At 70.0% G+C, this 114178-nt stretch carries 108 protein-coding genes and 4 pseudogenes (1 of these 112 running past the window's edge); 50 read left to right on the forward strand and 62 right to left on the reverse strand.

The features are described 5' to 3' along the window. On the reverse strand, window positions 1-308 hold the beginning of the coding sequence (locus ID554_RS30550) for a thiolase family protein (protein ID WP_117226841.1). 826 nt of this gene lie to the left of the window's left edge; 308 of the gene's 1134 nt are visible here — the first part of the coding sequence; its start codon is at window positions 306-308; the stop codon falls past the left edge of the window. A gap of 147 nt (window positions 309-455) precedes the next feature. On the opposite strand from ID554_RS30550, the gene ID554_RS30555 reads away from it, so the two are divergent. Further along, window positions 456-1904: an aldehyde dehydrogenase family protein gene (locus tag ID554_RS30555; protein WP_117226840.1), complete on the forward strand. Its 1449-nt coding sequence runs from the start codon at window positions 456-458 to the stop codon at window positions 1902-1904. A 38-nt stretch (window positions 1905-1942) separates the two neighbouring features. Here ID554_RS30555 and ID554_RS30560 read toward each other — a convergent pair whose 3' ends face one another. Next, on the reverse strand, window positions 1943-2674 hold the full coding sequence (locus ID554_RS30560) for a hypothetical protein (RefSeq protein ID WP_191088668.1): 732 nt from the start codon (window positions 2672-2674) through the stop codon (window positions 1943-1945). Window positions 2675-2810: 136 nt separating this feature from the next. Continuing rightward, complete coding sequence (locus ID554_RS30565) at window positions 2811-3518, reverse strand: DUF5937 family protein (protein ID WP_117226838.1); 708 nt, start codon at window positions 3516-3518, stop codon at window positions 2811-2813. A gap of 189 nt (window positions 3519-3707) precedes the next feature. On the opposite strand from ID554_RS30565, the gene ID554_RS30570 reads away from it, so the two are divergent. Beyond that, on the forward strand, window positions 3708-3851 hold the full coding sequence (locus tag ID554_RS30570; RefSeq protein WP_199489134.1) for a YciI family protein: 144 nt from the start codon (window positions 3708-3710) through the stop codon (window positions 3849-3851). Window positions 3852-4260: 409 nt separating this feature from the next. Here ID554_RS30570 and ID554_RS30575 read toward each other — a convergent pair. Beyond that, window positions 4261-4650: pseudogene (locus tag ID554_RS30575) on the reverse strand (hypothetical protein); the annotation flags it as partial. A 239-nt stretch (window positions 4651-4889) separates the two neighbouring features. Between ID554_RS30575 and ID554_RS30580 the strand changes: the two are divergent. Next, a complete protein-coding gene (locus ID554_RS30580) occupies window positions 4890-5504 on the forward strand; it encodes a lytic polysaccharide monooxygenase auxiliary activity family 9 protein (RefSeq protein WP_223884351.1) in 615 nt (204 codons plus the stop codon). Between the two features lie 71 nt (window positions 5505-5575). On the opposite strand, the gene ID554_RS30585 is transcribed toward ID554_RS30580, so the two are convergent. Both ID554_RS30585 and ID554_RS32245 read right to left on the reverse strand, forming a co-directional pair. Then, window positions 5576-5716 carry a hypothetical protein gene (locus tag ID554_RS30585; protein ID WP_158573674.1) on the reverse strand — a complete coding sequence of 47 codons (141 nt, stop codon included), beginning with the start codon at window positions 5714-5716 and terminating at the stop codon, window positions 5576-5578. Between the two features lie 289 nt (window positions 5717-6005). Continuing rightward, window positions 6006-6134, reverse strand: coding sequence for a DUF21 domain-containing protein (locus ID554_RS32245; protein WP_223884352.1), 129 nt, complete (start codon window positions 6132-6134; stop codon window positions 6006-6008). A gap of 343 nt (window positions 6135-6477) precedes the next feature. On the opposite strand from ID554_RS32245, the gene ID554_RS30595 reads away from it, so the two are divergent. From ID554_RS30595 to ID554_RS30610, 4 genes are all read left to right on the forward strand, one after another. Then, window positions 6478-6828, forward strand: coding sequence for a histone-like nucleoid-structuring protein Lsr2 (locus tag ID554_RS30595; RefSeq protein WP_117226836.1), 351 nt, complete (start codon window positions 6478-6480; stop codon window positions 6826-6828). 112 nt (window positions 6829-6940) lie between these two features. Beyond that, window positions 6941-7099: a hypothetical protein gene (locus tag ID554_RS30600; RefSeq protein ID WP_158573673.1), complete on the forward strand. Its 159-nt coding sequence runs from the start codon at window positions 6941-6943 to the stop codon at window positions 7097-7099. 134 nt (window positions 7100-7233) lie between these two features. Beyond that, on the forward strand, window positions 7234-7791 hold the full coding sequence (locus ID554_RS30605) for a TetR/AcrR family transcriptional regulator (protein ID WP_147333396.1): 558 nt from the start codon (window positions 7234-7236) through the stop codon (window positions 7789-7791). Next, complete coding sequence (locus tag ID554_RS30610; protein ID WP_396888439.1) at window positions 7788-9347, forward strand: MFS transporter; 1560 nt, start codon at window positions 7788-7790, stop codon at window positions 9345-9347. The genes ID554_RS30605 and ID554_RS30610 overlap by 4 nt, the downstream gene beginning before the upstream one ends. Window positions 9348-9429: 82 nt before the next feature. On the opposite strand, the gene ID554_RS30615 is transcribed toward ID554_RS30610, so the two are convergent. Beyond that, window positions 9430-10263: an NAD(P)H-binding protein gene (locus tag ID554_RS30615; protein ID WP_117226834.1), complete on the reverse strand. Its 834-nt coding sequence runs from the start codon at window positions 10261-10263 to the stop codon at window positions 9430-9432. A gap of 89 nt (window positions 10264-10352) precedes the next feature. Here ID554_RS30615 and ID554_RS30620 point away from each other — a divergent pair, with 89 nt between their 5' ends. The 7 genes and pseudogenes from ID554_RS30620 to ID554_RS30650 all read left to right on the forward strand — a co-directional run bounded on the left by ID554_RS30620 (window position 10353) and on the right by ID554_RS30650 (window position 15255). Continuing rightward, window positions 10353-11333, forward strand: coding sequence for an AraC family transcriptional regulator (locus tag ID554_RS30620; RefSeq protein WP_117226833.1), 981 nt, complete (start codon window positions 10353-10355; stop codon window positions 11331-11333). Between the two features lie 118 nt (window positions 11334-11451). After that, window positions 11452-11550 (forward strand): annotated as a pseudogene (locus ID554_RS32250) (mycothiol transferase); the annotation flags it as partial. A 196-nt stretch (window positions 11551-11746) separates the two neighbouring features. Then, window positions 11747-12031, forward strand: a complete 285-nt coding sequence (locus ID554_RS30630; protein WP_117226832.1) for a DUF427 domain-containing protein — start codon at window positions 11747-11749, stop codon at window positions 12029-12031. A gap of 204 nt (window positions 12032-12235) precedes the next feature. After that, on the forward strand, window positions 12236-12871 hold the full coding sequence (locus ID554_RS30635; protein WP_199489133.1) for a SipW-dependent-type signal peptide-containing protein: 636 nt from the start codon (window positions 12236-12238) through the stop codon (window positions 12869-12871). A gap of 9 nt (window positions 12872-12880) precedes the next feature. After that, window positions 12881-13513: a hypothetical protein gene (locus ID554_RS30640; protein WP_147333395.1), complete on the forward strand. Its 633-nt coding sequence runs from the start codon at window positions 12881-12883 to the stop codon at window positions 13511-13513. Window positions 13514-13525: 12 nt separating this feature from the next. Further along, window positions 13526-14782, forward strand: coding sequence for a signal peptidase I (locus tag ID554_RS30645; RefSeq protein WP_117226829.1), 1257 nt, complete (start codon window positions 13526-13528; stop codon window positions 14780-14782). Then, window positions 14779-15255, forward strand: coding sequence for a hypothetical protein (locus ID554_RS30650; RefSeq protein WP_117226828.1), 477 nt, complete (start codon window positions 14779-14781; stop codon window positions 15253-15255). Before ID554_RS30645 ends, ID554_RS30650 begins: the two co-directional genes overlap by 4 nt. 29 nt (window positions 15256-15284) lie before the next feature. On the opposite strand, the gene ID554_RS30655 is transcribed toward ID554_RS30650, so the two are convergent. The 6 genes from ID554_RS30655 to ID554_RS30680 form a co-directional block, all read right to left on the reverse strand. Continuing rightward, complete coding sequence (locus ID554_RS30655) at window positions 15285-16073, reverse strand: ATP-binding cassette domain-containing protein (RefSeq protein WP_117226827.1); 789 nt, start codon at window positions 16071-16073, stop codon at window positions 15285-15287. Next, window positions 16070-17311, reverse strand: a complete 1242-nt coding sequence (locus ID554_RS30660) for an alanine racemase (RefSeq protein WP_117226826.1) — start codon at window positions 17309-17311, stop codon at window positions 16070-16072. The genes ID554_RS30655 and ID554_RS30660 overlap by 4 nt, the downstream gene beginning before the upstream one ends. Window positions 17312-17330: 19 nt before the next feature. Then, on the reverse strand, window positions 17331-18311 hold the full coding sequence (locus ID554_RS30665; RefSeq protein WP_117226825.1) for an ABC transporter permease: 981 nt from the start codon (window positions 18309-18311) through the stop codon (window positions 17331-17333). After that, complete coding sequence (locus ID554_RS30670; RefSeq protein ID WP_117226824.1) at window positions 18308-19330, reverse strand: ROK family protein; 1023 nt, start codon at window positions 19328-19330, stop codon at window positions 18308-18310. The genes ID554_RS30665 and ID554_RS30670 overlap by 4 nt, the downstream gene beginning before the upstream one ends. After that, window positions 19330-20322, reverse strand: coding sequence for a phosphotriesterase family protein (locus ID554_RS30675; protein ID WP_117226823.1), 993 nt, complete (start codon window positions 20320-20322; stop codon window positions 19330-19332). The genes ID554_RS30670 and ID554_RS30675 overlap by 1 nt, the downstream gene beginning before the upstream one ends. Window positions 20323-20448: 126 nt before the next feature. Continuing rightward, the gene (locus tag ID554_RS30680; RefSeq protein ID WP_117226822.1) at window positions 20449-21567 is read right to left on the reverse strand and encodes a substrate-binding domain-containing protein; all 1119 of its coding nucleotides are present in this window, start codon (window positions 21565-21567) and stop codon (window positions 20449-20451) included. Window positions 21568-21986: 419 nt separating this feature from the next. On the opposite strand from ID554_RS30680, the gene ID554_RS30685 reads away from it, so the two are divergent. From ID554_RS30685 to ID554_RS30695, 3 genes are all read left to right on the forward strand, one after another. Beyond that, the gene (locus ID554_RS30685) at window positions 21987-23171 is read left to right on the forward strand and encodes an ROK family transcriptional regulator (RefSeq protein ID WP_117227008.1); all 1185 of its coding nucleotides are present in this window, start codon (window positions 21987-21989) and stop codon (window positions 23169-23171) included. 379 nt (window positions 23172-23550) lie between these two features. Further along, the gene (locus tag ID554_RS30690) at window positions 23551-24774 is read left to right on the forward strand and encodes a serine hydrolase domain-containing protein (protein ID WP_223884724.1); all 1224 of its coding nucleotides are present in this window, start codon (window positions 23551-23553) and stop codon (window positions 24772-24774) included. A gap of 109 nt (window positions 24775-24883) precedes the next feature. Beyond that, window positions 24884-25429, forward strand: a complete 546-nt coding sequence (locus tag ID554_RS30695) for a GNAT family N-acetyltransferase (protein ID WP_117226820.1) — start codon at window positions 24884-24886, stop codon at window positions 25427-25429. A gap of 67 nt (window positions 25430-25496) precedes the next feature. Here ID554_RS30695 and ID554_RS30700 read toward each other — a convergent pair whose 3' ends face one another. Further along, on the reverse strand, window positions 25497-25865 hold the full coding sequence (locus ID554_RS30700) for a hypothetical protein (protein WP_117226819.1): 369 nt from the start codon (window positions 25863-25865) through the stop codon (window positions 25497-25499). A gap of 139 nt (window positions 25866-26004) precedes the next feature. Beyond that, window positions 26005-26283: a hypothetical protein gene (locus ID554_RS30705; protein WP_117226818.1), complete on the reverse strand. Its 279-nt coding sequence runs from the start codon at window positions 26281-26283 to the stop codon at window positions 26005-26007. Window positions 26284-26488: 205 nt separating this feature from the next. On the opposite strand from ID554_RS30705, the gene ID554_RS30710 reads away from it, so the two are divergent. Further along, the gene (locus ID554_RS30710; RefSeq protein ID WP_117231419.1) at window positions 26489-28189 is read left to right on the forward strand and encodes an IS1634 family transposase; all 1701 of its coding nucleotides are present in this window, start codon (window positions 26489-26491) and stop codon (window positions 28187-28189) included. Window positions 28190-28208: 19 nt separating this feature from the next. Here the strand turns inward: ID554_RS30710 and ID554_RS30715 are convergent, their stop codons facing one another. Beyond that, a complete protein-coding gene (locus ID554_RS30715) occupies window positions 28209-29660 on the reverse strand; it encodes a hypothetical protein (RefSeq protein WP_117231250.1) in 1452 nt (483 codons plus the stop codon). 177 nt (window positions 29661-29837) lie between these two features. Between ID554_RS30715 and ID554_RS30720 the strand changes: the two genes are divergently transcribed. From ID554_RS30720 to ID554_RS30760, 9 genes are all read left to right on the forward strand, one after another. After that, window positions 29838-31853: an N-6 DNA methylase gene (locus ID554_RS30720; RefSeq protein ID WP_117231249.1), complete on the forward strand. Its 2016-nt coding sequence runs from the start codon at window positions 29838-29840 to the stop codon at window positions 31851-31853. Between the two features lie 49 nt (window positions 31854-31902). After that, on the forward strand, window positions 31903-33948 hold the full coding sequence (locus tag ID554_RS30725) for a type I restriction-modification system subunit M (protein WP_117231248.1): 2046 nt from the start codon (window positions 31903-31905) through the stop codon (window positions 33946-33948). Further along, window positions 33945-35180 (forward strand): restriction endonuclease subunit S domain-containing protein, encoded by a 1236-nt coding sequence (locus ID554_RS30730; RefSeq protein ID WP_147333629.1) that lies wholly within the window; start codon window positions 33945-33947, stop codon window positions 35178-35180. Before ID554_RS30725 ends, ID554_RS30730 begins: the two co-directional genes overlap by 4 nt. 58 nt (window positions 35181-35238) lie before the next feature. Beyond that, window positions 35239-36471: an AAA family ATPase gene (locus ID554_RS30735; protein ID WP_117231246.1), complete on the forward strand. Its 1233-nt coding sequence runs from the start codon at window positions 35239-35241 to the stop codon at window positions 36469-36471. Then, window positions 36468-37082, forward strand: coding sequence for a DUF4276 family protein (locus ID554_RS30740; protein ID WP_117231245.1), 615 nt, complete (start codon window positions 36468-36470; stop codon window positions 37080-37082). Before ID554_RS30735 ends, ID554_RS30740 begins: the two co-directional genes overlap by 4 nt. Before the next feature lie 140 nt (window positions 37083-37222). Then, entirely contained in the window at window positions 37223-37486 is a 264-nt protein-coding gene (locus ID554_RS30745; RefSeq protein ID WP_191088669.1) for a hypothetical protein, read from the forward strand. Between the two features lie 3 nt (window positions 37487-37489). Then, window positions 37490-37750, forward strand: a complete 261-nt coding sequence (locus ID554_RS30750; RefSeq protein ID WP_191088670.1) for a hypothetical protein — start codon at window positions 37490-37492, stop codon at window positions 37748-37750. Then, a complete protein-coding gene (locus ID554_RS30755; RefSeq protein ID WP_191088671.1) occupies window positions 37747-38403 on the forward strand; it encodes a hypothetical protein in 657 nt (218 codons plus the stop codon). Before ID554_RS30750 ends, ID554_RS30755 begins: the two co-directional genes overlap by 4 nt. Then, window positions 38400-38828 carry a hypothetical protein gene (locus tag ID554_RS30760; protein ID WP_223884353.1) on the forward strand — a complete coding sequence of 143 codons (429 nt, stop codon included), beginning with the start codon at window positions 38400-38402 and terminating at the stop codon, window positions 38826-38828. Before ID554_RS30755 ends, ID554_RS30760 begins: the two co-directional genes overlap by 4 nt. A 94-nt stretch (window positions 38829-38922) precedes the next feature. Here ID554_RS30760 and ID554_RS30765 read toward each other — a convergent pair whose 3' ends face one another. Further along, window positions 38923-39666 carry a helix-turn-helix domain-containing protein gene (locus ID554_RS30765; protein WP_117230051.1) on the reverse strand — a complete coding sequence of 248 codons (744 nt, stop codon included), beginning with the start codon at window positions 39664-39666 and terminating at the stop codon, window positions 38923-38925. Between the two features lie 307 nt (window positions 39667-39973). On the opposite strand from ID554_RS30765, the gene ID554_RS30770 reads away from it, so the two are divergent. The 7 genes from ID554_RS30770 (at window position 39974) to ID554_RS30805 (ending at window position 48045) form a co-directional block, all read left to right on the forward strand. Further along, the gene (locus tag ID554_RS30770) at window positions 39974-41116 is read left to right on the forward strand and encodes a helix-turn-helix domain-containing protein (protein ID WP_117230050.1); all 1143 of its coding nucleotides are present in this window, start codon (window positions 39974-39976) and stop codon (window positions 41114-41116) included. A 394-nt stretch (window positions 41117-41510) separates the two neighbouring features. After that, window positions 41511-42149: a DUF433 domain-containing protein gene (locus tag ID554_RS30780; protein WP_147333545.1), complete on the forward strand. Its 639-nt coding sequence runs from the start codon at window positions 41511-41513 to the stop codon at window positions 42147-42149. Between the two features lie 3 nt (window positions 42150-42152). After that, the gene (locus ID554_RS30785) at window positions 42153-42674 is read left to right on the forward strand and encodes a PIN-like domain-containing protein (protein WP_117230048.1); all 522 of its coding nucleotides are present in this window, start codon (window positions 42153-42155) and stop codon (window positions 42672-42674) included. A gap of 268 nt (window positions 42675-42942) precedes the next feature. Beyond that, entirely contained in the window at window positions 42943-45234 is a 2292-nt protein-coding gene (locus tag ID554_RS30790; protein WP_117230047.1) for an NACHT domain-containing protein, read from the forward strand. 49 nt (window positions 45235-45283) lie between these two features. After that, window positions 45284-45754: a PIN domain-containing protein gene (locus ID554_RS30795; protein WP_117230046.1), complete on the forward strand. Its 471-nt coding sequence runs from the start codon at window positions 45284-45286 to the stop codon at window positions 45752-45754. 9 nt (window positions 45755-45763) lie between these two features. Beyond that, window positions 45764-47026: a hypothetical protein gene (locus tag ID554_RS30800; RefSeq protein WP_158573806.1), complete on the forward strand. Its 1263-nt coding sequence runs from the start codon at window positions 45764-45766 to the stop codon at window positions 47024-47026. Between the two features lie 23 nt (window positions 47027-47049). After that, window positions 47050-48045: an NAD-dependent epimerase/dehydratase family protein gene (locus tag ID554_RS30805; RefSeq protein WP_117230044.1), complete on the forward strand. Its 996-nt coding sequence runs from the start codon at window positions 47050-47052 to the stop codon at window positions 48043-48045. On the opposite strand, the gene ID554_RS30810 is transcribed toward ID554_RS30805, so the two are convergent. The 3 genes from ID554_RS30810 to ID554_RS30820 are packed head-to-tail and all read right to left on the reverse strand — an operon-like array spanning window position 48036 to window position 51755. Beyond that, window positions 48036-49229, reverse strand: a complete 1194-nt coding sequence (locus ID554_RS30810; RefSeq protein ID WP_117230043.1) for a pyridoxal phosphate-dependent aminotransferase — start codon at window positions 49227-49229, stop codon at window positions 48036-48038. The two genes, ID554_RS30805 and ID554_RS30810, sit on opposite strands and share 10 nt — an antisense overlap. 14 nt (window positions 49230-49243) lie before the next feature. Next, window positions 49244-50191 (reverse strand): ornithine cyclodeaminase family protein, encoded by a 948-nt coding sequence (locus ID554_RS30815; protein ID WP_117230042.1) that lies wholly within the window; start codon window positions 50189-50191, stop codon window positions 49244-49246. Between the two features lies 1 nt (window position 50192). After that, window positions 50193-51755, reverse strand: a complete 1563-nt coding sequence (locus ID554_RS30820) for an asparagine synthetase B family protein (RefSeq protein WP_158573805.1) — start codon at window positions 51753-51755, stop codon at window positions 50193-50195. A gap of 357 nt (window positions 51756-52112) precedes the next feature. Between ID554_RS30820 and ID554_RS30825 the strand changes: the two genes are divergently transcribed. Next, the gene (locus ID554_RS30825) at window positions 52113-55292 is read left to right on the forward strand and encodes a type I restriction endonuclease subunit R (RefSeq protein WP_117230040.1); all 3180 of its coding nucleotides are present in this window, start codon (window positions 52113-52115) and stop codon (window positions 55290-55292) included. Continuing rightward, the gene (locus tag ID554_RS30830) at window positions 55292-56863 is read left to right on the forward strand and encodes a serine/threonine-protein kinase (RefSeq protein ID WP_117230039.1); all 1572 of its coding nucleotides are present in this window, start codon (window positions 55292-55294) and stop codon (window positions 56861-56863) included. The genes ID554_RS30825 and ID554_RS30830 overlap by 1 nt, the downstream gene beginning before the upstream one ends. Before the next feature lie 82 nt (window positions 56864-56945). On the opposite strand, the gene ID554_RS30835 is transcribed toward ID554_RS30830, so the two are convergent. After that, entirely contained in the window at window positions 56946-57548 is a 603-nt protein-coding gene (locus ID554_RS30835; RefSeq protein WP_117230038.1) for a response regulator transcription factor, read from the reverse strand. Beyond that, window positions 57545-58501 carry a sensor histidine kinase gene (locus ID554_RS30840; protein WP_117230037.1) on the reverse strand — a complete coding sequence of 319 codons (957 nt, stop codon included), beginning with the start codon at window positions 58499-58501 and terminating at the stop codon, window positions 57545-57547. Before ID554_RS30840 ends, ID554_RS30835 begins: the two co-directional genes overlap by 4 nt. A 58-nt stretch (window positions 58502-58559) precedes the next feature. On the opposite strand from ID554_RS30840, the gene ID554_RS32260 reads away from it, so the two are divergent. The 3 genes from ID554_RS32260 (at window position 58560) to ID554_RS30850 (ending at window position 59920) form a co-directional block, all read left to right on the forward strand. Next, window positions 58560-58850 (forward strand): ATP-binding cassette domain-containing protein, encoded by a 291-nt coding sequence (locus tag ID554_RS32260; protein WP_199489266.1) that lies wholly within the window; start codon window positions 58560-58562, stop codon window positions 58848-58850. A 141-nt stretch (window positions 58851-58991) separates the two neighbouring features. After that, window positions 58992-59174 carry a hypothetical protein gene (locus tag ID554_RS32265; RefSeq protein WP_199489265.1) on the forward strand — a complete coding sequence of 61 codons (183 nt, stop codon included), beginning with the start codon at window positions 58992-58994 and terminating at the stop codon, window positions 59172-59174. 26 nt (window positions 59175-59200) lie between these two features. Beyond that, window positions 59201-59920, forward strand: a complete 720-nt coding sequence (locus ID554_RS30850; protein ID WP_117230036.1) for an ABC transporter permease — start codon at window positions 59201-59203, stop codon at window positions 59918-59920. A gap of 14 nt (window positions 59921-59934) precedes the next feature. Here the strand turns inward: ID554_RS30850 and ID554_RS30855 are convergent, their stop codons facing one another. From ID554_RS30855 to ID554_RS30940, 18 genes are all read right to left on the reverse strand, one after another. Then, window positions 59935-60273: a cation:proton antiporter gene (locus ID554_RS30855; protein WP_117230035.1), complete on the reverse strand. Its 339-nt coding sequence runs from the start codon at window positions 60271-60273 to the stop codon at window positions 59935-59937. Beyond that, window positions 60270-60527: a monovalent cation/H+ antiporter complex subunit F gene (locus tag ID554_RS30860; protein WP_117230034.1), complete on the reverse strand. Its 258-nt coding sequence runs from the start codon at window positions 60525-60527 to the stop codon at window positions 60270-60272. The genes ID554_RS30855 and ID554_RS30860 overlap by 4 nt, the downstream gene beginning before the upstream one ends. Further along, window positions 60524-60883 carry a Na+/H+ antiporter subunit E gene (locus ID554_RS30865; RefSeq protein ID WP_117230033.1) on the reverse strand — a complete coding sequence of 120 codons (360 nt, stop codon included), beginning with the start codon at window positions 60881-60883 and terminating at the stop codon, window positions 60524-60526. The genes ID554_RS30860 and ID554_RS30865 overlap by 4 nt, the downstream gene beginning before the upstream one ends. After that, window positions 60880-62394, reverse strand: a complete 1515-nt coding sequence (locus ID554_RS30870) for a monovalent cation/H+ antiporter subunit D family protein (protein WP_117230032.1) — start codon at window positions 62392-62394, stop codon at window positions 60880-60882. Before ID554_RS30870 ends, ID554_RS30865 begins: the two co-directional genes overlap by 4 nt. After that, window positions 62391-62807, reverse strand: a complete 417-nt coding sequence (locus ID554_RS30875) for a sodium:proton antiporter (RefSeq protein ID WP_117230031.1) — start codon at window positions 62805-62807, stop codon at window positions 62391-62393. The genes ID554_RS30870 and ID554_RS30875 overlap by 4 nt, the downstream gene beginning before the upstream one ends. Next, on the reverse strand, window positions 62804-65596 hold the full coding sequence (locus ID554_RS30880; RefSeq protein ID WP_117230030.1) for a DUF4040 family protein: 2793 nt from the start codon (window positions 65594-65596) through the stop codon (window positions 62804-62806). The genes ID554_RS30875 and ID554_RS30880 overlap by 4 nt, the downstream gene beginning before the upstream one ends. Before the next feature lie 241 nt (window positions 65597-65837). Further along, window positions 65838-66227 carry a RidA family protein gene (locus tag ID554_RS30885; RefSeq protein ID WP_117230055.1) on the reverse strand — a complete coding sequence of 130 codons (390 nt, stop codon included), beginning with the start codon at window positions 66225-66227 and terminating at the stop codon, window positions 65838-65840. Between the two features lie 59 nt (window positions 66228-66286). Then, window positions 66287-67018: a 2-keto-4-pentenoate hydratase gene (locus ID554_RS30890; RefSeq protein WP_117230029.1), complete on the reverse strand. Its 732-nt coding sequence runs from the start codon at window positions 67016-67018 to the stop codon at window positions 66287-66289. Next, window positions 67015-68052 carry a 4-hydroxy-2-oxovalerate aldolase gene (dmpG, locus tag ID554_RS30895; protein ID WP_117230028.1) on the reverse strand — a complete coding sequence of 346 codons (1038 nt, stop codon included), beginning with the start codon at window positions 68050-68052 and terminating at the stop codon, window positions 67015-67017. Before dmpG ends, ID554_RS30890 begins: the two co-directional genes overlap by 4 nt. Further along, complete coding sequence (locus ID554_RS30900; RefSeq protein WP_117230027.1) at window positions 68049-68981, reverse strand: acetaldehyde dehydrogenase (acetylating); 933 nt, start codon at window positions 68979-68981, stop codon at window positions 68049-68051. The genes dmpG and ID554_RS30900 overlap by 4 nt, the downstream gene beginning before the upstream one ends. Next, window positions 68978-69772 (reverse strand): 2-keto-4-pentenoate hydratase, encoded by a 795-nt coding sequence (locus ID554_RS30905; RefSeq protein ID WP_117230026.1) that lies wholly within the window; start codon window positions 69770-69772, stop codon window positions 68978-68980. Before ID554_RS30905 ends, ID554_RS30900 begins: the two co-directional genes overlap by 4 nt. Further along, window positions 69769-71280: a 2-hydroxymuconic semialdehyde dehydrogenase gene (locus ID554_RS30910; protein ID WP_117230025.1), complete on the reverse strand. Its 1512-nt coding sequence runs from the start codon at window positions 71278-71280 to the stop codon at window positions 69769-69771. The genes ID554_RS30905 and ID554_RS30910 overlap by 4 nt, the downstream gene beginning before the upstream one ends. 16 nt (window positions 71281-71296) lie before the next feature. Next, window positions 71297-71572 carry a EutN/CcmL family microcompartment protein gene (locus ID554_RS30915; protein WP_117230024.1) on the reverse strand — a complete coding sequence of 92 codons (276 nt, stop codon included), beginning with the start codon at window positions 71570-71572 and terminating at the stop codon, window positions 71297-71299. Next, window positions 71572-71898 carry a BMC domain-containing protein gene (locus ID554_RS30920; protein ID WP_117230023.1) on the reverse strand — a complete coding sequence of 109 codons (327 nt, stop codon included), beginning with the start codon at window positions 71896-71898 and terminating at the stop codon, window positions 71572-71574. The genes ID554_RS30915 and ID554_RS30920 overlap by 1 nt, the downstream gene beginning before the upstream one ends. Before the next feature lie 22 nt (window positions 71899-71920). Beyond that, entirely contained in the window at window positions 71921-72211 is a 291-nt protein-coding gene (locus ID554_RS30925; RefSeq protein ID WP_117230022.1) for a BMC domain-containing protein, read from the reverse strand. A 10-nt stretch (window positions 72212-72221) separates the two neighbouring features. Further along, complete coding sequence (locus ID554_RS30930; RefSeq protein ID WP_117230021.1) at window positions 72222-73061, reverse strand: DODA-type extradiol aromatic ring-opening family dioxygenase; 840 nt, start codon at window positions 73059-73061, stop codon at window positions 72222-72224. Beyond that, window positions 73054-74034, reverse strand: a complete 981-nt coding sequence (locus ID554_RS30935) for a DODA-type extradiol aromatic ring-opening family dioxygenase (protein WP_117230020.1) — start codon at window positions 74032-74034, stop codon at window positions 73054-73056. The genes ID554_RS30930 and ID554_RS30935 overlap by 8 nt, the downstream gene beginning before the upstream one ends. Then, window positions 74031-76049 carry a hydantoinase B/oxoprolinase family protein gene (locus ID554_RS30940; protein ID WP_117230019.1) on the reverse strand — a complete coding sequence of 673 codons (2019 nt, stop codon included), beginning with the start codon at window positions 76047-76049 and terminating at the stop codon, window positions 74031-74033. Before ID554_RS30940 ends, ID554_RS30935 begins: the two co-directional genes overlap by 4 nt. A gap of 168 nt (window positions 76050-76217) precedes the next feature. Here ID554_RS30940 and ID554_RS30945 point away from each other — a divergent pair, with 168 nt between their 5' ends. Continuing rightward, window positions 76218-77042, forward strand: coding sequence for an IclR family transcriptional regulator (locus ID554_RS30945; RefSeq protein WP_223884354.1), 825 nt, complete (start codon window positions 76218-76220; stop codon window positions 77040-77042). 5 nt (window positions 77043-77047) lie between these two features. On the opposite strand, the gene ID554_RS30950 is transcribed toward ID554_RS30945, so the two are convergent. From ID554_RS30950 to ID554_RS30985, 8 genes are all read right to left on the reverse strand, one after another. After that, window positions 77048-78667, reverse strand: coding sequence for a thiamine pyrophosphate-binding protein (locus tag ID554_RS30950; RefSeq protein ID WP_117230017.1), 1620 nt, complete (start codon window positions 78665-78667; stop codon window positions 77048-77050). After that, complete coding sequence (locus ID554_RS30955; RefSeq protein ID WP_117230016.1) at window positions 78664-79413, reverse strand: enoyl-CoA hydratase/isomerase family protein; 750 nt, start codon at window positions 79411-79413, stop codon at window positions 78664-78666. Before ID554_RS30955 ends, ID554_RS30950 begins: the two co-directional genes overlap by 4 nt. Continuing rightward, window positions 79410-80768, reverse strand: a complete 1359-nt coding sequence (gene purB, locus ID554_RS30960; RefSeq protein WP_117230015.1) for an adenylosuccinate lyase — start codon at window positions 80766-80768, stop codon at window positions 79410-79412. Before purB ends, ID554_RS30955 begins: the two co-directional genes overlap by 4 nt. Beyond that, a complete protein-coding gene (locus ID554_RS30965) occupies window positions 80768-82318 on the reverse strand; it encodes a class I adenylate-forming enzyme family protein (RefSeq protein ID WP_117230014.1) in 1551 nt (516 codons plus the stop codon). Before ID554_RS30965 ends, purB begins: the two co-directional genes overlap by 1 nt. A gap of 4 nt (window positions 82319-82322) precedes the next feature. Beyond that, window positions 82323-84332: a hydantoinase/oxoprolinase family protein gene (locus tag ID554_RS30970; protein WP_117230013.1), complete on the reverse strand. Its 2010-nt coding sequence runs from the start codon at window positions 84330-84332 to the stop codon at window positions 82323-82325. A gap of 64 nt (window positions 84333-84396) precedes the next feature. Next, window positions 84397-85227 carry an ABC transporter permease gene (locus ID554_RS30975; RefSeq protein WP_117230012.1) on the reverse strand — a complete coding sequence of 277 codons (831 nt, stop codon included), beginning with the start codon at window positions 85225-85227 and terminating at the stop codon, window positions 84397-84399. Further along, window positions 85224-86048, reverse strand: a complete 825-nt coding sequence (locus ID554_RS30980; RefSeq protein ID WP_223884355.1) for an ABC transporter ATP-binding protein — start codon at window positions 86046-86048, stop codon at window positions 85224-85226. Before ID554_RS30980 ends, ID554_RS30975 begins: the two co-directional genes overlap by 4 nt. Before the next feature lie 17 nt (window positions 86049-86065). Continuing rightward, a complete protein-coding gene (locus tag ID554_RS30985; RefSeq protein ID WP_117230010.1) occupies window positions 86066-87025 on the reverse strand; it encodes an ABC transporter substrate-binding protein in 960 nt (319 codons plus the stop codon). A 274-nt stretch (window positions 87026-87299) separates the two neighbouring features. On the opposite strand from ID554_RS30985, the gene ID554_RS30990 reads away from it, so the two are divergent. Further along, window positions 87300-88133 carry a MaoC/PaaZ C-terminal domain-containing protein gene (locus ID554_RS30990; RefSeq protein WP_223884356.1) on the forward strand — a complete coding sequence of 278 codons (834 nt, stop codon included), beginning with the start codon at window positions 87300-87302 and terminating at the stop codon, window positions 88131-88133. A 45-nt stretch (window positions 88134-88178) separates the two neighbouring features. Here ID554_RS30990 and ID554_RS30995 read toward each other — a convergent pair whose 3' ends face one another. Next, on the reverse strand, window positions 88179-89753 hold the full coding sequence (locus ID554_RS30995; RefSeq protein ID WP_117230008.1) for a mucoidy inhibitor MuiA family protein: 1575 nt from the start codon (window positions 89751-89753) through the stop codon (window positions 88179-88181). 108 nt (window positions 89754-89861) lie between these two features. On the opposite strand from ID554_RS30995, the gene ID554_RS31000 reads away from it, so the two are divergent. From ID554_RS31000 to ID554_RS31025, 6 genes are all read left to right on the forward strand, one after another. Then, complete coding sequence (locus ID554_RS31000) at window positions 89862-91094, forward strand: DUF2786 domain-containing protein (RefSeq protein WP_117230007.1); 1233 nt, start codon at window positions 89862-89864, stop codon at window positions 91092-91094. Window positions 91095-91205: 111 nt separating this feature from the next. Continuing rightward, the gene (locus tag ID554_RS31005; protein WP_117230006.1) at window positions 91206-92321 is read left to right on the forward strand and encodes a FecCD family ABC transporter permease; all 1116 of its coding nucleotides are present in this window, start codon (window positions 91206-91208) and stop codon (window positions 92319-92321) included. Beyond that, window positions 92321-93118, forward strand: a complete 798-nt coding sequence (locus ID554_RS31010) for an ABC transporter ATP-binding protein (RefSeq protein WP_117230005.1) — start codon at window positions 92321-92323, stop codon at window positions 93116-93118. Before ID554_RS31005 ends, ID554_RS31010 begins: the two co-directional genes overlap by 1 nt. Next, window positions 93115-94116, forward strand: a complete 1002-nt coding sequence (locus tag ID554_RS31015; protein ID WP_117230004.1) for an ABC transporter substrate-binding protein — start codon at window positions 93115-93117, stop codon at window positions 94114-94116. The genes ID554_RS31010 and ID554_RS31015 overlap by 4 nt, the downstream gene beginning before the upstream one ends. 4 nt (window positions 94117-94120) lie before the next feature. Then, entirely contained in the window at window positions 94121-95359 is a 1239-nt protein-coding gene (locus ID554_RS31020; protein ID WP_223884357.1) for an MFS transporter, read from the forward strand. A gap of 172 nt (window positions 95360-95531) precedes the next feature. Beyond that, window positions 95532-96176 carry a response regulator transcription factor gene (locus ID554_RS31025; protein WP_191088672.1) on the forward strand — a complete coding sequence of 215 codons (645 nt, stop codon included), beginning with the start codon at window positions 95532-95534 and terminating at the stop codon, window positions 96174-96176. Window positions 96177-96205: 29 nt separating this feature from the next. On the opposite strand, the gene ID554_RS31030 is transcribed toward ID554_RS31025, so the two are convergent. Both ID554_RS31030 and ID554_RS31035 read right to left on the reverse strand, forming a co-directional pair. Then, entirely contained in the window at window positions 96206-97540 is a 1335-nt protein-coding gene (locus ID554_RS31030) for a sensor histidine kinase (protein WP_117230003.1), read from the reverse strand. A 351-nt stretch (window positions 97541-97891) separates the two neighbouring features. Beyond that, on the reverse strand, window positions 97892-98644 hold the full coding sequence (locus tag ID554_RS31035) for an IS4 family transposase (protein WP_317985206.1): 753 nt from the start codon (window positions 98642-98644) through the stop codon (window positions 97892-97894). Between the two features lie 291 nt (window positions 98645-98935). Here ID554_RS31035 and ID554_RS31040 point away from each other — a divergent pair. Then, window positions 98936-99541 (forward strand): annotated as a pseudogene (locus tag ID554_RS31040) (ISAs1 family transposase); the annotation flags it as partial. 10 nt (window positions 99542-99551) lie between these two features. Here the strand turns inward: ID554_RS31040 and tnpC (ID554_RS31045) are convergent. Next, the gene (tnpC, locus tag ID554_RS31045; RefSeq protein WP_191088609.1) at window positions 99552-100970 is read right to left on the reverse strand and encodes an IS66 family transposase; all 1419 of its coding nucleotides are present in this window, start codon (window positions 100968-100970) and stop codon (window positions 99552-99554) included. A 252-nt stretch (window positions 100971-101222) separates the two neighbouring features. On the opposite strand from tnpC (ID554_RS31045), the gene ID554_RS31050 reads away from it, so the two are divergent. Beyond that, complete coding sequence (locus tag ID554_RS31050; protein ID WP_223884359.1) at window positions 101223-101714, forward strand: transposase family protein; 492 nt, start codon at window positions 101223-101225, stop codon at window positions 101712-101714. Here ID554_RS31050 and ID554_RS31055 read toward each other — a convergent pair. The 6 genes from ID554_RS31055 to ID554_RS31080 all read right to left on the reverse strand — a co-directional run bounded on the left by ID554_RS31055 (window position 101658) and on the right by ID554_RS31080 (window position 107527). Further along, window positions 101658-103367: an IS1182 family transposase gene (locus tag ID554_RS31055; RefSeq protein ID WP_223884689.1), complete on the reverse strand. Its 1710-nt coding sequence runs from the start codon at window positions 103365-103367 to the stop codon at window positions 101658-101660. The two genes, ID554_RS31050 and ID554_RS31055, sit on opposite strands and share 57 nt — an antisense overlap. 197 nt (window positions 103368-103564) lie before the next feature. Next, window positions 103565-104371, reverse strand: coding sequence for an IS21 family transposase (gene istA / locus ID554_RS31060; RefSeq protein ID WP_223884360.1), 807 nt, complete (start codon window positions 104369-104371; stop codon window positions 103565-103567). A gap of 152 nt (window positions 104372-104523) precedes the next feature. Beyond that, window positions 104524-105144 (reverse strand): hypothetical protein, encoded by a 621-nt coding sequence (locus ID554_RS31065; protein ID WP_117231352.1) that lies wholly within the window; start codon window positions 105142-105144, stop codon window positions 104524-104526. Further along, the gene (locus tag ID554_RS31070) at window positions 105141-106325 is read right to left on the reverse strand and encodes a hypothetical protein (protein ID WP_191088673.1); all 1185 of its coding nucleotides are present in this window, start codon (window positions 106323-106325) and stop codon (window positions 105141-105143) included. The genes ID554_RS31065 and ID554_RS31070 overlap by 4 nt, the downstream gene beginning before the upstream one ends. Window positions 106326-106399: 74 nt before the next feature. Then, complete coding sequence (locus ID554_RS31075; RefSeq protein ID WP_117231350.1) at window positions 106400-107155, reverse strand: ATP-binding cassette domain-containing protein; 756 nt, start codon at window positions 107153-107155, stop codon at window positions 106400-106402. 24 nt (window positions 107156-107179) lie between these two features. Then, entirely contained in the window at window positions 107180-107527 is a 348-nt protein-coding gene (locus ID554_RS31080; protein WP_117231349.1) for a hypothetical protein, read from the reverse strand. 104 nt (window positions 107528-107631) lie between these two features. On the opposite strand from ID554_RS31080, the gene tnpC (ID554_RS31085) reads away from it, so the two are divergent. Next, window positions 107632-109092 carry an IS66 family transposase gene (gene tnpC / locus ID554_RS31085; RefSeq protein ID WP_117231431.1) on the forward strand — a complete coding sequence of 487 codons (1461 nt, stop codon included), beginning with the start codon at window positions 107632-107634 and terminating at the stop codon, window positions 109090-109092. A gap of 535 nt (window positions 109093-109627) precedes the next feature. Here the strand turns inward: tnpC (ID554_RS31085) and ID554_RS31090 are convergent. The 4 genes and pseudogenes from ID554_RS31090 to ID554_RS31105 all read right to left on the reverse strand — a co-directional run. After that, window positions 109628-109840, reverse strand: a pseudogene (locus tag ID554_RS31090) (PrgI family protein); the annotation flags it as partial. After that, on the reverse strand, window positions 109837-111639 hold the full coding sequence (locus tag ID554_RS31095; RefSeq protein WP_117231313.1) for a hypothetical protein: 1803 nt from the start codon (window positions 111637-111639) through the stop codon (window positions 109837-109839). The gene ID554_RS31095 and the pseudogene ID554_RS31090, both read right to left, overlap by 4 nt. Before the next feature lie 314 nt (window positions 111640-111953). Next, a complete protein-coding gene (locus ID554_RS31100) occupies window positions 111954-112400 on the reverse strand; it encodes a pilin (protein WP_117231311.1) in 447 nt (148 codons plus the stop codon). A 271-nt stretch (window positions 112401-112671) separates the two neighbouring features. After that, the gene (locus ID554_RS31105) at window positions 112672-113496 is read right to left on the reverse strand and encodes a hypothetical protein (RefSeq protein ID WP_117231312.1); all 825 of its coding nucleotides are present in this window, start codon (window positions 113494-113496) and stop codon (window positions 112672-112674) included. Between the last annotated feature and the right edge of the window lie 682 nt (window positions 113497-114178).

Consider the following 114178-nt stretch of genomic DNA (forward strand, 5'->3'; position numbering starts at 1 on the left):
ACGCTCGCGACCGCGAAGTGCAGGGCCTGCTGGCTGGACCCGCAGGCCCGGTCGATCGTGACGCCCGGCACCGTCTCGGGCCATCCGGCGGCGAGCGCGGACATCCGGCCGACGTTGGTGGACTGGTCGCCGAGCTGGTTGACGCACCCGAACATGACGTCGTCGATGTCGGCCGGGTCGACTCCGGTCCGCGCGACGAGCGTCTTGAGCACCTCGGCGGCCAGATCCACCGGGTGCCAGTCGGCCAGGGCGCCGTTGCGCTTGCCGATCGGGGTACGGACGGCGTCGACGATCACCGCATCACGCAAGACTGCTCCTCAGGCCGCAGGGCTCCCTCTTCCGCCATCCCACCCGGCCGGGCGCGGGTGCACAAAGACGAACCGTGTATCGCTCGATAGGCACTACCCATCACCGCGTGGCCGCCGGTGACACCCGGACGGTCCTATGGTCGCCTGATGGGACAGGGACTGTACGTCGACGGCCGCTGGCGTGCGGCATCCGACGGTGGCACGGCGGGCGTGGTGAACCCGGCGACCGAGGCGGTGATCGTCGCCGCCCCCGTCGGTACGGTGGCCGACGCGGCCGACGCGGTGGCCGCCGCACACCGGGCGTTCCACGACGGCCGCTGGTCAGGGCTCGTCCCGGCCGACCGTGCCGCCGCGCTCCGGCGACTGCGGCAACGGCTGGGCGACCGGATCGGCCACCACGTGGCGCTGTCGGTCGCCGAGTCGGGTGCGCCGCATGGCCAGTCCACGGCGTTCGTGACCGCCGCGCTGGCACACCTGGAGTACGCGATCGACGTCGCGACCGGCGAGCACGACCGGATGTTGCCCCCGCCGCCGCGCCCGGCCGGTGGCCCGCCTCGGGTGACGGCGAGTCTGGTCCGCCGGGTGCCGGTCGGGGTGGTCGCGGCGCTCACCCCGTACAACGCGCCGCTGATGCTGACCCTGCCGAAGGTCGCGGCAGCCCTGACGATGGGCAACACCGTGGTGGTGAAGCCGTCGCCGTACACGCCGTTGGAGATCCTCGCTCTGGCCGAGGCCGCCGACGAGGCCGGGATACCTCCCGGCGTCCTGAACGTGGTGACCGGTGGCGCCGAGGTCGGCGCGGCGCTGACCGGGGATCCCCGGGTCGACCTGGTGACGTTCACCGGATCGGACGCGGTGGGGGCGCGGGTGATGGCCCAGGCGGCCCGCAACGTCACCCGGGTGGTGCTGGAACTCGGCGGCAAGTCCGCGCTCGTGGTCAGGGCCGACGCCGACCTCGCGATGGCGAGCCGGATCGGTGCCGTGAACACGACCACGCTCGCCGGTCAGGGCTGCGCGCTGCTCACCCGCCACCTGGTGCACCGCGACATGTTCGCCGGCTACGTGGCGGCGCTCGCGGAGCGTCTTTCCACCGCCGTGCTCGGTGACCCGGCCCACGAGCAGACGACGCTCGGCCCGCTGATCAGTGCCGCGCACCGGGACCGGGTGTCCGCAGCGGTCCAGGCGGCGAAGGCCCGGGGCGCGCGGGCGGTCGTCGACGGTGGGCCGGTCGGCGTCGGCGGCAGGGGCTTCTTCCACGAGCCGGTGGTCCTGACCGGTGTCGGCAACGACGACCCCGTCGCCCGCCAGGAGATCTTCGGCCCGGTCGCGGTGGTCCTGCCGTTCGACACCGACGAGGAGGCGGTGACCCTGGCCAACGACTCACCGTACGGGTTGGCCGGGGCGGTGGTCTCCGCCGATCGGATGGCGGCCGTCGCGGTGGCCGAGCGGCTACGCGCCGGACGGGTGAGTGTGAACGACGGGGCGACCGCGGACGTACGGTTGCCGTTCGGCGGGTTCGGGCGTTCCGGGATCGGCCGGGAGTTCGGCCTGGAAGGGGTGCTGGAGTACACGGAGGTCCAGACGTTGCAGTGGTAGCGTCCGGCGACCGTGCTCGGACCCGACCGGGCGGGCTGTCAGGTGCGGGCGTCGAACACGCTCACCGAGCGGTGCCCGGGGTCGTCGGAGAACAGTGACGGGCCGTGGCTGACCTCGCGGGGCATCGGGGCCAACGCAGTGAGTCCGTGCCGGTCGGTGTACTCCCCGAAGGCGAGCACGTGCAGGTAACCGGCCGCCGCCTCCTCGACCGGCGACAGGTCGCCGTCCCCGGCGGCGGTGAACGTGATCTCCAGCCGGGGCGGCAGCGTTCCGGTCACCGCGCGCACGGACTCCCCGGTCCGGGAGCGCACCCGCTCTTCGATCAGGTCGCGGGCCGCCTCGGTGAGGCTGGCAGGCCCGGGACGGGCCAGCAGCATCCGGGAGGTCGCGCTGGCCCCGACCGACTGCGGCGCAGCGGCCCAGCAGAGGGCGGCCGTCGGCACCTCCAGGTCGGCGAGGGCCTCGCCGAACGCCTCGTCGATCTCGGGCGTGACGGCGGCCATCTCGGACATCGCACCGACGGTGCCCTCGATGTCGTCGGGAATGTCGAGATTCACCACCACCCCCACCCAGTCCAGGCTCGGTGCGGCCCGGCGGTGGGCGGTGAGGTCGGCCGGATCGAACTCGGCGATACGCTCGGCGACGGCCAGGAAGAAGTCCTCGAAGCTCCGCCGCATCATGACCTTGTCGCGCCACTGCGCGAACGGGAAGTCGGCAGCCTCGCCCAGCTCCGACAGGGGCACCTGGGCACGGCGCAGCAGGTCCGCCATGATCCCGTGTCGCACCTGCGAACGCGCGTACTGCCGGTACCCGGAGGGCGGGTCGACCGACGCCGGGGCCAGGATGCCGCGCGGCGAGCACGTCCGAGGTGGGGCGGTCCCAGATCTCGGAGACCCCGTGCGCCGGCTAGAAGATCGTCGGCTGGGCGGGTGGTTCGGTCAGCACGGCGCAGCCTCGGGCAGCGATCATCACCGACGGGACCAGCACCAGCCCGGTGCCGCCGCAGTCGACCGTCTCCGAGTGGTGGCGCATCTTCACGTACACGACCTCGTCGTGCCAGGTGACGGTCGAGTGCAGGGTGGCTGCCATCACCGCGAGCCCGGCGTCGCTGCTGCGCCGTGCCCGCACCGCGATGTCGGCGCGCAGCAGGCGCAGCATCTGCGGCCACACCGGTGCCAGGAGTTGCTGCCACACCTCCTGCCAGGCGGCGACCACCACCGTCCGGGCGCGTGCCGGGTCCGCGACCAGCTCCCGGATCTCCTGCTGTCGGGAACCCTCGGAGCGGATCACCATCTTCTGCAGCTCGAACTGCAGACGTTCGGTCGGTACCCGGCGCAGGCGCTCCAGTTCCTCCTCCGGTGTCATGTCGCCGGACGGGGTCGCGGTGAGGAAGTCGGGTAGGTACCCGTCGACACCGCTGATCACCGCCAGCAGGCGGAACGCCTCGCCCGTCGGTGCGCCCCGCACCGTGCGCAGCCAACCCCAGTGCAGCGGTGCCGTCTGGAGACGGAGCATCACGCGTACCGCGTGGACCAACTCGTGCCCGGGTGAGATCCCGAACCGCACCGCCGAGATGTCACTCGATCCGAGCCGGAACTCCACCTTTCGATCCACATCGAAAGCGTAGTCCGCGCGGCGCGCGCCCCCCGAAGCTGAAGCCCGCACCGATCCACACGATCACGACAGAACAGGACGCATCATGACGCAGTACTTCCTGACCGTCGCGCCTTCGTCCACGCCGGTGGCCTCCACCCGCTGTCGACCGCGATCACCGTCGACGCGACCGGCAGCGAGGTCGAGCGCGTGCCAGGGCCTTTCGTGGCGGCGACCGAGTACGTCGGCGGCTTCTGGATCGTCGAGGTCGCCGACGAGGAAGCTGCCTTGACCTGGGCTGAACAGTGCTCCGCAGCCCTGGGGTCGCGCATTGAGGTCCGGGCGATGCAGTAGCGCTGCGCACCTGCTCGCGACCGTGCGGGGCGCACGATCGCGCGCAGGTGTCGTCGAGCTAGTTGGACCAGGTGAGGTCGGTTCGTCGAGCAGCAGCACCAGCGGCGGCACAGTACCGTCCAGGACCGGCTGCGGGCGGGATCGGGGACGCGGCGGTCTCCCGATCCAGGGTGACGGCAACCTGGGCGACGACGGTACGGGTGTCGGCGGTGGTGCTGCCGGCCAGCCGGGCCCGGCAGCGATCGGCGGCGGGTCTACCGGACGCTATGTCGTCGTCACCTGCCGGACGTTGCCGACACGCTGATCGGCGAGGTACGCGCCCAGTTCGGCGACGAGGAGGCCGCCGCGCTGCTGCCCGGGTGCGGCGACGCGACGGTACGGGCGCTCCTGCCCAAGCTTCGTTCGCCGGCGCGATCCACAACGGCGGGAACGCCCCGACCGCGAAGGACAGGTCCACCACGGTCCAGAACCACGGGATCTCCCGCAGCGGCCCACAGATCAACGCCAGCGACACGATCCCGACGCAGGCGATCATGCCGAGCTGCACCACCCAGACGTTTCGCACCGGGTCGCGCAGCGGCCCCCAGAACGCCACCGCGAGCACCAGGTGGGCGAACGCGAGCCAGTCGGTCCCGTACCGCATGAACGGATAGCGCTCGCCGGTCTCGACCAGCCCCACGTGGACCCGCTCGATCCAGCCGACCAGCGCCGGAAGCTGGTCGGCGAAGAGGTCGGCCGCCCGTAGCAGCCAACGCAGCTCGATTTCGAGCGGGAACGCGGTCACCCCGCTCAGGAACAAACCCCCTCCGCACTGCGGGAGACTCTTTCCCTGGCGTGTTTCCGGGTTCCTCTGAAACTATCGATCACCGAGTTTAAAATAGACGATCATTGATATGGGTTATCCTCGATGCAACAATCGCTGGAAGCGCTCCCAAACCGTCCCAGGGAGCGCCCCGGAACGGAGGATGCACCGTGCGTTCACACCACCCCCCTCAAGCCGGCCGGCAATCCCGGTCAGCCGTCCGCCGCCCCCTCCAGGTGCTCGCCCTGACGTTCACCATGGTGGTCGCGATGCTGCCCTGGGCCGGCGCCGCCCAGGCCCACGGCACCGTCATCAACCCGGCGTCCCGCGCCTACCAGTGCTGGCAGACCTGGGGCCACCGGCACATGGATCCGGCCATGCAGACGCAGGACCCGATGTGCTACCGGGCGTTCCAGGCCAACCCCGACACCATGTGGAACTGGATGAGCCAGTTGCGGGACGGCCTGGCCGGGCAGTACCAGGCCCGCACCCCCGACGGACAGCTGTGCAGCAACGCCCTGTCCAGGAACAACACCCTGAACCAGCCGGGAGCCTGGAAGGCGACCAACGTCAGCCGCAACTTCACGCTCCAGTTCTACGACCAGGCCAGCCACGGAGCCGACTTCTTCCGGGTCTACCTGACCCGGCAGGGCTTCAACCCGAACACCCAGCAGGTCGGGTGGGGAAACGTCGACCTGATCACGACGACCGGGCGGTACGCGCCGACGCAGAACATCTCGTTCAACGTCTCGACCTCCGGCCGTAGCGGACACCACGTCCTCTTCGTGCTCTGGAAGGCGTCGCACATGGACCAGACCTACATGTGGTGCAGCGACATCAACATCACCTGATCCGCAGGTCGACAATTGCGCTTCTACTCCGGTCCAGGACAATGTCCCGGGCCGGAGTAGAAGGCGCAGACTCACGAGGGAACGGCGGCGTGTTGGGTGGCGTCGCGGACCTCGCCGACGAGTTTCTCCACGACGTCCTCGAGTGCGGCCAGGCCGATGGTGCGGCCCGCCGGGTCGGCGACAGTGGCGAGGTGGGCGCCCCGGTGTTGCATGGCGGTGAGGGCGTCGCGTAGCGGCGATCCTGCGGCCAGGCGTGCGAAGGGCCGGATCAGGCCGGGGCTGAGAGGTTCGTCGAACTGCTCCGCCGGTAGTCCGGCCGTCGTCCTGGTGGACGGTGATGTAGTCGGCGCCGGTCATGCCGAGCGGGCCACGAAGCAACGTCGCCAGGGACGCTCGGCCAGGAAACCGACGACCAGACTGGTCACCGTGATGCCCAGTTGCGCACCGGACATCTGGGTGGATAACGTCCTCAACCCCCTGAGTAGCCCCTCGGAGCGACGGTCAACCGGCCTGCGCCCGTCGCTCGACCGTGGCCCGGTCGACCGTGACGAAAACGAACTCCGCAGCCACAAAGAGCGCGTTCGCCCCGATCAACAAGACTGCAACTGCAAGCAAAAGCCACTCGGTCACCGCTGGGCCCCCTCGCACCCCTCGGGCCGGTCGGGACTGGGAGGGTCATTGTCACTGGACCTGCCGGCCAGCGTAGACGGGGGTGCTGAGATCTTGCTGTGGACCTCCGCTCCGCGGACACCGGCACGGGAGTTGCGACACCCTCGCCGCAACACGTAGTCGCCATCCACTCACGACGACGAACATTCTCGGCGCCACGGCGGCCGGCAGATCCACCTCGGCGATCGGATCGGTCAATACCTTGACCGTTATACGGATCCCGTTGACGCGACAAGTATCGCAGGCGCTAGTGTGACTACCACATTCGTGGAACTGTCCGCACTGGAAGGGAATGTGCTCAGACGTGGCGAAGCAGATCATTCATAAGCTGGTCGACGACCTGGACGGCGGCGACGCCGACGAGACCGTGAAGTTCTCTCTCGACGGTGTGCAGTACGAGATCGACCTGTCCAGCAGCAATGCCGCGAAGCTGCGGGAAGCGTTCGCCTCCTACGTCGCCCACGGCACGAAGGTGGGACGTGGTGGCGTGGTCGTAGGCGGCCGGGCCGCTCGTGGTCAGGGTTCCGCCAGCACCGACCGGGAGCAGAACAAGGCAATCCGGGCGTGGGCCAAGAAGGCCGGGAAGGACATCTCCGACCGGGGCCGGATTCCGCAGGAGATCGTGGACGAGTACCACGCGAAAGCCGGTCGCTGACCCACCGCACGACTCATCTCGCGCGGCTCGACGAGACTCTCGTTCCGGTGCGGTGCAGGCTCGGCGCACCGTTGGGCCGCGCGTACCGTGACGGCCCTTCAACCGGTGGTGCATGAATCGCATCGACGTCCGGTCACCGAGCTCCCCATCGGTGCCGGCGTGGCGAAGACGAAAAGGCATCCCGCCGCCCGGTCGCCGACGGTCGCTGCCGCTGGAGACCGCCGCCGACAAGCCCGGCAAGAACGGCGCCACCGGCCACTCCCGCGCGTGACCTCCGGACCGTGGCGCAGGTCATGCCGGCAGACTCTCCGCGTCTAGTACATTCGTACTTGTACGGACGTACTAGTTCACGGGGGCGAGAACGATGTTTCCGACCGCCGGACAACCCGCACACGGGGAGCGGCCGTGACCTCCCGCAGGGATCCCGAAGGACGCCGGCGCGCCATGCTCGAAGCCGCCGCGCGGGAGATGATCACCAACGGCTGGGCGGCCCTGACACACCGACGGGTGGCCGAGCTGGCCCAGGTGCCACTCGGTGCCACCACCTACTACTTCGACTCGCTGGACGACCTGCGCACGAGTGCCCTGGAGGTCGTCGTGGCGCAGGCCGACGAAGAGATCCGCCAAGTCGCGGAGGCCGTGCACGCCTGCCAGGGAAGCGCCGAGGGCCTCGCCGCGCTGTTCGTCTCCTATCTGAGCGACCACGCCAGGCTCCAGGCCGAGACCCTGCTCTACTACGCCGGCGTGTACCAACCCGAGTTGCGGCCGTACGCCCAGCGCTGGGTCCAGGGGATCACCGAGATCCTCTCGGCCTACGCCACTCCCGAAGCCGCCCAGGCCACGGCCGTCTACCTGGACGGCGTCATCCTGTACACCCTGCTGCACGACCGACCTGTGGACGAGAAGGCCCTGCGTATGGCCATCGCCGCGCTGATGAACACGTCTCTTCCGGAGGACCGGTGAGTACGACGCACACCTCCGACGCACCCGGAGCGACCGCCGGGCACCTGTCCCCCGGTCGCCGGTGGGCCGCCCTGGCCGTGCTCTCCACCAGCCTGCTGGTGGTGGTCATGGACATGACCATCCTCAACGTCGCCCTGCCCGACATGGCGGCGGCGCTGTCACCGACCGCCGCCCAGCAGCTGTGGATCGTCGACATCTACTCGCTGGTCCTCGCCGGGCTGCTGGTCGCCATGAGCACCCTGGGCGACCGGTGGGGCCGCAGAGAACTGCTCCTGACCGGTTTCTCGATCTTCGGCGGCGCGTCCCTGCTGATCCTGGTGGCCGAGTCCGCCCCCACGGTGATCGCCGTACGCGCCCTGCTCGGTGTGGGCGGGGCGATGATCATGCCCGCGACCCTGTCGATGATCCGAAGCCTCTTCACCGACCCGGCCGAACGCGCCAAGGCGTTGGGCATCTGGGCGGCGGTGGCCTCCCTGGGGGCCGCCATCGGACCGATCGTGGGCGGGTTGCTCCTGGAGCATTTCACCTGGCAAGCAGCGTTCCTGCTGAACGTGCCCTGGATGGCTGCGGCGATCGTCGCGGCGGTGCTGCTGTTGCCCGAGGCCCGCAACCCGAACCCGGGCCGCTGGGACGCGCCGGCCACCGTCCTGTCGATCGCGGGCATGACCGCCCTGGTGTGGAGCATCAAGCGCATCGCCAAGGAGGGGCCCACCGATCTGCTGGCGCTGGCGGCCCTGGCGGCGGGGCTCGCCCTGCTGGTGTGGTTCGTGCTGCGCTGCCTGCGCAGTGACTCGCCGCTGCTGCGGGTACGCCTGTTCGCCGTCCCCTCGTTCACGGCCGGCACGCTGGCAGCGCTGTTCACCATGCTGGCCATGGCGTCGGCACTGCTGCTCGCGGCACAGTGGCTCCAGCTCGTACGGGGGATGTCGCCCCTACAGGCCGGCATCGCGTTGCTGCCGCTGGCGATCGCCTCGGCGGTGGTGTCCCCGCTGGCGCCGACGCTGGCCCAGCGCATCGGCGCCCGTACCGTCCTGGTGGGCGGTCTGGCGCTGGCGGGTCTGGGTTTCGCGGTCCTGGCCGTGGCCCCCGAGCCGCTCACCTACACACCGGTCGGGATCTTCCTGGCCCTGCTCGGGGCCGGGATGGGCTCCCTGGCCATCGCCTCGGCGATCATCATGTCGGGTACCCCGGCCGAGCACGCGGGCAGCGCCGCCGCCATCGAGGAGACCTCCTACGAACTGGGCGCGGTCCTGGGCGTGGCCGTGTTGGGAAGCACGGCGGCGGCCCTCTACCGCGCCGAACTCCCGGTCTCGGACCTGGCCGCCGCCGGGCTGAGCCCCGGCCAGGTGGAGGTGGCCCGGGAGTCCCTGGGCGGCGCCCTGCACGTCCTGGACGGTCTGGGCCCGGCGGGGGCTGCGGCTGCCGCCCAGGCCCAGGATGCCTTCACGCACGGGCTGATGCTGGTCGGGGGCATCGGTGCCGCGATCATGCTGGTGTCGGTGGCCGTCGTGTTCGCCCTGACTCCCAAGGGACTGGACGTGACCAAGGGCCACTAGAGCCGACCGGGCTGCCGCGTCGGGCCGGTGGGTCCGGCGCCGCAGCCGTCGCAGGGACCATCGCGGTCCAGAGCCTCAAGCGTCACGACCATGCGCCGCCTGTGGCGGCCTGGTCGGCGTAGGTGTCGAAGTCGATCGGGTCACGTCCGAGGAGCTGCCGCACCGTGTCGGTCGGCTGGGCGAGATACCCGGCCCGCATTCCCGCGAACATGATGGTGAGCGCCGTCGCGTCGGCCTCCGAGTAGCCCTCGGCGAGCACCTCGCTCCGGTACTCCTCCGGCGTCAACTCCACGTACTGGATGGACCGGCCGGACGCCTCGGCGATCGTCGCCACCGCCTCGGCGAAGGTGAGGGCTCGGCGGCCCGACAGCTCGTACACCTGCCCGTGATGGCCCTCCTCGGTCAGCAGGGCTGCGGCGACGTCGGCGACGTCCTGGGCGTCGATGAAGGGCTCCGGCGTGGCGCCCATCGGCAGGGCGAGGCGGCCGTCGACCAGCGGTTGGCGCCACAGGTCCTCGTCGAAGTTCTGGTGGAAGTTGTTCGGGCGGATGATCGTCCACTCCGCGCCGGAGTCGCGTACCGCCTGTTCCGCGCCGAGCATGCTCGGCGAGAAGTCGCGGTCGATCCTGTCGATGCCGCGTCCGGAGAGCGCCACGAAGCGACCGACGCCCCACTTCACCGCCTGTGCCACGAAGTCGTCGGCCACCGCCGGGTCCGCCGAAACGGTCAGGTAGACCACCGACGCTCCCGCCACCGCCGGCTGCCAGGTGGCCGGTCGCGTCCAGTCGAACCGCACCTCGCCCGACCGGGAAGCGGCCCGTACCCGTTCACCGGACGCCCGCAGCGTGCGCACCAGCCGACGTCCGGTCTTCCCGGTCCCCCCGATGACGAGGATCTCGTTCGTTTCTTTCGTCATGGCCACGAGTCAACCTGCCCGCCCGCCGGCAGGACATGGCTCGTCGTACGCGCGGCATGTGCGATAGTCCGCCCCCCTATGGTGGAGCGATGGACCCGTTCGACACCCTGCTGCGGGACGTACGCGCGGAGGGCGCGGCCTTCGGCAGGTCGGTGCTCTCGCCGTCGTGGGCGCTGCGGTTCACCGATGGCGCACCTCTGACACTCTGCGTGCCGCTGCGCGGCGAGGCGTGGATCGTCCATCCGGAACGCGACGAGCCACTTCTGGTACGGGTCGGCGAGGCCGTCGTGGTGCGGGGACCCGAACCCTTCGTCCTCTCCGCCGAGCCCCGGTCGACCTTCCGGCCCGACGAGCTGCGCGACGTCGACTGCCGCCAGTCGTCGGACTCCCGGCCACCGGTCCCGGGCACGGCCGAGCAGATGCTACTCCTGGCCGGGGCGTACCACGTCCGAGGTCAGGCCCCGCAGCGGCTGCTCGGAGGGCTCCCGCCGGTGCTGGTCGTGCCGGACGACCACGACTGTTCGTCGCTGCGTGACTACCTGGACTTCCAGCTCGGCGGAGTCCGCCCGGGACGGCAGGTCGTGCTGGACCGTCTGCTGGACTGGCTGCTGGTCTGCACGATCCGGGACTGGTTCGACCAGCCGGGCGCCGAGGCTCCCCGCTGGTATCGGGCGCTGGGCGACGACACGGTGGGCCCGGCGCTCCGCGCCATGCACGACTCCCCCGGTGAGCCCTGGACGCTCGCCTCACTGGCCGCCCGGGCCGGTGTGTCCCGCACGACACTGGCCAAACGATTCACCGAGCTGATGGGTGAGCCACCGCTGACCTACCTGACCGACTGGCGGATGACACTCGCCGCCGACATGCTGACCGACACCACCGCGACGGTCGCCGCCATGGCACGCCAACTCGGATACTCCGACGCCTTCGGCTTCAGCACGGCCTTCAAACGGGTCCACGGGGTGAGTCCCCGCGAGCACCGCAAGCTCACGCAGTCCGAGAGACAGGTGGCGGTGACGATCGACCCACCACCCGTGGGACAGGTCCCCCGGCAGACCCTGTCCCGCTGAGTCCCTCCGGCCGCACGGTGGCGGCCCGGACGAGGAAGACTGCGGGCATGACTGACGAAGACGACGCGAAGGCCGCGCTGCTGCACTATCTCCAGGCGACGCGCGACGACCTCATCTGGTCATCGTCCACGTGACCTGGGACCTCGCGCGTCATGCCGGTCACGCCGACATCCTGCGCGAGCAGCTCGACACGACGATCAGCCTGCGGCAGGAGAACACCTCCCCTGGGACAGCGAGGCGCCCGGTGGCCTGCGGTTGCTCAACCCCGGTTCGCCGACCGACCGGCGGCGTCAGCCGTACGCGACGTACCTCACCGCCGAGGTGACCGACGGTCGGCTCGACGCCGTGACGCTGCACGAGGTGCCGCGCTGACACGGGGTGGACCGGCGCGCGGATCGGCATAGTCTGGGCCCATGCCGAAAGCGATCTGGAACGACCTGGTCATCGCCGATAGCACGGACACCGTCGTGGTCGAGGGTAACCACTACTTCCCCCGTACGGCGCTCCGCGACGACCTGCTGCGCGAGTCCGACACGCACACGCACTGCCCGTGGAAGGGCACCGCGTCGTACTACACCCTGGAGCACGACGGGAAGAGCAGTGTGGACGCGGTCTGGTTCTATCCGGAGCCGTTGCCGGAGGCGGAGATGGTCCGGGACCGGGTCGCGTTCTGGAAGGACGTCACGGTCGTCGGGTGACGACCACTGCGGTCGCCCAGAGCACCACGGCCGCGCCGAGCGAGGTGACGGCCGCCGCGAGTTCCGGCATTCGAGTTCGATTCACTTTATACCGGTTGATACACCTCCGTGAAGTTTTAGGTTTTTCGCCCGGCTTGTCCGTATTGGAGTTCTATCGTGTCCCTGCGTGACAGCACGCCAACGGGGATGCACGAGGAGGACAAGGTGAATGGACCGACAGGGATGACGACGGGCGAGTCGAGCAGTCGGGGAAACCGTCGCAAGCTCAAGGCGATCCTGGCCGGAGGGATCACGCTCGGCCTCGGCGCGACGATCACCCTCGCGGCCTGGAACGACTCCGAGTACGCCTCGGGCACGTTCACAGCCGGTAGCTTTAGCATGGAGGGCAGCACGGACGGCACGACCTACGCCGAGCATCCGACGTCCGGCACGGCGGCGTCGTTGGCCTTCAGCACCGGCTTCGACAACATGAGCCCGGACGACGTGGTCGCGGCCCCGTTCGCCGTTCGCCTGACTGCGGCGACGACGTACGACGCGACCGTCACGGTGGCATCGGCCACCCCCGCGCCGCCCGCCTTCGCCGGCCTCACCTACGGCATCGCGACCGTGCCGACGTTCGGCGACTGCGCTCCGACGCCCACGACTCCGACCTGGATCGTGGCCGAGGGCACCGCGCTCGACTCGGTGGCCGGCGCGGTGTCGTTCAACCTGACCCAGGGCACTCCGCCCACGACACCCGGCGCTCCGGTGTTCCTGTGCTTCGTCGTCACGGCGGACGCCGGTCTGGTGCAGGGCACGTCGGTCACGGAGACCTGGCAGCTCCTCGCCGAATCCGTGTAGGCGGTGGCCGTGGTCAACCGTCGCACGCAGGCCGGGACACCACGGCTCCGCCGGACCCGTGCCGTACTCGCCGGCGCCCTGGTCATCGGCCTGGGCACGACGTCCACGCTCGCCGCGTGGACCGACGGCGAGTACGGCACCGGGTCGTTCGCGGCCAGTGTCTTCGGCACCGAGTCGCAGACCGCGTCCAGCAGCTGGGCCAGCCACACCCCAGCGGCGAACGCCGCCACGCTGGCGTTCAACGCGACGGCGATGTCCCCCTCGGTCTCGTTCTACGCCTACCTCGACATCCGCACCACCGCCACGACGAACGTCGGCGGCACGGTCGCACTCACCGGTTCGTCCAACAACGCCGGTGCCCTGCTGCCGGCGCTGGAGTACCGCGCGGTGCGGACCGCCACCACCAGCACCACCTGTGCCGCCGCCGCCTTCACCGGTACCCCGACGTGGATCGTCGGGCCCAGCTACCTGGGTGTCACCTCGGTCCCCGGATCGCCGGTGTCGTCGGCCATCACGGCGCCGGCCGGCGCGACACCACAGTTGCGGTTCTGCTTCGAGGCACGTGTGCAGTCCGGCGCCGGCAACGCGTACCAGGGCACCACCGGTGCGGTCACCTGGGAATTCACTGCCACGTCTACGTAAAGGACCGGTCGGATGATGGGACGAGGGCGTCAGCGGCGCGGACTCCTCGCGCGGGTCGGTGACCTGGTGCTGACCCTGCTCGCCGTCGGCGGGACGGTGTGCGTTGTCCTCGTCCCGCTGGCGTTCTTCTTCGACATCTCGCTCATCCTGTTCAAGACCGGGTCGATGAGCCCGACCATCCCTGCCGGATCGCTGGCGGTGGTACGGGAGATTCCCGCGTCCGAGGTCGCCGTCGGAGACATCGTCACCGTCGACCGTACGCCGCTGGCACCGATCACCCACCGGGTGGTCGACATCGCCGACGGCGGCGGGTCCACGCGGCTGCTCACCATGCGCGGGGACGCGAACGAGTCCAACGACGCCGCGCCGTACGCGGTGACCCACGTACGGCTGGTCGAGTGGTCGGTGCCCCGGCTCGGGTACGCGGTCCGCACCGTGTCGAACGTGTACGCGATGAGCGTGATCACGATCGGCACCGCCGCGATCGTCACCTGGGCCTTCTGGCCGCGCAGCGAGCCGCAGCCGTCGGGGCGTCATCGGCGGCCGGGCCGGGCCGGACCGGACGGGTCGACGCCGGACCGGGAGACGGGCGCGCACCCGAGTTCGACCCTGCGATGCCTGCTGCTGGCCGTGTCGGTGCTGCCGGGCGTGACCGCTGCGGTGCTGGCGGCACCCGGCACGGCCCGCGCCGAACCGTCCGAGGACGTCATCCGGAGTCGGTTCCTCACTCTGGTCTCGATCGGCGACGAGGCACGGATGACCACCATGGCACCGGAGGAACCGGTGCCCTGGCAGGTGGGCGTCTCGGCACACGCGCAGCAGCCCGGCACGGTGACCATCTCGCTGTCGGCCTCCGGTCCGCTCGCCGCCAGGCCGGACGGACTCCAGGTGACGGCCGCCGTCTGCCCGCAGCGGTGGGTGCAGGGCGCCTGCCCCACCGGCCAGGAGCAGCAGGTCCTGGCGGACGGTCCGGCCACCAGGTTGACCACGACCCCGTTCACCGTCAGCTCGATGCGCGCCGACCAGCAACGGTGGGTCCTGGTCACCGCGAGTCTGCTCGCGGGTTCGACGGCCTCCGGGTCGGCGGACCTGGTCGTCACCGCGACCGGGTTCGGTGACCGGGCCTCGGCCGGCGGCACGGTCGGGCCGCTTCCGCGTACCGGGCCCGACCTGCGGACACCGTTGGCCGTCGGGGCCGGCGCGCTGCTCGCCGGCCTGCTGCTCGTGCTCGCCGTACGCAGGCGTCGGGTCCGGGTGAAGCAGCCGTGAGGCGTACGTGGTTCCCGAATCGACCCGGCGCGACGCGGGCCGGGCGACGGTGGATCGCGGGGACGGCGGCCCTGGCGCTCACCTTCGCGGTCGCGGTGCTCGCACCGCCGCAGTCCACGCTGGCCGCCTGGACCGACACCGAGTACGGCCGAGGGTCTCTCCAGGCCCGCACGGTCAGTCCACCGAGAAACCTGCAGTGCAGCGCGGGTGTGCTCACCCCGCCGACCTTCACCTGGACACTGCCGGCCAGCGGGCTCACCCGCAGCGGCTTCACGTGGTCGCTGTCCGGCGGCTTCACCGACGGCGGGACGCTCGGACCCGCCACCAGCGTCACGGTGCCCGGCGCGCTGCTGGGCATCGGCAGCGGCACCTTCCGGCTGGTCGCGAACGGACCCGGTGGCTGGACGTCGACCCCGGTCACCGGCACGCTCGGCATGCTGACCGCGGTGCTCTACACCTGCAGCGTGCCGTAGTACCGCGACAGCCGTGCTCCTCGCACGGCTCAGGGCTGTTCGGGCTCGGCCGAGGCGCCGGTGATCATGGAGACGATCTCGTTACGGCTGGTCTGCTCGATGTTCCGGACGCCGACCTGACGCCCCCGGCGCAGTACGGCGACCCGGTCGGCGATGCGGAACACCTGGTCGAGGTTGTGGCTGACGACCAGTACGGCGGCGCCCCGGTCACGCAGCCTCATGATCAGCTGTTCCACCTTGGCGGTCTCGGCGACCCCCAGCGCAGCGGTCGGCTCGTCCATCAGCACCAGGCCGCTCGCCCAGTGTGTGGCGCGGCAGATCGCCACCGCCTGCCGCTGCCCGCCGGAGAGTTCCCGGATCGTCGCCTTCGCGCTGGGGATCCGGACGTCCAGGGCGTCGACCAGCTCCTGGGTCTCCCGTGCCATCCGGCGCCGGTCGAGCAGCCGCAGTGGGCCGCGGACCAGTTCCCGGCCGAGGAACATGTTCATGTAGACCGGCTGCGAGTCGGCCAGGGCCAGGTCCTGGTAGACCACCTCGACGCCCTGCCGTCGGGCGTCGGTGGCGTCCCGGAACGTCACCGGGCGGCCGTGCATCCGGATCTCGCCCTCGGTCGGTTGGTACACCCCGGAGATGATTTTCACCAGGGTGGACTTGCCGGCGCCGTTGTCGCCGACCAGAGCGATGATCTCCCCGGCGGCCAGTTCCAGGTCGAAGCGCTCGATCGCGACGACCCCGCCGAACTGCTTGCGGATCTCGCGCAGCTGCAACGGCGGGGCGCCCGTACCGGCCGCGGCGATGTTCTGGGTGTCCATGCTCATGACGCCCTTTCTGTGCTGGCGGTCGCGGGGGTGTCGGTGCTGTCCAGCCGCAGCGGCGCCGAACCGTCGGCGGCGTAGACGCCGGATACGGCCGGGTCACCGGATCGGATGCCGGTCACCCCGGCGGTCAGTGCGCGGGTGACGAACGCCTGCGGACGGAATCCGAACAGGACTGTGTCGCCGGGCGCGACGGCCGGTGCGGCACTGACGTCGGCCATCGCGTAGTAGTCGATCGCCTCGGGTGCGGGCATCTCCACGTCGACCAGGTACGCGTCGTCGAGGCCGCCGCCCCGGGGGACGATCAGGGCACGGGTTCCGCCCAGGCCGAGCACGGGATCGACGTAGAGTCCGCCGCCGAAGACGTAGGCGCGACCGCTCCACAGGTGCGACACCTCGCTGACGTAGAGCACGGCAGGCTCCTCGACCAGGTCGGTGACCGCGTGCCAGGGCGTCGTACCGGTCAACCCGTGGCCGGGCTCGACCTGCGTGGCACCTGCCTCGGCGAGCATGGCGAGCATCGCGGCGGAGGTCGTACCCGGTGCGTTGAGCTCGACGTGCGTGCGCCCGGCGGCGCGCAGCGCGGCGGCGGCGGAGCGCAGTGTGTCGAGGTTGGGGGTCGACACGACCCGGCCTGCGGCCGGGTCGAACAGCTGGGTCGGGAAGCTGGTGACACCGGCGAACCGGGCCCCGGGAAGGGCGTCCAGCCGCTCGGCGACCGCGACGATCTGGTCGGCCGGGTATCCGCCCTCGTGGCCTCGGTAGAAGCGGTCGCCGGGCGCCTCGATCCGGGCGAGCAGCGGTTGCTCCCGGCCGGCCGCCGCACTCGCGGTCGCCGCCTCGGTGGCCTTGGTGTCGTCGAAGACGGTCCAGTACCTCGGGGTGAGCGCGGCGGCGGTGGACACCTCGTGCCGGGGGATCTGCACCAGGTGACCGAGGTGACCGATGCCGAGCCCGCCGAGGTGGTCGGCGACCGCGCACTGCAGGTCGACGCCGACCGCCTCGGTGATGCCGGCGTCGCGGATCGTGCGGCAGAAGTCCGGGTTGCGCCCGACCTGCTTGGTCATCGCGTAGGCGGAGAGGCCGAGGCGATCGGCCTCGCGCCGGATGGCGGCGGCGTTGGCCGCGACGGTGTCAAGGTCCAGCGCGTAGCAGTTGGCCGGCAGGTCACCGCTCTGGTGTAGGTGCGCGGCGGCGGCCAGGAGGCCCGGGTTGCGGCGTCGCAGCAGTTCCAGGAACATGCGTGTGCTTCCTTCCGGGTCAGCTGCGCCGCTCGCGCAGCGAGAGGGAGACGGCCACCAGGATGATCGCGCCACGCGCCATCATCTGCTGGGACACCGAGAGCCCGGCCAGGATCAGGCCGTTGTTGAGCATGCCCATCAGCAGGCTGCCCAGCAGGGCGCCGACGATGGAGCCCTTGCCGCCGAACAGGCTGGTCCCGCCGACGATCACGGCGGCGATCACGGACATCAGATCGGCCTCGCCGAGGGTGTACCGGGCGCCCTGGAGGCGACCGGCGTACAGCAGACCGGCGATGGCGGCGCACATCGCGCTGCCCATCAGCACCATGATCTTGACGCGGATCACCTTGATGCCACTGACCTGGGCCGCCGCCGCGTTGTCGCCCACCGCGAGGGTGTGCGCCCCGTACCGGGTGTGCCGCAGCACGAGGTAGCCGACGCCGACGGCCGCAGCCGACCAGAGCACCAGGCCGGGGATGCCGAAGATCTCGCCCTGGCCGAAGAGGCTGAGGAAGGCGTCGTTGCTGACCGGCACCGACTGCAGGCCGGTGACCTCGCGGGCCAGGCCGGCCACCGCTCCCATGGTGGCCAGGGTGACCAGGAAGGAGGGCAGCCGGACGATGGTGACGAACAACCCGTTGACCAGGCCCACGGCCGCGCCGGCGGCGAGCCCTGCGGCCACGCCGAGCAGCATGTTGTCGGTCTCCCGCAAGGTCACTGCGCCGACCAGTGCGGAGAGTGCGACGACCGAGCCGATGGACAGGTCGATCTCGCCGGCGGCCAGCACGAAGACCAGGCCGACCGCCATGACCGTGATCGGCGCGGTCTGGATGACGATGTTGATGAGGTTGTTGGTGGTCAGGAAGCCGTTGCTGCCCTGGGTGATGGCGAAGAACAGGAACACGACGGCGAAGCCGATGTAGACCACGTAGTCGCGCCAGTTGACCCTGCGCCAGGCCGGTTCGCTCCTGGCCTTCACCGCCGCATCGGTCTGGGTCATCGTCGTCCCTTCGCTGTTTCGAGAGAGGTGGTCCGGTCGGGCCGCGTCGCCGAGTCGGCGTGAGCCGGCGAGTCGGCGTGGGCGGACGGTCCGGGGTAGGCGCCGGCCGCCTGGCGGGCGATCGCGACGGCGCCGAGCAGACCGGCCCGGTCGCCGAGCTGGCTGGTCTTGATGACGGGGGTGTGTGCGCTGAGCGCGGCGACCCAGCGCCGCACCGGCTCGACCAGCTCGGTCCGGGAGCCGATCCCGCCGCCGAGGACCACCGCTTCCGGATCGAGGACGGCGGTGACGGCGACGACGGCCAGGGCGATGAAGCGTGCCTCCTCGTCGATGGCGCTGCGGGCACCCGCGTCGCCGGCTGCGGCCCGGTCGAAGACGTCGGGGACGCTGGCCTGCCGGCCGCTCGCCGCCCGGTACCGTGCGGCGAGGGCGGCGCCGGCGACCGCCTCCTCCAGGGCACCACGGACCTGGTTCGCCGGGTCGAAGGGGTCGGTGCCCAGCGGCAGGTAGGAGATCTCTCCCGCCGCGCCGCGAGCGCCGCGGACCAGCTCACCGTCGAGGACGATGCCCATGCCGACGCCGGTGCCGATCGCGACGAAGACGAAGTCCCGATGGGTACGTCCGCTGCCCAGCCACCACTCGCCGACGGCCGCCACGTTGACGTCGTTGTCGAGCAGTACCGGATGTCCCAGCAGGCGGGTCAGTTCGGCCCGGACGTCGAGGGCACCGAGTTCGGAGACGTTCGGGGAGAGGTCGACGGCGCCGGTCTGCGGGTGCGGGGCGCCGGGTAGGCCGACGGCGCTGGCGTGGACCTGTGACCAGTCGATGCCGCCGCGTACGGCCAGGTCACGGAGCAGCGTGTCGATCTGCGCGGCGACCGCCAGGCCGCCGCGCGGGTCGGTGGCGAGCACGTCCTCGGCCACGATGTGACCGGTGAGATCGGCGAGCGCGGCCCGGAGCTTGGTGCCGCCGAGGTCGACGCCGCCGACGTATCCGGTCGGGCGCGGGTGGGTGGCCATCAGCCGACCGTCAGGAGTCGGGCCGGGTTGGACACCAGCATCTGGTCGAGCGCCTCCGGCGGTACGCCGAGCCGGGCGAGACCCGGCACGATCTCCCGGCCGAGGTACGCGTACCCGTGGGTGCCGTGCGTGCGCGGGTTCAGGTACGCCTCGGCGCCGGTCAGGTCCATCGAGAGCAGGATCTGGCCGGCGTAGCCGTCCCGGACCAGTGCGGCGAGCATGTCCAGCCGCGCGCGGTCCGGCCGGTGGTACGCCCGCTTGTCGAACTCGCCCTCCGGCGGGTTCGCGGGCAGCGGGGCGAGCACGAAGTCCCAGAACTGCTTGCCGAGCGTGTCGAAGGCGATGGTGACGCCGGTCGCCAGTACCGCTCTCAGGTAGTCCGGGTCGGGGTTGATGTCCAGGTGGCCGATGACGATCCGGGAGAGGTCGGCCTTCTCCTCGCGGAGGATCTCGACCTGTTCCAGGGCCATCGTGCCGTGGGTGGTGTGCGTGTTGACCGCCAGTCCGGTGGCGACGTGGGCGCGGGCTGCTGCCCGTAGGCACTTCTCCTCGTGCGGGGTGATCTCGTTGAGTCCGGTGGCCTGTTCCCCGAAGATGCCGACCTTGACGCCGGTGTCGCCGACGCCGATCGTGGCGTCGGCGACGAAGCGCTCGCGCATCTCGTCCACGCTGGCCTTGAGCGCCCACCCCGGCGAGTACGGCTCCAGATAGATCGCCGATCCGGCGACCACGTGCAGGCCGGTGCGTTGGGCCACCTCGCGGAGCAGGGTCACGTCGTGACCCACCACCTCGTACGGGGACAGGTCCACGATCGTGCCGAAGCCCAGCTCGGGCAGGCCCCGTACCGCGTTGACGGCGAGGTCCGCGCGATCGTCGCCGGATCCGCCGGACAGCCACGGCCCGGGTACCAGCGCGCCGAGGTGCTCGTGGCTGAGCACCCGGCCGAGTGCCTCGGGGGCCACCGGCCCGAGGACTGTCTGGACGTACCCCATCTGACTTCTCTCCTTGCCCATCGTCTGACCGGCGGTCGCGCGACACGGCTCTCGGCCGTGTCGCGCGACCGCCGGTGAGGTCCGGCCTTCCCCCCAGAAGGGCCGGGCCTCGTACGTCACCTGCTGTCAGTTGCCGAGCACCTCGGCCGGCGGCTCCTGGCCGTAGTCGTCACGCCATGCCTCGGCGATGTTGTCCTTGGTGGCGGCCATCGGCGGGCCGACGACCATCGCCGGGGCCTCCTTGTCGAGCAGCCCGTAGGCGGCGACGATGCCCAGGTTCTGGCCGAGGCGGGTGGAGCCGTTGGCGACGATGCCGACGACGTTGCCGCCCCGGACCATGTCGGCGGCGAGGTTCGCCTCGAGGTCGTTGGTGACGATCTTGACGTCGGTACGCCCCTGCTGCCGGGTCGCCGCGAGCACGCCCTCGGCGGCGGTGGCCCAGGCGACGTAGACGCCGTTGAGGTCGGAGTGGCGGGTCAGCATCGCGGTGGCGATGTCCTCGGTGCGTGCGGGGTCGGAGAAGCCGGCCTCCTCGACGATCTCGATGTCCGGGTAGAGGTAGCCCAGCCAGTCCTTGAACGCCTTGTCACGCTGGTTGGTGAACCAGAAGTCGGCGTCGTGGTAGACGTAGCCGACCTTGCCCGTGCCGCCGAGTGCCTCGCCGAGCATCTCCGCGTTGGCCTTGCCGAACGCGGTCAGGTCGGCGGTGACGATCCCGACGATCTGTTCCCCGGCCTTGTAGTTCTGCGGCGGGGTGGTCATCACGACCAGCTTGACGCCGGCGTCCACGGCGGGCTTGAAGGCGGCGGCCGCCGCGGTGGGGTCGACCGCGATGGTGACGATCAGGTCGGGGTTGAGGGCCAGGACGGTCTGCACGTTGTTGGCCTGGCGGGCCGCGTCGAACTCGGCGCTGGTGCTGGCCAGCACCCGGATGCCGAGTTGGTCGAACTCCTGACGGACCCCGGACTCCACCGCCTGGGTCAGCGCGGAGCCCTCGTGCCAGACGAAGGCGGCCGTGTAGTTGCCGTCCCGGACCTTCTGCTGCTCCTCGGGGGTCAGCGAGATCTGGTCGGCGGCGGTCGGTGTCTCCCCGCCGGGGCCGACGAACGACAGGCTCGGTTCGGAGCGTGGGCCGCTCGGCGCGGCGCCGTCGTTGCCGGACGTCTCGTTCGAGCAGGCGCTGACCATGAGCGCCAGGGCGCAGAGCGCGCCCAGGGCCGCTCCACGTCGACGACTGAGCCTCATTGCTTTTCCCTTCACCGCAACGGGTCCGGAACCGGTGGTTCGGACAGACACGGGGATTCCGACGCGACCGGCGCGGCACACGACAGAGGACGACGCGTGCCTCACCCCGGCCCCGGTACGAACCGGTGGGGCCAGCGACGATTTCCGTTCAGGGTGAAATTATTATCGCGGCCGTCACACTCCGTCAAGGGCGCTGGTCAGAGATTTCGTCAACCCCACTTAGACCAAGTAGATCCGCATTGCGGGTATTTCGTCCCCCGGCACTACCCGCGCAGCTTGGGACGCAGGTCACACCGCCGGCCCTGGATGCGGCACGGCCAGGGACGAGTTCGGCTCAGTGAACGACACGGGCAGAGGTGTTGCCCTCCCGCCGACGGGGACTTAGCATTCAAGCCGAAATTAAATCGGCGGAGGTGGACGTGGAAGCCCGAGCGCCCCGGCGCGCCAACCGCTCGACCGTGCTGGCCCACGTCCTGACGCGCGGCCCGGTGACCCGCACGGCCATCGGCCAGGAGACCGACCTCTCCCCCGCCACCGTCTCGCGCATCGTCGAGCAACTCCTCGACGAGGGACTGCTGATCGAGACCAACGGCACGCCGACCGCCACCCGTGGCCGACGGGCGACGCGGGTGGCGATCGCCGCCGGACGCGGCGTCGTCTGCGGGGTCGACGTGGGCGGGTCCAACGTCCGGCTGGTCGTCGCCGACCTCGCCGCCACGCCCCTGGTGAGCCGGACCGTCCCCACCCCGGCCGGCTACGACGCCCCCCGGCTGGCCCAGTGGCTCGCCGACCTGATCCGCCAGACCGTCGGTGACCACCTGGACCAGCTCGACTGCGTGGCGGTGGGGCTGCCCGGCGCGGTCCGGCAACACGATCGCACGGTGTCCAACGCGCCGAACCTGCCCCAGGTGCAGGACCCGGAGTTCCTCCGGCTCCTGGAGAAGCGGCTGGCCACCGAGGTCGAGGTGGACAACGACTCCAACTACGCCCTCCTCGGCGAGCTACGTTTCGGCGCCGCCCGTGACGCGCAGACCGCGGTGATGTTCACCATCGGGGCCGGGCTCGGTGCCGGCGTCGCCATCGACCGGCGGCTCTTCCGTGGCCGCAGCGGACTCGTCGGCGAGTTCGGGCACCTGCCGGCCGGCCCACTGGGCGCCTCGCTCGAACAGATCATCAGCGGCCCCGGCATCATCGCCCGCGCCCACGACCTCGGGCTGCCGTTCGGCAACCCGGCCGACGTGTTCCGCTCCGCCGACACCCGCCTGACACCCCTCAAGCAGTACGTCGAGCAGGCACTGCTGATCATCCTCACCGCCGCGGTGGTCGCCTACGAGCCTGAGGTGATCGTCCTCGGCGGCGGCATCTCGCACGCGCTCAAACCCGACCTTTCTCGACTGGACGGTCGACTGCGCGAGATCGTGCCGGTCGCCGCCGCCACCGTGCACAGCGCCGAACTCGGGGACCTGTCCGGCGCGTTGGGCGCGGTGGTGGCGGCGTTGCACACCGCGTACGGCCGGCTCGGGCTCGCCGAACTCGACCTCGCCCACGTTCCCCAGTCGGACGCCCTCGCCGGGCTCGACCTGGCCGAGTTGGCCGCCCGGTAGGGCGGCGGCAGGCCACGCCCAAACCGTGTTCGGCGGGCACCTTCGGACAACCGTCCCCGCCACCGCCAGGGCCCGGCGGCGGATGGTCACTCGTGGCGGGGTCGGCGACAAGGGAGCATCCGGGACGTTCGGGTGAGGTGCCGGGTCAGTGGGCCCAGCCAGCCGCGTGTAAAGGTCGGTTTCCGGGGTGGGCGGGGTCCTGACCCGGCCGGGTCAGCCCAACCGGGTGCGGTGGCGACGGCGGGCGCGCGGGTAGGCCGCTGGTCGAACCCGACTCACTCCGCAGAGGGAGTCGAATCTCGGGCCTGAGCACGATGCGTTCCGACGCGAACACCTCAAGCATGTCCATATGCCTCGTACTCTCCGGACACTGAAGGTGGTGGCCATCAGCGTCACGCTGGTCGCCACGATCGCTGTCGTACCCGTCGCCGCCACGGCACAGCCCGGCGCGTCCGCCGGGAAACTGGACCGCGTCGAGTTGCGTGCCGCGCTCGCCGCCGTGCCCGAAGCCGGCGTCCCCGGCGTGCTGGCCGCCGTACGCGACGGCCGGCGCGACTGGCGTGACGCCGCAGGCCAGGCGTTCCTGACCAGGCCGCGACCGATGCAACCACAGATGCGGCACCGCATCGGCAGCATCACCAAGACGTTCGTCGCCACCACCGTGCTGCAACTCGTCGACGAGGGTCGGCTGGGTCTGGACGACCCGATCGGGCAGCGGCTGCCCGAGATCGTGCCGGGTGAGCTCGGCGACCAGGTCACCGTCCGGATGCTGCTGAACCACACCAGCGGTATCGGCAACTACACCAACGCGATGATCGACTCGTACGCGGCGATCAACCGGATGCAGGTCACCACGTACGCTCCCGCCGACCTGGTCGCCATGGGTCTGGCCCTGCCACCGACCAACGCCCCCGGCGCCGAGTTCAGCTACTCGAACACCAACTACATCCTGGCCGGACTGTTGGTCGAAGCGGTCACCGGCAACAGCACGGCGGCGGAGGTGCAGCGGCGGATCCTGCGGCCGCTGAAGTTGACCGGCACGTCCTTCCCGGGCACCGATCCGACGATCCGTGGCCCGCACGGTGGCGCGTACTTCGCCCCCTTCGGCGTTCGCGACCTGAGCGAGTTCAACATGAGCTGGGGAGGTGCGGCAGGTGAGATGATCTCCACCACGGCGGACCTGAACACGTTCTTCCGGGCGCTGCTCCGTGGTGACCTGCTCCGCCCGGCCACACTCGACCAGATGCTCACCCGAGTGCCGATGGTGCCGGAGCTGCCGGAGGCGGGCGGCTACGGTCTGGGCATCTATGCGCTGCCCACCCCGTGCGGCGAGTTCTGGGGCCACGACGGCGCGGTCATCGGTCACCTGACGTACTCGCTGCACAGCCGGAACGGCGCCCGCCAGGTGTCGTCCGGAATCAACCTGAGCCACTACCAGATCGGGCTGCCCGATCCGCATCCGATCGACATCGCCTGGCAGACCTTCCTGCTCACCGCGATGTGCCCGGCCAGCGAGATGAACAGCCGTTCATCGGAGGCCACGCCGCAGCTGCCCAGCGTGACCCGGATGCCGGGCAACGACGCGGTGGTGGCGGTGCCCTGACCCGTCCGGGCGTTCGGACGCTTCGCGTGTTGCAGTGTGGATCATCGCCACGTACGTTTGCTGCCTTCTCTTTGTAGTTGCAATTTCATGGCAACAAAATGGGAGGGCGATGTCTTTCGTGGTCAGAGGGCTGGACGGAGCCGGGCTACGGCAGCTGGCCGCGCACCTTCATCCGATCTACCGGGAGTGCTTCGCGGCACCGCCGTGGAACGAACCGGCCGAGAAGATCGCGGACTTTCCGGTCCGGCTCGCACGGCACACAGCCCATCCCGGGGCGTACGGCTGGGTCGCCGAGCAGGACGGTGAGATCCTGGGCGCCGTCTACGGGTGGCCGGCGCCGGCAGCGCTGCCTGCGGCGAACGCGTTCGACATCGCGATACGGGAAGCAGCGCCGCCAGATGTGGCGGCGCTGCTGGTGGCACCGGCGATGGTGGTGGCAGAACTGATGGTCCTACCCACACATCAAGGACGCGGGGTCGGTCGGGAACTGCTGGCGCGTCAGGTCGGCGACCATCCTGCCTGGTTGGCCACCCACCCGGAAGCGGCGGCGGTGCGGCTCTATGAACGCGCGGGCTGGAAACGCCGGTTCTCATATCAGGTGGAGGATCGGCCGTTGACCCTGTTCACCCGGGCGGCGGCTCCGACGGGCCGCTGAGGGCGACGAGGTCTTCGTACCCCTGAAGTACTACGTGGTCGACGTACGGCCCGCAGTCACTGACTTGTCAGGTACCCGACTCGGTCCGCTCAAGGTGGGGTAGCAGCGCCGTGACGTCCTGGTGCCAGCCACGGAGTTCCGCGACCGTGGGCGCGAGTTCGTAGGTGTGGTGGTGCATCGCGCGGGACAGTCCGTGCCAGGCGGTACGCGCCCGCGAGGCCGTCTCGGCGTCCGTGAAGGCGGGCAGGACAAGAAGTTGGTGATGCATGGGACGGCGAGCGACCGACGAGGCGACCCGGGTCCAGTGGTCCCGCAGCCCCTGTTCGAGCGCGAGGCGGGTCAGGCAGGCGGATCCGCGTTGCCAGCAGCGACGCATGCTGCCGGGCGGATGGCGCAGCAGCTCACCGGCGGAGTGCAGGTAGGTATGTGGGTTCATCGCGGGTTCAGCCTCTCCACGATGGTCCGCGCGTCGGAGACGAGCCCGGCGAGGTCGCCGCAGTCCCCGCCGTGTGCGCCACGGTTGACGGATGCGACCACGCGTGGGGCGGCGCGGTCCAGCCGTCGCAACGAATCATTCAGCTCCTCGCCGGCTCGCCGCCGATCGGACAGCAGGGCCAGCGCCAGGGTGGGTCCCCGTCCGCTTCGTCGATCTCGGCCTCGGTCTCCACGATGGGCCGTCCGGCCCGGAAGTCCCGAGTACGGATCCGCTCGTGGCAGGCGTACTCGATGGCGTCGCGGATGAGGTTGCAGGCGACCGGGCGGCGAACCTCGTCGGCCAGCTCGTCATCTCGGGCGATGGTCATCGCGTCGGCGAGGTAGCGCCGGGCGGGGTCGCCGTGTTTGTCGCCGGTCACGGTGACCTGGGAATGTGCCAGGCGGCTGACCCTGCGTTCCGCAGCTCAGCGTCGATATAGTCGGCGTCGCGGTGTGAAGGTGCAGTTCAGGGCGTTGCGGCCTGGCGGGAACGGCGAAAACGCCTAGTGACACGCCTGCCTGTGGATAACTTTGTTGAGCTGCTGATCTGTTGCTGGTCTCATAGTCGGTGTACGGTCGTGCCTCGTGTACGTGAAAGCGTCGACCCGCAAGACCCGCGACGGGCAGACGATCCGCTACCTGCAACTGGCTCACAACGAGTGGGACCCGGCCGCGAAGGCGTCCAAGACCCGGGTGTTGTACTCGTTCGGCCGCGAAGACCAGCTCGACGTGGCCGGTATCCGCCGCTTGGTCGACGCGTTGTCGCGGTTGCTCGCCCCGGCCGACGCCCTGGCCGCGGCCGCGCCGGCCGGCCTGTCGTTTGTGGAGTCCCGTTCGCTGGGCGGGGCGTGGCTGCTCGACGGGTTGTGGCGCCGGCTGCGCATCGACACCGTCCTGCGGCCGCTGGTCGGCTCGTCCCGCCGGGAGGTCGACGTCGAACGGGTGCTGTTCGCGCTGGTCGCCAACCGGGCCCTGGCCCCGTCGAGCAAGCTGGCCGCCGCCGACTGGGTCTGCCAGGACGTGTACCTGCCCGACCTGCCGCACGTCACCGACGACACCTGCTACCGGGCGATGGACCAGTTGATCGAGGTCGAGCCCGCGTTGACCCGCGGGGTCTACGACCAGATCGCCGACCTGCTCAACCTTGAGGTCGACCTGTTGTTCTTCGACACCACCAGCACCTACTTCGAACTCGATGAGGCCGACGAACCGCTGTGGCGTGACCAGCAGGGCCGGGTCGTGGCCGAGGACGATCCGGCGGCGGTCAAGCAGGCAGGGTTCCGCACCCATGGCAAGAGCAAGGACTCCCGCGACGACCTGCCCCAGGTCGTGGTCGGGATGGCCGTCACCCGCACCGGCATTCCCGTGCGGGTGTGGTGCTGGCCCGGCAACACCAGCGACTCCGCCCTGATCCGGCAGGTCAAGACCGACATGCGCGAGTGGAGCCTGGCTCGCGTCGTCTGGGTCGCCGACCGCGGCTTCGCCTCCGCCGAGAACCGCCGCTTCCTGCAACAGGGCGGCGGGCACTACATCCTGGGTGAGAAGCTGCGTGCCGGCACCAGCGAAGCCGACGCTGCGCTCGCCCGGCAGGGCCGCTACGCCACCGTCGCGGAGAACCTGCAGGTCAAGGAAGTCAACATCGACACCGACGACCGGTTCGTCATCTGCTACAACCCCGAGGCCGCCGACCGGGACGCCGCTGTCCGCCAACGGCTGATCGCCCAGCTCACGGACCTGATCGACGACACCGACCGGCTGCCGGCCACCAAACGCGCCGAGCTACGCGGCGTGATCTCCACCAAGCCCGGCCTGAACCGGTTCCTGCGCGTCACCCCCAAGGGCCTGCTGCGCCTCGACCAGGCCAAGGTCAAGGCCGAACAGCGCCTGGACGGCAAGTACCTGCTGCGCTGCTCCGACCCGACACTGTCGGCCGAGGACATCGCCCTGGGCTACAAGCAGCTCCTCGAAGTCGAACGCGGCTGGCGCGACATGAAGACCACCCTCGACCTGCGCCCGGTGTTCCACCGCCGCGAGGACCGCATCCGCGCTCACATCCTGCTCTGCTGGCTGGCCCTGCTGCTGATCCGGGTCGCCGAGACCGAGACCGGCCGCACCTGGACCGCGATCCGCACCGAGATCGACCGGCTGCACCTGGGCGTGTTCACCGGCCCCGCCGGCACGTTCGCCCAGCGCACCGAGCTGTCCCAACCCCAGAAGGCCCTGCTCACCAAGCTGAAGATCGCCGAGCCGCCCCGGATCTTCGACGCCACACCCGCAACCGCCTGACCTGCGACAACACAGCCGCCTAGTGACACGCCCCGTCACCGGGCCCACCGCTGTTTGCCCAGCTCACAGCCCAGATCCGCCGCCTATATCGACGCCGAGCTGCGGAACGCAGGCTGACGATGCGGACCCGAGCGTCGAGTTGCAGGTGCCGCACCGCGGCCGGGAGGCGATCGTCGTGGGTGAAGACGACGATCTGCCGGTGCTGCGCCACCTGGTGGAGGACCTTGGCCAGGCCGTACACCTTGGTCGGGTCCATGGACTGCACCGGATCGTCGATGACGAGGAACCGGAACGGGCTGTCGGGCATCATGGCGCGGGGCAGGAAGAGTGCCAGGGCCAGCGAGTGCAACTCGCCCTGGCTCATCACCCCGAGGGCGGAGCAGGGTACGCCGTCCACGTCGACCGGCAGGTCCACCCGTCGGGTCGGACCGGTGCCGAGGAGCTTGATCACTCCGAGATCGACGTTGCTCTCCTGGCGGAGGGTGTTCCAGATCCCGGTCGCCTCGGCGGCCACCGGCGCGAGCTTGTCGTTGCGGATCTTCCCGCCGACCTTCTGCAGCCAGGTGACCGCCGCTCGCAGCGCCGCGAACGACTGAGCGGCCTGTCGGCTGCTCTGCTCGGTACGGGTCCAGGCCCGGATCCGGTCGGCGAGCGGCTGCCACTCGGCCCGCCGACGCTCCAGCTCCTGCCGTGCGGCGGCCTGGACCGGCTGCAGGGCGTTGACGAGGGCGTCGAACGTCGCGGACGCGGTCGCGGCGATCTTGTGCGGGTCGGACGACCCGATCAGGTCGTCCCAGTGCTGCCACGCCACGCGGGCGTCGCCGGTGTCCACCCCGTCGGCGCCCAGGTCGAGGGTGAGCACGGGCGGCAGCGTGGGCACCAGACTCCGCAGCGAGCGACGCGACTCCCGCCCGATCCGGTGGGCCTCGTCGAGACGCTCGGCCCGCTGGGTGAGCTGGTGCAGCTGCGCCTGTGCCTGCTCGGCCCACGCCTCGTCCAGGGTGCGACCCCCGCACACCGGACAGGGCTGGCCAGGGTGGCTGTGGTGGTGACGCAGGGCGTCGCCGAGCAGCGCGGCCAGCGCCCGTGCCTGCTCCACCGGCGTACCGGCCAGGTCGTCGATCTGCTGTAGCGCGCCCTGGAGCCGCTCGACCTCGTGTACCAGTGCGTCGCGTCGGGGCAGTTCGAGGACGTCGAGCTGGCGCAGCGGCACCGTGGTGGTGTCGACGCCGGGCTCGTCGGCGGTGGCCAACGCGCCCAGCTCGTCCAGGTCGACGCTCTGGCGACCGAGGGCCTGCTCGGCCTGACGGGCGCGCGGGTCCGGGTGGGAGGCGAGCGCGGCGCGCAGTTCCGGTAGCGCAGCGGCGGCGAGCTTGCGTCGACCGTCCGTCTCCCGACGCGCGGTCTTGAGCAGCGCCTCGATCTCGACGAGCCGGTCGAGGCCGAGGATGCGGTGGAGCGAGTCGTGCATCTCGCTGGGTCGGCCGCTGAGCAGGCCGCCGAGCTCGGCGGTAGCCGAGACGCACTCGACCCGCTCACTGAAAGCAACGTTAGCACACAACACCGTGAAAGCAGTGTCAAACTGTTTACAGGCATCCGGATGTGTAGAGTGCTCCCTGAGCAGGATGCTTCAAGTGACAGGACGCCGATGCCTCGACACGCCCAGGTGACCGCCGCCGAGATCTCCCGGCTGGCCGGAGTCACCCGTGCCACCGTCAGCAACTGGCGTCGGCGTCATCCGGACTTCCCGGCCCCCATCGGTGGCACCGAATCGAGCCCGGCCTACGACCTGGACGCGGTGCAGATCTGGCTCGCCGCGCGAGGTCAGCTCCCCGCCGCCGCACCCGCCGACGACCTCCGCACCGCGCTCCGGGCCGCCGGGGCGCCAGCCGCCACGGTCCGACTGCTCCCGCTGGTGCTGGCGGCCGCCCGGATGGACGACGACGACCTGAGGCAACTGGTCGACCTGACCGACCGGCGGCTGCCCAACCGGGCGCAGCACCTGGTCCAGCCGCATCTCGACGAGGTCCCCGGACTCACCGACCTGACGTACCACCCGGACGAGGCACCGCTGCTGCGCGCGCTGCTGCGCTGCGTCGCCGACGAGGGAGCACTTCGGACGGCCGACGTGCTCGCGGAAGGCGACCCCGACGGCACCAGCGCCAGCGGCCGGTACGACACGCCCGCGCCGGTGGCCGCACTGATGGCCGACCTGCTCGGCGAGCCCGGCAAGGCGTACCCGGGGGCCGTCTTCGACCCGGCCTGCGGCACCGGTGGCCTGCTGGTCGCCGCCGCGAAACGGGGCGCGCAGCGGCTGTACGGTCAGGATGTCGTGCCCGCTCAGGCAGCGCAGGCAGCGACCCGCCTCGCCCTGCACACGCTCGGAGGCACGGCCCAGGTCAGCGTCAAGGCCGGCGACAGCATCCGCGCCGACGCGTTCGGCGCCCTGACGGCGGAGGCGGTGCTCTGCGCCCCGCCCTACGGTGACCGCGAGTGGGGCCACGAGGAGCTGGCCTACGACTCACGGTGGATGTTCGGCCTGCCGCCGAAGATCGAGTCGGAGCTCGCCTGGCTCCAGCACTGCCTCGCGCACCTGGCGGACGGTGGGCGTGCCGTACTCCTCATGCCTCCGGCCGTCGCCGAACGCGCCTCCGGCCGACGGCTCAGGGCCGAGATGCTCCGCAGCGGCGCGGTGCGCGCCGTCATCGCCCTCCCGCCCGGCGTCGCGCCGCCCCTGCACGTCGGGCTACACCTGTGGATCCTCGAACGCCCACCGGCCACCTCGCCGCTGCACATCCTGGTCGTCGACACCGCCACACCGGAACCCGGCCGGTCCGGCCGTTCGCCGGGCAGGCGTGCCCAGCCGGACTGGGCCGAGCTGTGCGAGAGCGTGGTGACGGCGTGGCACGACTTCGACCGGCATCCGGACACCTTCGATGCCGTCCCCGGCATCGCCCAGACCGTGGCCGTCATCGACCTGCTCGACGAGACGGTCGACCTGACGCCCGCCCGGCACGTCCGGGCCACCCCGGTGCCGTCGATGCCCGACGAACTCGCCGCGATGAGCGACGAGCTGCGCTCCCGCCTGCGGCGGGCCGCCACCGGGCTGATCACTCTCGGCGGCGCGCAGCCGTGGCCACCCGTCGGCAGCGCTCCCCTGACCTGGCGTACGGCCAGCGTCGCCGACCTGCTGCGCGGCGGCGCGCTGGAGCTGCTGCGGGCACCAGCCGGGTCGCCCGACGACATCCAGATCCGCCCGGGCGACGTCATCCTGCCCGAACACCCGCACGACGGCACCGGCGGCGCGCGGGTGGCCGACGCCCGCGACGCCGGCACCCGCCTCGGTCGTCACCTGCACCTGCTGCGGCCCGACCCGGAGCGCCTCGACCCGTGGTTCCTGGCCGGCTTCCTGGCCGCCGAGGAGAACGTGAACTCCGCGTCGACTGGCACCAGCGTGGTACGCCTCGACCCCCGCCGCCTGCGGGTGCCGCTACTACCCCCGGCCGAGCAGCAGCGGTACGGACGCGCGTTCCGCCACCTGCACGCCCTGCGTACCGCAGCCGAGATCGCCCACCGCCTCGCCGACGAGACGGCCCGTACCCTGGCGGCCGGACTCACCGACGGCGCGCTGCACCCGCCCGACGGCGACCGCACGACATCCTGATACCGACCCGTCTCCCCCGGCCCCGGCACGGCTCCCCGGAAGGAATGCGTTGAACAGCAGCAAGCACACCGAACTGGCGAACCACGCCTGGTCGGTCGCCGATCTCCTGCGCGGCGACTACAAGCAGTCCGACTACGGCAAGGTGATCCTGCCGTTCACCGTGCTGCGCCGCCTGGAGTGCGTCCTGGAGCCGACCCGCCAGAAGGTGCGCGACACACACGAGAAGTTCGGCGGCCAGGACATCGACGTGGCCCGCTTCCTGCGTCGTGCCGCCGGCCACAGCTTCTACAACACCAGCGGCTACACCCTGAAGTCGATCGCCAACGACTCCAGCCAGGCCGCCAAGCACCTGCTCGCCTACATCGGGGCGTTCTCCGAGAACGCGCAGGAGGTGCTGCACCGTTACGAGTTCCCGCAGCAGATCCGCCGGCTCGACGGCGCGAACCTGCTCTATCAGGTGGTCGGCCGCTTCGCGGACCTGGACCTGCGGCCGGTGGAGCTGGACGAGCACGGCCAGGTGGTCACGGACGAACGCGGGCAGCCCCGGGTCGTCGTCTCCAACCACCAGATGGGGTACGTCTTCGAGGAGCTGATCCGACGCTTCGCCGAACAGTCCAACGAGACCGCCGGTGAGCACTTCACCCCGCGCGAGGTCATCGAGCTGATGGTGAACCTCCTGGTCACTCCGGACGACGACGCGCTGGGCGTGCCCGGTGTCGTGCGTAAGGTGATGGATCCGGCCTGCGGCACCGGCGGCATGCTGAGCGCGGCCGAGGAGCACATCACCGCGCTGAACCCGTTGGCGACCGTGCTGGTCTTCGGGCAGGAGTTGAATCCGGAGTCCTGGGCGATCTGCCGCTCCGACATGATGATCAAGGGTCAGGACCCGGAGAACATCAAGTTCGGCAACTCGTTCAGCGACGACGGCCACCGGGGCGAGACCTTCGACTACCTGCTGGCCAACCCGCCCTTCGGGGTGGAGTGGAAAAAGGTCAAGGACGACATCGAGCAGGAGTACGAGACGCTCGGCGACAGCGGCCGCTTCGGTGCCGGCCTGCCCCGCATCAACGACGGGTCGCTGCTGTTCCTCCAGCACATGATTTCAAAAATGAAACCGGTCACCGCCGACGGCAACGGCGGCAGCCGGGTCGCCATCGTCTTCAACGGCTCGCCGCTGTTCACCGGCGCCGCCGAGTCCGGCGAGTCACGCATCCGCCAGTGGATCCTGGAGAACGACTGGCTGGAGGGCATCGTCGCGCTGCCCGACCAACTCTTCTACAACACCGGCATCTCCACGTACTTCTGGATCCTCACCAACCGCAAGTTCCCCGACCACCGGGGCAAGGTGGTCCTGCTCGACGCCCGCGACCGCTTCGCCAAGATGCGCAAGTCCCTCGGCGACAAGCGCAAGTACCTGACCGCCGACCAGATCGCCGAGATCACCGACCTCTACACCGAGGCGCTGCACGTCGCCGACGACCCCGAGCACCCGCTGCACCAGAAGGTGAAGGTCTTCGCCAACGAGGACTTCGGCTACCGCCGGATCACCGTCGAACGCCCCCTCAAGCTCCGCTTCGAGGTCACCGACGACACCCTGACCCAGGTACGCGACGCGAAGCCTCTCCAACGCGCCCTGGATGTCGACCTGTTCGAGACCGCGTTGAAGCCGCTGGTCGGCCGCTCGTGGCAGACCAAGCGGGCCGCGTGGGACGCGATCCGCTCGGCGATGGCCGAAGGCGGGGTCCTCTGGCCGACCGGCACCCCCTTCCAGAAGGCACTGCGCGAGCTGGTCGGCGTCCGCGATCCCGACGGTGAGGTCCAGCTCGTCAAGGGCGATCCCGAGCCCGACTCGGAACTCCGCGACTACGAGAACGTGCCGCTGCACGAGGACGTGGAGGAGTACCTGCGCCGCGAGGTCCTCCCCCACGTCCCCGACGCCTGGATCGACCACACCAAAACCAAGATCGGGTACGAGATCCCCTTCACCCGCCACTTCTACGTCTACAAGCCACCGAGGCCGCTCGCCGAGATCGACGCCGAGTTGAGGGCGCTCGAAGCCGAAATCCAGGCACTACTGGGCGAGGTGACGAAGTGACGCCGGGAGACCGCACCGTGAAACTTCGCTACCTACTCAAGCCACGAGAAGAGACAGGCCAGCCCCACTTGGAAGTGCTCTCGGTGTATCGAGATCATGGAGTGGTGCCGAAGTCATCCCGCGACGACAATTTCAACAAGACGCCGGCAGATCTTTCCCGATATCAAGTAGTCAGCCCCGGCGACTTGGTAATCAACAAGATGAAGGCATGGCAAGGCTCCCTTGCCATTTCTCGTTTCGGCGGAATCGTTAGCCCCGACTATCTCGTCTGCCGAACAGATCCAGGAGTTCACACACCCTACCTTCACTACCTCCTGCGCAGCAGCCAGATGATCGGCGAGTTCAAGGCCCGATCGAAAGGAATTCGCCCAGCGCAGTGGCGCTTATACTGGGAAGACTTGGCCGACATCTCCATTAAGACACCGAGCCTTGACGAGCAGCGACGCATCGCCAAATTCCTCGACGCCGAAACTGCCCGCATCGACCGGCTTGACGCGGCCATACGACAGCAGGTAACGGCGCTATCAGAACGGCGACTGAGGACACTAGACAGCGTGTGGACAGCGAACTCAGCCGCGTTAATGATGCGGCTCGGATACGGGACTCAACTCGTAACGAGCGGTTCGCGTGGCTGGGCGGATTTCGTGGGAGACTCCGGGACACTCTTTTTCCGAAGTGCAAACCTCCGCCGGGACAGCCTTCAGCCAAACCTGGCCTCACTCGCCCACGTAAAGCCGCCACCTGCCGTCGAAGCAGAGGTGTCTCGGTCGCGGATCAGGCAAGGTGACGTACTGGTGGGAATTACTGGCGCGAACACCGGATGGGTAGCACTTGCCGACCATTCGATCGAGGGTGGAAATGTAAGTCAGCACGTCTGCCTGGTCCGCCCATCCAGAGGAGAAATCGACGGGCGGTGGCTTGCCTACCTGATTGCGTCACCGACTGTTCAGACGCAGCTACTGGGCAGTCAGTACGGTGGAACCAAGACGCAACTATCCCTGCCCGACGTCCGTGACATCCGCATCCCTATCATAACAATTGCAAGACAACGCGAAGCAGCTAATCGGGTTGACGAAATGCTGCGGACGATGGACAGGCAACGTGAACTTCGGAAACAACAGCTTGCTGTGTTGGCCGAACGTCGCCAGGCGTTGATCACAGCGGCGGTTACGGGGCAGATTGATGTTGCCACCGCGAACGCGCGCAGTGTTGCGGAAGGTGTTTCGTCATGACGATCGACCAACCCTCGTGCATACCGTCGCCGTTTGCGGCGAGAGGCGTTGAAGTGTCATGACCAGCAAGGCAGCTGACCAGCCAGTTCCGTTCATCCGCCGGGTTCGGATTGAGAACTACAAGTCGATCGGGCACTGCGATGTGACCCTCGGCCCGTTCAGTGTTCTTCTCGGGCTGAACGCCGCCGGTAAGTCAAACTTCCTCGATGCACTACGTTTCGTCCGCGATGCGGTGACCTATGGCGTCAGCCGCTCCGTTGAGACACGCGGCGGCCTGCATGAACTACTACGTCGCACGCCCGAGCCGACCGACCACGCCACCATCGCCCTAGAGTTGAGCGTTCCTTCGCCGAACCCTGGCGATGCTCTCTGGCATGCCTGTTATGAGTTGACCATCAGCCACCCAGACGCCAGAGAGCACGGCGTGAACGTCCATGTGAGGCGAGAGAAGTGCGTGATCGGCCCGCCTGACGGTCCGCCGCAGGCCCGGTTCGTGGTCCGTGACATGGAAGTCGAAGACTCGGTCGAAACCCGCACGCGGCGGCTGACCCGCGGCCCCTATTTGGGCCTGGCCCGTCTCAGTGAGCCATACGCTCAGCTAGGTGACGCGTTGAGCCACATGTTCTTCTATGAGCCCGACCTGAGAGTGTTGCGCGATGCTCGCCCGAACACCCGGGCCGGTGTGCTCGGTGAGGACGGCAGTGATGTCGGCAGTGTGCTGGCTCAACTGGGCACGTGGGAGCGAGACCGGACCTCCGCGTACGCTGCCGCGATTGTGCCGCACCTGACCTCGATCGGGCCGACCTCGCCCGACGAGAACTACGTGGCAGCCCAGATGACCACCGCGACCGGCTCCGACGACACCGAGCAGCGGTTCCGGGCCGAGTCGATGTCCGAGGGAACCATCCGGGCGGTCGGCCTGCTCACCGCGCTCTTCCAGCCACCCGCACGGGACGGCCAAATCCCGCTCGTAGCCCTGGAGGAACCGGAACTCGCCCTGCACCCGATGGCCGCAGGCGTGGTCTTCGACGCACTGACCGAGGCAAGCACGTGGACGCAGGTCATCGCGACCAGCCAGAGCGCCGAACTCTTCGACCGCAAGGAGGCTGACCTGTCTGCGGTCCTCGTTGCCGCCGCAGACAACGGCGTGACCACCATCGGCCCCATCGATCCGGTGAGCCGATCCATCGTGTCGGACGGGTTGGCCACCATGAGCGACCTGCTGCGCTCGGACCAGTTGCGGCCGGTCAGCACGACGGACGAGCCCGGTGAGGAGTCGGACGCAGGATGACGGCCCACCGGGTGACCATCGCGTCAGTGGTCGAGGGGGAAGGCGAGCTGACTGCGCTTCCTGTCGTACTGCGGCGGGTGATGTCCGACATGATGATCTGGGATGCGGATATCCAGCGCCCGTACCTGACCAATCGCAGCAAGTTGGTCAAGCATGGCGGTCTCGAAGCGTCGGTGGAAAGCCTTGCCCGCCGAGTGCCGCAGAGCGCTCCAGGCGGCATTCTCATCGTCATCGACGCCGACGACGACTGCCCTGCGACGCTTGGACCTGCGCTACTTCAACGGGCACAGGCCGTACGGCCGGATCGGCGAATCGCCGTGGTTCTCGCAAACAGAGAGTTCGAGGCATGGTTTCTCGCGGCAGCGCCGTCCTTGGCTGGTCGGGCCGGGCTGCCGGAGGGTTTGCCCGTCCCCGAGGACAGCGAGCGACCACGCGACTGCAAGGGCTGGCTCAGCCACCGCCGGACCGACGGCGGAAGCTACCGGCCTCGAATCGACCAGCCTGCGTTGGCGGACGCTTTCGACCTGTCGATGGCGCGGCACAACGCGTCCTCCTTCGACAAGTTCTGCCGTGACGTGGCATACCTGGTGACCGGCAAGCGAGTGGAGTAGCTGAACGCTCGGTCCGGCTGCCGCCTACACGCCTGGTCAGGCGCACGGGGCTGCGGAAGAGGATTCATGTTGGATAGTGTCTGCCTCGCTACGGCACGTGCAGTACGCCGGCATCCCTCGCCGCGCACCGGAAGGACGGCATGGCCAGCATCGAGCAAGTCAAGGCCGAGCTTGCCCAGGCAGCTGAGCAGTGCAACGCGACGACGAACCAGATCAGAGCCGCCATCGAGGGCACCGAACAGGTGCTCTCCCGGCTTCGGGCGGTCGCGGCCGGGACCGGACATCCCGCGATCTCCGAGGCGATCAACCGCGCCGAACAGAGCAAACAGCGGTTGATCGAGGCGGCCACCGTCCTCGCGGGCAGCACCCAGGCCGCCCGGCAATACATCAGCATTCTCGGCTGACCGGTGAGCATCGGTGAGATCAAGGCGGCACTCAACGAAGCCAACTACCTGCTTGAGCAGGGCAAGACCAAGATCGCGGGAGTCGGCACGGCCTTGGAAGATGTCTCCGCGCTCCTGCTCTCCACCCTGCACGACAGCCAGCGGACCGAGGCCGCGCAGGCACGCAAGGCCATCGCCGACGCGGTACGCGAGGTGAAGTTGAGTCTACGGGCTATCGCTACCGCTCAAGACAGCGGGAACGGGTACCGGAAAGTGTTGGGATGAGCAGCTTGCTCGCCCAGGTCATCGCGCAGCTCAAGTCGGCTGTTGACCAACTGGATGAACTCGCGGTACGCGCTACACGCGCCGCAACGGATGCCACCGAGGCAAACGCCATCTACGCGAGAGTCGGCACGGGCTCTGACCACCCGACGCTCCGCGCGGCGATGGCCCACAGCCGCACCGGCACCGACAAGGCGCACCGGTTAGCCCGGCTCAGCAGCGAAGCAGCCCGGAGTGTCAGTGCGTACCTCGATGCCATCGCCCCGGGCTCGGTGCCTCAGGCAGCCGCCGCATCCGGGCCACCGTCTGGCGGAGATCTCGCGGCCGACAGCGACCGACGCGACCTCGCCCGCTCAAGAACGGGCGGATTCCTGAACCGCTTCGCACGAAACGCCGACGATGCGCAGGACCTGGCGTCAGAGTCGACTCAGACACTTCAACAGTGGGCCAAGGCCCTTCGCGACACCAACGGTTCCTCCGGCACCCAATCAGCCGGCACCGGCACCCCGCCTACCCCGGCAGCCTCACCTCGGCAGAAGATAGACGGGGCCGAGGCTGCGGGGAACCTTGTCGTGTTCGGTCTGCTGGCTGGTGTGGCAACGCATCGCGCCGCCAGATTGATCCGCAAGTGGAGAGCGAGGGGACAACAGAGGTGACGGAACAACCGCTGGGCGACCTGATCCGGGCTCTAGCCGAGGCTGACTGGGACGCTGTAGACACTTTGGTGGTCGAGATCGGCCAGCAGGGTATGGCGAACGGCCTGCGGGTCATCGGTGCCGCCTTCGCCCTCGCAGCCAACCGACGCTTCGGCCCTAACACCACCCCAACCGAGGTGGCTCACTGGGTAGCCGGGCTCCGCGCTCAGTACCGAGGACATGAGCCCTTTCCCGCCCTCGAAATGGAAGGTCTCATCCGAGCCGCCCTCGGCGAACCGGAACTGGTCGACACCATCGCCCCCGAGACCGCGCTCGGCGCCGAGCTCTTCATGCTCGGACAGATCCTCCTGGACCAGAACCTGAGTGCGACGGAACTTGACGAGCTCGTGACGGACGCGGAGGAACTCGCGGCCGAGCACCTGTAGGCATCGGTCGTCGGGTAGCAGCGATCTCAGCAGCACGCCGACCTCTTCGGCGGCAGCGAAGCTAAGCGTCCCAGGCTGCGAGGCCCACCCTCCTTCAGCCCTGCGGCTCGGCGGGCCTGCCGTCGGACCACAGCGACTCGAAGTGCTCCACGTAGCGGTCGAATACTCCGCCGTCCTGCGCACGCCGCAGGTGCAGCGTCACGGAGTCCTGCCCGAGCCCTGCACCGATGTGCGTGGCGACGACGGCCTCATCGTCGAAGATCCACACGGACATGGCGATATGGCGATCGGACAACCGGACCGGAACCCCTGCGTCGACCTTGCCGATCTCAGCCCGTGTCATCGCGATGCGCGTCGCCAAGGTGAGCGGGGTCGCTTCCAGCCGGTCTCGTTCGGCCGTGACTGGACTGTCCGGATCGCCGAGCAGGAAACGCACGTCCGCCCCGGCCTTGGCCTTGGCTGCGAGGACTGCGGCACCATCGGGCACTTCCAGCCACACGAAGTAGCTGGTGTAGCCACCGAACCACAACCGGGAGTCGGCACGCCCGATCGCCTCGCGAAAGATCGATCGGGGAAGATCGGCTCGGCGTGGGTACATGCCGACCAGTTCCCGATCAGTCCCAAGTTTCGCAGCGCGTCGGATGATGTCGGGCCACAGCATGCTCACATCTTTGCTCAACACTTCGGCTGCGCGCACCCTTGAGCGGGGATGCGGCACGCGTCCCCGGCTTACCCACCGCTCCACTGTCTTTGCGTCCACATCACACCGTTCAGCCAGGTCAGCAGCGGTGAATCCGGCCGCCGACATCGCTCTCCTCAGTTCATCGTTCCGCGCCATGGCTGGGGACCTTTCGAAGACGTCCCCGCATAGTCTCACGCTGGCGGTGCAACCGTCCGTGACGCACCGGCAACCTTTCGCATATGGCGGTACTCGCCGCCAGATTGAGGGGCAAGGGCACGGCGACTTCCTGCTCCCAGCCCATTCGATAGACGAGGGGCGTCGTGGCTCACATGGCTATATCGGTCGTTCTCGGCGGGTTGGTGCCGGGCTTCCTGCTTGGGTTGTTCGCGTTTCGGGTGAAGTCGCGGTGGTGTCCGCGCTGCGGGGAGTCGACCGACGCTGTGCCCCCGACCGGTGGCGGCAGATGACCCACCGGCGTGACCACAACTCCGTGCCTCTCGGGCGGCGGGTGGCTGAGCTGCGGGCGCACCGGGGCATGACGCAGCAGGCGTTCGCGGACCGGCTCGGCAAGTCGAAGAGTTGGGTCGACAAGGTCGAACGCGGCGTACGTCAGCTCGACCGGTACTCGGTGATCCAGGAGATCGCCGACGTGCTGCGTCTCGATCCGGAGATGCTCCTCGCTCCCCGCCGGCCGCCGCCGACGACGCCGACTCTGGACGGTGTCGACGCGATCCGGGCCGCACTGGCCTGCTACCAGCACCGACCGCAGCACACCACGGCGCAGCAGGCCGCCCGGCAGGTCACACACGCCTGGATGAGCTACCAGCACGGCCGCTACCCGCAACTCCTGAGCGCCCTACCCGACCTGCTCGACGCCACCCACGGCACCCGCATTCTGCTGGCGTCGACCTACCGGATCACCGCCGCCGTGCTGGTCAAACTCGACCACGCCGACCTCGCCTGGCTCGCCGCCGACCGCGCCGTCACCACCGCCGCCGACGACCCCACCCTGACCGCCCCCGCCACCATCGGCGTCGCCCAGGCGCTGCGTGCCCTCGGCCACCACCGCCTCGCCCTCACCGCCGCCCTCACCGCCGCGGACACCACGGACGACCACGCCGTACGCGGCACCCTGCACCTTGAGGCCGGACTCGCCGCCGCCGCCGACGGCGACCGCCGCAACGCCCACGACCTGCTCGACCACGCCGCCGCCCTCGCCGAAGGCCCCCTCGACCACACCGACCCGCATCACACCGGCTTCGGACCGGTCGCCGTCCAGGCGGCACGCTCCCTCGCCGCCCACCGCCTCGGCGACACCGTCGAATCCGTCCAACGCCACGAAGCCGCCGTCCGTAGCGACGGCTGGCCCCGACTGCCACCCGAACACCGCGCCGCCCACCTCGTCAACGCCGCCCACGCCCACCCCGACATCGGCGACCCCGGCCGAGCCGGACACGTACTGCTCGACGCCGACAGCATCGCACCCGCCGAGGTCCGCAGCCGCCCCGCCGCCCGTACCCTCCTCACCCAGATCATCCAACGCGGACCCGCACCGGCCGATGTCGCGCGACTGGCCGCCGTCGTCGGCCTGACCCGACAGCCCTGACCTGTGCGGCTCGCCGAATCTCGACCTCCGCCCAGACCACCTGTGAGGCATGATGCACCGACTACCGCTTGGCGACCTGATCCGCGCCTTCAGCCGGGCCGACTGGGACACCGCCGAGGTACTCCTCGCGGAGATCGACGGAAGCGGTCCTTCGTGAACCGGACCTGATCGACGACATTCCGGTCGACACCATGGTCGGAGCGGAAGTCATCGGCCTCGCCCAGATCCTCCTCGAAGCGAAGATGAACCCATCCGAACTCGACGAGTTCGTCACCGAGGCTGAGTACCTCGCGACCGAGGACCTGTAGGCAATGAACGGTACGAGGGCTCGACCCGAAGCATATGGCGACTAAAGTGGACGCCATCTGACCCGGACCTCAGGAGGTGGAGGGAAGTGGCATACCCCGAGGCGCTGACGGCGGCGCTTGGCGGTGTGACCGTCCACCAACTCCGCCGGTGGCGAGCTGGGACGTCACCGGTGCTCGCTCCCGAGGCCAGTTCGAGCAGACCGATTCTGTACAGCTTCAGAGATCTGATAGCCATCCGCACGGTGGCCAACCTTCGCGCGGATTTCTCGCTGCAGAAGATCCGAAAAGCATTGGCCATCCTGCACGACCTGACCGATGTCGACCATCTCGCGCACTATCGCCTCTTCGGCGACGGCCGCACCATCGTGTGGGCGACCGAGGGCGAGCAGGTGGACATCCTCAAACGGCCGGGTCAGAGACTGCTGATCACCATGACCGACGTGCTCGGGGAGTTTCAAGGCTGGACCGGCGAGACCATCGTTCCACTGCGCAGACCCAAAGCCGGTATCGAGATCGATCCCGACGTGCTGCATGGCTACCCGGTCGTCGAGGACACCCGCATCCCCTACAGCACAGTGTCGGGTCTCGTTACCGACGGTCTGGACGCTGCGGGCATTCGCTACTTCTACCCGTCGGTCAGCGAGCTCGGAGTGACCGGAGCGGTGGAGTTCGACCACTACGTCCGGACGTACAACAGCCGGGATGCCAACATGCGGACGGCATGAGACTTGAAGATTCTCCTGGATGAGCAGGTGCCGGAGCCCGTACTCGATCCGCTGGGGCATCTGCTCCGATCACGCCACACTGTCGATCACGACCAGACCATCGGTTGGAAGCGCAAGAAGGACATCCACCTCCTGCCCGATCTGGCAGCCCGGGGATACCACGTTCTGGTCACCGCAGACCTGAACCAGCTCTATCGGGAAGACGAGTGCAAGCTGATCCACAAACACGGCTTCCATCACGTGCGGTTCAAGCAGGTCGGCACGGGGGTCACCGCGACCGCCAGCGCGATTGCCACTATCGTCGCGGGCCTGCCAGCAGTCCTCCCCGAGCTTGAGTGTGCCGAGAGTCAGCGGCTGGTGCTGCTCAAGCCCGTCCGCAGCAGCAAGAGCCAGTTCGAGATGGTCGATCCTCGGGTTGACCCGCCGCCGTACTGGTTCGGCCGAGGGCAGGCTGGCAGCGGGCTGGGCATGAAGCCGCCCCGCCAGCGCGGAAAGTCCGTCAGCAGCAAGCTGCACAAATCCTAGGCCGCGCCGCCTGTCTACTGCTGGTGGCAGATGTCTGGATTGGCTTCCCTGATCAGCTGGCCACAGAAGGTGCGACTCTGTCGGATTTCGGCTGATCAACTTGCTGCCGGCGAATCGTGGCAGGTCATTCGCCCCTGATTCAGGGAGCGCATGGCTGTCGATGCCCACTGGATGATCGGTTGATTGACGGTCCCGGCCGTCGGCACAACCCTGGGTGTCCGCAGTGTCCGCCCGAGAGTCGCGGACCAGCCTACGTCCCGGATGGTTGATGCAGTTGTTGACGGCAGCCGGAGCGTCGACGCCGGACGGCGATCGCGTCGAGACCTACCGTGCCACCCTTCGGCGCAGGCTACGGCTCGACCCGGTCGAGTCCTCGATTCCCCTTGAGGTGCGCAGCACGACCCTGGCCGGGTCCGACACGTCCGAGTCGCTGCTCGACCTGGTCCGCACCGGCGAGGAATCCCGGATCGTCCTGCTGGGCAATCCGGGCGCGGGAAAGACTACGCTCGCCAAGCAGCTCTGCCTCGACCTCGTCGAATCCTCCCCGGACCGGATACCGGTCTTCGCCGAGCTCAAGCGCTACCAGGCCACCAGCCGCGACATCCGGACCCTGCTGCGCGCGCAGACGCCGGACCTCTGGCCACGGGACGAGAAGGAGCTTCCCGGCCGGGTGGGTGTCGTGGTGCTAGACGGGTTGAACGAGGTCGCCGAGAGCCAGCTGCACGACGCGTTGGCAGACATCGAGGAGTTCATCGACTCGCCGGATGTGGCCGACGTGACCTGCGTACTGACCTGTCGGGCGGTGGACTTTCCCACCAGCTACGGGCCGTCGTTCGCCCGCTACGAGGTGGTGCCGGTCAGTGCGGCGTCGGCGCAGCGCTACCTCGATGAGCGGCTCGGCCCGAAGCGTGCCGAGCAGGTGTGGCGGCAGCTGCCCCACCGGCTGCGGACCCTGTGCCACTCACCGCTGCTCCTCGGCATGCTGACCACCGTCCTGCTCGACGAGGCGGACACCGACCGGGACCTGCCCCGCAACAGGGGAGCCGTCTACGCCCGGTTCCTCAGCCAGTTGAACCGGCGGACCCGCGAACGCAACCGGGTGGAGACCCCGGAGGACATCCGGGAGGCGTGTCTGGCCTTCCTGGCGTACCGGTTGAAGAACGAACGGGTGGACGTCCCCCGGATCGAGCTCGGGGAGTACGTGACAAAGGACTTCTTCGACCCGAGTTGGCACATTCCCATCGGCGCCCTGCAACGGGAGGTGCTGGACCTGCCCCCGATGGGTGCGGTGTCCTCGTCCCAACCGGACGCCGCCTCCCACCGATCGTTCATGCACCAGAGCTTCCAGGAGTACTACACCGCGGTGTACCTGAAATCGTGGCTCAGCAGACCGCCACAAGAAGGGATCCGCCTGGCCGACCTGCGGACCGAGCTCGGCGCCGGGGCAGTCGCCTGGCGGGAGACGTTCTGCTTTCTCAGCGGGATGCTGGACGACTCGACCGAGCTGGTGCGGGCCTGCCGCAAGGCCGAGAACCACCTGCTCGCCGCCGGCTGCATCGAGCACGCCAACACGGTCCTGCCCGCCGAGGTCGACGACTTCATCTGCCAGACGTTGGACGCGTTCAAGTACGGCGACGGCTTCAACTACCACCTCATGTTCGCGCTCCAGCGGGTGACGGACCGCAGCAGCAGCGGTCTGCCCCGCCGGGTGGCCGACGACATCGGCTACTGGGCGGAGAAGTACAGCAGGTCCAGGTCGGACCCACAGACGATTGCCACCAGCGTGACCGATGAGCAGGTGATCGCCATGGTGACCGACGGATCGCCGCACGAGCGGATCGACGCGGTGTGGACGCTGGGGCAGCGTCAGGTCGGCTCCGCCCTGCCGATGCTGGAGGCGCTGGCCGTACGCGAGACCGACGAGGCGGTACGCGAGTACGCCGTCGTCGCGCTCGGCCGGATCGCCGCCGAGCGGTCGTTCCCGATCCTCCGGCAGATCGCGACCTCGAACGACGAGAACAAATGGATCCGCTCGTACGCCCTGCACGCCATCGGCTCGTTCCCGACGCCGGAGGCGGTCGCGGTCCTGGTCGACTACCTGACCCAACCCGATCGCCAGCCCTTCGCCGACGACGCGGCCTGGCCCCTCAGTGTCCTGGCGCGATCCCACCACGAACTGGTCCGGCCGCAGCTGCCCGTGTTGCTCGAGGTGCTCCACCGGGAAGCCCTGGACCGCTACACCAAGGGCTGCGTCCTCTACGTCTTCGGTTGCGGCGGATTCACCGAAGCCAACGACGCGATCCTCGACTACCTGGAGACCGAGGAGGACCCGTACGTCCTGGAGGACGGCGCGCACGCGCTCGGTGCCCTCGGCCTGCGGACGAGCCTCGGGTTGTTGTCCCGGCTGGCTGACCCGGCGGTGTCGGGCGATGCCATGACGAGGCGGGAGGCACTCCGGTCGCTCGTCGCCCTCGACGGCGTCGAGTCACCGGCGGCCCGGGCAGCCCGGCAGGACCCGGCCTCGTTCGTTCGTGACGTCGTCGAGAGACACGACCGGTGAGGAGCTTCGGAATGGCAGCACGTGCTGATCCAGCGGGAGGTGAGCCGCCGTGAGCACTGACGAGAGCAGGGTTGATCTCCGCACCGCCGCCGAGCTGACCTTCGTCGACACGAGTGCGTGGCGCGCACTCCTCGACCGCGACGACATCCATCACGAGCACGTGGTGGCGGCGATCGCCCGCTGTGCCCCGGAGTCGCTTGTCACCACCCGGCAGATCACTGTGGAGATGTCCCGGCGCTGTGCCGAGTACGACGATCCCCTGATCGCAGTCACCTTCACGTGGCGTCTCTGGCGGGGTGACTTCGCGCAGGTGATCGAGCCGGAACCGGTGGTGCAGCAGGCGGCCTGGGAACGGTTCAAGTACGCCCGTCGGACCGGTGCCAGCTTCGTCGACTGTGTCAGCGTCACATTCATCCGCTGGTACGGCATACGCCGCGTCGTCGCGTACGGGACGGCGTTTCATCGTCTGCTCGACGAGTCGCGCTCCGGCCCGGATCGCGAACTGCGTGCGGAGGCATAGGTGCGCGGGGTGTCTGTCGCAGTGGCCGGGGCACTCGCGTGCGCGGCGGTCTTCGCCACGGTCACATTGACCCTTACCGGCCCGATGTCGCCTCCCGACGGCACGCGGGCCCTAGCCGCACCGGCCGATGCCACGGCGTCGGCAAGCGCCGTTCCCCGCACCGAGGTCGGCCCGCCGACGCCGTCCGCGCCGGGTGACGCGCCGGCCTCGGCACCGCCCGCCGACGCCGAGGCCGAGGAAGCCGATCCGAACGAGTTTCTCGGCACCGTCGCCTCCGTCGCCGGTACCGTCGCCGCGATCCTCGGCGGCTTCGTGCTCGCCGCCCTACTGAACCTGAGTTCGGCGCGGAACAGCATGTCCGAGCTGCTCCGCGAGCGGAAGCGGTCCACCGCCGCGTTGCGCAGACGGTGGCATGAGCAGAACCGACACAACGATGCGGCTCTGCGCGACCTGCTCCTGTCCTGGCTGCGTCTCTGCTACGAGGACGACGACGAGGCGCCGCCCCCGGCCGACGTACGGCACCGGTTGCACGGGCTGCGTGTCGGTCAGCCTGCGGAGTATCTCCACGAGATCGCGCTCACCTTCGTCGAGAACCGGCGCGCGGCCGATGCACTCGTCGCCGACACGATTCCCGAACTCGACCGGAATGCCGACCTGCGATCCTTCGCCCGGTGGGCCGTTCGACATCCGCACGACGACGTCGACGTCGACCTCGTCCGGGACGCCTTCGAGCGGGCCATCGAGTCGATCCGACGACGCGGCAACCTGACCTCACCGAAGTCGGTCTCGTCGGGGTCGCCGCAGCAACAGGAGGAGGCGAAGCGGCGGGGCGGGGCCCTCGCCGCACTGGAGATCGGCCTACGCGGCTTCCGGAGCGGGCCGATGGCCGCGACGGCTGCGGGCCTCCGCGACGACCTCGACCGGTCCGAGGAGGCCCTGCGGGAACTCCACGACGAACTGACCGCCTTCCGGCTACCGTCGCATCTCGGCGCAGGCGTAGCGCTGTTCTGCTTCATCGTCGTCATCGGGGTCTGCTATCCGCTGTACCTGATGCCGACCACGCCCGCCGATTTCACACCGACCGCTGAAGTGCTGGTGAAGGTCGGCATCGTGGCGCAGCTGGTGGCGATCACGCTGTACATGTGGGTGCTGATCAGATCTGTTCGAGGCGCCGCGCCGGACCGCGATGCGTCTGCCGGGCAGCGGGCCACGGATACCCTGACGTCGCCCCCCGCGGACGAGATCTCCCGAGTCGGCGGAACGAGCGGTTGACACCTACAGTTGAGCGGGATCACATGCGCATTCTGGTCATGGGCGGGACGAGATTCATCGGCCGCCATTTCGTGATCGCGGCCGAACGTCGCGGCCACTCGGTGACGCTGTTCCACCGAGGTCGGCACTCGACCACCCTCTTCCCGGACGCGGAGCAGGTCATCGGAGACCGGGACCGGGACCTGGGGCTGCTCGCCGATGGCACCTGGGACACGACCGTCGACTTCAGCGCGTACGTGCCACGGCAGGTGCGCCAGGTCGGGGCAGCCCTGGGTGAACGGTCCGGCCGGTACGTGCTGCTCTCCTCCACGGCGGTCTACGCCCCGCCGCAGCGGTACGGTTTCCGCGAGGACGCGCCGCTCGTCGCCCTCTCCGACCCCACCACCGAGGACATGACCGACGAGACGTACGGCGGGTTGAAGGCCCTGTGCGAACGGGCGGCCTCCGAGACGTTCTCCGATCCGCTGATCGTCCGTCCCACGTACGTGGTCGGTCCGCTGGATTACACCGGCCGCTTCACCTGGTGGGTGCAGCGGATCGCCCGAGGCGGAGAGGTGCTCGCGCCCGGCCCGCAGGACGCGCTGTTCCAGCTCATCGACGTCCGCGACCTGACCGAGTGGTTGGTGCGGATGCTGGAAGCGGGCAGTGGTGGCACCTACCACCTGGCACATCCTTTCCCTCCGGTCTCCTTCGGCACCATGTTGGCGGACATCGTCGGTGTCGTCGGCCACGACGACGTGACGCTCACCTGGGTGGACCGGGAGTTCCTGCTCGCCGCCGGCGTCGACGGCACGTCGTTACCGCTGTGGCCCGGAGCCAGCCCGGACGGTGTGCTGGAGGCGGCGGACCCGGCGCGAGCGATCGGCGTCGGTCTCGTCACGCGTTCCCTTCCCGAGACGATCCGCGACCTGTACCAGCACGAGTGCGCCTCGCCGACGCCCGTGCCGGAGCCGGTCGGTATGACGCCGGAGGCCGAGACCGAGCTGCTGCAGCGGTGGAAGGCCCGCCCTCATCGCTGAAGGTCGGCCAGCGCGGCGCGCAAGCGGGCCGCCGCCACGTCGATGACCACCGGATCGCGGGCCAGCGCCACCCGCAGGTAACGGTGGTCCCGCACGGCGCCGGGTACGGCGGCGTGGACGAAGCTGCCGAAGTCCACCACCCCGATGCCGTGCGCGGTGAGCAGGAACCGGGACAGCTCCGTCTCGGTCATCACCAGCCGGTCGTCGAGCTGGAGCAGCATGAGGCTGCCTGCGGTCGGCGGCACAGGGCGCAACCCGGTGTCGACCAGCGCGGCAGCCAACTCCCTGGCGTTGCGGTGCACGGTCCGGTTCAGGTCCGCCAGGTACTGCCATACCCGGGGGTCGGCCAGGATGACGGCGAACTGGGCGAGCAGGCGTCGGGACACGCCGAACTGGAGTGTGTTCAGCCTGGACATCACCCGGTGCGACAACGACGCGCTACAGAAGATGAAGCCGAGTTTGTCCTCGTGCAGGCCGAAGGTCTTGCCGGTGTCCCAGACGCAGATCCAGTCCAGCTCCGGCGGGGCCAGGTTCGGCAGCAGCGGCACCGGCTCGCCCCCGGCACCGGGAAAGAGGCAGAACGTCTGGTCCGCGATCAGCACCGACCGGCAGGCCAGACAGGCGTCGATGACGGTGTCCACCGTCGCGGCCGAGAAGACCTGGCCCGTCGGGTTCTGCGGCGAGGTGATCAGGACGGCCCGGATGTCCTCGCGCATGGCCGCGCGGAACTCGTCGAGGTCCAGTTCGTCGACGAACGGCTGGCTGGCGACGTACCGTACGCGCGCCGCACCGTCCTCCACGGTCATCTTCGTGGCTATGTCGATGGACGGGTTCGTCGTCAACAGGGTGCCGCCCTCGATCAGCGCGGCCCGGATGGCACGGTCCAGGGCCGCGCTGCCGGAGAAGGTGACGAAGCCGTGGATGCCGGCGTCGTCGCGTATCCCGAGGAAACCACGGACCACGGCGACCAGTTCGCGTTCCCAGGACATCCGGTCCGGCCGGTGCGGACTGAGACTGTCCACGGCGAGCGTCCGGCGAATCGTCGCCTCGTCGGTGAGCACGTCCACTAGCCAGGTGGGCAGCGACAGCTGCGGATAACCCGGTCCGAGGTCGACCGCCGCGGTCATGGCGACGAACCGCTCCTGCTCCGTCAGCCCCGCGCCGAGGAGCAGGTCACGGCCCACTTCCCGAGCCGCCGTCACACCAGCAGGCCCGCCAGTGCGAGATCTTCGAGGCCGAGGCCGATGGAGCGGAAGTAGCGGGTCCGCCCCGTCCCCGACGTGGTAGGTGCGGACAGCATCTCGGGCAGATCGGCGATGATGCTCGCCGCGTCCCAGCCGACCTGCTCCCGTGCGAGCACCATGTCTGCGGCCCAGGCCGGCGTGGTCATCCGGTAGTCGCAGTAGACGTCCAGATCGGGCAGGCAGTGCGGAGGGATCTCGTGTGCCGAGGGACCGTCCGTGCCGACCGCAGTGATCAGGGCGGTCGGCGCGACCAGGCCCGGATCCAGGACCGGAGTCGACGACGAGGTGCAGAGCATCACCACGTCGGCGTCCCTGACCGCGTCCTCGACGGAGGTCGCGAAGCCGGCGGCCGGGTCGATCGCCGCGAGCGCCTCCCGCCGGGCCGCCGCAGCCGCGTCGATCGTCCCGGCTCCGCTGATCGACGGTGAATAGAAGCGGATCGACTCCCACTGCCCGACCTGCAGAACGTACCGGGCGTGCGACTCGGCGATCGGGCCGGTGCCGATGATCGCCACACGACCGCTGCGGGGACGAACGAGGGCGCGTACCGCGAGGGCCGTGGTGGCACCGGTGCGCGCGGCCACGAGCCGCCGGGAGTCGCAGAGCAGCAGGGGACGACCGGTCTCGGCCGAGAGCACCAGTGTGTACGCGGTCACCGGGTCCTCCCCCGCCTCGGCGAGCTGTGCCAGGTAGGGGGAAACGGTGACACCGAGGTGTCGGGCACGCAGGACCGCAGCGGGGTAGTAGATGACGTCGCCCCGTTCGCCCGGCAGCACCGCCACCGACTGGGCCGGTTGCACCGTGTCGCCCGCCGCGAGGCCGACGAACGCGGCCTCGATGGCCGCCAGCACGTCGACCTCGTCGAGCGCTGCGCGTACTGCGTCGTCGTCGAGGAACTTCACGTTATTCCGCGTTTCCTTTCCCAGAGGCGGGAGCCGAGCGGTACAGCGCGAAGTCACGGCCGTTCGGCTGGTGGTAGATCGACCATTGCTGACGGAACAGCCCTCTGTCCACCATGGACTGCCAATTGTCGCCCAGGCTGTTCCCGTTGGCTTCCCACCATCGGGTGAAGAACCAGGCGGAGAACGGGTCGTCGACCGGAAAAGACGGATGGGCTGCCACGATGTCGGCCACCCGGGTCGGTGGGAACATCGCCTCCGCTATGCGGCGCAACTCGGCGGTCAACCCGGAACCGTTGGTGAACTCCTCCTTGCGCCGGTCGGCCACGTGCGCCGGCAACAGCGTCCGCGCGAACTCGCGCAGCGCCCACTTGCGCACCGGTACGCCGTTCACGGTGCGGATCTTGTCGGCGACCGGCAGCTCCCGCGCGTGCCGCATGACCGGGGTGCACAGGAACGGCACCCGCACCTCGACGCCGTGCGCCATGGTGCAGCGGTCCAGCCGCAGGCACTCCGACACGCCCAGATCCGCCTGGTACTGCAACAGCATCGAGTCGAGGTAGGGCGTCGGCACTTCCTGGAACTCGTCGTACCCGCCGAACAGTTCGTCGGCGCCCTCGCCGGAGAGCAGCACCTTCGTCCCCTCCTGACGGGCGGCACGCGCGGTGAGGTAGGTCCCGACCCCTGCCATGACCGTCCACCGCTCGAAGGATCCGGTGGCCTCGACCACCCGGTCGACGATCTCTGGCAGTTCGTCGGGGTCGACGATGATCTCGTGGTGTTTGGTGCCGAGCATCTCCGCGACCTGCCGCGCCGCCGTCAGATCGGTGCTGGATCCGGTGCCGCAGGTGAAGGTCTCGACCGCGCCCGCCCCGACGAACTCGGTCGCGATGCGGGCGATCAGTGAACTGTCCACTCCCCCGCTGAGCATGCACCCCCACCTGACCTCATGGGGGAGCTGCTCGGCGACCGAGGCTGTCAGCAGGTCACCCAGGGCCCCTTGGAGGGTGTGCTCATGGACGATTCGCCGCCCTTCGCCGGAGGTGCTCCACACCGTGCCGGGTGGTACCCGCCGGACCTGCCGGCGCAGCTCGGGCGGGAACGCCGCGAGGGTGCTCGCCACGTACCGGCCCCGCGACGTGTCGCACCAGTACAGCGGCTTGATGCCGACCTGGTCCACGGCCACCACGAGCTCCCGGCGCCGCAGATCCGCCAGGCAGATCGCGAACATTCCTTCCAGATGGTCGGCGAAGCTCAGGCCGTACCGCTGATAGAGAAAGTGGATGATCTCGCCGTCGTTGCCACTGCGCGGGGTGAGACCGTACCGCTCGATCAGTCGGTCGGCGTTGTAGATGGCCCCGTTGAAGACCACGACGACGGACCCGTCAGCGGAACCGAGGGGCTGGTGGCCGCCGTCGAGTCCGCTGATCGCCAGGCGGTTCACGCCCAGCGCACAGAACCCGAGATCGACGCTTGCGGTCTGGTCCGGTCCGCGTGCCGCCTGGGCACGCAGCGCCGCGGTGATGAAAGCGTCGTCGACCGGGTATGAAGCAGCGATGCCACACATCTCACCGACTCCTCGGCGTGGCTCTGGATGTCCACGCATGGCGCTCCTGGTCGGCGCAGCGCGGTTGTCGGCGGGGACCGACACGCCCCGGTGAGCGCCAGCCTCCTGCAGTGAGCAGCACGGTACCGGACGTGACGTCGTCGACAACGCCACAACCGGGTTCCCGACAGACAGTCGGGGCGGTTCTTCCGGAGGCGGCCCCATCGCCCGTCCCCCGCTGGCGGGGAAAGCGCAAAGAGCCGCGTGGCGATGTGCCGCGCCGTCGTCGCCGGGTGACTGTGCGGTACGCCCGCTTCTCAGTAGGCTCCGACGAATGGATCAGGGAGAGCGCCCTGATCCATCGGTGGGGGTGGCGAGATGGCGGTGCATCACGAGTCGGCGTTCGGTGACGCGATCCTCGCCGCGCTGCTGGGCGACGGCTGGTTGGAGGGCGACCCGGCCGATTACCGTCCCGAGCTCGGTCTCGACACCGCGCAGCTGTTCATGTTCATCGGCGCGACCCAGCCCGACGAGTGGGAGGACCTGGTCACCTACTACGGCGGGGACCGGGACGCCGCCCAGCGCGGTTTCACCAAGCGGCTCGACCAGGCGATCGCCGACACCGGTCTGCTGGACGTGCTCCGCAAGGGCGTCAAGGACCACGGGGTACGCATCCGGCTCGCGTACTTCAAGCCGTCGTTTGTGGAGTCGGAGGCGATCCTGGCCGACTACCGGCGCAACCGGCTCACCGTGGTCCGGGAGTTGGCGTACGCGACCAAGCAGGCCGACCGGGGCCACCGGCTCGACCTGACGCTGTTCCTCAACGGCATCCCGGTGGCCACCGCCGAGCTGAAGAACCCGCTCACCGGCGCCGGAGTCGAGCACGCCAAGGAGCAGTACCGCACCGATCGCGACCCGACCGAGCTGATCTTCTCCCGCCGGGTGGTGGCGAATTTCGCCGTCGACCCGGACCTGGTCTTCGTCACCACCCAACTGAGGGGTGCGAAGACCTGGTTCCTGCCGTTCAACACCGGCAGCGAGGGTCCGGGACGCCCCGGCGGGGAGGGCAACCCGCCGGCCGACGGGTACGGCAGGTACGCCACCTCCTATCTGTGGGAGGAGATCTGGCAACGGGACAACTGGCTCGACCTGTTGGAACGCTTCGTGCACCTGCATCAGGAGAAGGGCGCGGACGGTCGTACCCGAAAGACTCTGATCTTCCCGCGTTATCACCAGTGGCACGCGGTGAAGCGGCTGACCGCGCATGCGGCCCGGCACGGCGCCGGGCACCACTATCTGGTGATGGCCTCGGCCGGCTCGGGCAAGTCGAACACCATCGCCTGGCTCGCGCACCGGTTGTCGTCGCTGCACACCCCGAACGATCCGGCGGCGCTCGACCCGGACGCGCTCGCTGCCGGTGTCACGCCGGGCAGCCCGGTCTTCGACAAGGTCCTCATCATCACCGACCGGCGGAACCTGGACTCCCAACTACGGGACACGGTGGGGAGCTTCGAGCAGACCGCCGGGCTGGTCGTGAAGATCGACGAGCGGCACGGCGCGAAGTCGGAGCAGCTCGCCAAGGCGCTCTCGCAGGAGACCGGCAAGATCGTCACGGTCACGCTGGCCACCTGGCCGGCCCTCAAGGACTACCTCCAGCGCAACCCTACCGAGATCCGCGGCAGCCGGTTCGCGATCGTCGTGGACGAGGCGCACTCCTCGCAGGCGGGCGAAGCCGCCACCGACGTGCGGCGGGTGCTGCGCGACCTCGGCCTGGACACGGACTCCGACGAGGCGGGCGCGACCAGCGCCGCCGGGCCACGGACCGCCGAGGAGAAGTTGGCGGCGAGCGTCCGTAAGCGGCAGCGCAGCGCGAACATCTCCTACTTCGCCTTCACCGCCACGCCGAAGGCCAAGACCCTGGAACTCTTCGGCACGCTCGGCGCCGACGGCAAGTACCACCCGTTCCACACCTACTCGATGCGGCAGGCAATCGAGGAGGGCTTCATCCTCGACCCGCTGCGCAACTACGTCACCTATGACACGTACTGGAAGCTGGTCAACGAGAACCCGGACGAGAAGGAGGTCGACTCGTCCAAGGCGAACAAGGAGCTTGCCCGGTACGCGCTGACCCACAGTTCCACCGTGGCCCAGCACGCGCAGATCATCGTCGAACACTTCCGCGCGCACACCGCCGGGCGGCTCGGTGGCCGGGCGAAGGCGATGGTCGTCACCGCCTCCCGGCAGAGTGCCGTGCAGATGTCCCGGGCGATCAAGCGGTACCTCGCCGATTGTGACTACCCCGACCCGGGGGTGTTGGTCGCATTCTCCGGCACGCTCAGCTACGAGGGCGAGGAGGTCACCGAGTCGAAGGAGAACGGCGGGCTGGCGGAGAGCAACCTGCCCAAGGCGTTCGCCTACACCCGGGCCGACGACCGGACCGGCCGCGCCGGCACCGCTGCGGGCCAGCGCGAATACCGCATCCTGGTGGTCGCGGAGAAGTACCAGACCGGCTTCGACCAGCCGCTGCTCACCACCATGTACGTCAACAAGAAGCTCACCGGTGTCTCGGCCGTGCAGACGTTGTCCCGACTCAACCGGACCGCCGACCGCAAGAGCCAGGGTGACCTGGCGGTGCTGGACTTCGTCAACGACGCCGAGGACGTCAAGGAGGCGTTCCGGCCCTACTTCGAGAAGGCGGAGACGCTGCCCTCGGACCCGAACCTGCTCTACACCGCGCAGAGTCGGGTGATGTCCGCGCAGTTGCTGGTCGAGGCGGAGATGCAGGCGTTCGTGGAGGCGTACCTGGCGGCCGAGGAGCAGGCCGTCGGGAACGCGGCGAAGTGGGAGAAGCTGCACGCCGAGCTCTATCGGCACCTTCAGCCCACCGTCGACCGCTTCGACGAGCTGCTCCACGGTGAGGACGAGGGCGATGGTGAGGCGGCCGAGGAGTTCCGCGCCGACCTCACCGACTACGTCCGCAAGTACGGCTTCCTCGCCCAGATCGTGCCGTACACCGACACGGAGCTGGAACGGCTCTACCTCTATGGCCGGCACCTGCTCAACCGGTTGCCCCGACGTGGCGACGGCGGCGTCGACATCGGTGAGGTCGACCTCAGCCACCTGCGGGTGGAGAAGACCGGCGAGCACGACGTCAGCCTCGCCCCCGAGGGCGCGGCCGAGATGAAGGGCTTCGGCGACGGCTCCGGCGGTGCCAGTGAACCGGAGAAGACCCTGCTCTCCGCGCTCATCGAGCGGTTCAACGAGCGGTTCGGCACCAGCTTCAGCGACGACGACGTGGTCAAGCCGCTGAACGAGGCGATGGCCGAACCCAAGGTCCGGCAGGCCGCCGTCGCCAACGACGAGGAGAACTTCGGTCACGTCTTCATCCCGGTCTTCGAGGAGAAGATGATGGACCACTTCGAGAGCGCGGCCGAGCTCGGCCGCCGCTACCACGGGCCGCAGTCCGACTTCCGCAGCTCGCTCAACCGCAGCGCCCGCAGCGCCGCCTGGCGGCTGATCCGCCGCCAGGAGGGAGTCGTCGACGGCGAGGCCGCCTGATGCGGGCAGAGTCGATCGCGGGCCGGTACGAACGGGTCGAGGAGATCGGCGCCGGTGGGATGGGGCAGGTCTGGCGCGGCTACGACAGCGTCCTCGACCGTGAGGTCGCCATCAAGCTCATCCGCCCCGACGCCGTACACAGCCCGGAACAGGCCGATGAACTGGCCAGGCGGTTCCGCCGCGAGGCCCGCGTCACCGCCCGTATCCAGCACCACGGCGTGCCCCAGGTGTACGACGCCGTCCTCGACCGCTCCTACGACCGGCTCTACCTGGTGATGGAGTTCGTCCGGGGCACTGCCCTGCGAGCCTTCATCGACCCGCAGCAGCCGCTACCGGCCACCTGGGCCGCCGCGATCGCCGCGCAGATCTGCACGGTCCTGTCCCACGCCCACGCCGTCCCCGTCGTGCACCGTGATCTCAAGCCCGACAACGTCCTGGTCACCGCAGACGGAGCGATCAAACTCCTCGACTTCGGCATCGCCGCCATCCTGCGCACAGACGTCACCCGGCTCACCGCGACCGGCAGTGCCATCGGCACGCACCACTACATGTCGCCCGAGCAGATCCATGGTGCGCAGATCACGCCACAGAGCGACCTGTACGCCCTCGGCTGTGTCCTGCACGAGCTCCTCACCGGGCAACGGGTCTTCGTCGGCGGCAGCGACTTCGAACTGTGGCGTCAGCACGTCACCGAGCCGCCCCCGCCCCTGCGTACGCTCCGCCCCGACGTGCCCACAGCGATCGAGGAAGTGGTCCTCGAACTGCTGGCCAAGGCGCCCGAGGACCGTCCCGCAGAGGCCTACGACGTCTACGAGCGGCTGCTGCCCTTCCTGCCCCTGCCCGGATCGACACCGACCGTCTCCCACTCCGCACACCGCACCATGCCCGATCCGACGCTGGTGTACCGGCGACCCAACGTGCCGCGCCGTCGGCCCGAGCCCGCACCCGTGGTACCGGCACCACGCAGCGAGACGCCGGCAGCCGACCCAGCGGCGATGCTCCGGACCGACGCGCGGGACGCGATCCGGGCAGCGGTCACTCGGTCGGACGACCTGTTGGCCGACGAACGCTTCACCCAGGCGGCGGAGCTGCTCGAACAGGTCATCGGCCCCGCCAGTGCCGCTCTCGGCGCCGAGAGCCCCCGCGTACTGGCGTTGCGCTCCCGGCGAGCCGCCATCCTCGTCATCGGCGGAGACTTCCGACGGGCGCTACCCGAGTTCGACGCCCTCGCGGCCGCCTACGCCCGCACCGCCGGCCCGACCAGCGAGGACGCCCTGGAGTGCCTGCGTCAGGCAGCGCACTGCCGAGCCGAACTCGGCCAGACCACTGCGGCTCTGCGTCAGTTCCGGCAGGTGCTGGCCCACGTACGCGCCGCCTCCGGCGACGCCTCCCCCACCGCCCTCGAACTGCGCCGCAACATCGGCATGGTGTTGCTCTCCGAAGGCAAGGCGGCCGAGGCCGTCGACGAACTGCGGCCGTTGCACGACGACCTCTGCGTCGTCTACGGCCCCGACCATGAGGAGACCCAGGAGGTCGCCGAGGTGCTCGCCCGGCTCCGGTTCACTCGCTGACCGGATGCAAGGAAGGGACCCTTCCTATACACGAGGCGTTAGTAGGGGTCCCTTCCTTGCATCCGTCAGTCGGCCCGCTGGCTCACAACCAGTCGTGTTCGCGGGCGTAGCGGGCCGCCTCGTGGCGGGTCCGGGTCTGCGTCTTGCGCATCGCGTTGGAGAGATAGTTGCGTACGGTTCCGGGCGCGAGGTGCAGTCGGGCGGCGATGTCGGCGACCGAGTAGCCCTCCCCGGTGACCCGCAGCACGTCGGCCTCCCGTTCGGTCAGGGGGCAGTCCTCGGTGATGGCCAGCGCGGACACGTCCGGGTCGATCCAGCGTCTGCCCGCGTGCAGCGTGGCCACGACCGAGGTGATGTGGGCCGGTTCGGCGGACTTGCTGACGAAGCCCTGGACGCCGAGCCGCAGCGCCTTGCGCAGCACGCCGGGGCGGGCGTGCCGGGTCAGCATGAGGACCACCTGGTCCGGGAGCGAACGACGGATCTGCGCGACCGCGCCGAGGCCGTCCACGCCGGGCATCTCCAGGTCGATGACCAGTACGTCGGGCCGGTGCCGCAGGGTGGCCTCGACTGCTGACTGGCCGTCGTGCGCCTCGGCCAGGACGGTGATGTCACCCTCCAGCGGCAGCAGTGCGGCCAGGGCCGTACGCAGCAGCACCTCGTCGTCGGCGAGCACGATGGTGGTCATCCGTCGTCCCTGCCCGCAGTCGACGGGGTTCCGGCGTGCGCCGTCGGGAACGTCGCGGCGGTCCGGAACCGCCCGTCCTGCTGTCGCACGGTCAACTCACCTCCGTCGTCCGCCACCCGCTGACCGAGGACGGACAGCCCGCTGAGTTCGGCGGGTCCGTCCCCGGTCACACCGTCGTTGACGATGGTGATGCCCGACTCGGAGAGCGTGATCTGCACCTGGGTCGCCTGCGCGTGCCGCAGGATGTTGGTGGTCGTCTCGCGGAGCACCTGACCGAGCAGCTCACCGGCACGGGAGTCGACCTCGGCCTCCCGGGTCACCCGGACCCGGATGCCGGCGGCCTCGAACAGGTTCTTCGCGTTCTCGATCTCCGCGGTGAGGTTGAGCCGCCGTTGCGCGTGGGCGAGTTCCTTGGTCTGGGCGATGGTGTCGCTGACCAGCGCGTACGTCTCCCGCAGTTCCTTCTCCGCCCGTGCGGTGTCGCGGACCAGCAGTTTCTGCGCCAGCGCGATCTTCAGCTTGACCACGTGCAGGGTGTGGCCCTGGATGTCGTGCAGGTCGCTGGCGAAGCGGAAGCGTTCCCGCACGACCGCCAGCTCCGCCTCGCGTTCCCGGGTCTGTTCGAGTTCCCGGATCAGGTCGTAGAACCGCTCGCCCACCACCGTCATCAGCGTCACGACGACGGTGAGGACGGCCGGGACGAGGACGTAGGCGACCAGGACCTGGCGTACGTCGTCCCGCTCCACCAGGAGTCGTGTCGCACCGACGGCGGCGACGTAGGCCACCAACGCGACCGCCGCCAGGATGCGCCGACGCACCTCGCGCAGGGCGAGGGAGCCCACGGCGCAGACCCCCCACCAGGCGTTCGGGCTGCCGGTGACCAGCGCGCCGATCTTGCAGTCACCACCCCAGTATCCGGCAGTGACCGGCCCCGACCAGTGACACCGTGTCACATCCGGTCATGACGTGGTCGCACTGACGGGTGACGACGATCGACGCTGTCATGGATGCATGTCCAACACACCAGTCATCGACGTTGAACGGCTGAACCTCGCCTACGGCGACTTCCACGCCGTGAAGGACGTCTCCTTCCAGGTGCGGCGCGGGAAGCTCTACGCGCTGCTCGGCACCAACGGGGCCGGGAAAACCTCGACCCTGGAGGTCGTCGAGGGGCACCGGAAGCCGACCTCCGGCACCGTGCGTGTCTTCGGGCACAGCCCGCAGGACCGCCGCGCCGTACGTCCCGGGATGGCTGGGCGACGGTGGACCGGATGCGGGAGAACGGTGCCACCATCGTGCTGACCACCCACTATCTGGAGGAGGCGCAGCAGCGCGCCGATCGCATCGGGTTGATGCACCAGGGCCGCCTGCACCGTGAGGGCAGCGTCACCGAACTGACCCGTACCCTGCCGGCGGTCATCCGCTTCACCCTGCCCCCCGGCGGTGCCGGCGCTGCCGCTGCCGGCTGTCGTCGACGCCGACGGCACGGTCGTGGCCGAGACCTTCGCCCTGCAGAAGGACCTGCACCTCCTGCTGCGGTGGGCCGAGGACCACGCCGTGGAGCTGCGGGACCTCACGGCCGGGCCGACCCGGCTCGACGACGTGTTCCGCGCCCTCGGCAGCTGATCCGCCCCTTCGACAGGAGTGTCACCATGTTGTCCATCGCGTCCAGCGAGCTGATCCAGATCTTCCGCAACCGGCTGGTCCTGATCACCAGCCTCATCGTCCCGGTCGCGGTCTGTGTGTTCTTCGTCCGCCAGCACGAGACCTTCGCCGCCATCGGCAGCCTCGGCTACATCGCCGCGATCGTGATGTTCACGGTGGCCGCGTTCGGGCTCTACGCCACCGCCGTCACCACCCTGGCCTCGCGGCGGCAGAACCTGTTCCTCAAGCGGTTGCGTTCCACCGCCGAGGGCGACGCCGGCATCCTCGCCGGCCTGTTGCTGCCCGTCGTCGTCCTCGCCGCGGTGCAGGTGACCGCGATCCTGATCGCACTGGCCGTCGTCGCCGGTCAGCCGTCCGACATCCTCCTGCTCGTGGTGGCGACCATCGCCACCCTGGCCATGATGGTCGGCCTGGCGCTGGCCACCGCAGGACTGACGAACTCACCCGAGCACGCCCAGGTCACCACGCTTCCCGTCACCCTCGGCGTGATCGGCGTGGCAAGCTGGGTGGGCATCACCGGCACGGCGGACCTCGCCTGGCTCAGACGGCTGCTGCCCGGCGGCGCGGCCACCGAGCTGACCATGAACGCCTGGAACGGCGGCGTCGCCGTGACCGACTCCCTGCTCCTGCTCGCGCCCACGCTGGGCTGGGTCGCCGTCGCCGTCGCCCTCGCCACCCGACTCCTCCGTTGGGAGCCCCGCCGATGAGCATCGACACGTTCTCAGCTCTCCCTTTCCGGCTGGTCGGTGATCTCGCCGGTGACGGTGTCGGTGCTGAATCGGTGCCGGGACAGCACGGCAGCACGGGCGATGACCATGCCGCCGACGGCCGATGTCGCCAGTTGCAGGACGATGGCGATGATCGCCTTGACCGTGTTCGGCAGGTGGGGGGCGATGAGGGCCGCTCCGGCGACGATGAAGGTGACACCGAGTCCGGCGGCGGTGGCCACGGCCGAGGTGCGGGTGTAGGGGTCGGGCAGGCGGTGCAGGCCGATGGCCGCGGCGACGAAGATGGCCGCGCCGAGGAGCGCGAGGACCTGTCCCACGATCTCCAGGGTCATCGGCGTCCGTTCGCGATCGCGCGGGCCAGGGAGACGGCGGCGAGGAACGCCACCAGGGTGGCGACCAGGACGAGGTCGAAGGTGCCCTGGCGGTGGGTTCTGACGCCGATCAGGGCGATGAGGCCGACGACGGCGAAGGTAAGCAGGTCGGCGGCGATGGCGCGATCGGCGGGTGTGGGCCCGCGGGCGATGCGGTAGGCCGACACGAGGAAGGCGAATCCGCAGCCGGCGATGGCGATGTCCAGAATGATCATGGTGGGTCTCCGAGGCTCATGGCGAGGAGCATGCGTCGTTCCATGTCGCGGAGGTCGGTCAGGGCGCTCTCGGTGTCCGGGTGGTACATGGAATGCACGAGCAGCGCCTGACCGTCCTGGTCGTGGGCGACCACGCCGAGGGTGAGGGTTCCGGGCGTGAGGGTGATCAGCACACCGATGAGCGCGACGTGGAGGTCGTTGCGGGAGTCCAGCGGCATGCGCACCACGCGGGGGGTGGTGGCCAGGCCCGGGGTGAGGATGTCGGCCAGGATCGTCCAGGAGGACCGCACGATCTGGCCGGCGAACCAGAGCGCGAACAGCACAAGCCGGATCGGGAGGGTGAGTAGGCGTGTCATCGCCGTACCGCCTCAAGGTAGGAGGTGGTGTCGAGCAGGCCGTCGGCGGCGGTGGAGGCCAGGCCGAGCAGGACCTCACCGCCGAGGCCGAGGCCGACGGTGACGGCCGCCAGGATCGCGGCCGGTACGGCCAGGCTGGTCTTGACCCTGGTGCGCTCGGCGGTGAGCAGTTGTCCGGTGCCGGCGGCCGGGTCGTCGGGGCTGTCCGGTGCGGCGGGCGCGGCGAACACCGCGTTCCAGATCTTCAGCATCGACAACAGGGTGATCAGGCTGACCGCGAGCGCGATGACGACCACTGCGAGGTGGCCCGCGTCGGCGGCGGCCATGATGAGGGTCAGTTTGGCCACGAACCCCGACAGCGGTGGCAGGCCGGCCAACGACAGTGCGGCGAGACCGAAGCTGACTGCGAGCACGGGTTCGCGGCGGACGATCCCTCGGAGCCGGTCGAGTCGGCCGGTGCCGTAGTGGGTCTCGATCGCGCCGGTGGACAGGAACAGCGACGCTTTGACGATCATGTGATGCAGCAGGTAGAAGATCCCGGCGGTCAGTCCGGCGGGGGTGAACAGGGCCACCCCGAGCAGGATGTAGCCGATCTGGCTGACCATGTGGAAGGCGAGGATCGAACGCATGGTGTCCGCGCCGACCGCGGCCAGCACGCCGACGAGCATCGTCGCGCTGAACACGACGAGGCCGATCCACAGGTAGCGCTGGTCCCCGTCGAACACCACGGCGTAGATGCGGTAGATCGCGTAGATCGCCACCTTGGTGTGCAGGCCGGAGAAGAGGGCGGTCACCGCCGGGGAGGTCGCGGGGTAGGCGCGGCCCAACCAGCCGTGGGTCGGCACCACCGCCGCCTTCATCGCCAGGGCGAACAGACAGATCGCGGTCGCGGCCGCCACCAGCGGCGAGTCGCCGGCGGCGCCGGCGAGTTCGGCCATGTTGACGGTGCCGGCAGTGCCGTAGAGCAGGCCGACCCCGGCAAGGAACACGGTGGAGACGAACAGGTTGAACGTCACGTACAACCGGGAGCCGCTCACCGCCGCCGGGTGACCCTGCCGCCGCCGGGCGAGGATGAACAGCCCGTACGACGGCAGCAGCATGACCTCGATGAAGACGAAGAGGTTGAACACGTCGGCGGTCAGCAGCGCACCGTTGACGCCGGCGGTCAGGGCCAGCACCAGCGGTGCGAACAACCGCAGCCGTCCGGTGCCGCTGGCCAGCGCGAACAGCACACAGACCAGGGTGAGCAGCCCGGTGACGGTCACCATGAGAGCCGCGAGGGTGTCGGCGACGAACGGGATCGCGATGCCGGGTGCCCAGCCGCCCACTCCGTGGGCGAAGACGGTGCCGTCGCGGGTCGCGGTCACCAGCGCGACACCGGCGGCCAGATTGGCGGCCAGCACGGTGACCAGCAGCCGGATCGGCCATCGGGTGTCGGCACGCGCGAAGGCCGTGACCCCGGTGCCGGCGAGCGGGACCGCCACGAGCAGCGGCAGCAGCGTACTGGTCACGACGTCGCCTCCTGCCGCGCATCAGCCTGGTCGGTACGGTCGGGCCCTGCGGTTGTCGTGGTGGGTTCGGTCGGCGCTGTGGGGACATCTGGCTGCGGCGGATCGGCCGACTGGTCGCCCGACGGTCGGGGCCGGCCGGTGACGGCCAGGACGAGCAGGTAGATCGTGATCGCGAAGGCGATCACGATGGCGGTCAACACGAACGCCTGCGGCAGCGGGTCGGCGGTGGTCGCCGGATCCGGGTCCTGTCCGAGCGGCTCGCCGCGCTGGTTGATGCCCCCGGAGCTGAGCAGGAGCAGGTTGACGCCGTGGCTGAGCAGGACGAAGCCCAGCACGACACGGAGGAAGTCGCGTTGCAGCAGGAGGTAGACCGCTGCGGTGACGAGCGCTCCGACGGTCAGCGCGAGAATCACGGCAGGGCCCCCCCGGTCTGGCGGACATCGGTGTGGGGCTGGTCCGGTGGCATCGACGGTTGTCGACCAGGAAGGTCCGCCGACGGGGTGCCGAGCAGGCGCAGGGCCGCCAGGATCACCCCGAACACCGCCAGGTACACGCCGACGTCGAAGACGAGGGCGGTAGTCAGTTTCACCCCGAGGACCTCGGCGTGCAGCGGTCGCAGGAACGAGCCGTCGAACAGGCCCAGCGCTCCGGTGGCGACCGCCACCACGATGCCGGCGCCGGCGATGGCCAGGTAGGGCCGCTGGAGCATGCGGGTACGGGCGGAGGACGCCGACAGGTACGCCAGCGCCAGCGCGCAGGTTCCCAGGAGGGCGGCGATGAACCCGCCACCCGGTGCGGTGTGGCCCCGCAGGAGCGCATAGAGCGAGCCGAGCAGCATCAGCGGGACGAGGAAGCGGTCGAGCACGGTCAGGAACACGGCGTTGCGCTGCGGGTCGGACAACGGGTTGTCTACCTGCGGCTGCGGTGTGCCCTCGACCGCCGGGTGGGCGGTGAGCAGGGCGCTCACCGCCATCGCCGCGACGGCGACGACGACGAGTTCACCGAAGGTGTCCAGGGCGCGGAAGTCCACCAGGATGGTGTTGACGATGTTGGTGCCGCCGGTGAGGCTCTGCGCCTCGCGCAGGAAGTGCTCCCCCGCCGGTGACAGCGGCCGGTGTCCGGTGAACGCCAGGGTCGCCAGGGTGGCCGTGATCCCGGCGGCGAGGGCGGCTGCGGCGGCCAGCACAGAGCGCCTGGTACCGACGGGGGCGAAGTGGGGACGCATACGACGCAGCACCAGCACCATGATCACGACCGTGAGGATCTCAACCAGCAGTTGCGTCAACGCCACGTCGGAGGCGCCGAGCACGAAGAACCACACGGCGACGGAGAACCCCACGACGCCGGTGGCGATGACCGCGGTCAGGCGTACCCGGGCGCGGACCACCGTGACGATCCCGACCACCAGGACCACCAGCAGCCCCACGTCCAGCGCGTGCGGACGCAGGGTGGGCGGCGCGCCCGGCCAGACGGCGACCACGCCGAGCCCGGCCAGCCCGAGCAGCACGACCGGCGTCGCGATGTGGGCCGCCGGGGCGTTGCTGCGGGTCAGGGCACCGACCCGGCGACCGAACGCGATGGTGCCGTCGTGCAGGGCCTGGACCGCCCGCACGCCCGAGCCCGGGAACAGCGCCCGGTCCAGGAGGCGGTCGGTGTGGCCCCGCCACACCGTCAGCAGCACACCGGCCGCGATGGCGAGCACCGACAGCATCAGCGGCCCACCGAAGCCGTGCCACAGGTAGACGCCGCCGACCTCGGCGAGCGGGGTGCCGGCGGTCGCCGCGGCCGCGTTGCGGACGAGGTCGGCGGGTAGCCAGGCGGCGACTCCGAGGACGGCACCAGCGAGCGCGGTGAGGCTGATCGCCGCGGACATCGACGCGGTCGGGCGCCACGGTCGGACCTCCGGGGCGGCCCCGGGGAGAAGGGTGAGGATCACCCGGGCGCTGTAGGCCACGGTCAGCACCGCACCGGCGGCGGCGACCAGCGCCACCAGCCAGCCGACCGCCGCCGCGGCGGGTGCACCGAGCATGGCCTCGAAGATCATCTCCTTGCTGATGAACCCGAGGGTCGGCAGGACTCCGGCCATGCTGGCCACGGCGAGTGTGATCATCGTCGCGGCCCACGGCATCGACCGTGCCAGGCCACGCAGCCGGCGCAGGTCGCGGGTGCCGGTACGCCGCTCCATCAGCCCGACGTGCATGAACGCGGCCGACTTGAACAGCGCGTGTGCGACGACGTGCACGCTCGCCGCCAGCATCGCCTCGGTGGTGCCGACACCGATCACCGCCACCAGCAAGCCGAGCTGGCTGACCGTCGAGTACGCCAGGAGTTCCTTCATGTCGTGGCGTTGCAGTGCGAACAGCGCGCCCATCACGGCGGTGAGCAGGCCGACGGTGACCAGCAGCACCGGCCAGACCGGCGCGTGTGACGCCGCACCGGCGAAGAGCATGAGCAGGTAGATGCCTGCCTTGACCATCGCGGCGGCATGCAGGTAGGCGCTGACCGGCGCGGGAGCGACCATCGCGTCGGCCAGCCACGAGTGGAACGGGAACTGAGCTGCCTTGGTCATCGCCGCCACCGCGACCAGCACCGCCACCGTGGTGCCGAACACCGGGTCGGCGCCCCACGCCGGGTGCGCCAACGCGGCGGTCAGCTCGGTGGTGCCCGTCCGAGCCGCGACGAGCGCCACGGCACCCAGCAGCGACAGCCCACCGGCCACCGTCACCAGCAACGTGCGGGTCGCCGGCGGCCCGGCGGTCGGGCCGGACCGCGCGATCAGCAGGTACGAGCAGACGGTGGTCAACTCCCACGCCACCCACAGCACCACCAGGTCGTCGGCCAGCACCAACAGCAGCATCGCCGCGGCGAACCCGGTCATCAGGGTGTAGAAGCCGCTCGGCCGCCGATCGGTGAGGTACGACGTCGAGTAGGCCATGATCACGGCGCCGATCCCGAGGACCAGCAGCGCGAACAGCATCGACAGCCCGTCGAGCCGCAGCCGCAAGGCCACGTCGACCGTCGGCATCCAGGCCACGGTCTCGGACACGGTCTGCGTACCCGCGCTGCCGTGGATGAGCGGCGCCGAGGCCAGCAGCAGTCCCGCTGCCAGGACCCAGCCGGCCTGCCGCCCGAGCAGGCGGGTGAGCACGGGGACCAGCGGCACCAATGCCGCGACGACGAGGAGAGTCAGGATCAGGGACATGACACAGCCCTGATCCGGTCGATGGGCGCGGGTGAGCTCAGCGGGAGGGCGACAAGGGGCACGGAGTCTCTTTCGGGGTCGGCTCGACTACCGCCGACCAGGCTTCCCGGCACACCCACCAGCCATCCTAGTCACATCCGCCCTGGTGAGCGAACTCCGATCCGGCGGAATCCCGGCATCGTGCCCGAGATGCCAGGTGAGACGACGGCCACAAGCGGATACGGCCATCGATATGATCGGTCTACCGAAGCGGGCGCCGGGCCACCGCTTGGATCTCGATCAGCAGGTGCGGGTGCGGCAACTGGTGCACGGCGACGGTGGTGCGGGTGGGACCGGTCTCGTCGAAGTACTCGGCGTATACCTCGTTGTAGCCGCCGAAGTCGTTCATGCTGACCAGATAGGTGGTGATCTGGACGAGGTCGTCGAGGTCGGCGCCGACGGATTGCAGGATGTCGCGGATGTTGTCGAGGACGGCCCGGGTCTGCGCGCGGATGTCGAGGTCGGTGACGCCCATGGGATCCGCGGTGGCGCCGACGATCGTGTTGTCCGGCCGGCGGCTGGACGTACCCGAGACGAAGATCAGGTCGCCGGCGACCTTGACGTGTGGGAACCGGCCGCGCGGCGTGGCCATGCCGGGCACCACGCCGCCGGGCCGGCTGTCGTGTCGGGCGCCGTTCTCGCTGGGCCGGCTCACGACGCGACCCGCAGGGACGCGGTGCCGAGCTTGTCGACGGTGACCCGGACGTGTGAACCGGCCCGGAGCCGCACGGCGGCGGTCGCCGCACCGGCGAGCAGGACCGAGTCGTCGGCCAGGTCCACCCCGCTGGCGGCGGCGAGCCGGACCGCTTCGGCAAGTGCCCGGCGGGGATCGCCGAGGATCGCGGCCGTGGATCCGGTCTGGACGGGCCGCCCGTCCACCTCCAGCAGTACGCCGAGGTTGTCGATCCCGTCCGGCAGCGGTTGCCAGGCACCGAGGACGAAGCCGCTCGCGGAGGTGTTGTCGGCGATGACCTCGGGCAGGGTGAAGCGGAAGTCGACGTACCGGGAGTCGATCACCTCAAGGGCCGGCGCGACCGCCGTGATCGCACCACCGTGGACGAGGAAGGCGACCTCCGGTTCGGCTTTGGGGTGGATGTGGGCGGACAGTCGGAGCGTGCCGCCGTCGGAGATGTGCATGGCGTCGGTGAGCCGACCCCAGATGACCTCGTCGACGCCCATCTGTGCCATCTTGGCCCGGCTGGTCAGCCCGAGCTTCAGTCCGACGGGACGTTCGCCGCGCGAGAGCCGGTGGTCGACCACGGCCTGCTGCACCCGGTAGGCGGTGGGTACGTCCAGCGCGGTGTCGGCGTCGAACTGCGGGATCGCGGTACGGCTGGTCGCCGCGTCGTCGAGGCGTCGGGCGAGGTGGTCGGTGGTGCTCATCGGCTTCCTCCGGTCGCGGTGGTCCGGTCGGTTGCGGCGACCAGGTCGAGGGCCACGTCGACGATCATGTCCTCCTGTCCGCCCACCATGCGGCGGCGGCCCAGCTCGACGAGGATCGACCGCACGTCGATCCCGTAGCGTTGCGAGGCCCGCTCGGCATGGCGCAGGAAGCTGGAGTAGACCCCGGCGTAGCCCAGGCTCAACGTCTCCCGGTCGACCCGGACCGGCCGGTCCTGCACCGGCCGGACCAGCTCGTCGGCGGCGTCCATCAGCGCGAACACGTCGCAGCCGTGATCCCAGCCGTGAAGTTCGGCGACGGCCACGAACACCTCCAGGGGTGCGTTGCCGGCGCCGGCGCCGTGCCCGGCCAGGGAGGCGTCGACCCGGATGGCGCCGTGCTCGACGGCGGCGACGCTGTTGGCCACACCGAGCGACAGGTTGTGGTGCGCGTGGATGCCGATCTGCGTGGCCGGGTCCAGGACCTGGCGGTACGCGTCGACGCGTTCGGCGACGTCGCGGGTCAGCAGCCGGCCGCCGGAGTCGGTGACGTAGACGCAGTGCGCCCCGTAGGACTCCATCAGCTTCGCCTGGGCCGCCAGCCCTGCCGGATCGTTCATGTGCGCCATCATCAGGAACCCGGACACGTCCATGCCGTTGTCGCGCGCCCACCCGATGTGCTGGGCCGAGATGTCCGCCTCGGTGCAGTGCGTGGCGATCCGTACGCTGGTCACGCCCAGGTCGCGGGCGGCCTTGAGGTCGGCGATCGTGCCGATGCCGGGGAGCAGGAGGGTGGTCAGTTTCGCGGTGGTGACCGCCTCGGCCGCCGCGGCGATCCAGTCCGCGTCGGATGCGGCGCCGTGCCCGTAGTTGACGCTCGATCCGGCCAGGCCGTCGCCGTGGGCGACCTCGATCGCCGCGACCCCGGCCGCGTCGAGGGCGGCGGCGATCGTGCGGACCTGGCCGACGGCGAACTGGTGCCGGACGGCGTGCATGCCGTCGCGCAGCGTCACGTCCTGGAGATAGAGCCTGGTCATGTCGGCACCTTCCGGTCGGTACGGAGTGCGACCATCCGTTCCGCCGTACGGAGTGCGGCGGAGGTCATGATGTCGAGGTTGCCGGCGTACGCGGGCAGGTAGTGCCCGGCGCCGGACACCTCCAGGAACGCCGACACCTGTACGCCGGTGAACCGGGTGCCCAGCGCGGGCACGTAGGTGTCGACGGGGTCGAACTGCACGCGTTGTTTGAGCCGGTAGCCGGGCACGTATCCGGCGACGGTGGCCACCATCGCCTCGATCGACGCCGCGACAGCGGACTGGTCGACGTCCCGGTCGGGGCAGAGGCAGTAGACGGTGTCTCGCATCATCATCGGTGGTTCCGCCGGGTTCAACACGATGATCGCCTTGCCACGACGGGCGCCGCCGACGACCTCGATCGCCCGTGCCGTCGTCTCGGTGAACTCGTCGATGTTCGCCCGCGTGCCGGGCCCCGCCGACCTGGAGGCGATCGATGCGACGATCTCCGCGTAGTGCACGGGTGTCACCTGGCCGACGGCGGCGACGACCGGGACGGTCGCCTGCCCGCCGCAGGTCACCATGTTCACGTTGGGCTCGTCTAGGTGCTCGTCGAGGTTGACCGGCGGCACCACGTACGGGCCGACGGCGGCCGGGGTCAGGTCCACCACCAAGCGGCCGTGCTCGCGCAGCAGGGCGGCGTGGCGGCGGTGCGATCCGGCCGACGTGGCGTCGAACACGACCCCGACGTCGGTGAACTCCGCCATCGTCAGCAGCCCGTCGATCCCGTCGGCGGTGGTGGCCACGCCGAGCCGGCGTGCCCTGGCGAGGCCGTCGGAGTCCGGGTCGACTCCGACCATCGCCGTCATCCGCAGCGTCTCCGACAGCCGCAGCACTTTGATCATCAGGTCGGTGCCGATGTTTCCCGGCCCGATCACGGCCACCCCTGTCATGCTGTCTCCTCCGGGCTGAAGCAGGCCCGGACCGAGCCCATGCCGGAGATCCGAGCCTCGTAGGTCGCACCGGCGGTGACCGGCACCATCGGTCCGAGTGCCCCGGACAGCACGAGGTCACCGGCTGCCAGCGGAGTACCCGTGCCGGCCAGGGTCTGCGCGAGCCAGGCCACCGCGTGGACGGGGTTGCCGAGGCAGGCGGCGCCCGCCCCGACCGACAGCGGTTCACCGGCGTGTTCGAGCACCATCCCGGCCAGTCGGAGGTCGACGTCTGACAGCGAGCGGGGTTGGTTGCCAAGCACGAACAGTCCGGCGGAGGCGTTGTCGGCGACGGTGTCCACGATCGAGATGTCCCAGCCGGCGATCCTGGAGTCGACGATCTCGATGGCGGGCAGGACGTAGTCGGTGGCCCGGATCACATCGGCGGGTGTCACCTGCGGGAACGGCAGGTCGGCGCCGAGCACGAAGGCGACCTCGGCCTCCACCCGAGGTTGCAGCAGCCGACCGGTGTCGATCTCGGTGCCGTCCGGGACCGCCATGTCGGCGAACAGCACTCCGAAGTCGGGCTGGTAGACGCCGAATGCCCTTTGGACGGCCGACGATGTCAGGCCGATCTTCGCGCCGACCCGGCGGCGGCCTGCCGCCTCCCACTGGGCGACCTGTTCCTGCTGCACCCGGTAGGCGGTGTCGACGTCGCCGACCGGGAGGAGGTTGCCGCGCAGCGGCGCGACGGGGGTACGTGTCTCGTAGGCGGTCCGCAGGAGTCGGGCGGCCCGGGCGACATCACTCATGACAGATCCACGCAGACGTTGGTCAGTTCGGAGTAGAAGTTCAGGGAGTGGGTGCCGCCCTCACGGCCGAGACCGGAGGCTTTGGCCCCGCCGAACGGGGTCCGCAAGTCCCGCAGGAACCACGTGTTGACCCACACGATGCCGGTCTCCAGGCGGGTGCCGGCCCGGTGCGCGCGGCCCACGTCCCGGGTCCAGACGGTGGCAGCCAGGCCGTAGTCGCTATCGTTGGCCAGTTCGAACGCCTCGTCCTCGTCGTCGAACGGCGCCACGTGGCAGACCGGGCCGAAGACCTCTTCCCGGTTGACGCGGGCGTCGGGCCCCAGACCGGTCAGCACGGTCGGACGGACGTAGGCACCGCCGTCGCGGGCGTCTGCGAACGTCGGTATGTCTCCGCCGGTGAGCACCATGGCACCCTCGGTACGGGCCAGGTCGTAGTAGCCCAGCACCTTGTCCTGGTGGGCGTGGGAGATCAGCGGCATGTTCGCCGTCGCCTCGTCGGCGGGCCAGCCGAAGGTCAGCTCGGCGGCGCGGGCGGCCAACCGGGTCACGAACTCGTCGAACACCGGTCGCTGCACGAGCAGTCGTTCGGTGCACAGGCACACCTGGCCGCCGTTGGTGAACGAGGAGCGCACCGAGCCCTCGATGGCGGCATCGAGGTCGGCGTCGGCGAAGACCAGGCCGGCGTTCTTGCCGCCCAACTCGAAGGAGACCGCCTTCACGCCGTCGGCCGCAGCCCGCATGATCGCCTGTCCGGTGGCCGACTCGCCGGTGAAGGTGATGGCGTCGACGTCCGGATGCTGGGTCAGGAATTCCCCCGCCGAGTCCGGTCCGAAACCGTGCACGACGTTGAAGACACCGTCGGGCACGCCGGCCGCCGCCATCACCTCGGCCAGCAGGGTTGCCGACGACGGCGTCTCCTCCGACGGTTTGACCACCACCGTGTTGCCGCAGGCGAGGGCCGGGGCGACCTTCCAGGTCAGCAGCAGCAGGGGCAGGTTCCAGGGCACGATCACCGCGACGACGCCGACCGGCTTGCGCACGGCGTAGTTCAGGGCGCGTCCGCCGGTGGGGGTCGGGGTCGTGAAGGATTCCGTCGGGGTGGTCGACACGATCTCGGCGAACGCGCGGAAGTTCGCCGCGCCGCGGGGGATGTCGAGGGTGCGGGCCTGGGAGATGGACTTGCCGGTGTCACCTACCTCCGCCGCCACCAGGTCGTCGAAGCGACGTTCCAGTTCGTCGGCGACCCGGTAGAGCACTGCGGCCCTCTCCCGCTCCCCCATCCGGCCCCAGGGTCCGCGCAGCGCCGAGCGGGCGGCGGCCACCGCGCCGTCCACGGTGGATCGGTCGGCCTCGGTGACGTAGCGGATGGTCTCGCCGGTGACCGGGGAGACCTTGTCGAAGTGCGTGCCGGACGTGTCGAACACGCCGTCGACGAAGTTCGGCAGGACGCTCGGCTCGCCGGCTGGTCGGCCGGCGAGCAGACTCGGGGACCAGAGCCCGTCGGTCATCAGGCGTGCCTTTCGGTCAGGGCGTGGTGGGCGCGGAGTCGTGGGTTTCGGCGGTCCCGGTGTCGGCGACCAAGGCGACCACGGCGGCGTCGACGGTGGACTCACCGGCCACCGAGGCGGCTGCCTCGTCGGTGACGACCAGCACGGTGGTGCCGACGCCGACGTTGAGCGGGTCGACGGCGACCAGTTCGGGGCCGTCGGGCCGGACCCGGACCCGGACGAGGCGTCGGCCCTGGAGTGAGGGCAGGATGCGGTCCGCCCACACTTTGCCGACGACCTCGCCGAGCACCATCAGGCTTCTCCGCGCAGGCCGGTCATGACCTCGCGGATCCGGGCGGTTTCAGGGTTGTCGAGCAGCGCCGCGGTGGTCGGGTGCGGTTTCGGGTAGACCTGCGAGCTGCGCAGGTCACCGTGGGCGCGGATGGCGGCCTCACCGGCGGCGACCGCCTGCCGGACGGCGGCGAGGGTGCCGCGTACGGCGACGGCGAGGTAGCCGCTGGTGACCCGTTCGACGCCGACGCAGCGTACGTCGGCGGTCTTGATCATGGCTTCGATGCCCGCAGAGAGGGCGACGACGCCGCGGGTCTCGACGATTCCGATGGCGATGTCGGAGGACATGTCTGGATCTCCTTACCGGCTGTCAGTTGCCGACGAGTTGGGGGTCGGCCGCCAACGCGCTGACGGCGTCGCAGGGGCTGGCGAAGACGATCGAGCGCACCGAACGGCTCTTGGCGCGGGCGGTCTCCTCGCCGATGTCGACGGCCTCCTCGACGGTGGCGAGGTCGCCGCGTACGGCGACGGCGATGATGCCGCCGCCGAGCCGGACGACCTTGGTGACCTCGACCTCGGTGGCCTTCACCATCGCGTCGACGGCGTCGAAGATGGGGGTGAAGCCCTCGGCTTCGACGAAGCCCACGGCTGTGTTCCGCATGCTGTCTCCTCTAGTGGTGGTCTGGCAGGTTCCAGGACAGGACGGCGCCACCGGTGCCCCAGATCGGGCCGTAGGCGTGCAGGTGTGCCGGGCCGCCGCTCGCCCCGGCGCCCGCGGCGAAGGCCAGTGCCCGGAACTGGCTGTCGGCCTGGGCCTGTCGGGCGAACTCCTCGCGGACGGCGAGAGCATCGTCTATCTTGCCGGCGGTGAGCAGGTCGAGGATCCGGGTGTTCCACTGCTCGTGGGCGGGTGCGCCGATACGGTCCTGGTCGGGTTCGATCCACTGTTGGATGAGCCCGGAGGACATCCCGGTCACCACGACGACGGCGGCACGGAGTCCGGCGTCGCGGGCGGCGGCGGCACCGGCGCGTCCGACGGCGGCGAGGGTGTCGGCGTCGGCGTAGAGGTTGCAGGAGACCTGTGCCCAGCGCAGTCTGCGCTCCGGGTCGAGCAGGGCGGAGGTGACGATGGTGCCGGTGTCGATCGGGAATCCGTCGTAGCGGGTCCGTCGGGCCTGGAGTCCGTCGGACTGCACGCGGGCGGCCCAGCGTTCGGTGAAGTCGACGTCGAAGCGGAGGTCGTAGTCGAGCAGGCCGTAGTCGTAGGCGTACCAGTTCTCGTCGACGTGCTGGCCGCGCGGGTTGGGGTCGCACTGGAACTGGTGTCCCAGCACGGTGAACCACTGGGTGGACAGCAGCAGCACCACGTCGGGTTCGAGTCGGCGCAGCCGGGTGCCCACGTCGCGGGCGGCGGCGGCCAGGGCCGACCAGCTCGGTGCGGGGTGCTCGGCGAGCAGGTGTGGCATGCCGGGCAGCAGTGCTCCGGCGACGATTCCGGTCCGGTCAGCCATGGTGGTTCCCCTCGGGTACCCATTCAACGACCGCGTTGCCGGTGCCGATGATCGTGCCGTAGCCGAGGACGTCACCGGCGACCTTGGGCCAGCCCATCGCGGCGAGCATCCAGGTGAGGCTGCCGGCCTTGGTCTCGCTGGCGGTGGCCTCGATGTGTTCGGGGATGAGTTCGCGCAGCGGTGCGGTCGGTCCGCGTCGGATCGCTTCGAGCAGTTTCATGTCCCACCGGTACTGGTGGTTGTTGTAGGGGTGTTCCCGTTCCATGTCCTCGGGCAGTTCCGGTTCCTCGTGCCAGTGCAGGTGGGACAGGGAGTTGGAGGCGAGCAGGACGGCGCGGCGGCCGGTGGCCTCGACGGCCCGTCGGGTGGCTTCGCCGAGGACCTCCATCTCCTCCAGGGAGGCGTCGGAGTAGAAGTACGGGTTGTTGTTGGCCGAGAGGGAGACCACCGGGATGTCCCAGGCCGGGTTCGCCAGGTGCAGGGCGCCGATGGTGGCGTAGTCGACGCGGACTCGGGGGTCGTGCAGGGTGCGGGTGACCAGGCCGAGCCCGTTGGCCTCCTCGGCGATGGCCTCGCCGAGCTCCACGTCGGTGCGGAAGTCGTAGTGGTAGCGGAACAGGTGCGGGAAGATCGGTTCGACCGAGGTGCCGCGCGGGTTCGGTACGCAGTTGACGTGGTGACCGACCATCGTGATCCAGTGCGGGGCGTGCACGATGAGCACGTCGGGCTTGTGGACCTCGCGGATGCGTGTGCGCAGGCGCTCGTAGGCCCAGCGCAGCGTCTCCCAGCCGCCGGTGGACCGTGGTTCGTTCTGCGGTGGGTTCTCGGCGTAGATCAGGTGTGGTGGGTGTGGGCTGAGGCAGCCGGCGGCGATGCCGCACCGCCGCGTCGGGGCGGACGGTTGCGGGGTGCGTGGGGCGGTGGTGGCACCGCCGCGGGCCGGTGCGACCGGTACCCGGAAGACCTTGCTCATGAGCGTCCTTCCCCGTGGAGTACCCGCACGTGGGAGCGGTCGTGTGGGGCGGCGCCGAGGATCTGCAGCCCGTCGTCGTCGACGGCGAGTTCGTCGGCGGCCAGGGCGGTGTCGTGTCGGATCCAGGCCCGCAGCGGGGCGGGATGTCCGCCGTGGACCTCGACGAGGGTGTCCTCGGCCAGGCCGCTGTCGGGGGCGACGTAGGCCAGGCGTCGCTGTCCGCGCTGTCCGGTGTAGGCCGGCTGGGTGGTGACGGTGGTGCGCAGCCAGCGTCGCTGGTCGCGGAGCCGCTGGCGGGTGGCGGCGGTCGCGGTGGGGTCGACGCGGCCGGCGGGGTCGAGTTCGACGCCGTAGCGCTGTCGTGCCTCGGCGGCGCTCAGGTACTCCTGGCTGACGTCGTCGGCGACGTGTTCGGGCAGCCGATCCAGCGGGTCGCCCCAGCCGCCGCCGCCGGCCGACTCCATGACCAGCAGGTCTCCGGCGCGCATCGGGAAGCCGGCCACCTTGCCGGGGGTGGCGAAGTCGACGCGTTCGCCGTCGGGGCGCCGGATGTGGGTCACGGTGGGTGCGCCCGGGCCGCCGTGCCGAAGGCCGTAGGGCGGGACGGTGGTGCGGTCGGTCTGCACCGAGTACGCGCCGCCGCTGGCCAGCAGGCGGGTCTCTCGGCGGCTGCCCAGTCCGCCCCGCCGGGCACCGTCGCCACTGGAGCCGGTGCGCAGCTCGCAGGCCTCGACGAGGATCGGGATCTCGGTCTCCAGTCGTTCGACGGACTGGATGGTGGAAATGTCGCCCAGGTCGACGGGGTTCATGGCGCTGGGGCCGTCGGACTCCAGGAATCCCCCGTTGCCGCCGGCCGGGTAGTCGTAGTAGAGGTATGGCCGGCCGGTGTGTTCGTCGACGCCACCGATGAGGTTCTGGAAGGTGGTGCCGAACTGGTCGGCGGCGATGAGGTCGGGTGCGACCTGGCTGAGTGCGGCCATCACGGCCGATATGACGCGTTTGCGGACCTCGCTGTGGGCGTTGGCCGGGGCCGGGTAGCTGACGTGCACGACCGTGCCGGGTTCGGTGTGCACCCGCAGGGGCCGGAACGCGCCGTGGTTGACCAGGCCGCCGGGGTCCAGGGCGGACTTGACTGCGATGAAGACGCCGGCGACGGTCATCGCCCGCGAGGAGTTGACCACGGCGGCGACCTGGGTGGACGAGCCACGGAAGTCGGCCTCGATCTCGTCGCCGTCGACGGTGAGCGCGCAGCGGACGATGGCGGCGTCGTAGTGCCCGTCGGTGTAGAGGTCGAGGTAGTCCTCGTAGCGGTAGGTGCCGTCGGGCAGGGCCTGGATCATGGTGCGCAGGCGGTGCTCGGTGCGGTCCATGTTGGCGGCGACGGATTCCAGGATCAGGCCGGTGCCGTGCCGGGCGACGAGTTCGCGCAGACGGCGTTCGGCGGTGTGGCAGGCGGCGATGCTGGATTCAAGGTCACCACGGCGTTCCTCGGCCATCCGGACGTTGGCGAAGACGATGTCGAACGCGGCGCGGTTGGGTCGTCCCTGCTCGATGAGCTTGATCGGGGGGATCCGCAGCCCCTCCTGAAGGATCTCGGTGGCCTGGCCGGAGACGCTGCCCGGGGTCATGCCGCCGATGTCGGCCCAGTGCATGCGCACGCAGGGGAACAGGAAGAGTTCTCCGTCGACGAAGACCGGGCTGATCAGGGTGACGTCGTTCAGGTGGCTGCCACCGCGGTAGGGGTCGTTGACGATGTAGAGGTCACCGGGGCGCATCTCGTCGGCGAAGTCGGCGAAGATCTCGGCGACCGAGGCGGGCATGGCGATGACGTGGCCGGGCATGTCCCGGCCCTGGGCGACCATCTGTCCCTGGGGGTCGAACAGGGCGCAGGAGAAGTCCTGTGCGTCGGCGATCACCGGCGAGTGTGCGGTGCGGAAGATCGTTTGCCGCATCTCCCGGACGATCGAGATGAGACCTTCGGTGACGACTTCCAGGTCGATCGGGTTCACAGTCATGCGGATGCCTCACTGGTTCCGGCTCGATCCCGGTGGTGGGAGAACGGACCATCTGGGGTGGGCCACCGTGGGTGGGCCATCTCTTGGGGTGGACCATGATGCACTGGACCACAATGTGGTCCTAGGATTATATTATGAAACCTAGCAACCGAGAAGGTGGGAAGCAAGATGTCGTACGCCACTGACACCAGCCCGGACGACGGGCCGACGCCCCGGGAGTCCGGCACCCAGGCGCTCGACCGCGCCCTGAGCGTGCTGCTCGCCTTCCGTGGCACCGACGCCGAGCGCAAGGTCAGCGACGTCAGCCGCGAGCTCGGCCTACACAAGTCGACCGCCAGCCGGCTGTTCCGCGCGCTGGCCGACGCCGGCTTCCTGCACCGCAACGAGGACAACGGCAACTACCGGCTCGGGGTCACCGTCTTCGAGCTCGGCGCGCGCTACCTCGCCGGCCTGGACCTGCACACCCTCGCCCGTCCCCTGGTGCACCGGCTGGCCGAGGAGGAGGGCGAGAGCGTCAACCTGTCGGTCCTGGAGGACCTCGACGCGATCTCCATCCACGTCGTACAGGGCACCCGCAACCTGCAACTCGTCTCCCGGCTCGGCCGGCGCATCCCGCTGTGGTGCAGCGCCGCCGGCAAGGCCCTGCTGATCGACCAGGACGACGCCGCGCTGCGCGCCACGCTGGCCGACGCGCCGTTCACCGCGCTGACCGCCCACACGATCACCGACCTGGACACCTTCGTGTCCCGGATGGCGACCGTCCGGAAGCAGGGCTGGGCGCTCAACGACCAGGAGAGCGAGGAGGGACTGCGGGTCGTGGCCGCACCGGTGCGCGACCGCCACGGCCGGGTCACCGGCGCCGTCAGCGTCTCCGGTCCGATCTTCCGCCTCGACGAGGAACGGGTGACGCAACTGGCCGCCGCGGCCCGCCGCACCGCCGACGAGCTGTCCCGACAACTCGGGTACGGCTTCGGCGACGTCTGGGGCGACTGACCGGGTCAAAACCGCTCCTGGACGACGTCGGGCCGGATCCGTACGTGGAGCAGGGCCGGGCCGGTCGAGGGCAGCACCTCGTCGAAGGCCGCCCGCGCACTCGCCTCGTCGGTGACCGTCCACGCCGGCACCCCGAGCGCGCGGGCCACGGCCGCGAGGTCCCGCTCGGGGAAGCGGGCCAGTTCGGGGTCGACCCCACGCGGGGCGAGTTTGCGCACCTCCGCGCCGTACGCGGCGTCGTCCAGGAGGACCAGCAGCACCGGTGCGCCGACCCGGGCCAGGGTGTCCAGCTCGCCGAGACCGGTGAGCAGGCTGCCGTCGCCCTCGAAGGCGACCACCGGCCGGTCGGGACGGCCGACGGCGGCGCCCACCGCGAACGGCAGTCCGACGCCGATGCTGCCGAACTCCCACGGCGCGAGGAAGGACCGGTCGGTGGCGGCCGAGTCCAGCAGCAGGTTGGGCCAGCCACCGAAGTGACCGACGCCCACCACCGTGGTCCGCTCGCGCGGCAGCCGTTCGGCGCAGATCCGGATGAACGCCCGGGGGTCGATGCGGCCCGGCCGGGACTCGATGTCCAGTCCCGCGAACGCGTCGGCGCCCGCCAGGTCGGCGGCCAGGGCCGGGCTGCGCCAGTGCGGTCGGTCCACCGGTGCCAGCACCGCCGACACCGCCGCCGCCGTCTGCCCCGCGTCGCCCAGCACACCGGCCGTCACCGGCCAGCGGGCCCCGATCGCGGCCGGGTCGACGTCCACCGCGACCAGCACCGCGTCCGGGAAGAGCGCCCCGTGGTCGGCGGTCCACCGGTTGAGCCCGGCACCGAAGATGACCACCAGGTCCGCCCCGGCCAGGGTCCGCCGGGTCAGCGGCCGGGACAGCCCGCCGGCCACCCCGAGGTCGTACGGATGCCCGCGGAACAGACCGGCGGCCATCAGCGTGGTGGCGAGCAGGGCCCCGCTGCGGTCGGCGAGGTCCCGGATCGCGGCGGCGGCCGGTTCGGTGCCCCGGCCGGCGAGTAGCACCGGGCGGTGCGCGGTACGCAGCCGGTGCGCGAGCGCGTCGACGTCGGCGGGGTCCGGGTTGAGTGGTCGTGGCGCGCGGGGCACCATCGGCGCCGGGAGCGGCGGGTGCGGTGGGACCGGCTCGTCGGCCAGGTCGATCGGCACGTTCAGCACCACCGGGCCGGGCAGTTCGCGGGCGGCCCGGAACGCCACTGCGACGTCCCGGGTCGCGGTGCCGGCGGTGTGCACCGGGACGAAGGTGCCCGCCGTGGCCAGCGCGTACGGCTGCTGGTCGAAGTGCTGCACGTGCAGCGGGTCGCCGGGCGGCGTGTCGCCGGCGAGCAGGACCAGCGGGGTGCGGGCCTGCCGGGCGATGGTCAGCGCGGCGCCGGCCACCGCCAGTCCCGGCCCCTGGGTGACGGTGGCGACGCCGCAGCGACCGGTGGTGCGGGCGTACCCGTCGGCCATCATCACCGCGGCGTTCTCGTTGCGGGCCGCGACGAACCGGACGCCGTGCCGCTCGACCAGGTCGGCGACCAGGTACATGTTGGCGTCACCGAGCAGACCGAAGACGGTGTCGACGCCGTGCGCCACGACGGCGTCGGCGATCGCCTCGAACACCCTCACCGCGCGTCCCCGTCGAGGTAGCCGCCGGGCGGGCGCAACGCGACGCTCAGCGCGCCGAGGAAGGAGTCGTTGGCCGCCGCGTCGAAGCGGGGACCGGCCAGCCGGGCGGCACGCTTGGTCATCGTGCGGCCGACCATCGAGGTGGCCAGCAGCCGGTCGGTGATCGCGTCCACGGCGGCGGGCAGGTCGTCGGCGGCGACCACGCGGGTGACCAGGCGCAGGTCGAGCAGTTCGGCGGGTTCGACCCGTTCGCCGAGCAGCAGCCACCGCTTGGCCAGGTCGGCGCCGACCAGGTCGGCGAGGATCGCCATGCCGCTCCAGGTCAGCGGGATGCCGTAGGTCACCTCGGGGAAGGTGAAGAACGCGGTGTCGGCGGCCACCCGCAGGTCGCTGGCGAGCCCGATGACGGCGCCCGAGCCGATGGCCGGCCCGTTGAAGGCGGCGACCGTGGTCTGCTCCAGCCGGTACCAGCGTTCGACGAGGTCGGCGGTGCGCCGCTGGACGTGCATGGTGGTCTCGGGATCGAGGTCGGCCAGTTCACGCAGGTCGGTGCCGGCGCAGAACGCCGTGCCCTCGCCGGTGAGCACCACCACCTCCACCGTGCGGTCGCGTCCGAGTTCGTGCAGCACGTCCTCGAAGCGGGCGAGCATGTCGAGGTCGAAGCTGTTGCGTCGGGCGGGCCGGTGCAGGGTCACCTTGGCCAACCGGCCGGAGCGGTGCAGCAGGACGGACTGGTCAGTGGTCATGGTGACTCCGAGGTCAGGAGGGCACGGTCGACGAGCGCGGCGGCGTGGCCGACGTACGACAGCGGGTCGAGCAGCTCGGCCAGTTCCGGGCCGGGCAGGGCGGCGGCCACCTGCGGGTCGGCGCGCAGCACGTCGACGAACGGCCGGTTCTGCGCCAGGCTGTCGCGGACGATCCGCATCACCAGGTGGTGGGCCTGCTCCCGGCCCAACGGGCCGGCGAGGCGGAGCATGATCGCCTCGGAGAGCACCAGCCCGCCGGTGAGGTCCAGGTTGGCGCGCATCCGGTCCGGGTCGACGCCGAGGTCGCCGAAGACCTCGACCAGCCGTTCCAGGGCACCGCCGATGAGAATGAAGCACTCCGGCAGCAGTTTCCACAGCGTCATGCCGACGCCCATGTCGCGGTCGTCCTGCGCGACCATGGTCTGCATCGCCAGCGGGACCTGGGCGCGCAGCGTGCCGGCGGCGGCGATCACCGCCTCGCAGCGGATCGGGTTGCGTTTGTGCGGCATGGTGCTGCTGCCGACCTGGGTGGCGCGCTGCGGTTCGTGGGCCTCGCCGACCTCGGTGCGGCCCAGGAAGTAGATCTCGCGGGCCAGTTTCTCGGCGCTGGAGGCGACCAGTCCGAGGACCATCAGGCACTCGGCGAACCGGTCCGAGGTGGCGTGCCACGGGGTGTCGGCGACGCCGAGGCCGAGTTCGTCGGCCACGGCCCGTTCCAGGGCGAACGCCTGCGGACCGTAGCCGGCCATGGTGCCGGCGGCGCCACCCATGCTGGTCACCAGCAGCCGTTCGCGCATCTGGACCAGGCGGGTGCGGTGCCGTTGCAGTTCGCTCTGCCACACCGCGCAGCGCAGGCCGAACGTGGTCGGCAGCGCCTGCTGGCCGTGGGTGCGGGCGGCCATCGGGGTGGCGCGGTGTCGCAGGGCCAGCCGGCGCAGGATGCGGACCAGTTCGTCGACCTGGCGGGAGACGATGTCCAGGCCAGCCCGGGCGCGCAGCACGAACCCGGTGTCCATCACGTCCTGAGTGGTGGCGCCGAGGTGGACGTAGCGGCCGGCATCCCCCTGGCAGGCGGCGGTCAGCGCCCGGACCAGTGGCACGAGCGGGTGCACGGTGTCGGCGGCGTCGGCGGCGAGCACCGTGGTGTCCAGCCGGTCGAGCCGGGCCGCGTCGGTGATCGCCTGGGCGGCGGACGACGGGATGATGCCGAGGCCGGCCTGGGCGCGGGCCAGGGCCGCCTCGACGTCGAGCCAGGACTGCATGAGTCGGCGGTCGTTGAACACGCCGCGCATCTCGGCGTTGCCGAAGAAGCTGGTGACGGTCAACGAGTCCAGGAAGCACGAGCCGAGCTGCATCAGCGTCGTTCCTCACCGGTGAGCAGGGCGAGCGCGGCGCGTCGGTCGACCTTGCCGGACGGCAGCAACGGCAGGTCCCCGACGGTACGGATCAGCGTCGGCACCTTGTGTCGGGCGAGTCGGGTGGCGGCCGTCCCGGTGAGCCGGTCGTGGTCGGGTTCGGTGCCCGGGGCGGCGACGACGAGGGCGGCGACTTCCTCGCCCCAGCGGGGTGACGGCAGGCCGAGTACGCACACCTGGGCGACGGCGGGGTCGTCGAGCAGGGCCGCCTCGACCTCGGCCGGGCTGATGTTCTCGCCGCCCCGGATGATCAGTTCCTTGACCCGGCCGGTGAGGGTGAGGATCCGGTCGGTGTCCAGCGCGCCCAGGTCGCCGGTGCGCAGCCAGCCGTCGGTGGTGATCGCGGCCTCGGTGGCGGTCGGGTCGTCGACGTACCCGGCCGTCACCGACTCGCCGCGGACCAGCAGCTCACCGGGCTGGCCGGCGGGCAGTTCGGTGCGGGTGCCGGGGGTGACGACGACGGCGCCCAGGTCCGCGACGATCCGGCCGACGGTGTCGCCGGGGCTGCCGCAGCTCCCGTCGCCGGGGTCGACGCTGATCGTCGGGCCGGCCTCGGTCTGTCCGTAGATCACGGCGATGCGGTCCAGGCCGAGGACCCGGCGGGTGCGGGCGAGCAGCGCCGGTGGGCACGGCGCGCCGCCGAGGAAGCCCACCCGTAGCGAGGACAGGTCGAAGCGGTCCGGTGCGGTCTCGACGGTGTCGGCGAGCATGGTGGCCATCGTCGGGACGGCCTGGAGCACGGTGCACCGGTGCCGGGCGATCTGGGTGAGCACCGGTTCGGAGCGGAAGCGGCTCACCGACACCCACAATGCTCCGGTGACCAGCGCCAGGACGGCGCCGCTGCCGAGTCCGGCCGCGTGGGCCAGAGGCAGCGGTGAGGCGATCCGGTCGGCGGCGCGGAGTCCGGCGGTGTCGGCGGTCCAGCGCGCGTTGGCGATCAGGTTGCGGGCGCTGAGCGCGACCATCTTGGCCGGGCCGGTGGAGCCGGAGGTGAACTGGATGTTCAGGGTGGCGTCCGGGTGGCCGGCGGGGGCGGGCGCGGTGCCGTCGCCGATCCCGGCCAGGTTGTCGCCGAGGATGTGCCAGCCGTACGGGCGGGCGGACGCGGGCAACGCACCGAGGGCCTGCGCGGCGGTGGCGGCGCCGTCGCGGTCGCGGATGTGGCGGGCGACGAAGAGTCGGCGGGGGCGGCTGCGGGCCAGTGCCGTGGTCAGTTCCGGGGCGCTCAGGCCGGGGTGCAGGGTCACCAGGGCGGCACCGCGCCATGCCGCGGCGGCCAGCAGGACCAGCCAGTCGAGGCTGTTCTCGGCCCACACCGCGATCCGGTCGCCACGGCCGACGTCGAGCGCGGCCAGCGTGGCCGCCCGCCGCCCGGCGAGGTCGGCGAACTCCCCCGCCGACACCGGCCGGTCCTGGTCGAAGGCGTACAGGGGGCGGTCCGGGTGCTGGGCGGCGTGGTCCAGGACGGTGGCGTCGAGGGCGTTGGTCACCGGATCACTCCTTGACGAGCAGCAGGTTTCCGTGGTTGTCGACGGTCGCGGTCCACCCGGTGCCGACCACGGTCGTGCTGCCGTTCTCCCGGATGACGGCCGGACCGGCGACCGTGCCGCCGGGGGCCAGGTCGGTACGGCGGTGGACGGTGGCGTCGACCCAGCCGTTCGCGCCGTAGACGCGGGTCGGTTCGGGCTGCGGGGTGGTGCCGGCCGGGGCCGTGAACCGTACGGCGGGTCGGGGGCCGTAGGCGGTCAGCCGGCAGTTGACGATCTCGGCCGGGTGACCGGAGCGGGCGTAGGCGTACCGCTCGGCGTAGGCGGCGTGGAAGGCCGCGACCAGTTCCTCGGCGGTGGCCGGTAGGTCCTCGACGGGGACGGCGAGGTCGAAGGACTGGCCCCGGAACCGCATGCCCACCGACAGGCCGAAGGTGACCTGGTCGGGTTCGACGCCGTCCTCGGCCTTGAGTTGGGCCCGCGCGGTGTCGCGCAGTTCGGCCACGACGGCGCGTACGGCACCGAGTCCGCTCTCGTCGGCCGGCACCAGCACGGTGCGGACGTAGTCGTGCCGGGCCTGGGCGGTGACGAAGCCGAGGGCGGAGAAGTTGCCCGGTACCGGTGGCACGAGGACCCGGCGGATGCCCAGGTCGTCGGCGAGCACGGTGGCGTGCATCGGGCCGGCGCCGCCGAAGGGCATCAGCACGAAGTCGCGGGGGTCGTGACCGCAGGCGACGGAGATCTCCTTGATCGCGCTGGTCATCTTGGCGGTGGCGATGGTGAGGATGCCGTGTGCCAGTTCCAGGTCGTCGAGACCGAACTCGGTTGCCAGGCGGTTCATGGCCGTCCGGGCGGCGGCGACGTCGAGGCGTACCTCGCCGCCGAGGCTCTCCTGGGGGTCGAGGTGACCGACGAGCAGGTGGGCGTCGGTGGTCGTCGGCTCGGTGCCGCCCCGGCCGTAGGCGGCGGGGCCGGGGGTGGAGCCGGCGCTGCGGGGGCCGATGCGCAGTTCGCCGCCGAGGTCACGCCAGGCGATCGAACCGCCACCAGCGCCGATCGTGTTGATCTCGACCTGGAAGGTGCGGTTCGGGTAGCCGGCGATCGTCCCGTCGTTGGTCATCAACGGGGTGCCGTTCTTGATCAGGCAGACGTCGGTGCTGGTGCCACCGATGTCGCAGGTGATCACGTTCGGGTAGCCGGCCAGGCCGGCGACGTGGACGCTGGCGGCGACACCGCCGGCCGGGCCGGACAGGGCCAGGTTGATCGGTAGCCGGCCGGCCTCCTCGGTGGACACCACGCCGCCGCTGCTGGTCATGATCGACAGCGGGTGGGCGTAGCCGCCCGCCGCGAGGGTGTCACCGAGTCCGCGCAGGTAGTCCGAGACGGTGGAGCGGACGCTGGCGTTGAGCACGGTGGTGGCGAAGCGCTCGTACTCGCCCTGCTCCGGCACCACCTCGGAGGAGATGGTGCAGACCAGGTCGGGATAGCGTTCGGCGAGGCGGGCGGCGGCGGCCCGCTCGTGGGCCGGGTTGCGGTAGGAGTGCAGCAGGCAGACGGCCACGGCCTTCGGCCCGGCGGCGGCCACCCGGTCCAGCACGCTGTCGAGGGCGGCGGTGTCCAGTGGCCGCACGACGCTGCCGTCGGCGCCGATGCGCTCGGGCAGGACGTGCCGCAGGCGACGGGGGGTCAGCGGGGGACGTCCCGCCTCCTTGACGCTGTAGAGCTGCGGCCGGTGCCCGAGTCCCATCTCCAGGACGTCGCGGAAGCCCTCGGTGGCGACCACGCTGACCGGCTCGCCGGAGCCTTCCAGCAGCGCGTTGGTGACCCGGGTGGTGCCGTGGACGAAGCGATCGACCTCGTCGAGGCGTACGCCGAGCTTGGCCAGCCCCTCGAAGATGGCCGCGGCCGGGTCGTCGGGCGTGGACAGGGTCTTGGCCTCGGCGAGCCGGGCGGTGGCCGGCTCGTACACGATGACGTCGGTGAAGGTGCCACCGATGTCGACGCCGATGCACAGCATGGCGAGCCTTTCGATAGTGGTGGGCGCGCTGGGTGCGGCGGCCGGCAGGGCACGCCGGGGTAGGTCAGAAGGTGACGCCGTACCGGCGCAGGGTCCTGCTGGTGACGGCCCGCAGGATCCAGTCGAAGAGGTAGCCGAGCAGGCCGAGGGTGATGATGCCGACGAAGACCCACTCGGTCTTGGCGTAGTTGCGGGCAGTCCAGATGAGCGATCCGAGGCCGCTCTGTGCCGCGACGATCTCGGCGGAGACGATCGTCAGGAAGGAGTTGCCCATGGCCAGCCGGGCGCCGGTCACCACGTGCGGCACGGTCGACGGCAGGACCACCGAGGCCAGGGTGCGTACCGCGTTGGCGCCGAGCGCGCGGGCCGCGCGCAGGCGGAGTTCGTCGACGGATAGGACGCCGGCCAGGGTGTTGAGCGCGACGATGAAGACGGTGGTGTAGAAGATCAGCGCGATCTTCGACGCCTCGCCCGGCCCGAGCCAGATGATCGCCAGGGTGACGAAGGCGATCGGCGGGACGAACCGGAAGAACTGAATGTACGGGTCCAGCATCAGCCGCAGCCACGGTACGCAGCCCATCAGCAGGCCGACCGGTACGCCGATGACGACACCGAGCGCCCAGCCGGTGAGGATCCGGGTCGACGAGGCGCTGATCGAGCTGGCCAGCGTGCCGTCCTGGATGAGTTCGACCGCGCCGCGCCAGGTGAGCAGCGGTGAGGGCAGGAAGAAGGCGGTGTAGTTGCGGCTGACCAGGTCCCAGATGACGACGCCGAGCAGCACCGACAGGGCCGACAGTCCGATCCGCTTCAGCCGGGGTCGGCTGGTGCGTCGGCGGGCCGGGCCGGTCGTGTCGCGGCTGGTCTTTTCCGGCACCGTGCGCAGGTCCACGCTCATCGTCGTGCCTTCCTGTCGGCGCCGTCGGGTATCGGGCGCTGCCGACCGTCGTGTCCGTCGTCGAGGCCCTGGGCCTGCAGGGTGCGGGCCACCTCGGCGCCGATGTCCTCGCGTAGTTCGCGAAAGAGTGCGGCGCTGGCCGGGTCGGTCAGGTCGCGGGGTCGGGGCAGGTCGCACGGGTAGACGTTCTTGATGGCCGCCGAGGGGCCGGCGGTCATGGTGACGATCCGGTCGCCGAGCAGGATCGCCTCGCCGATGTCGTGCGTGACGAACACGATGGTGGCGCCGGTCTCCCGCCAGATCCGGTCGAGTTCGACCTGCATGACCAGTCGGGTCTGGGCGTCCAGGGCGCCGAAGGGTTCGTCCATAAGCACGACCGACGGTTCGTTGGCCAGCACCCGGGCCAGTTGTGCGCGCTGGCGCATGCCGCCGGACAGTTGGCCGGGGAACCGGTCGGCGCTGTGGCTGAGGCCGACCATGGCCAGGTAGCGGTCGACGTCGGTGGCCCGCTGGGCCTTGGCGACGCCGCGCATGCGCGGGCCGAAGTCGACGTTCTGTCGGACCGTCAGCCACGGGAAGAGCGCTTCGGCGCTCTGGAACACCACGCCGCGGGAAACGTCGGGGCCGGTGACCCGCGCGTCCGCGCAGGTCACCTCCCCACCGACGGGTGTGACGAAGCCGGCGATCGCGTTGAGCAGTGTCGACTTGCCGCAGCCGCTGGGGCCGAGCAGGCAGACGAACTCCCCTGCGGCGATGTCCAGGTTCGCCTGGCGGACCGCTACGAAGTCGCCGAACCGGATGTCGACGTCGCTCACGGACACCGGGGAGCCCGTACGGTTCACGCCACTCCCCTGATCATGACGGTCGCCGGGTCGGCCTTCTGGCTGACGATGTTGCTGTCCTGCTGGAACTGGGCGATCTCCTGGTAGCGCTGGATGTCCTCGTCGGTGAAGTCGCGGACCTGGCACTGCACGCCTTCGAGGAGGGTCTGGGCCTCGGCGGCGGGCACCTTGATCGCGGTCTCGGTGACGGTGCCGGCCTTGGCGGGGTCGGCGGTGAGCTGCTCGCAGGCCTGGGCGATGGTGTCGACGACCTTCTTGGCCGTCTCCTTGTTCCCCTCGTACCAGGCGCCGTCGACGCCGATCACGAGGTTGTAGACGTATCCGATATCGCCGCTGGTCAGCAGGACCGTGCCGCCGTTGGCGACGCCACGCGAGGGCCACGGCTCCCACATGATGTAGCCATCGACGTCGCCTCGTTGCAGCAGAGCCGGCATCTCGGCGGGCGAGGCGTTGACGAACTCGACCGTGTCGCGGGCGATGTTGCGGCTGTCGAGCACCTTGTTGGTGGCGTACTCGTTCACCGTGCCGGGGACGACGCCGTACTTCTTGATACCGGCGACGTCGGTGATGCCGGAACGGGCGACGAGCTTGATGAAGCTGGGCGACTGGGAGAAGACCGCGAGTCCCTTGATGTCGCCCCGGGTCGCCCGGTTGAGCAGGCTCGATTCGGTGCTGGCGGTGACCTGGCCCTGCTTGGCCAGGATCGCGTCGAGCCCGCCGGTCCCCTCCTGGTACTGGGTGACGGTCACATCGAGCCCGGCCTGGTCGAAGAGGTTCTCCTGGTCGGCGAGGTAGATCGGGGAGTAGGCCGGGTCGACGCCGACGCCGAAGTTGACGGCGGGGGTGGGACCGGCGCTGTCGCCGCCGGACTCGCCGGCGGACTGGTTCTCGGAACACGCCGCCATGGCGACGGTCATCAGCAGGGCGGCGGCCGCAGCCGTTACGCGCATTCTCATGGCTACCCCAGACTCCATCGGCTCATATTGTGGTCTTAGTTTCTTAATATGGGACGCTACTGTGAAGCGCTTTACAACGTCAAGAGGATGCAAGCGACAGCCTCCCACCACAGACAGTAGCCAGAACCCGTTGGACGCCCTGTCGCGCTAACCGCCGATCGAGGAGATAGCGACCATGAAGTACCTGAACAATCCACTTGGTGCGACGAATCCGAAATCCCGGTCGAGGGTTCCACACGAGAAGGCCGTCACACACCGTGTCGACCGTTCCGCCGTGGACCGGCTCCTCTCCTCCGGCCGGCACGCGCCGACGACGACCGAGCGGACCTGGACCGTGACCGACACGCTCCTCTACGCCCTCGGTGTCGGCGCCGGCGCAACCGATCCCGCCGCCGAACTCCGGTTCACCACGGAGAACTCCACCGGGCACCCACACGCCGTACTCCCGAGCTTCGCCACCCTGCTCGCCGCCGAACCGCCGTACCTCGGCGAACCGGCCGTCGTCCGGCACGCCGGGGAGACCCTGACCCTGCACCGGCCGTTGCCACCCGCCGGCCGGGCCCGCACCACCGCCACCGTCACCGACGTGTACGACCAGACCAGCGGGGCCCTGGTCGAACACCGATCCGAGATCCACGACACCGACGGCGCGCACCTGGCCACCGTCGAGCGGGCCATGTTCGTCATCGGGACCGGCGGCTTCGGCGGACGACGCGCACCGCACACCCCCTGGCAGCGACCGGCGGAACGCCCCCACCACACCGCCCACCACCACACCCGCCCCGAACAGGCTCTGCTCTACCGCCTCAGCGGCGACCGCAACCCGCTGCACTCGGACCCGACGGTCGCCGACGCCGTCGGACTACCCGGACCCGTCCTGCACGGACTGTGCACCTTCGGTTTCGCCGCCCGGACCCTGCTGCGGACCGTCGCCGACGACGACCCTGACCGGATACGCCGGATCAGCGCCCGGTTCACCGCACCACTGTTCCCCGGGGACACCCTCACCGTGCTGGTGTGGCGCCGCCCGGATGGCGTCCTCTTCCAGGCCGTCGACGGCCGAGGCCGTCCGGTCCTCGACCGGGGCATGCTGGACCTGCACGGATGACCTCGACGCGGCCTCCGCCCGCTGGAGCGTGCGGCCGGACCGCTCCTACTCCCGCCAGCCGGTCAGCTCGATTCCCTTGCCCAGATCCACCCGGAAGCCCAGCGCGACCTCGCCACTCTCGCCCGGCGCGAGCGACAGCCGCCAGGTCAACTCACCCAGCTCCGTACGCTCGACCGGCGGTGGCACGACCGTCGTCTCCCGCACCACCACCGCCTCGTCGCGCGACACCGGGAGCTGATCACGCACCTCGACGGTCGCCGGGCGGGGCGTGTGGTTGCCGACGGTGATCCGGTACTCCACCTCCCGCCGTCGGGTCGACCCGAGGGTGGCCTTGGTCTCGGCACGACGGTGCAGCTTCCGCTCCACCCGCAGCCGGTCGTCCACCCCGAGCGCCAACTCGGTCTCCTCACCCGGCGCCCACATCGGCAGCCGGGTGGACGCGACGAAGTCGGCGTCGTGGAACACCGCGGCCTGGCCGGGGAGCAGCGTGTGCTCCGACGTGTTGCGTACCGTGGCCCGCAGGTGCGCCTCGGCGGCCCGGACCGGCGCGGTGACGTGGTCCAGCCGGGCCGGCAGCTCCAGCACGGCGATGGTGGCCCGGTGCGCGCTGCCGTCAGCCGGCACCGCCACGGGCCGGGCCGGCCGGTAGGTGGCCGCGCTGCGCCCCTGCTCGACCTCGGCGACGCTCTCCCGAATCATCTGCGGGGCCGGGGGCGCGGCACGGGCCGGGATGCCGGCCGGCGCCGCGCCGAACGCGGGCATCCCGGCCACCATGTCGGGCGTCGCACGTGGGGACGGCGGCCGGAACCGGTCGAGATACCAGGGCGACAGCTCGGGTACGCCGGTCGTCGCCCCCGGCCGGGCGGTGGACAGGTGGAGTTCGCACTCCGGCCAGTCCTCCCCGGTGCTCTGGCTGACCATCCCGAACCAGGTGACGGTCATGGTGTCGTCGACCAGCCGCAGATCGTAGGAGGGTTGCCAGCGGGCCCCCTCCACGAGGTAGGTCAGCTCCAGCTCGACATCGGCGTCGTCGGCCTCCACCGCCACGATCACCTCGACGGCCAGCCGGTCCGGCTGTTGTTTGCCGTGCGCGGCGTCGAGGTCGCGCCCGACCGCCGCCAGTTCCTCCCCCAGTTCGGTACGCCGACGGGCCAGCCCACGCCGTCGGGTACGCGAGTCGGCGAGTTGAGCGGCCACCGAATCGGTGAAGGTGGTCACGTCGCTCGGCGCGGCGTCGCCGGCGGCCAGTGCACGGGCGTACGTGCCACCGGCCCGCTCGGCCAGCCGGGTGAGGAACTCCCCGCGCTGCGCCTCGATCCCGTCCGTGTCGTCGATCTCGGCCAGTTCGTCGGCCAACTCGCGACGACGCTGCTCCAGCCCGACGACCTGCGCGTCGGTGCTGCGGGCCTGCCGCCACGTGGTCACGTCCACGCCGAGCACGGTGGCCGCGCCCCGGCCGCCGACCCGGACCGAGTCCCGCCGCAGGCCGAGCGGGAGCGGTGCGACGCGTACCCGGTGCTGGCCGGCCGCCAGTCGGGTGCCGCCGCGCCGGGTGACCCGGGCCCGGTCCGGATAGACGGTGACGCCGCCGATGGGGGCATCGATCTCCGCAGTGTCCACGGCGGCGAGGGTAGTCGAACCACGCTCGCATCTGTGGCCTGCGGCGCCACCGGTGCGGTTCCCGGGACGCCGGCGCGAACCACCGGCTCGGAACTCCGTAGCCTTGTCATGGTGGCATCTGCGCGGGAACGGATCAGGGCGGTTCTCGCCGGGACGGTCGACTACGAATCGGGGCTGGACGCGCTGACCGTGACACCGGCGGCCGAGGTCGACCCGGAGCTGGTGACCGCGAAGGACGAGGCGTGCGCACGGCTGTGGCGGGGCGGATGGCAGCCGGCCGAGTTGCACCGGGTGGTGGCCCGGCGTGGCGGGCCGCGTCAGGCCGATCTGGTGACCGACGCGGTCGCCGCGTACCTGCGACAGTTTCCCCGGGCCACGGTCGACGGGCGGTGGCGGGCGCAGGCGGACACCCTCGGGGCACGGGTCTGGTGGGCCGGCGACGCGACGTACGTCGACGGACTCGTGGCCCGTTGGCGGCTCGACCGGGTGGCCGTACTCGACCTGGTGTTGGGCCTGCTCGCCATCCTGTCCGCGCTTCCACCCATCGAGGTGCTCGTTCCCCCGCCCGGGTCCGCCGCCGCGCCGGTGGAGGGGTCGAGCACCGTCGGGTCGTCCCGGATCGACGCCCGGCTGCTGGATCGGGTACGCGCCCTGCTCGCCAAGGCGGAGTCGACGACCTTTCCGGCCGAGGCGCAGGCATACACCGCCAAGGCCCAGGAGTTGGTCACCCGGCACAGCCTGGACGAGGCGCTGCTGGCAGCCCGGGGCGCTGACGCGGCACCGGTGGTGCCGTACGCGCGTCGGATCGGCGTGGACCATCCGCACGACGGGGAGAAGGCGTCCCTGCTGGACGCCATCGCCCGGGCCAACCGCTGTCACACGGTCTCGTCACCGGAGCTGGCGTTCAGCACCGTCTTCGGTTTCGACACCGACATCGACGCGGTCGACCTGCTCTACACCTCGCTGCTGGTCCAGGCGCACCGGGCGATGGCCCGGTCCGAGCCGCCGGGCGGCAAGGCCGGTCGGAGCCGGTTGAAGGCGTACCGCCAGTCCTTCCTGGTGGCGTTCGCCGACCGGATCGGCGAACGGTTGGCTGACGCGGCGCAGCTCGCGTTGACGCAGGCCACCGACCGGGGTGACGGGGACGGGGGGACCGACTCAGCCGATCTGCTGCCGGTGCTCGCGGCCCGAGACGAGCAGATCCGCGAGACCATGCAGCGGGTCTTCCCCCACACGGTCCGGGCCCGGGCCATTCGGGTGGACAGCCGGGACGGCTGGGAGTCCGGTCGGCAGGCCGCTGACCGTGCCACGCTGCCGACCGGCACCACCCGGACCCGATAGTCCCGGCCCCGGCGAGGTCAGAGGTCGCACCCGGTGCACCTGCCGCCCGGCCAGGTCAGGCAGCGTGTTAGCGTACGGAAATGGAAACCGTAGTCGTTATCAGGTTGCCGCATGGCGGTCCCAGCGTCGACTGACCTGGTCTCACCGGAGCCCGCCACACGGAAGCGCCCGGCGCACGGCGCACGGGGCGCACGACAGGTGCCGCTGGGGCCACTCGTCGGACTGCTCGCCGCCGGACTGCTGGTCTCCTCGGTGGTGGTGATCGGCCTGGGCGCTGCCGTCATCCCCCCGTCGGCGACCGCGCGTTACCTGTGGGCGGGCGTCACCGGTGGCACGATCTCCGCCGACGAGGTGACCCGGTACCAGATCATCTGGCAGATCCGTACGCCCCGGGTGCTGCTGGCGGCCTGCGTGGGTGCCGGGCTCGGCGCGGTCGGGGTGGCCGTTCAGGCGCTGGTGCGCAACGCGCTCGCCGACCCGTACGTGTTGGGTGTCTCCTCCGGCGCGTCGGTAGGTGCGGTCGCCGTCACCGTCTCCGGTGGGCTCGCCGCCGCCGGCGTGTACGCAGTCTCCGCAGGCGCCTTCCTCGGCGCGATGGCGGCCACCGCGTTGGTGTTCCTGGCGTCCTGGAGCCGAGCCGGGCTCACCCCGCTACGACTCGTGCTCACCGGCGTGGTGATGTCGTTCGGTTTCCAGTCGCTGATGGCGATGATCGTGTACTTCTCGCCGGACAGCGAGGCCACCAGCATGCTGCTGTTCTGGTCGATGGGCGGCTTCGGGGCCGCCACCTGGGGGTCACTGCCCCCGGTCGTGGCCGTGGTGCTCGCCGGCATCGTCCTGCTGGCCCGGCAGGGCCGGACGCTGGACGTGATGACCTTCGGCGACGAGACCGCCGCCAGCCTCGGCGTGGACAGCACCCGTGCCCGCACCTTGCTGTTCGTCGTCACCTCGCTGATGACCGGGGCGACGGTGGCCGTGAGCGGCGCGATCGCCTTCGTCGGTCTGGTGCTGCCGCACCTGGTACGCATCCTGGTAGGGGCGACACACGCCCGGGTCATGCTGGTCACACCGCTGGTCGGCGCGCTGTTCATGGTCTGGGTCGACCTGCTCTCCCGCACCGTCGTCGCCCCCCGGGAACTGCCATTGGGTGTGATCACGGCGCTGGTGGGCGTTCCGGTGTTCATCGGACTGATGCGTCGCCGCGGCTATCTCTTCGGCGGTCGCTGATGACGGATCTGGTGATGGACGGCGTCACCGTGCACGCCGATGGGCATCCGCTGCTCCGGGCCCTGTCCCTGACCGTCGACGGTGGACAGGTCGTCGGTCTGGTCGGCCCGAACGGGTCCGGCAAGTCCACCGCGCTGAGGTGTGTCTACCGGGCATTGCGGCCGACCCGTGGCGCGGTACGCGTCGGAGGTACGGATCTGCGCGACATCGCCCGGCGGGACAGCGCCCGATCGGTGGCCGCCCTGACCCAGGACGGCGGGTCCGACCTCGACTTCACGGTGGCGGAGGTGGTTGCCCTCGGCCGCGCGCCTCACCTTGGCGGCAACCGGGCGTTGAGCCACCGCGAACGTGAGCTGTGCGAGCGGGCCATGAACCGGCTGGGCATCGCCCATCTCGCCGACCGTGGTGTGCTCAGCCTGTCGGGCGGGGAACGCCAGCGCGTCCTGGTGGCGCGGGCGCTCGTGCAGGAGCCGGAGATTCTGATCCTGGACGAGCCCACCAACCATCTCGACATCCGGCACCAGATCCACCTGCTGTCGATGCTGCGCGGATCGGGGCTGACCGTGCTCGTGGTCCTGCACGACCTGAACCTGGCCGCCGCGACGTGTGACCGCATCGCGGTCCTCTCCGGGGGCGCACTGGTCACCGTCGGCGCCCCCTGGAACGTGCTGACCGCCGAGCTGTTACGCGACGTGTTCGGGGTCGCCGCCACCGTGGTCGAGCATCCGCTCACCGGTCATCCACAACTGTTGTACGCGCTGCACCAAGAAACAGTCGAAGGAGTTCTCCACCCATGAAGGCCAGTCTCGACCGCCAGACCGGGCCGCTGCGTGCCACCGCTGCCGGCCTGACCGCCGCACTGCTCCTCAGCGCCTGCGGGGCGCAGGTGGAGGAGTCCACCGAGGCGCGCACGGTCACCGTGCCACGGTGTGGTGAGGACGTCAGGTACACCACGCCGCAGCGGGCGGTGGTCTACGAAGGCGGCAGCGCCGACAAGATGTTCACGCTCGGGCTCACCGAACACGTGCACGGTTACGTGATGCCGCCGGCGAACCCGCCGGTGACGGAGTCACCGTGGGCCGCCGAGTACGCCAAGGTCGAGTTCCTCGGTGACGACCTGCTCAACCGGGAACTGGTCGTCGACGCCAAGGCTGACTTCGTGGTGGCCGGTTGGAACTCCGGCTTCAGCGATTCGCGTGGCATCACTCCGGCGATCCTCGACGGTCTCGGCATCCAGAGCTTCATGCATGCCGAGTCGTGCTTCAACTATCCCGGCTTCCCGCAACGGCACACCCCGTTCGAGGGTCTGTACACCGACCTGGAGCGGTTGGGCAAGATCTTCGATGTGGAGGCCAGGGCCGCCGAGACGATCCGCGACATGCGCGAGCGTGTCGACGCGGTGCAGGCGAAGGCACCCGCCGAGCAGTTGCCCGTCTTCCTCTACGACTCCGGCACCGACCAGCCGTTCACCGCGGGCCGGCAGGTGCCGCCCACCGACATCATCACCTCCGCCGGCGCCCGCAACATCTTCGGTGACCTGGACGCCCGATGGACACAGGTCACCTGGGAGGCCGTCGTCCAGGGCCAACCGGAGATCATCGTCATCCTCGACTACAACGACAAGCCCGCCCAGGAGAAGATCGACTTTCTGAAGACCCTGCCTGCCACCAGCAAGCTGCCCGCCGTGGTCAACGACCGGTTCTTCGTCCTCGACTACAACGAGGGGATCTCCGGTCCGCGCAACATCGACGGGCTGGAGAAGTTCGGCGAGTACCTCCGCGGCGTCCGCCCCTGACGCCGTGCGAACCGCCTTCCGGCCCACGCCGCTGCCGCCCGAACGCAGGACGTTGCTGCGGGACTCCTCGTTCGTACGGCTGTGGGCCGGCACCACGGCGTCGGGCCTGGCCACCTGGGCACTGCCGTTCATCCTGGGCCTCGCCGTCCTCGACACCGACCTCGACGCGACAGGGCTGGGGATCGTCCTGGCCGCGCGTACCGTCGGATTCCTGGTCGCGGTGCCGCTCGGCGGTGTCCTCGCCGACCGGCACTCGCGCCGGGCCGTGGTGTTCTGGTCCGGCACCGCCGCCGCGCTGGCGACCCCACTCGTCGCGGCCGGTCTGGGCCGGTCGGTGGCCGTCATGGCAGGCGCCGCCGTCGTCGTCGGCGCCGGCCAGGGTGCGTGCCGGCCGGCGTTCCAGGCCCTCACGGCCGAGGTCGTCGCCGTCGACCGCCGGCAGTCGGCCAACGCCGCGATCACCTTCGCGGTACGGGTCACCACCCTGGTCGCGCCCGCCGCGACAGCGCTGCTCGCCGTGGTGACCACCGTCCCGGCCCTGCTCCTCGGCACGGCGGCGCTGTGGGTCATCGCCGCCGCGCTGCCGCCCGGCGGCACACGCCGACCGCCGTCGGTGGCCGGGAGGCACCGGTTCGTCACCGAGTTCCTCGACGGCGTCCGGGAGGCCCGCCGTCATCCCTGGTTCCTCGCCGGACTGGCCGCCCTCGCCGCCGTCATCGCCACCGGATACTCCGCCACCGGCGTCGCCCTTCCGCTGATCAGCCAGCAGCGTTACGGCAGCGTGGCGGTCCTGGCGGCAGCCATCACCGCGTACACGCTCGGCGCGCTCGGCGGTGCCCTGCTGATCTCCCGTTGGCAGCCCCGCAAGCCGGGCTTCACCGCCCTCGCCGGCCTGGCCTGCTACGGCTTCGCCCCGCTCAGCCTGCTGCTGCCGGCACACGCGTACGCGGTCGTCGCCGCGTACGCGCTGGCCGGGCTCGGCATCGAGTTGTTCAACGTGCCGTGGTTCACCGCGACTCAGCGGGAGATGGACCCGAAGGCGCTGGCACGGGTGTCCTCCCTGGACTTCCTCGTCTCCTACGGCCTGGCACCCGTCGGCCTCGCCCTGATAGCCCCGGCCATCACCACCGCCGGAGCCCCGGTCGTGCTCACCGTCTGCGCCGTCGTGTGTCTCGCGGCGCCGGCACTCGCCGCGTTCGCTCCCGGGGCCGCGCACTTCGCGTACGCCCGAGCAGGCCGTTGACCGCAGCGTCCGCGTCCCGGCAGCGATCCGGACGGGAGCGGAGGCGTCGCCGATGGGCGGCCAGCCGGGTCCGCTCGTCGGCCCGGGCCTGTTCGACCAGAGGCTCATTCAGTCGGGCGTCGGTCGTGGGACGATACGCCCGACGATGTCCACCGAACGACGGGGTGCAGGCGTGCGGGTCGTACTGGCGGAGGATCTTGCCCTGCTACGGGACGGCCTCCACCGGTTGCTGACGGCCTCCGGGTTCGACGTCATCGCCTGCGTGGACAACGGACCCGAGCTGAGAACGGTGCTGATCGAGCAGCGGCCCGATGTCGCCGTCGTCGACGTCCGGATGCCACCGAACCACGCCGATGACGGGCTGCGGGCGGCTATCGAGGCCCGTGCCGTGGTGCCGCGGCTGCCGGTGCTCGTGCTCTCGCAGTTCGTCGAGCCGCTCTACGCGCGTGAGCTGCTCGCCGACGGCGAAGGCGCGGTCGGCTATCTGCTCAAGGACCGGGTTCTCGACGTCGGGCAGTTCATCGAGGCCGTCCGGCGGGTGGCCGCAGGTGGCACCGCGATGGACCCGGAGGTGATCGCCGAGCTGCTGACCGGCCGGTCACGGGGACGGTCCCTCGACTTGCTGAGCCCACGGGAACGGGAAGTCCTCGGGCTGATGGCCGAAGGGCGGTCCAACAGTGCCATCGCCGCTCGGCTGTTCGTCTCCGAGAAGGCGGTGGCCAAGCACATCAACGGCATCTTCACCAAGCTCGGGCTGTACCTCTCGACCAGCGACAATCGTCGGGTGCTCGCCGTCCTCGCCTACCTCGACAGCTGACGTACTCCGACCGCGGAGCACCGGCGGGGCTACCGTCCGGCGCGGTCCACCGGTCTGTCCCGGACCGTCGGCGGCGACATCGGGAGCCCGGTGTCGGTTCCGCCGGGGAGCGGCTCCGCGACGATGGGCAACGCGATCGTCAGCGTGGTCCCACCGGTGGCCGGCTCGGCGATGGTCAGGGTGCCGTCGAATGCGGCGAGGCGCTGCCGTACGCCCTCCAGACCGCCGCCCGGTACGAGCACCGCGCCGCCCCGGCCGTCGTCGCCGACCTCCAGGAGCATCCGGTCGTTCTCCTGCCGGCCACGCACCCAGGCCCGGCTTGCGCCGCTGTGCTTGACCGTGTTGGCCAACGCCTCGGAGATCGTGAAATAGGCAGCCGCCTCGACCGGGTCGCTGAGCCGTCCCGGAAGGTCGAGGTCGACGTCGATCCGCAGGGGCATCCGCATCGCCAGGGACTCCACGGCACCGACCAGGCCACGGTCGCCGAGCACCGGCGGGCGGATGCCCTTGATGAGCGCGCGGAGCTCGGCGATCGCCTGTGCGTTGTGCGTCCGTGCCGCAGCCAGCAGTTGCCGTACGGCCGGATCGTCGCCGATCAGGTTCTCCACCATGCCGAGGCTCATACCGAGCGCGACCAGATGTGCCTGGGTGCCGTCGTGCAGGTCGCGTTCGATGCGCCGCAGTTCCTGTGCCTGCGCGTCGACGGCCTGGGTGCGGGTCGTGGCGAGCTGGTCGATGCGCTCGGCGAGCAGTAGCCGTCGGTCGGGACGAAGCATGGCCGCCGTCAGTTCGCCGTACCAGTGCATGAAGACCGGGGTGATCAGCCAGCAGAACCCCAGGTAGAAGAGCCCCCAGGGGATGCCGTTGGCGGCAGCACTGCCAGTGTCGTGGATCGTCGTGCCGAACGGGAAGTCCAGGCTCGCGCCGGCCGGCAGCGTGCTCCAGATCAGCGGCAGGACCAGACCGAGCACGCCGGCGAGAAAGGCCGCGACCGGCACCGACAACAACGCCACCCCGGCGGTCGTGTCCACGAGCAGCCAGCGTGCGTCGCGCCAGGTCGCCGGATCGCGGAGCGCGATGTTGAACCGGGCCCACCGCCCGGAGGCAGGCAGCGGACGGTACCGCCGTCCGACGACGATTCCCAGCTCCCGTGCCACGAAGAGGCGCCGGCTGTCCGCCATCGCCCGAGCGGCGAGGACCGCGCCGGTGAACAGCGGCAGGGTGACCCACAGCGCGGCGAGCGTCAGCGTGGTCAGCACCCAGGTCAGTACCAGTACCTCGACGAAGGCCAGCGCGATCAGGACGCATGCCCAGCCCAGCAGGCGGCGACGGGCAGCGAACGAGTGCGCCAGATGAGTTGCCATGGCGTTGATTATTCGCCCGTCCTGGCGCGGGGGAAGTGGACTTGGCTCCACCTTCGGTTCGGGACGTGACTCCAGTGCGGCGGTCGTCGGCGAGGGTGACCGCTACTTCCGGCACTGGTGACCTGCCCTCGCCGACCGGCAGTCTTCGACGCGTGGAAAGTGGCGCAGACGGTCGGTGGCCAGGGGTGACGGGATGACAGGGTCGATGAGATGACTCAGGTCGGATGGGCGCTGGCCAGCGTTCTTGACCTGGCCAGCCCGCCACCCGTCCGGCAAGACGTTCCAGAGCGGTCCAGTCACTGCTCCACCTCTCGCAGCAAGTCAAGGATCTTGGCGACCTGCTTCTCCAGGTCAGCGTCGATCTCGGCGACAGGGCGGGGTGGGACGTACTTGTAGAAGTGGCGGGTAAAGGGGATCTCGTAGCCGGATTTGTTCGAAGGAGTAGAAGCCGCTGTCGGCCAGCAGCACCATCCCCGACTCCACCACCGGGGTCAACTCTGCGGCCTGGGCGCGTTCTCCTGCGCCACACAGGCCCAACACCGCACCCACGACGGCACGGGTCGCACACTCGACGACGGCGGTCACCCGCACTTTCGGATACGCCGACGCTTTCGGCCCCGACCCCATCCGCCCGAAGTGTTCCACGTTCGCCGGAGTGTCTGCCACGTCGAAGGTGGTCCCGTCGATCGCCATCAACCGACGCCGGGCCAGCCACGCGCCCTTCGTGCCCGACGTGGCCACCGGCGCCGCCGCCCGATCGAAGAGTTCCCTCACCGGCGCCACACCGAGACGCTGCCGGGCCTGGCTGATCGCCGAACCCGTCGGGACCTGCCAGTCATCCGACCACGAGCCCATCGTCCGCAGGCTACCGACCAGCCGACGCATGACTTCCTCGGCAGACTCCTCGGCGTACAGGCCCATCGCGAGCACATACCGGATCATCACGTGCGCCGGCAACCGACGGCTCCGCTTCTCCCGACACCCCGTCCGGTTGATCACTTCCTCGATCAAATCCCGATGAAACCGAGCCGAGAGCACCCCCAACCCAACATGGTCGGTCAACCGGCCCAAGGGCTGCGTCTGCAACATCACGACCGGCACCATACCGGCGCCACACCGGCCCCACCCAGCCACCGCCAGCACCCCACGCTGACCTGCACCGATGCCTTATCTGAATGGCATTGGATCTTGACCATGCGGATCTGCTGCTCGGCGGTGTTGTTGTCGAACGGGGACCGCAGGTCGACCGCGAACCCAGGGCGTTCGCAAGGTAGTGAGATGACCGGATTGCCGATTGTGGGGTAGTCACGCCGGTTCCGGCGGGTACGTGAGAGAGCGCGGCCTTCTGGTGATCATTCAGGTGTCTAGACTGGATGATCGAGGAAGACCGCGCTCGTGGAAGCATCATCGTTGATCGGCGGGTTGTCCGCACGCCTGGGTGGCGTGTCGCCGTTGTCGGAGCGGGACACGCCGGGGTTGCTGCAGGTCCTTGCCGAGGTGCCGGACCCGCGTGATGCCCGGGGTCGGATCTATGCGCTGCCGGGGCTGCTCGCGATGGCGATTGCGGCGGTGCTCTCGGGATCCAGCCGGGTCGTGGAGATCGTCGAGTGGGCTGCGGATCTGCCGGACGTGGTGTGGGATCGTCTCGGCGCGGCCCGCGACGCCTTGACCGGGGCCCGGCGGGTGCCTGATGACGGCACGCTGGGCCGGGTGCTGGCCGGCATCGACGCCGACGCGTTGGATGCCGCGGTGTGTCGCTGGCTGCTCGGCCGGGCCGGTGTGACCGGGCGGGGTCGGCGGGTGATCGCCGTTGACGGCAAGACGCTGCGTGGCAGCGGCCCGGCCGGGTCTCAGGCGCACCTGCTGGCCGCGTTGGACCAGGCCGAGCAGATCGTCCTGGCGCAGATCGACGTTAATGGGAAGACGAATGAGATCAGCAGGTTCCAGCCGTTGCTCGACGGTCTGGACCTGGCCGGGGCGGTCATCACGGCGGACGCGCTGCAGTACGTATTCAGCTTGATATTGCCGGTTCCGGTAGCCATGGTCCGGTGGTGAAGAGTTGTTCGAGCACGTCGAGGGCGTCTTTGCCGTGTTTGGTGGCGGTGGACAGGTAGGACCGTAGGGTGGCGAAGTCGGCCAGGCCTTGCAGGGTGCGCCAGGTCGCGGAGATCTTCTGTTGGAGTTTGACCGGGCGGAGATCGCGTTCGGCCTGGTTGTTGGTGAAGGGCACGGCCAGATCGACGGTGAACCGTAGGATCATGTCGCGGTGGGCGGTGAAGCGTTCGACCAGCGTGCCGGCTCGTGACGGCTTGCCGTCACGATCGGGCGGGTTCTGCTGGCGGCCGTAAGCGAGGGCCCCGGCGTAACAGGCACGGATGTGACTGATCTCGTCGGCTGACAGTGCGTCCCGGCCCGCGGTGACGGCCTGCTCGGTCATCTTCTTGGCCATCAGCAGGGTTTGCGCCATCACCTCGGCCCACTGCTGGCCGGCCGGGTCGGACTCGTGCACGCCGCGCAGATCGCGGATCAGATGTGCTCCGCACCAGGCGTGATCGGCGTCGGCCAGGTGGCGGTAGGCGGCGTAGCCGTCACGCACGAGGGTGCCGGTGAACCCGGGCAGGACCTTCCCGGCGTCGATGTCGGCCTTGCTGCGGCCGCCGACGTGGAACAAGGTCAGCTCAGGGGTGCAGGCCACGTGCACGTACTTGAAGCCGCCGTCGACCCTTGCCGGGGTCTCATCGGCGTGCAGCACCTGCTGGACGTGCAGCAACGCGGCCGTGCGGGACACGAACGGCCCGAGCCTGCGGGCCGCCTCACCGACCACCTGGTGCACGAACCCGGTCGACACCCGCACCCCGAGCAGATCACCCAACAGCGCGGCGGCCCGGGCGAAGGGCAGGAACTGGACGGCCCGCGCGTAGACGACGGCGGCCTTGACACCGACGCCGTACTGCACCCGCCCGGACACCCCGCCGGGTGCCACCGGCTCGCTGACCTGCCCGCACCCGCCGCACTCAACCGCGACCAGTTGGTGCTCAACGACCACCGACCGCCGCTCGGGCAGCTCGATCACCTGCCGGCGCTGCCGCCCGTACTCACGCCCATCACCCAGCGGAGCCCCACAACCCGGATGGCCACACCGCTGTGGCCGGTGCTCGATGACCTCATCCGGATCCGCGACCAGTTCGAGGGTCCATCCCGGCGCTCCCGGCTGCTTGCCCCGCCGCCGCCCACTGCCTTTACCCGGCTGCCGGGCCGGACGGCCCGGACCGTCCGACGAGGGAGGCTTCGACGAGTTCGAGGAGTTCATCCCCAACCGGCGTTTCAGTTCAGCGTTCTCGGCTTCCAACCGATCAACCCGTTCCCGCAGCTCAACCAGCATCGCGACCAGATCCTCGTACGAGAGCGGGACCTGCGGGACGGACGACACCCCATGATCATGTCAGCCGATCGACCAGAGTGGACAACCGGCCCCCCACTCACCTCAAGCTGAATACGTACGCGCTGCACACCCAGCGCGAGCACAGGGCGGTTGCAAGTTCCCGGGTCGTGTGGCTGGTCGGGTGGTGACCGGTTGGGGTGTATAGCAGAGCAGGCACGAGCTTCGTGATCATTGTGGTGTCTAAGCCCGATGATCATGAGGTGGCTCGTGCCTGCCGTTGCATCTTCTCCCATCCCTGCGGTGCTGGTGAAACTGGGTCCGCTGGACACTGGCCGGATCGCTGACCCGCGCCCCTGCTTCGACGTGGTGCCGGACCCGCGTTCGCGGCGGGGCCGGTTGCACTCGCTGACCGCGGTCCTGCTGGTCTGCGCCTGCGCGGCTGTCTCGGGCGCGAGGAGCATCGACGAGTTCGCTGAGTGGGGTCAGCGGGCCACGAACGCGCTGCTGACAGTGATCGGGATCCGTGTCCATCTGTTGAGGTGGCGGCGCGCTCCGTCGTCGGCCACGATCGGCCGTGTGCTGGCCGCTGTTGACGGTGACGCCCTGGACCGGGCGGTCGGCGCTTACCTGGCAGACCGGCGCCGCGCCGCCACCGAGCCCGCCCAGGCGCCGTCGCTGTCCGCGCCCCGACGACGGCAGCAGAGTCGCTATGGAGACTCTGCTGCCGAATTCTGTTCAGGCGGCCAGGGCGTGGTCGAGGCGTTGGAGGTGGCTGATTCGGGCTGTTGGTAGGGGGTGTTCGGTCCACCAGGTGTGCAGGCGGGCGAGGTTGAGGGCGATCGCGGAGAACACGTGTTGGAGGCGGGTTTTCGCGAGGCCGCGGTAGCGGGCGTGGCGGATGCCGGTGATGTCGAGGGTCTGGTTGATGGTGGCTTCGACGCCGGCACGGAGCTTGTACTTGTCGGCCCAGTCCTGGCTGGTCTGCTGGGTGCGGGCTGTGCTGAGGGCGTGGTGCAGGTCGCGGGGGTAGAAGGTGAGCATGCGGCTGCCGCGTTTCGCGGTGGTGCATAGGGCTCGGGCGGGGCAGGGGCGGCAGGTGGTGCGGGTGAATCCGACCACGATGACCTCGGCGCCGCGTTGGGTGGCCGGGCTCCAGGAGCTGCTGGTGTGTCCTTGGGGGCAGGTGACCTGGCGGGTGTCGAAATCGATGGTGAAGGCGGTCTTGTCGTAGCCGGTGCCGGCGCGGGCCTGGGCGGACTGGTCAAGCAGGGCGGGGGTGACCAGGGTGACGCCGAAGGCCTGTGCGGTGGTGATGGTCTCGGCAGAGGGGTAGCCGGAGTCCAGGTAGTGCTCGGCGGGCAGCAGGTTGTGGCTGTGTAGTTGCTGGTGGATGGCGGTGGTGGTCTTCACGTCGGGGACGGTGGCCGCGGTGGTGGCCACGTTGACGATCAGGTTCGGGGCGGGCCGGTGGCCGCCGGGCGCAGTGGTGTTCGTGACGGCGTCGGTGTCGCAGGTTTCGCTCAGGTGGACCTTGTAGCCGTTCCAGAACAGGTCATCGCCCTTGGCGGCCCAGCGGGTGTCGAGGTCGTACGGAGAAGTGATCCGCGCTCTGGCGGGCGGGAGACCGTCCGTGTCCGCCTCCCGCCGCCGGATCACCTCCCGCCCTCGGCCGTCGGTGGTGATCAGGTAGTTCTGCACCAGCACGGTGCGCAGGGTCTGCACTGCGGGCAGCTCGGCCAGCCAGACCGGAGCTTCGGCAGCGAACACCGCGCGCAGCAGGGCGACGGCGTCGGCGCCGTAGACCTGGGTGAGCCGGTCCCGCTTGGCCTGCGAGGCGGGTAGCCGCCAGGAATCGATGCGCGGCCCGTATCGATACGCCCACTCGCCGACATCGATCACCGTGGGCAGCCAGCCCGGCGCGGCCACCGATAACGCCTCCAGGCAGGCCCGTACCGACTCGCCGGCCAACTCCAAGCGGTTGAGGTCACGCACCGCGCTGATCACGTGGGTGGAGTCGGTGCGCTGCCTGCCGCCCGCGGCGATCAGGCCCTTGCCGGTCAGCACGGCCAGCATCCGGGTGAAGACCTGTTCTTCCAGGCCGTGCTCGACCAGCCGGGTGCGGAACTTGCTCAACACGCTGGCGTCGAAGCCAGGATCGGTCAACTCCAGGCCGAGAGCGTACTTCCAGTCGATGGCCCGGGCGAGCATCTGCGCGGCCTGCCGATCGGTCAGGTTCTCCGTGTACTGCAAGGCGGTCACCAACGCCAACGCGCCCGGCGACTCGGCCGGAGCGCCCCGAACCCCGAACGCGGCAGCGAACTGCTCGTCGGTGAACACTTCACCCACATGATCACGGGCGGACATCGCCACGCTGCCGTTCGGGAAAGCTGCCCGAGCCACCAGCACCGTCTGATCCGGAACCTGAACCCACGACCGCGGCCGCATCGACACCCGTACACCCCATCCCCGCAGCCACCGACGGAAGGAACACGGCCACGAACAGAGATCATCACCCCGCAACCCGCCAGTCAGAACGATCCCAACGGCGTGTCACGAATTCGGCAGCAGAGTCGCCTACGCCTACAAAACACAACTCACCGTGACGAACAAGGCGCCCACCGCGACACCTGACCTCTGCAAGATCAGCCGTACTCACCTCTGCACTCCAACGAGTACCCCGACACCCCGCCCTTCTCGTGGGCGCCGTCCTTGCCGGGCAGGCAGTAGAACGCGTGGAAGCCGTAGTGGGAGCGGAACGCGACCCACCGCTGCGACTCGATTCGCCCGCGGCCGAACAGCACCTGTCGCACCGCCGGTTTCAAGTTGTCGTAGCGGATGTGCCGGGTCGGCACCCCGCCGAGAATCCGGAAGGCCTCGACGTGGCCCTCCATGAACGCTTCCTGGCCCTGCAAGGCGAACACCCGGTGGACCGCTTTACCGGAGTACGACATCCGCAGCGTGAACAGGTAACACTTCATCTGCGTGCCGGCCACGACGGCGAACGCCTCGGCGAAGTCGACCTCCGCCTCCTCACCTGGCGGGTGGATCTGCGGCACCATCCCGTCGAGGTGCCTGCGTCCCTCCCGCGTCTCGGCGAGGATCTGGGGCCGACGCCGGGCCACGTAGTTGCGCACCGCCGAGTACGACGCGTCGGCGAAACCATGCTCGACGGCTAGACGCTGACAGATCCGCTCGATCGTGTGCCGCTGCTTGCGCGGCCCCACCAGGTCCGAGCGCAGCATCTCGTCCACGACGGCGAGCACCGGAGTCAACACAAGCGGCCGACCCCGCACCGGACGCTTACGCGGCGGCGGGACAGCCGACGCGAGCGCCGCCCGGACGGTGCGCCGCGACACATGGTGCCGACGCGCCAACTCCCGCTGCGACACCGACGGATCAGCCCGCCGATCAGCGCGAATGCGCTCGAAGATTACGACACGCGTGAGCAACTTGGCCTCCCGATATGACCGAGATCAAGCTAAGCTCACAGATATCGACAAGTCGAGCAAGGCGGGCATAACGCCCACTCCTGCGTGTCGAGGTCCGGTGTCATCAGGCCGGCGTTCTGCCCCTCGCTGGCCAGGCATGGATCAGTCGGTGGCTAGTCCTGTTCGGCGCGCGCCGCCCGTAGCGCGTGGAAGCGTCGGCGGGTGGGGCTGGCGAACGCGACAAGGCCGATGGCTAGCAGCGTGATGCTGATCGCCCAGGATGTCGGCTCGGTGTCGTGGCGAGCTGGCCAGTCCAATGCCGCGAGGCCAGAGCCGGTGCCGGCGGCGACCAGGCCGGTGGTGAACAGCGTGGTGGGAATCATCCAACCCATTGCGAGGCCGAAGGCCGCGGCACCGAGCAGGGAGTAGCCGAGCAGGCCGAGGTAGTTGCGTATAGCGCCGAGTTCGGTGATGTCTCCGATGATCGGTTGAGCTGACCATGCGACGAGCACGGTGCCGATCGAGACGACGGCGGTGAGGTAGAGAAGGTCGTAGAGGTCGATACGCCGCTCGGCGAGGTGCTCCAGCAGCGGCTGCGTCGACCATGCCGCGGTTGCGGTCAGGTAGGCGGTGATCGCGGGCAGAACCGCAGGCCATGGCAGCGGGATCGGCTGGCTAGCGCCGATGAACAGAGGCTGGCCTGAGAGCTCGCGGGAGACGACTGAGATAGCGGCTAGGGCCAGTAGCAGCGGCGCCGTGCGTCGGGACTTCAGCAGCAGACGAGGACCGCTCATGTGAACGACTGCGGCGTCAGGGAGCAGGTGCGGACCGCGTCGGCGTGCGTCGTGAGCCACTGCCGCTGGGCTTCCGGCGTCGAGTTGAAAAAGCGGGTCTTGGCTTCCTGATGAGCGGCGTCGCGTGGTGTGAACAATCGCTCATCGCCAGCGGCCCAAGCGACCAGCAGTTGGGCCATGGAGTGAGCTGTTCTGTCGCGTCGTGGTCCCTGGGCGCAGGCTTCGACACCGAGGGCGCCGACGGCGATGTCAACGCTGGCGCGGTCGTAGTGCTCAGCAGAGGGTGCGTCCAGGGCGTAGGCGATGGCACCAGGCGTAGGCCGGCCGCCCACTCCCCGGGGCCGCTGCTCTACCCGGCTGATCGAAAACGGCGTCGAGGACAGCCGTCGGCTGATCGCCTGTGCCCGCTCGTTGATCGGGTTGAGGCTAGTGGCGAAGGCGGGATGGACACACACCTGCGGTGAGCTGCCCGAACAAGACCAGACGATGTGGCGGTTCACATCGACGTAGCGGCCGTTCTCGCCGATCACGATCGCGGCGCCGCCGACGGCAAGGGCCAAGGCTGCTCCGAAGGACGGGATCACCACCCGAGCCGAGGACCGCACCTTGACGGCGACCAGCGCCAATGCCAGCACACCCACGCCGGTGAACCACAGCATCTGCCCCTGCATGGTTGGGGTGTGCGGTGTGCTGAACGGCAGAATGAGCTCGACGGTGAACGGGAACAACGCGTATCCGGTGCCGTATTGCCCCAGGTTCCAGGTGGCCGCCAGGTAGGTAATCAACGCGGCGGCGAACGGCGTCAATCTGCTCGGCAGTAGCACACCTACGGCGTAGGCGACCGCGACGGCGGCGGCGAGCCCGACCCCGGCCGACCCCAGCCACCACCAGAAGGGACCGCCCCACGTCGCGGCGGGTGCCGTGGCGAGCAGCGTCACCGCGGCGACCACGGCATACGCCCCCGAAGCGCATGCCACCAGCACTCCAGCCTCCACCAAGGGTGCCTGCGCCGGGTCGCGTCCGGCCAGCAGCCAGGCATGGCGTACTCCGCGGCGCTGAGACCTGCCTCCCGCCCATGCGGCGACGCCCACCGCCAGCGGCGCCATTAACATCGGCGCGCTCGTCACCGCACCGGTGGCATACGCCCAGACCGTGTCCGTCTCGAGCTGCGCACGGGACATGAACACGCCGACCCCTACCAGGACAGGCAGACTCCACAGACCTGGCCCGCGACGCAGCTCAACGCGGATCGGAGTCACGCCGATACCACCGGCTGCCGCAGCGCGGTGAGATAGCCGCGCTCCAGATCACTGTCCCCATCCACGTCCGGCCCGGCCATGGCCTCCAACCCGGCGACCGTCCCGGTGAACACCACCGCACCCTCGTTGAGCACGATGATCGTGTCCGCGACGTGCCGGGCGTCGTCCACGACGTGCGTACTGACCAGCACGGTGGCCGAGTCGGCGACCTTGCGCAGAACACGGCGTAGCTCGATACGCTGCTGCGGGTCGAGACCGGCCGCCGGCTCATCCAGGATGACCAACTCCGGCTCGTGCACGAGCGCCTGCGCGATGCCGGCCCGGCGAAGCAGCCCGCCCGACAAACTTCCCATCCTTGACCCGGCTCGATCGGACAAGCTCATCAACCCGAGCGCCTTATCAACCTTAGCCTCGATGTTCTGCTTCAGTGTCTTCTTTAGCCAGGCGGCGTAGGCGACGGACTCCCGAACGGTGTAGCCGGGATAGTGGGACACCACCTGCGGCAGAAAGCCGATCCGCGCCGCGACGGCCCGAAGACCGCCACGACGCAGAACGTCACGACCGAGAACATGAAGACTGCCCGCCTCCGGACGCTTAAGACCCACGATGGTGTGCAGCAGCGTCGACTTCCCCGCACCATTCGGCCCCAACAGGACCGTCACGCCGGTAGGGACGACGACATCGAGATTACGAAATACAATTCGCTTCCGGTATCGCTGCGCCAGTCCGTGCCCGATGATCGGGTCGTCCATCGCGAATCTCCCGACAACTTCAGATCAGCAGGTGGTCACCGTCAGTTTACCGGTGTCCTCGTAGGTCGGGTTCGATGTGAAGAACGAACGACCGTAGTACTTGGCGGTCCGACCGCCGTCGCAGCTGCTGGTACTGGCGTAGTAGTACGTACCCGTCCAGTAGTCGTCATAGGAGGAGACCACCGGGTCCGGCAACCCCGACACATCCCTCTTGATCTCGACACGGAACGTGCGAGTCACCGACGTCTGGCAATCCGCGTCGTTGTTCGCGTTCATGTAGCCGGAACTCTGGCTGAAGTAGGGATTGCCCTGGACGCAGCCCTGCGGGTTCGCCAGTGCCGGACTCGCCAGCGCGTAAACATTCAGGGCCACTCCGGGTGGTGGCCGTGAGTGGCTGTCTGTGATTGACGGGCTGGGTCGATCTTGACGGTGTGTCGATGCGCGGCCGGGTGCGATCGATGTGTTGTGATCGGTGGGTGCCGGGCTTGGAGGAGTTGTCGCGCGAGGAGTTGATCGGACTCACGCGACGGCTGATCGTTCAGGTGGAACAGTTGACCCAGGCGAACCGGGAGTTGACTGATCGGGTCGCGCGGTTGGAACGCCTGGTGTCGCGTAACAGTGGGAACTCGGGGATGCCGCCGTCGAAGGATGATGATCCGGGACGGACGCCGCCGGCGGAGGTGTCCACGCCGGTGCCGGCAGCCGGTGCTGGTAAGCGGTCGCGGGGTAAGCAGCGGGGTGCGCCGGGTGCGCAGCTGTCCTGGTCACCGTTTCCGGACGGCATTGTGGATCATTTTCCGGGCGGGCCGTGTGGATGCGGATCGGATCTGGCATCGGCGGCTGATCTGGGGGTTTACGCCTCGCATCAGCAGGTCGATGTGCCGGCGATGACGGCGACGGTCACCCAGCATGATCGGCACGCGGTGCGCTGCGGGTGCGGGGCGATGCACGTGGCGGCCCGCCCCGAGGGGGTGCCGGACGCAGGCGTCTCGTACGGGCCGAATCTTCAGGCGTGGTGCGTCTATCTGATGGTGGTGCACGCGATTCCGGTGGCCCGGTGCGCTGACCTGGTCGCCGCGTTGACCGGCTCGCGTCCGTCGGACGGGTTCGTCCACGCGTTGATCGGCCGGGCCGCGGCGGGGGTGGCCGAGTCGAACCGGATCATCCGCACGCTGATCGCCCTCGCGCATGTGGTCTCCTGCGACGAGACCCCGATCCGGGTCGGTGCCCGCAAGGTCAAGAAGTACCTTCTGGTCGCCTGCACCCGCCTCTACACCTGGTACCTGCTCGGTGACCGCAGCCTCGACACGTTCAAGGTGTTCGTCCTGCCGGACCTGACCGGGGTGGTCGTGCACGACCGTTACCAGAACTACGACGCGAAGATCTTCGCCCACCTGGTCCACCAACTCTGCGTAGCCCACCTGATCCGCGACTGTCAGGACGCCGCCGAGACCTACCCCGACGCGCACTGGCCGATCCAGATCCGCCAGGCGCTACAGGGACTCGTCCACGCCGCGAACCTCGCCCGCGCACAGAACCTGCCCGCGATCGGCGAACACATCGCCGGCCCGCTGATCGACGCCTACCGGCACGGCGTGCGGATCGGGCTCAAGGAGGTCGCCCGGGTGGACGGCCGTAAACAGCCGAAACACCGGGCACTGCTGGAAGACCTCCACGACCGAGAAGCCGACATCCTGCGATTCACCACCGACCTGCGCATCCCACCCACGTCGAACCAGGCCGAACGCGACCTACGGCCCGCGAAGACCCAGCAGAAGATCTCCGGACGGCTCACCAGCGAGAAGGTCACCGAACACCGCTACGCCATCCGCGGTTACGTCTCCACAGTGACCAAACACGGCGCGGATGTCATGACCGCCATCCGCGACGCCATCCTCGGCCGACCCTGGACACCACCCGCCTGGGCACCCGGCTAACCCACCACGAGCAACGACCGCCACCACCCATCACACACTGCCACCAACGGCTACGTCATGGAGTGGCCCTGAATGCTTACGCCAGCGCGACGGTAGACAGCCCCAGGGCGAGCGCCATCGCGGCCGCCATCGATCGCTTCATGCGATTCTCCGATCTGCGTTGCCTTGACGGACAGCACGCGCGCGGCTCGAAACATGACCAGTCGTCAACATGCAACCACTCTCAGTTGCAAGGGTCAATGCGGCTAGTGCCGCTACTCAGCTACCTCCAGAACGCGGAAGTCGCACATGTCCTGAAATGCCTACGAAACCTTCTCGCTGGCAGCGACACCCCTGTTCCAGCGATCTCGCCAGTACGTCTACCACAACTGCAGTGGCACCCGAACATCCTGCCGATCATGACGAGACGCCAACAAGTGGACCTCGAAGAAGATGCCGATCATACCCAGCACGGGACGAATCACCGACTATTCGCACGGCGGCGGTGGCGCCGAAACAACACGCTCACCTGGTGCCGGTTCGACCTGCCGAAATCAAACGCCCCAGCGGCGACCGGTATCGCACCCGCGAGGAACACCACCGGGTGTACCACGGTGGCCACCGCCGTCCACGCCGCGTAGAGCAGCAGGCCCGCCACGGCGAGGATCACCAACTGCCGCGCCGACATGCCGAACGCGATCCGATCAGGGCGCTCGATGTCGGCGGGTACCCGAGCCCGCATCGGGGCCTCGTCCGTGTGGCGGTTCACGGCTGATCACCTCTTGGTGTGGACGGGTGCCGCTGCGGCGCGGACGGTTGGACAGGCCGAGCCGGCGGCGGGGACGGAGGCCGTCCGGTGCGGACGGCGGACGGGTCCACCGGGGTCGCGCTGGTGGGTGCGGACGGCCTTGCCGGACGAGGCACGGACGGGCTGGGCGGGGACGGGGCCGCCGACCGGCGACCGTCCGGGGACGGCGGTACGGACGGGGACTGCGGACGGGGACGGGGTGTGCCGGTCGCCGTAGCTCGCCGGGCGGCGGTGCTCGCCGCTGGTGGGGTTCGCGCGGGCGTGCCGGCTGGTCGTGGGGTCAGGGTGACACGCCGCGCGGCTGTGGGCCGGGTAGCGGGCGTGGAGCCTCGTGGGGTGCTGCCCTGCGGCACCGGCCCGGACCCTCGACGTCCGGTCCGAGTGCCGGTTGTGGGGGTGGCCTGGGCTGCGGAGAACGCCGGCGTGACCGGGGCAGGTGGCCGGCGCGGCGCGCTCTGCGGCCCGGGTGCGGCCGAGAACGCCACCGCCGGTGCCGCACCGCTGCGCGCTGGTCTCGGTGTCGCCGTCGCGGTGTCGCTGAAGGCGATTCGGGTCGGTGGCGCGGCCGGGACTGGCGGGCTCGGCGGGGGCGGGGACGGGTGGGAGAACTGCACCGCCGGGGAGACGCCTGCGGACGGCGGGGACGGTGGCGTGGACGGGGCGGCCGGGTGGCTGAAGGTGGGCGCGGCGTTCGTCCCGGACGGCGCGGGCAACGGCGTGTGGGTGACCGGGGCGTGGCTGAACGCGGCCGGTCCCGGCGGGGACGGCGGTACCGGAGTCGGCCCCGGACGAGACGGACGCGGCGGACGGGACGGACGGGGGCTACCCGGCAGCGGACGGGGGCCGGACGGACGGGGAGTCGTCCGGGCGGCGGTCCGGGACGGGCTCGCGCCGCCCAGGATGCCGGCCGCCGCGCCGATCGTTTTGATCATCAGGAAGGCGTGGACGAGTTGCCCGATCAGTCCTCGGCCGTTGCGCTGCCCGAGCGGGCCGAGGACGAACTGTCGCATCCAGCCCGGCAGTTTGATCAGCAGCCACAGCATCGTCAGGCACACCATGACGCCGAGGAGCCCGTGCCCGGTCGCCGGCACACCCATCACAGTCGGTCCGGCAGGGGTGAGGAACACCTTGATGCTGGCCATGACGACGATGGCCTGGGCGATCTGCAGGCCGAGGCAGGCCAGGAAGCAGCGCCACCACAGGTGGGCCACACCCTCCGTGAGTGGACTGGCGTGGCAGATCAACGCCGCCGGGGCGACACCGAGGAGGATGATCAGGGCGGCGAGCCGGAGCACGAAGGTGAACTCCAGGACGAGGCACATCACGATCACGGCGATGACCAGCAACGCCAGCAAGAACCCCTGGCCTTGCAGGGCGTTGTCCACGACCTGCCGGATCGCCGTCGCGGCACTCGGGCCGTCGATCGTGTTACCAGCGATGGCCACGGTCAGCGCGTTGGTCAGCTCGATCGCCTTCTGCCCGATGATCAAGCTGCAATTCGCGAGGACCACGCCGACGGCGATGCGGGGTAGCACCTGCTTGAGGCCGTACTGCGTTTGCAACGTTTCCCGAGCGGTGACCAGGAACCCTCCGGCGACGATGAACAGCACGATGATGCCGTTGGCAACGATCAGGCTGGTTGTCCAGATCGCCTTCACGTGCTCGTTCACGGTGAGATCCGGGGTCGACAGCCACGATGCGCCGAGGGCTTCCATCACCGGCTGGAGGGCCTGCTCAGCGGCCCACACGACTAGGTCCACGACGGCCTTGCGGATCTGGCCGCCGACGTCGTACCAAGCCGGATCGTCATCAACTCCCTGAGACGGCGGGCCGGGAGTCGGGGCCGGGCCGGGCGCGGGTGCCGGCGTCGACGGTGACGGCTCGGCTCCTGGCGGGCGGACGCCCGGGTCGGGCACACCCGGCGCCGGTGTGCTGGGCGGACCAAGTGCCGGGCTCGGCTGCGCGAGCGCCGGCCCGGAGAAGGCGAGGGCCAGGCCGGCGAGAAGCATGACGCCGAGCCACAGCAGCACCGCCCGCCGGACGACAGGGTGGGGTCGGATCGAGAGGCTGTTCATCACGCCACCCACGCGCCGACGATGGTCACGAACAGCGGCGCAAGCAGCGCAAGGCCGTAGCCGATCGCGGCGGACCGCAACGCGAGTTTGGCCTTCTCGACCTCGCCCGGATCGCCGTTCGCAGCCAGGTAGCGCAGGCCGCCGACGGTCAGGAACAGCGTCGCGACCGCGACGAGGATGCTGACAAGCCAGGCACGGATCCGATTGGCGACCTGTTGGATCGACTCGGCGGCCAGCACCGCCGAGGTGGGCTCGGCCGCGTAGGCGGCGACGGGCACAGCGGCGAGGGCCACCGTCACCGCGGCGGCACCGAGCACCACCAGCCCGACGCGGACCGTTCGAGGGACGTGTCGACGCAGGCGAGGAACGGTCAGCCGTCCCCGCCTGCCCGCCCCGAGGCGGCGGGACGCCGCCATCTCGGGACGCGGGACAGGACGATGGTTCATGGGATCGGGCACCTCCAAGGACGCACGCCGAGGCAGCCCCAGGCAGGGGCGCGGGTGTGCGAATGGGCTTTGGCGAAGGCGGGACCGGGCGATACGAGGTGACCTACGGGTGCCGACCGGCGCGGCCGTCCTCCTCACCAGAAGCGGCGACAGGGCGGGAGCCGTGCGGGGTGTCAGCGCCGTCAACGGGTCCGGTCGAAACAAGGTCACCTGCGGAAAAGTCCCGCACTAGGGGATTACAAATCCGAGCCTCGGATTGGAAACCCGCAGCTCAGCCGCGCCGCTTCCAGGCGGCGGGACCGTCGAGGACCACCGTCGCGGTGGCCTCGTTGACCACGTCGGCGTACGGGTCGGACAGGTCGCCGGACTCGATTGCGGCCCGTAGCCGGGCGACAGCGGCGGTGCGCCGCTTGTAGAGGTTCCAGCGGGGCTGGCCGGTACGTTCGGCGTAGACGGTGAGGCTGACCTCTTCCAGGTAGGTCGCGCCGATCAGCTCGGCCTCCTGTGCGGTGATGACCTCGGCGGTGACCGCGCGGGCGAGGACGAGATCCGGGTGGCCGTACGGGGCCGGCGGCACCACCGAACTTGGGGCGTGGTTCGGCGCTCCGGACGAGGCGGGCTCCAGGTCCCGCAGCTCGGTGCGGGCCTTGGAGAACACGGCGGACAGCAGGTTTCCGACCACGCCCGGCTTGGCTACATCGACCGTGGCGAGAGCGCGTAGGAAGTGCTCGACGATGGCGGCCTGCACGTCGCCGGTGAACAGCTTGGCCAGCAGGTACGCCTTGAACCGTAGGCCCGGCAGCGCGACGCCGACGGCACCGGCACGCCACGCCGGGTCTCCGGTACGAGCACGGCCGACCAGCAGCCGCCACGCCGCGTCCCGGGCGGCGTAGCCGCAGGACGGGTGCATCAGGATCGCCGACAGCTCGGGCAGAGCGATGGCCCGGCGAGGCAGGCCGTGACCGAGGCTGCGGCCGTCCACCGACAGCGGGCTCGGTCCCTGCCCCATTAGCCGGAACCGGTACTCGATGTCGTTGAGCAACGTCTCGCCACGCGGCCCGACAGCCGGGCCGGTGGCAGGGGTACGACGGTCCATGGTGGTGCTCCCTCGTGATGACCGTTGCCGTCCGGCGGGATGCCGGTCGGCGCTGTGCCACCACGCCACCAGGACCGTTGAACAGATCATGAACAGCGGTGATCTTGTTCAAGGTGCATCGACGTGTGTTCAACCCCATCCTTGCCGACCCCGGTCAATGCGTCTCGGCATCAGCCGGACCACACCCCAAGCCAGGGTGCGCTACGCGTGTGGTCAGGCTGTTCAAGGGACGTCACCGCCCGTCGTAGTCCCTTCGAGACGGCACCCTTGAACACGCATCGCCCACGACGCAGCCGCAACAGGCTGCGAGGGGCTCCCGCAGGGGCGCACTGCATCTGATTGCGATCTTGTTCAAACCCCGAGGCGGTCAGCCGGGCTCGCGTTCAACCCGTCGATGGTCTTGTTCAACCTGTTGAGGATCTTGTTCATCCTGTCACCGGTCGCGTCGGCGATTCTTGCCGCTCGCGTGCTGCCGACAAGCTCACGCCTCGGATGCTCTGACCTGCGTGTTCAACCCGTTGAGGATCTTGTTCAACCGGGCGGCGGCGGGCAATGTACCCGTGGTCGGCGCGGAGCGCGGTTTCCAATCCGAGGCCCGGATTTGTAATCCCCTAGGCCGTGTGTCATAAGTGCCCGTGGCCCTGCTGTGAGGTGATCGGCTGGGTGTGTCGGTGATCGATAT

It is taken from the genome of Micromonospora craniellae (assembly GCF_014764405.1).
In the GTDB taxonomy this organism is placed as follows: domain Bacteria; phylum Actinomycetota; class Actinomycetes; order Mycobacteriales; family Micromonosporaceae; genus Micromonospora; species Micromonospora craniellae.

What these genes read in the sequence shown, in the direction of transcription:
- ID554_RS30555 (WP_117226840.1), top strand. Translation starts at nt 456, where the DNA reads ATGGGACAGGGACTGTACGTCGACGGCCGCTGGCGTGCGGCATCCGAC.
- ID554_RS30560 (WP_191088668.1), bottom strand. Translation starts at nt 2,674, where the DNA reads ATGGCGGACCTGCTGCGCCGTGCCCAGGTGCCCCTGTCGGAGCTGGGC.
- ID554_RS30585 (WP_158573674.1), bottom strand. Translation starts at nt 5,716, where the DNA reads ATGCAACACCGGGGCGCCCACCTCGCCACTGTCGCCGACCCGGCGGGC.
- ID554_RS30600 (WP_158573673.1), top strand. Translation starts at nt 6,941, where the DNA reads ATGAATCGCATCGACGTCCGGTCACCGAGCTCCCCATCGGTGCCGGCG.
- ID554_RS30615 (WP_117226834.1), bottom strand. Translation starts at nt 10,263, where the DNA reads ATGACGAAAGAAACGAACGAGATCCTCGTCATCGGGGGGACCGGGAAG.
- ID554_RS30620 (WP_117226833.1), top strand. Translation starts at nt 10,353, where the DNA reads ATGGACCCGTTCGACACCCTGCTGCGGGACGTACGCGCGGAGGGCGCG.
- ID554_RS30630 (WP_117226832.1), top strand. Translation starts at nt 11,747, where the DNA reads ATGCCGAAAGCGATCTGGAACGACCTGGTCATCGCCGATAGCACGGAC.
- ID554_RS30645 (WP_117226829.1), top strand. Translation starts at nt 13,526, where the DNA reads ATGATGGGACGAGGGCGTCAGCGGCGCGGACTCCTCGCGCGGGTCGGT.
- ID554_RS30655 (WP_117226827.1), bottom strand. Translation starts at nt 16,073, where the DNA reads ATGAGCATGGACACCCAGAACATCGCCGCGGCCGGTACGGGCGCCCCG.
- ID554_RS30660 (WP_117226826.1), bottom strand. Translation starts at nt 17,311, where the DNA reads ATGTTCCTGGAACTGCTGCGACGCCGCAACCCGGGCCTCCTGGCCGCC.
- ID554_RS30665 (WP_117226825.1), bottom strand. Translation starts at nt 18,311, where the DNA reads ATGACCCAGACCGATGCGGCGGTGAAGGCCAGGAGCGAACCGGCCTGG.
- ID554_RS30670 (WP_117226824.1), bottom strand. Translation starts at nt 19,330, where the DNA reads ATGGCCACCCACCCGCGCCCGACCGGATACGTCGGCGGCGTCGACCTC.
- ID554_RS30675 (WP_117226823.1), bottom strand. Translation starts at nt 20,322, where the DNA reads ATGGGGTACGTCCAGACAGTCCTCGGGCCGGTGGCCCCCGAGGCACTC.
- ID554_RS30680 (WP_117226822.1), bottom strand. Translation starts at nt 21,567, where the DNA reads ATGAGGCTCAGTCGTCGACGTGGAGCGGCCCTGGGCGCGCTCTGCGCC.
- ID554_RS30695 (WP_117226820.1), top strand. Translation starts at nt 24,884, where the DNA reads ATGTCTTTCGTGGTCAGAGGGCTGGACGGAGCCGGGCTACGGCAGCTG.
- ID554_RS30700 (WP_117226819.1), bottom strand. Translation starts at nt 25,865, where the DNA reads ATGAACCCACATACCTACCTGCACTCCGCCGGTGAGCTGCTGCGCCAT.
- ID554_RS30715 (WP_117231250.1), bottom strand. Translation starts at nt 29,660, where the DNA reads ATGCACGACTCGCTCCACCGCATCCTCGGCCTCGACCGGCTCGTCGAG.
- ID554_RS30720 (WP_117231249.1), top strand. Translation starts at nt 29,838, where the DNA reads ATGCCTCGACACGCCCAGGTGACCGCCGCCGAGATCTCCCGGCTGGCC.
- ID554_RS30735 (WP_117231246.1), top strand. Translation starts at nt 35,239, where the DNA reads ATGACCAGCAAGGCAGCTGACCAGCCAGTTCCGTTCATCCGCCGGGTT.
- ID554_RS30740 (WP_117231245.1), top strand. Translation starts at nt 36,468, where the DNA reads ATGACGGCCCACCGGGTGACCATCGCGTCAGTGGTCGAGGGGGAAGGC.
- ID554_RS30745 (WP_191088669.1), top strand. Translation starts at nt 37,223, where the DNA reads ATGGCCAGCATCGAGCAAGTCAAGGCCGAGCTTGCCCAGGCAGCTGAG.
- ID554_RS30755 (WP_191088671.1), top strand. Translation starts at nt 37,747, where the DNA reads ATGAGCAGCTTGCTCGCCCAGGTCATCGCGCAGCTCAAGTCGGCTGTT.
- ID554_RS30765 (WP_117230051.1), bottom strand. Translation starts at nt 39,666, where the DNA reads ATGGCGCGGAACGATGAACTGAGGAGAGCGATGTCGGCGGCCGGATTC.
- ID554_RS30770 (WP_117230050.1), top strand. Translation starts at nt 39,974, where the DNA reads ATGACCCACCGGCGTGACCACAACTCCGTGCCTCTCGGGCGGCGGGTG.
- ID554_RS30790 (WP_117230047.1), top strand. Translation starts at nt 42,943, where the DNA reads ATGCAGTTGTTGACGGCAGCCGGAGCGTCGACGCCGGACGGCGATCGC.
- ID554_RS30805 (WP_117230044.1), top strand. Translation starts at nt 47,050, where the DNA reads ATGCGCATTCTGGTCATGGGCGGGACGAGATTCATCGGCCGCCATTTC.
- ID554_RS30820 (WP_158573805.1), bottom strand. Translation starts at nt 51,755, where the DNA reads ATGTGTGGCATCGCTGCTTCATACCCGGTCGACGACGCTTTCATCACC.
- ID554_RS30825 (WP_117230040.1), top strand. Translation starts at nt 52,113, where the DNA reads ATGGCGGTGCATCACGAGTCGGCGTTCGGTGACGCGATCCTCGCCGCG.
- ID554_RS30830 (WP_117230039.1), top strand. Translation starts at nt 55,292, where the DNA reads ATGCGGGCAGAGTCGATCGCGGGCCGGTACGAACGGGTCGAGGAGATC.
- ID554_RS30835 (WP_117230038.1), bottom strand. Translation starts at nt 57,548, where the DNA reads ATGACCACCATCGTGCTCGCCGACGACGAGGTGCTGCTGCGTACGGCC.
- ID554_RS32260 (WP_199489266.1), top strand. Translation starts at nt 58,560, where the DNA reads ATGTCCAACACACCAGTCATCGACGTTGAACGGCTGAACCTCGCCTAC.
- ID554_RS30850 (WP_117230036.1), top strand. Translation starts at nt 59,201, where the DNA reads ATGTTGTCCATCGCGTCCAGCGAGCTGATCCAGATCTTCCGCAACCGG.
- ID554_RS30855 (WP_117230035.1), bottom strand. Translation starts at nt 60,273, where the DNA reads ATGACCCTGGAGATCGTGGGACAGGTCCTCGCGCTCCTCGGCGCGGCC.
- ID554_RS30860 (WP_117230034.1), bottom strand. Translation starts at nt 60,527, where the DNA reads ATGATCATTCTGGACATCGCCATCGCCGGCTGCGGATTCGCCTTCCTC.
- ID554_RS30865 (WP_117230033.1), bottom strand. Translation starts at nt 60,883, where the DNA reads ATGACACGCCTACTCACCCTCCCGATCCGGCTTGTGCTGTTCGCGCTC.
- ID554_RS30880 (WP_117230030.1), bottom strand. Translation starts at nt 65,596, where the DNA reads ATGTCCCTGATCCTGACTCTCCTCGTCGTCGCGGCATTGGTGCCGCTG.
- ID554_RS30885 (WP_117230055.1), bottom strand. Translation starts at nt 66,227, where the DNA reads ATGGCCACGCCGCGCGGCCGGTTCCCACACGTCAAGGTCGCCGGCGAC.
- ID554_RS30890 (WP_117230029.1), bottom strand. Translation starts at nt 67,018, where the DNA reads ATGAGCACCACCGACCACCTCGCCCGACGCCTCGACGACGCGGCGACC.
- dmpG (WP_117230028.1), bottom strand. Translation starts at nt 68,052, where the DNA reads ATGACCAGGCTCTATCTCCAGGACGTGACGCTGCGCGACGGCATGCAC.
- ID554_RS30900 (WP_117230027.1), bottom strand. Translation starts at nt 68,981, where the DNA reads ATGACAGGGGTGGCCGTGATCGGGCCGGGAAACATCGGCACCGACCTG.
- ID554_RS30905 (WP_117230026.1), bottom strand. Translation starts at nt 69,772, where the DNA reads ATGAGTGATGTCGCCCGGGCCGCCCGACTCCTGCGGACCGCCTACGAG.
- ID554_RS30910 (WP_117230025.1), bottom strand. Translation starts at nt 71,280, where the DNA reads ATGACCGACGGGCTCTGGTCCCCGAGTCTGCTCGCCGGCCGACCAGCC.
- ID554_RS30915 (WP_117230024.1), bottom strand. Translation starts at nt 71,572, where the DNA reads ATGGTGCTCGGCGAGGTCGTCGGCAAAGTGTGGGCGGACCGCATCCTG.
- ID554_RS30920 (WP_117230023.1), bottom strand. Translation starts at nt 71,898, where the DNA reads ATGTCCTCCGACATCGCCATCGGAATCGTCGAGACCCGCGGCGTCGTC.
- ID554_RS30925 (WP_117230022.1), bottom strand. Translation starts at nt 72,211, where the DNA reads ATGCGGAACACAGCCGTGGGCTTCGTCGAAGCCGAGGGCTTCACCCCC.
- ID554_RS30930 (WP_117230021.1), bottom strand. Translation starts at nt 73,061, where the DNA reads ATGGCTGACCGGACCGGAATCGTCGCCGGAGCACTGCTGCCCGGCATG.
- ID554_RS30935 (WP_117230020.1), bottom strand. Translation starts at nt 74,034, where the DNA reads ATGAGCAAGGTCTTCCGGGTACCGGTCGCACCGGCCCGCGGCGGTGCC.
- ID554_RS30940 (WP_117230019.1), bottom strand. Translation starts at nt 76,049, where the DNA reads ATGACTGTGAACCCGATCGACCTGGAAGTCGTCACCGAAGGTCTCATC.
- ID554_RS30945 (WP_223884354.1), top strand. Translation starts at nt 76,218, where the DNA reads ATGTCGTACGCCACTGACACCAGCCCGGACGACGGGCCGACGCCCCGG.
- ID554_RS30955 (WP_117230016.1), bottom strand. Translation starts at nt 79,413, where the DNA reads ATGACCACTGACCAGTCCGTCCTGCTGCACCGCTCCGGCCGGTTGGCC.
- purB (WP_117230015.1), bottom strand. Translation starts at nt 80,768, where the DNA reads ATGCAGCTCGGCTCGTGCTTCCTGGACTCGTTGACCGTCACCAGCTTC.
- ID554_RS30970 (WP_117230013.1), bottom strand. Translation starts at nt 84,332, where the DNA reads ATGCTGTGCATCGGCGTCGACATCGGTGGCACCTTCACCGACGTCATC.
- ID554_RS30975 (WP_117230012.1), bottom strand. Translation starts at nt 85,227, where the DNA reads ATGAGCGTGGACCTGCGCACGGTGCCGGAAAAGACCAGCCGCGACACG.
- ID554_RS30985 (WP_117230010.1), bottom strand. Translation starts at nt 87,025, where the DNA reads ATGAGAATGCGCGTAACGGCTGCGGCCGCCGCCCTGCTGATGACCGTC.
- ID554_RS31000 (WP_117230007.1), top strand. Translation starts at nt 89,862, where the DNA reads ATGGTGGCATCTGCGCGGGAACGGATCAGGGCGGTTCTCGCCGGGACG.
- ID554_RS31005 (WP_117230006.1), top strand. Translation starts at nt 91,206, where the DNA reads ATGGCGGTCCCAGCGTCGACTGACCTGGTCTCACCGGAGCCCGCCACA.
- ID554_RS31010 (WP_117230005.1), top strand. Translation starts at nt 92,321, where the DNA reads ATGACGGATCTGGTGATGGACGGCGTCACCGTGCACGCCGATGGGCAT.
- ID554_RS31015 (WP_117230004.1), top strand. Translation starts at nt 93,115, where the DNA reads ATGAAGGCCAGTCTCGACCGCCAGACCGGGCCGCTGCGTGCCACCGCT.
- ID554_RS31030 (WP_117230003.1), bottom strand. Translation starts at nt 97,540, where the DNA reads ATGGCAACTCATCTGGCGCACTCGTTCGCTGCCCGTCGCCGCCTGCTG.
- ID554_RS31035 (WP_317985206.1), bottom strand. Translation starts at nt 98,644, where the DNA reads ATGGTGCCGGTCGTGATGTTGCAGACGCAGCCCTTGGGCCGGTTGACC.
- ID554_RS31055 (WP_223884689.1), bottom strand. Translation starts at nt 103,367, where the DNA reads ATGCGGCCGCGGTCGTGGGTTCAGGTTCCGGATCAGACGGTGCTGGTG.
- ID554_RS31065 (WP_117231352.1), bottom strand. Translation starts at nt 105,144, where the DNA reads ATGAGCGGTCCTCGTCTGCTGCTGAAGTCCCGACGCACGGCGCCGCTG.
- ID554_RS31070 (WP_191088673.1), bottom strand. Translation starts at nt 106,325, where the DNA reads ATGTCCCGTGCGCAGCTCGAGACGGACACGGTCTGGGCGTATGCCACC.
- ID554_RS31075 (WP_117231350.1), bottom strand. Translation starts at nt 107,155, where the DNA reads ATGGACGACCCGATCATCGGGCACGGACTGGCGCAGCGATACCGGAAG.
- ID554_RS31100 (WP_117231311.1), bottom strand. Translation starts at nt 112,400, where the DNA reads ATGAACCATCGTCCTGTCCCGCGTCCCGAGATGGCGGCGTCCCGCCGC.
- ID554_RS31105 (WP_117231312.1), bottom strand. Translation starts at nt 113,496, where the DNA reads ATGGACCGTCGTACCCCTGCCACCGGCCCGGCTGTCGGGCCGCGTGGC.